This is a genomic window from Pedobacter sp. GSP4 (assembly GCF_051857575.1).
Lineage (GTDB): Bacteria > Bacteroidota > Bacteroidia > Sphingobacteriales > Sphingobacteriaceae > Pedobacter.
In genome coordinates this window covers 173,015-288,357 of sequence record NZ_JBPZIR010000003.1, presented here as the reverse complement: position 1 = coordinate 288,357, position 115,343 = coordinate 173,015, and the positions used below count along the sequence as shown (strand labels likewise).

The window sequence follows — 115,343 nt, the reverse complement described above, 5'->3', positions numbered from 1 at the left end:
ACCGGTAAACTGGCAGTTCATAATATCGTTAATGCAACTGTGCATGGCAAGGCTAATGGGTAGGTTTTCTGATGAAATCTCTACCGAGCGCTTGGTCATGATGTTTTCTGCAAAACTTTTTAACAGGGTACCACTTTCGCCCGTTAAATCAATAAACCGCTCCCGTTGAAAATTTACCTCAAAAAACTTTAAGGGTTCATTGGTCGGGAATTCGGCTGTTCCATCAAATTCAGGACTGTAAATAATGTTGTGCTGGTTGGCCTTAATATCCAGGCGCTTATTGGTGAGGTGGTTCTCCATAATACCGCCACCTGTAAGCGAAAAGTGAAGTTCTACCAGTTCAGGTTCGTCAAAAGCTTTTATGCGCAGGCGGTTTTGCTTCACCAGCATATCGCCATAAATAATGTAAATTCCAGAAAAAGATAGCTGTACAATCTCCGCATCGCCAAAGGGGAAGCTGTATTTTTCTCTCGTTTCGGTTACAAGAGGCCGGTTGAATTCATTCTCGTCGAACTTGGTGCCAACAATGTAATGTTTATTGTCGCCATCGTAAATGGTTAAGGCCATAAAATCCTTTTGGTATAAATTTTAATCCCTTTGATATAAAAAGACCTTTTTGTTAGACAACTACTTTTGTTCAAAGTTACTAAACAAATTAATACAATGCCCAAGTTACCATCATGGCTGGTCAACACTATGGAAAAGGTGATCAGCAATAAAATATACGCCGTAGAAGTTACAGCAACCAAAATGTTAAGCAGCAACCTGAAGTGTATCACTTTTAAAGGCGATTTTTTCGACGCGAAATTTATACCTGGCAACGAAGTGCTTTTTCGGGTTAATGCCAACGAATACAGGCATTATACTTTATCTGGTTACGATAGGGAACAGCAAACCTGCGAGGTTATTTTTTACTTAAACAGGCAGGGGCCGGGATATAATTTTGCTGTGAATATTCAAAAAGGCGATCATTTAAAGCTCATTGCCGACCGGGCAAGGGTGAAATACAAAGAAGAATCCAATCAGCATTTCTTTTTTGGCGATGAAACCAGCATGGGCCTGTACGAATCGCTGGGAAAAAAAGCGGTTGATGAAGACGTAGAGTATTTTGGTATTTTAGAGCTTCAGGAAGAAAATTTCGATTCGGTTGATCACATTAAACTCTTGATTGATGTAGTGCCCAGTGATTTAAGCGCGCCAGCAAAAAATGCCATCAACTGGATGGAAAATATGCATCCCCTGTGCTGGGAAATGTGGCAGAATGCTACCTTCTATTTAACGGGCAGGGCCCAATCGGTACAGCAGTTTAAGAAATACCTGAAAAAGCGGGGAGTTGGTTTTAGCCAGATCATTACCATGCCCTATTGGGAAATGGGTAAAATTGGCGGCGGAGCCTAAAAAAAGATTGTGCTAAAAAAAGGACCATAGTTTATACTGTGGTCTTTTTGTTTAATTGATGCACCGCTACCTCGGAAAGGTAAAGGCAAAACCAAGTGCCAGAGTTTGACTGGCCTGGATTTTATTGGTACCGGTATCATCATCAAATAACAATACGCCTGTTAAGCTGGTATTCATAAAACGGTTAATTTTTGCAGTTAAAGCAACATCCAGCCTGTGGTCAATTTTACTTGCCTTAAAATCCTTATAGGGGATAAACATGGCATATCTGGCCTTCAAATTGGTATTGGTGAAAATATCTTTATCAAAAGCACTTACAATCTGGAAAGCCAGTTCATTTTTAAATTTTTTACCTTTTTCTACAGCATACACTTCTTTTTTACTGTCGTATACCGCTGTATCGAGCACAAATGTTTGTCTGGCCGTACCCGTACCGATACGTGTAGAGAAATATTTAACAGGTTTATATTCAAAACCGATTGATTCTGTTAAATAACCGGGAGCCATAAATCTCGAAATCAAAATTTTTTGTTCGTCTCCATTACCATCTCTATAATAGCGGAATCCTCTGTCAAACTGAGATTCAAAACTCACCGATCCGAAGAAATACCAGCTTTTAGACAATTGGAAAGAAGCCTTGTTATCCCAAAAAATACGGTCGTTGGTTTTTTTCTGTAACTGATCCTTGTTTTTTATTTTACCGTATTGCAAAACGAGCTCACTTACGTAGCTGTAACTGTTTTTATTGTACTCGGCTTTCCAGTTAAGCAAACCGCCCACTGCAATAGAGTTGGTACCACCACCCTTCCAGTTATCGCTAAATTGCGCCTGGTTAATGTTAATGCCAATATTGGTCCGGGTTTTCCAGTAATTTACCTTTGCATTAACCACAAGAGGCTTAATTTTTACTGGCTCAAAGTTTAGGGGCCCCTGTCTGCTAGGCAGTGGACTACGTTTTAATTTTATGTTCAGGTCTTTAGTATTGATCGGAATGGTGTCAATTTCCTGTGCATATAATTGTGTAGAGCAGAGACTTAGAATAAGGATTATGGCAGCTAAACAGTTCTTCATTACCTACAAAGAAAAAGAAAAATTTTAGAGATAAAAAGCATTTAACAAAATGATTGTCGGATTGACAATTGCTTTTATGGGTAAAAATGAAGTTTCAGATCTTTTTTAACCAAGCATACCAACTGCGGTTTTTAAGGTATTTTAGGTCCTCTTCATTATCGTAAGCTTCTTTTTCGAAAAGGATATTGCGGTATGCGGTATGGTGGTTACGGTACCTGGCCAGATTGATTAAATAATTGAGTACATAAAGAAGATAAAAGGGAACAACCAATAATTCGAGCTGCTGGCGCAGGTGTATTTTTTCGTGGTTAATGAGTTCTTGGTCGTTTTTAAGCCCTGCCGATTTAAGGAGTACAAAAGGGAATATGGCCATTCCGGCAGCGGGCAGGTTTTTAACGATCAGGATTGGGGCCTTCACAGCTTTTCGATGGTTATTTTAGGCAGTGCTGGCAATTGCAGTGCTTTAGGGTTAAGCCTGTAGCTTTTATAGGCGTTTCTGATAAATAAATTAAAGGCATAATCTGTGGCATCGAGCACAAATTGATAGGTTGGCCGGTACTGCTGCATAAAATCGGTAAGTTCGGCATCTTTTATCCCTAAAACCTGGCGCACCAGGTTGGCATTAAACCGGTAATCTATCAAATCTTCGCGGTAATCTTTTTCGAGGATTTTCTGTAAATGGCGTGCGTTTCTGCCCTGCCTACTCAATAAATTATAAATCGCATCAATACCCAGGCCTACCCCGCCATTGCCTAAATTCAATAAATCTTTACTGCTTCCTTTCATGGTTTGGTAACGGTACTCCTGCACATTTTTTTCGTACAGCTGCTGCGGGCTTAGCCGTTTTTGCTGGATAACCACATCGCGCAAGCGTATACCTAACGATTTTAACTGAAAATAAGCTGCAGTTTGGCCTTTAAAAACCATGGTATCCACACCATAGCCCGATAAGGCTGCAACCAAGGTATCGCCCGGAAGGGCAAAAGTGCTAAACTCTCCTTTGGTGTTATTGTATAGGCCATCGCCCGTACGGATATTGTAGATATAAACCTTTGCCAGCCGCTGCTTGGTTTCTTTATCAATAACGATTCCCTGCACAGGTTTTGTTTGTGCATAAAGCAGGGTAGAGAAGCCAAAAGCCAGGATGAGGGTGAAAAAAAACTTCATTAGATTACAAAACTACAAATATCTGGCAGGCAAAGTTTGCACTTAACATTATTTAACCTTAAGCACCTGGCCCAATTTAATGCCGTCAGTACTCATTTCGTTTAACATTTTTAGTTGATCTACGGTTAAGTTAAAACGTTTCGCAATATTATACAAGGTATCGCCTTTAATTACGGTATAGGTTCCGTCAGCTAAAATAGGTTTAGCGCCGGCCGGTGGTGTTTCAACCGGTGTAAATTTGGCTTTTTCTTTAGGTATATTTTGGTTTATCTCGGTAAATACCCGGTCTTCGCGTGCAATTTTCTGTTTCTCGCTCTCGGGCTGGTCGTATTGGTAAAGCTGGTATTTTTCTATCGTATTGATCAATAGATCGGGATATTTGGGATTGGTTGCGTAACCAGCGGTTTTTAATCCCTGTGCCCAGCTTTTGTAGTCGTTTTTATCCAGCTGAAAAAGAAAGCTGTAGCGCTTGCGCTTCAAGAATTCTGAATGATCCCTAAACGATTCGCGCGCATCTTTGTACACCCGAAAGCAATCGTTCTTCTGGTCGTCATCGCGGAAGTAGTTTTTTCCTTTCCAATCAGAAGTACATTTAATGCCGAAGTGGTTATTGGCATATTTAGCTAAATCGCTATTTCCACTGCCTGATTCCAAAATACCCTGTGCAAGGGTAATACTGGCCGGAATACCGTTTGCATTCATCTCTTCTACCGCTACCCCTTTAAACTCATCGATATAACTTAATGTGTTATAACTTTTATAGCTGTTGTTGTTGGCCTTATTTGCTTCTTTTTCTATCTGTTTGTTGTTTTTAGAGAATTTTCGCGAGGCACATGAGCTCAGAAAAAACAGGATTACCGCTAATAATATGAAAGGATTGTATGAACGCATTTGTATGGTGATGTTTAATTGTTTAAATCGGTTAATTGGTTAACTGCGAAACTGCTAGCTGAAAAATACAAACAGGCTCAAAACTTCAACTTCTGTCCGGGTTTTAAGTTTACTTTTTTCATGCCGTTTTTCTGCATCAGGGCTTTAACGGTGGTACCTTTCTTTTTGGCAATTACGCTTAGGTTATCGCCGGTTTTAACGGTATAGCTTTTGGTACTCTGCCTGCTTCTTTTGCTGTGCCTAACAGGGGCTGCGTAAACCGGCTCCTCGTAGCCTTCCGGTCTGTCATCGTACTGATAAAGCTCATATTTTTTAATCAGGCCAATTACCTGGCTGGCCCAGCTCCTGCTGCTTGCATAGCCACAGCGGCGTATGCCATAGGCCCAGCCCTTATAATCGTATTGATCGTATTTGGCGAAAAGATTGTTAAAAGGCTCACGGGTTTCCATAATTTCGACAAAATGGCTGTAAGATTCGTCTGCATTTAAATAATCGCGGTAAGAAGAACGGATTTCGGCGTTGTTATTTGGGCCTTTAACACCAAAATGGTTATTGAGGTGCTGTGCAATTTTACTGTTACCGGCTGCCGATTCGTGGATGGCAACTGCAAGGATTATACTTGCCGGAATTTTATGCTCGTGCATTAAACCCTGTGCATATTCTACATGTTCTGCTATATAATCTTCTGTATCTTGTGCTTTCGCGATAAATCCGGTTAAGATTAGCAGGTAAAAAGTAAAGAGTTTCTTTATCATGGTTAACTGAACAAATTATTTAATTGTTTAAAGTACGATTAACCGATTTCAACAATTAACCGGTTAACCCTTTATTGCTAAGATTTCTTTCTAATCACAAACAGGCCATCGCGCACAGGTAATATCAATTTCTCAACCCGCTCATCTGCAGCTATTTTATCATTAAAACTACTGATATTTCTGGTGTCTTTATCTTGTTTCTCCTGAAGTACTTTTCCACTCCACAGTACGTTATCCACAATAATAATTCCTCCGGGCTGAACGCGGTCGAAAATCAGATCGTAATAGGTACCGTTGTTTTTTTTATCCGCATCGATAAAAACAAGGTCGAAAACTTCGTTTAAACCGGATAAGGTTGTATTCGCATCGCCGAGGATATATTGAATCTGATTGTTATATGTCGATTGTGCAAAATGATGCCGAACCATATCTTCCAGCTCAACATTAATATCCAAAGTATACAATATCCCGTCATTGGTTAAGCCTTCGGCCAGGCAAAGGGTAGCATAACCGGTAAAAGTGCCGATTTCCAAAATCCGCTTTGGCGAAACCATTTTGCTGAGCATGCTTAAAACCCGGCCCTGATAATGGCCGGAGAGCATGCGCGGCATTAAAACTTTAAGGTTGGTTTCGCGGTCTATCTGTTTAAGCAGTTCGCTTTCGGGCTCGCAATAGGTAATTAATAAATCTTGTAAATCGTCGTTTATCAGGCTCATTTGTTGGTTATAAACGGTTACTTTCCATAAAATATTGTAAAATGATGGTTGCTGCAATGGTATCAACCCTGTCTTTATCCCTTCTGTCCATTTTTTTTAGCCCGCTTTGCATAATGGTCTGATGTGCAATTTTTGAAGTAAAACGCTCATCAACCCAATGCCTCGGAATATCGGGAAATGATTTTTTAAGCAGGGTGGCAAAGCCTTTAACGTGTTGTGCCGAATCAGAAGGAGATCCGTCCATTTGTTTAGGATTGCCGATAACAAAGGCCTCCACCTGTTCGGTAAGCATATATTTTTTAATGTACGCAATCACATCTTTTGGATGTACGGTATCCAAGCCGGTGGCAATAATCTGCAAAGGATCGGTTACTGCAATGCCGATGCGTTTGGTGCCATAATCAAAAGCTAAAATTCGCGCCATATCGATCGTTCAACGTAGTGCGTTTGGCGCTGAGCGCTTCATCGCGATTTAAAAATAAAAGTCCAAAGGTAATGTTTTTTGCGAAATGGGTTTTTGAGGCGATAGTTAAGTGTTTAACCAGTTAATGTTTTAACTGTAACTATTTGAAGAAACTGAAAACTGCGAATTGAAAACTGTAAACCGAACTAGCCTGCCCTGTTAATTTCATCTGCAGCACCTCCAGCCGATCTTTTGGAGTTGTAGGGTAGCATTTTCTATCCCCTACATTTTGGGTTAAGCACAATAATTTTAACTGTCTTATCCTGGGCCAGACCAAAAAACGGGTAAATGCTCAGGCCCAGCAGCAAAAGGTATTTTGAGAAAGCCAATCAGTTTAATCGCTAGTTGGGTAACTATATTCATCTATCCCGATAAATAGGATAATCTGCTCTGAGATAAGAATTTAATCCAAAATTAAATTTGAAGCCGGGTTTTTTACAGCAGGTAACCGAATGTCTTTACAATCTAAAAAAGAATGCCCAGCAAAGAAGTTGATCGCTACTAATGTGTGAATCTCATATCTATTTCTTATTTTGCACCAAATGCAGTTTAAAGAAATCATAGGACAGGAAAGAATTAAGCAACAATTGGTGCAAACGGTTAAGGAAAACCGCATTAGCCATGCCCAGCTTTTTTTATCGCCGGCCGGCTCCGGGGCTGTTCCTTTGGCAATTGCCTATGCGCAATACATTAATTGCCTTGATAAGGGAGAAAATGATAGTTGTGGGGAATGCTCCAGCTGCAGAAAGTATGAGCGTTTAATCCATCCCGATCTGCATTTTTCGTATCCATTTTTTGCTTCGGCCAGTGTAAAAACGGCTGTAGATGTACTGGAAGAATGGCGCAATATGCTAACCGCCGATCCTTATTTTGATATGGATATATGGCGTTCTAAATTAGATGCTGCCAATAAACAGGCCAATATCAACATTGCCGAGTGCCACGATATTATTAAAAAACTAAGTTATAAAGCCTTCGAGGCCGGCACCAAGGTGCTGATTATGTGGTTGCCAGAGTATTTGGATAAAGCCGGCAATGCTTTGTTAAAATTAATTGAAGAACCGCCTGCAAACACGCTGTTTATTTTAATTGCGCAAAGTCAGGACCAGATTTTAACCACTATTTTATCGAGGACACAGATTGTTAAGATTCCTAAATTAACTGCCGATGAGGTTACGGGATACCTGCTCAATACCAGTGGATTAACCGAGCATCAGGCAATAGATTATTCTTTTTTGGCCGATGGAAATTTAATTGAGGCCAAAGCATTGGCTGCCGATACTCAGAGTGATAGCTCGGGTACATTTACGGCCTGGTTAAGAATGGGTTTTGGAAACAAAGTGCCCGATTTAATCGATTTTACAGATGTAGCAGCAAAGTGGGGAAGGGAAAACCAAAAGAATTTTTTAAAGTACGGTGTAAATTATTTACGCGAGTGCTGTTTAATATTAAGCGGAGCAGAAGAATTGGTAAAATTACCGCCCCTAACCTTCGAAACCGCTAAAAAGCTAAGTATGCACGTGCTAACCCTGCCCATGGCAGAAGCCATAATTGGCGAACTGGAAAAGGCACATTACCACATAGAAAGAAACGCTAACCCTAAAATTCTGTTTTTAGATGTATCTTTACAACTGGTAAAAATTATCAAGTTTAAAACGCTCCCTGCGGGGACTCAATATATATACAATTAATATGGGATGTGGAAGTTGTTCAACAGGTGGTGGTTGCACCCCTAATGGATGCAAGAGTAATGGCTCATGCGGCACCGGTGGTTGCCAAACAATGGAAGTACACGATTGGCTATCTAATTTGGATATGCCTTCTAATTATAAACCTTTTCAGGTTACCGAAATCAAATTTAAAGGCTCACGTAAAGAATTCTTTTTAAACAGCGATAATATTTATCTGGAGATAGGCGAACTGGTTGCCGTAGAAGGACCAACTGGCGGCTTTGATGTAGGCCATGTTTCGCTTACCGGCGAACTGGTGCGTATCCAGATGAAACGCCGTAAAACCACTTTAGATCAGGTGGTGAAAAAGATTTACCGCAAAGCTACCGAAGCTGATGTAGAAAAATGGAATGCAGCCAAAGGGATGGAATGGGAAACCATGCACAAAGCCCGTAAACTGGCCCTCGATCTTCGTTTGCAGATGAAAATCAGCGACGTGGATTATCAGGCAGATAAAACCAAGGCCACTTTTTTTTATACTGCTGATGGACGTGTAGATTTCCGTGAGCTGATTAAAAAGATGGCCGAGAGTTTCCGCATCAGGATTGAAATGCGCCAGATCGGAATGCGCCAAGAAGCCGGTCGTTTAGGTGGTATCGGATCGTGCGGAAGGGAATTGTGCTGCTCTACCTGGTTAACCAATTTTAAAACAGTTTCTACCGCTGCGGCAAGGTATCAAAACCTATCGCTTAACACGTTAAAGCTTGCCGGCCAATGCGGAAAGCTAAAATGCTGCTTAAATTATGAGCTGGATACTTATCTGGATGCTTTAAAAGACATTCCGGATCGAATTGAAAACTTAGATACAGAGGCTGGCTATGCCCGCCACCAAAAAACCGATATTTTCAAAAAAATTATGTGGTTTAGTTACCAGGGCGACGAAAACTGGATTCCGGTTAAAGCGGCCCGCGTAAAAGAAATCATGGCCATGAACAAAGCCGGTAAAAAGGCGCCCAACTTAAAAGAAGAGGCTGTTCAGATTGCTGCACCAGTTGTGGTAGAAAAATCGTTCGATTATGAAAATGTGGTTGGTCAGGATAGTTTAACCCGTTTGGATGAGCGTTCGCGCGGTAAAAACAACCAGAACAAAAACCAAAAAAATAACCGCAACAACCAGAACAGAAGAGATCGGGTTACTGGCGGCGAGAAAAATACAGGTCCGAATAACAATAATAGGCCTCAGCAGGCTCAGCAAGGCAATCAAAAGCCACAACAAGGCGGAAAACCACAGCAACAGGGCCCTAAGCCTCAAAATGCAGGTCAGAAACCCCAACAACAGGCTGTGCCAAAACCACAGCATGTTAATGGTCCGAAGCCTCAAAATAATAAACCAAAACCACAGCAGCCACAAGCTCAAAAGCCGGTGGTAAAGGCCGAAGCTGGTGCAGTTGTTGAAGGAGCAAAGCCAGAACAGAGCAAAAATAAAAACAGAAATAACCGTAGGAAAAACAATAACCGCCGAAACAATAACAATGGCTCAGAAAATAAACCTACTGCCGAATAAAAGACGTAAACTGGCGTTCGGCTTTTTACTGGTTGCTGCGTTATTTGCTGGTTGTACCGCCAGTGTAATAGATAGCAATGTAGAAATTGCCGATCGTAGGTGGACATATCGGAACCATATTTCTACACCATTTGAAATTAAAGATAGCAGTAAGGCCTATAATATTTACTTTAAACTTAGGCATACTGCCGATTATAAGTATGCCAATATTTTTATCCTCGCACATTTTAAGGATGGGAAAAAAGTAATTACAAAAAGGTATCAATATAAACTGGCCAAAAACGATGGCGAGTGGCTGGGCAGCGGTTCTGGCAATGTATTTAGCTATACCCTACCCCTGCTTACCAATTACCATTTTGCTCATGCAGGGAAATTTGATGTCGAAATAGAACAGAACATGCGCGATAACCCTTTGTTGGAAGTTAGCGATGTTGGAATTTTGGTCGAATAATAAAACCGCTGTGGCTGAGCAGTTACAGATACTGCAACAAACTTTCAAGTTTCATACCCCTCGATCCTTTTAAGAGTACCAAATTGTTTTTAACCGGGTTTTGCTGTAAGTAATCGGCTGCTTCTGCCGGTGTTTCAAAAAATGTAGCCTTTAGCGTGTCCTTTAGCGCGAAGAAATACTTCCCAATAAAAATAATTTCATCCAAACCGCTTTCGGCAGCCTGTTTAACAATCAGTTCGTGCTGTGCAGCCGATTCGGGGCCCAATTCGAACATATCGCCCAAAATGGCTGTTTTTTTAGCTGCTGATAATACTGCAATGTTGTTTAGCGCGGCCGTCATGCTGCTCGGGTTGGCATTATAAAAATCGCAGATTACCGTATTATTTTCCGTTTTGGTTAACTGCGAGCGGTTGTTTTTTGGCTGGTAACTGGATAGGCCGTTATTGATTTCTTCTGGTGCCATGTCAAAAAAATCGCCAATGCAGATGGCCGCCAATATATTTTCGAAATTGTAACTGCCAGTTAAATTTGTCTTAACAGCCGATGAAAGCTCGTGGTTGGTCCAGGCTACCTCAATAAATGGATCGCTGCTCAACAGCTCGCCTTTAATGGTGTTGCCGTTTTCAGTTCCATAATAAATAAGCTTGTTTAAGCCTGCCGTAGCACTCATTTCGAGCAGGTAGGCATTGTTCCGATTGATAAAAGTATAGCCCAGGGTTTCTTTAAGGTAAGTATAAAGCTCTGCTTTTCCTTTTTTAACCCCTTCAAATCCACCAAAACCATCTAAGTGTGCCATGCCTACATTGGTAATAATGCCATGCGTTGGCTGGGCAATGGTGCACAGCATCGCGATTTCTTTTTGGTGGTTTGCCCCCATTTCTATCACCGCAATCTGTACATCGCTACTAATCGATAAAATAGACAAGGGAACACCGATATGGTTGTTTAAGTTGCCAAAAGTGGCAAAGGTTTTATACCGCTCGGCCAAAACAGCATTGATAAGTTCTTTGCTGGTTGTTTTTCCGTTACTTCCGGTTAAGCCGATAACAGGTATATTTAACTGCCTGCGGTGGTGGCGGGCAAGATCCTGTAAGGTGCTTAACACATCATCTACCAATAAGCATTTTTCGTGCTGTGCATATGCTGCTTCATCTATAACGGCGTAGGCAGCTCCTTTTTCAATAGCCTGAAGGGCGAATTCATTGGCATTAAAAAGATCGCCTTTCAGCGCAAAAAAGATACAACCGGGCGTAATGTTTCTGGTATCGGTAGAAACAACTGGATTAGCAATATAGTAATGGTATAGTTCTTCGGTGGTAATCATGCTTATCGTAAAAAATGTGATGTAAAATTAAGCTTTCGCAACAACAAAAAACAAAATTAGTACATTAGGTAAAAATATTTCCCTATGAAAAGACTGTTAACGTTCTGTTTAATCTCCCTCAGCTCTATTCTATTTGTACAGGCGCAGCTTAAATCGCCCGATGATTTTCTCGGATACGAGCTGGGAACTCACTTTACACCCCATCACAAGGTAGCCGAATACTTTAGGCAAACTGCTGCTGCGGCCAATAAACAGGTAAAACTGGTTGAATATGGTAAAACGAACGAAGGCAGGCCTTTGCTGGTTGCTATTGTTTCATCTGCAGAAAATATAAACAGACTCGAGCAGATCAAAAATAACAATTTGGCCCTTGCTGCCGGTACAACCAACAGTGTAGATTTAAATCAGCAGCCCGGCATCCTCTGGTTAAGCTATAATGTGCACGGTAACGAGGCAAATTCTACCGAAACCGCAATGAAAATGCTTTATACATTGGTTTCGGGCATAAATAAGCCAGCTGTCGAATGGTTAAAAAATACGGTTGTGGTTATCGATCCGTGTTTAAATCCTGATGGAAGGGACCGGTACGTGAACTATTTCAACAGTGTGGTGGGAAAAACACCAAATTCAGATCCTTCATCGCGCGAGCACATAGAGCCATGGCCGGGGGGAAGACCGAACCATTACTATTTTGACCTGAACCGCGATTGGGCCTGGCAAACACAACTGGAAAGTAAACAAAGGCTGGCCTTATACAACCAGTGGATGCCACAGGTTCATGTAGATTTTCACGAACAGAGTTATAATGAGCCTTATTATTTTGCACCTGCAGCCGAACCTGTTCATCAGGATATTACCCCTTGGCAAAAAAGTTTTCAGGTAGTGGTAGGGAAAAACAATGCCAAATATTTCGATGCAGAAGGTTGGCAATACTTTACCAAAGAGCGCTTCGATCTGCTTTATCCTTCGTACGGCGATACTTATCCATTGTATAACGGATCAATTGGTATGACTTACGAGCAGGGCGGAATCAGGGCGGGTTTATCCGTAGTAACCAATGACGGGGATACTTTAACCTTAAAGGACCGTATTGCACATCATTTTACCACCGGCATGTCAACCCTTGAGGTTACCTCTTTAAACCACAATAAGCTTTTAGAAGAATATAGAAAATATTTTCAGCAGGAGCTGGCCAGTGCGCCGGGCATTTATAAAAGCTATATCATTAAAGCAACCAACCTTTCGCGCTTAAAAAAACTGGCCGAGCTGTTAAGCAAAAACAAGATCGAATTTGCATTTGGAGGAGATAAAGCTGGCAGGGGCTATGATTATGATACCCAAAGGGAAGAGAATTTTACCATTGGCCGTAACGATTTAATTGTAAACATACAACAACCAAGGGCTGTATTGGCCAATGTGCTGCTAGAGCCGCATACCTTTGTAACCGATTCGAACACTTATGACATTACTGCCTGGGCATTGCCATATGTATATGGCTTAAAAGGCTATGCCAGCAAAGAGAGTATTAAAGGTAGATTTTCGGCTATTGAAGAACAAAAAGCTATTAATAATGAAGTAGATAAGCCATTGGCCTGGTTGTTTACCTGGGGTACGAGTGAGGATGTACAGGTTTTGATTGCACTGCAAAAAGAAGGCATAAAAGTTAGGCAGGCCGATCAGCCATTTGCTGTAAATGGAAAAGACTATCCTGCCGGAACCCTGATTGTATTGAGGGCAGAAAATGAAAAATCAATAAAAGGCGTAAAAGATAAAATTGCTTTTGTTGCCAAAATGCTCGATAAGCCAATTCTGGCCGTAAGCAGTGGCTTTGTAGAAAAAGGTAAAGATTTTGGTTCTAATGTTTACCCTTTACTAAAGCAGCCTAAAATTGCCATCGTATCAGGTATGGAGGTTTCATCTCTAGCTTTTGGTGAGGCCTGGTTTTACCTTGAACACGATTTAAACCTTTCGCCGAGTATTATCAACGCCAAGGATATTAACAATCTGGATATTAATAAAGTAAACACACTTATCCTACCCGATGGTAGTTATAGCCCGTTTATTGGCGATGGTTTAACCGCTTGGCTAAATAAGGGAGGTAAGCTGATTTTAATGGAAGATGCCATTGAAAGTGTTTTAGAGAAAAAAGGCTTCGATATAAAGAAAAAAGAGGCTGTAGTTAAGAAAGACGAAAAGCCAGAAGCAAACAAACTGCTGTTTAAGGATAAAGATAGAGATGATTTTGAAACCACCATACCCGGTGCAATCTATAAAATTAACCTCGATGCCACCCACCCTTTTTCTTATGGGCTGGGCAAAAGCTATTACAGCTTAAAAACCGACCGTAAAATTTACGAGCCTTTTGTAAAGGGCTGGAATGTTGGGCTAATTAATGAAAAAAGTTTGATGGCCGGTGTGGTTGGAAAAAAAGCCAGAGAAGAGCTTAAAACAGGGCTTTTAATTGGTGTACAGGATTTTGGCCGTGGCCAGGTTGTTTATCTCGCTAACGATCCGCTTTTCAGAAATTTTTGGGAAGGCGGAAAGACACTTTTTGGCAATATTGTGTTTTGTAGCTACTAAAATAAATCCAAGCCTTTAACCACGTTCTTGGTTAAAAGCAGCGTTTTCTTAAAGTTTTTGTTTATTGAAAAATGGCTTTTTAAGCCGTATAGGAAGGGTTTTGTTAAAAAATGTTAAAATAAATTTGGCTGCAAAACGAAGTAGTTCTATTTTAGTGCCATTCTATCATTACATTAACTAACCTATTCTACTATGAAAAAACTTCTACCAAGTTTGATCATCTGTATGTTTTATGCGACATTTGCATGGACTCAGGATCGAACAATCACTGGAACAGTTACGTCTTCAGAAGACAAACTACCAATCCCTGGAGTAAGCGTGAAAATTCAGGGCACAGCGGGGGGAACCTCTACAGATGCTAACGGAAAATATTCCATTAAAGTGTCATCCGAAGCAAAAACAATTGAATTTTCATCAATTGGATTTACCACACAATCAAAACCGATCGGCGGTGCCAATGTAATCGACGTAGTTTTGTCGGCCGATGCCAAAACCCTGGGCGAAGTTGTAGTAACGGCACTGGGTATCCAAAGAAAGCGGAATGAGGTAGCGTACGCGGCCCAATCGCTTGATGGAGCTGCGGTGAGCGAAAACAGATCACCAAACATTGGGAGCAGCTTATCGGGTAAGGTTTCTGGTTTGGAGATCCGGCAGAACAACACCATGGGCGGTTCTACAAATGTTGTGGTGCGTGGTGTTAAGTCGATAACGGGAAACAACCAGGCACTTTTCGTTATTGATGGAGTTCCTGTAGCCAACACCAGTATGAACACAACCGGGCAAACGAGCGGAGTTGGCGGATATGATTATGGTAATCCAGCATCCGATATCAATCCCGACGATGTTGAGAACATAACTGTGCTAAAAGGAGCTGCCGCATCGGCCCTTTATGGTTCTAGGGGTAGTAATGGGGTAATCTTAATCACCACCAAAAAAGGTAAATCAGGCTTAAACATTACCTTTAACGCCGGAATCAATTATTCGATAATTGATAAATCAACCTTTCCTAAATACCAAAAAGAATATGGAGGTGGTTATGGTCCATATTATGGCCCGAATGAAGATTCGTATTTCAACTCTGCCGATATTAATGGTGATGGCGTACCTGATCTGGTAGCACCATTAACTGAGGATGCTTCATACGGGGGGAAATTTAATCCAAGCTTATTGGTTTATCAATGGGATGCTTTCGATCCTTCATCTCCAAATTACCGCAAGGCAACACCTTGGGTAGCAGCAGCAAATGATCCGACCACATTTTTTGAAAAACCGGTTTCCAATAACCAGAGCATTATTTTAACCAACAGCTACGAAAAAGGAAGTTATAAACTTGGCTTTAACAGAGATGATCAGAACGGGATACTGCCAAATTCCCAAATTCAAAAGAATGTTTTCAACTTTGGCGCAACCTATAACATCACCAGTAAATTAACGGCCGGTGCTGAGGTTAATTATTTTAATGTTGAAGGTAAAGGAAGGTATGGAACAGGATACAACGGAAACGGGGTTTACAATCCGGCAACTAACTTTAGGCAGTGGTGGCAAACCAATGTTGATGTAAAAGAGCTAGAGCAGGCTTACCTCCGCACAGGTAAAAATGTTACCTGGAACTGGTCTGATCTTACCGGAACAAAGCCAATTTATTGGGATAACCCTTATTTTTCGCGATATGAAAATTATGAAACAGATGCGCGTAACCGCTATTTGGGCAATGTTAACTTAAACTACAAAGTAACCAATTGGTTAAATTTATTAGGCCGTTACTCCATGGATACCTATAACCAGGTGCAGGAAGAAAGGCAGGCCATAGGTAGTTTAGATGTTCCTTTTTATTCTAAATATCTGGAAGATTACAAAGAAACCAACGTTGATTTCTTGGCCAATGTAGATAAAAACATATCAACTGATCTGAACTTCAAAGGTCTTTTGGGTTTAAATATCAGAAAGCAGAGAACCCAATCTACCTTTGCGATTACCAATGGCGGTTTAGGTATCCCGGGTATTTATTCTTTAAGCAATTCATCTAACCCGATCGAAGCCCCAGTAGAGCTCGATCAGAATAGAGAGGTACATGGGTTGTTTGCCGGAGCATCTTTTACCTATAAAAATATGCTAACATTGGATGGAACCATCAGAAGAGATGTTTCATCTACCCTCCCTAAAGGAAATAATGTTTATTACTACCCTTCTGTTTCTTTAGGTTATGTTTTTTCAGAAATGCTTAAAGATTATAAGTGGCTATCTTACGGAAAGTTAAGGGCCAACTATGCAGAGGTAGGATCTGATGCCCCTGTTTACAGTTTGTTGGATACTTATAGTTTAATAACCCCTATTGACGGACGTTCGCAAACCGCAGTGCCAACCACTAAGAATAACCCTAATTTAAAACCCGAAAAAACAAAAAGTAAAGAGGTTGGATTAGAGGCTTCGTTTTTAAACAATAGGTTAGGTTTCGATTTTACCTATTACAATACCAAAACCGTAAACCAGATTATACCGGTAAGTTTATCAACATCAACAGGTTACAATTCCCAGTACCTGAACTCGGGTAGTGTGGTAAACCAAGGTGTGGAGCTATCATTAAACGGATCGCCATTTAAAACAAGCGATTTTGAGTGGAAGATTAATGTAAACTGGACAAAGAACAGCAATAAAGTAACCGAACTGTTTAAAGATGCAACAGGAAACGAAGCCCAAAACTTATTAATTCAAAGCTTTCAGGGCGGGGTAAGTGTAAATGCAACGCTTGGGCAGCCCTACGGAACCATAAGAGGTAAAAACTTTGTTTATCTGAATGGCGAAAAGGTTGTTTCGGCCAATGGCAGGTATGCGCAGTCAGAAACCTCTAATGAAGTTATCGGGAATATGAACCCTAAATGGATTGGGGGGATTAACAACAGTTTCCGCTATAAAGATTTTAATCTCAGTTTCTTAATTGATATCAGGCATGGTGGAAGTGTATTCTCGCTCGATCAGTACTATGGTTTGGCTACAGGAGGTTATGTAGAAACAACAGGTTTAAATGATCTGGGAAACCCTTCACGTAATGAACTTAGCCAGGGCGGTGGTTTTATTAATCCAGGTGTTAAAGCCGATGGAACGCCGAATACTACCCGGGTTACCAATGCCGAGTTTGGTTCGTATGGCTACAGGCGCTTGCCAGCTGCAGCATTTGTATACGATGCCAGTTTTGTAAAATTAAGAGAAGTGGTTTTAGGTTATTCACTGCCTAAAACATTTGTAAGTAAACTAGGCCCGGTTAAAGGGGTCGATCTTTCTTTGATCGGAAGAAATTTATGGATTATCCACAAAAACCTACCAAATGCCGATCCGGAAGATGGATTGAGCTTTGGAAATGTGCAAGGATACCAAGTAGGTTCTTATCCGAGTGTTAGAAGTTTTGCCTTCAATTTAAAAGTTAGATTTTAATTACGAACAGTTATGAAAAAGATATTATTAGCCTTAATACCGGTGCTATTATTTGGTGCGTGTAAGAAAGATGTAACTTCGGTTAACACCGATCCCAAACGCCCGTTAAATGTATCATCAGCATCATTATTTACAAATGCTCAGCGTAGGTTTGTGAGTACGGTTACTTCATCCAATGTGAATTTAAATATATTCAGATTAATAGAGCAACAGTGGCAGGAAACCACATATATAGACGAAAGCCAGTACGATTTGCAAACCAGGACAATTCCGGATAACTTATGGAATGCCTTTTATAGAGATGTTCTAAAAAACTTTAGCGAATCGAGAGCGATTGCCGCAACAGAAGGAAAATCTGCAGTTGACCTTAAAAATCAATTGGCTATTACTGATATTATGGAGGTTTACACTTGGTATTATATCCTTACCACTTATGGTGATGTTCCATATTCAGAAGCGTTAAATATTAACAATGCGTTTCCGAAGTATGATGATGGCTTAACCGCTTTTAAAGATTTATTGAAAAGACTGGATGCAGATATAGCTGGTCTTGATCCCAGTTCTACATCATTGGGCTCGGCCGATGCGATTTATTCGGGAAATGCGCAGAATTGGAAGAAACTGGCCAATTCCCTGAAGCTGAAAATTGCATTAACCATTGCAGATGCGGATAATACCACCGCAAAAACAGCGGCCGAATCGGCAGTTGCATCGGGTGTATTTACGTATTCGGTGAGTAACCCCAATACCGATAATGCAAAATATCCTTTTACCACCATTACGCCAAATACAAATCCAATATGGGTTGATTTAGTACAGAGTGGGCGTTTGGATTTTGTGGCCAACAATAGCATTACGACCCGGATGAATACTCTTGCCGATCCAAGACGGCCATTTTTCTTTACACTTGATGGAGACGGCTTGTATTCGGGCGGTAACCCGGGAGAAAGCAGCCCCTATGCAAACTTCTCGGCACCTGCAGTAAAGATTACCAATGCCGATTTTCCAGGGGCACTGATTGACGTTGCCGAAGTACAGTTTTTGCTGGCAGAAGCTACCGAAAGAGGTTACAGTGTTGGTGGAACTGCTGCTACCTTTTATACCAATGCCATTACGGCATCAATATTAGATTGGGGAGGTTCGTTGGCAAGCGCTACTACCTACCTGGCGCAGCCAGCTGTGGCTTATGTAACGGCAGCGGGTACATGGAAGCAAAAAATAGGCACACAGAAATGGTTAGCACTTTATAATAGAGGATTAGATGCTTGGGTAGAAAATAGGAGATTGGATTTTCCTCAGTTACCAAAGGCTACAGATGCTAGAACTGATTTTCCCGTTCGGTTTACCTACCCTGTTAAAGAACAAAATGTTAATAATGTAAACAGAGCTGCTGCTGCTGCCAAAATAGGTGGAGATAATGTAACCACGAAGTTATTTTGGGATAAGTTCTAAATTGACCCAGGATTTTTTAAAAGCCCGTAAACAGCAATTGTTGTTTACGGGCTTTTGTTTTTTAAGGCCAATTCAATTTGATAATTTTTGCCAATTATTGCTTCTCTCTTACAGTATCTAGTACTTGATTATTTCAGTATTTAGACTTTAGCCTACGAACGAAATGTCAGATAATATAGACTATTAAAAGGTTAAAAAGTTGTAAAATCGTACACAAAAAGTTTACGGAAATTTTTAATTTGTCTATTCGAAAAGACGGACTTAGTAAAACTAATTACATAGTTTAAATATTTTTTAGCTGTTTTTAAGGCAGAAACACGTTTTATGACATTATTATGTGTTAAATGTTAAAATTTGTTAAAATAAATTTGGTGTTGATCATAACTAACTCTATTTTAGCGATTAAATAATCATTAACTAACCTATTTTCAAATTATGAAAAAACTTCTACAAAGTTTGTTCATTCTCGTGCTTTGCGCATTTTCTGCCTTTGCACAAGAAAGAACGGTAACTGGTACAGTTACTTCTGCGGATGACAAATTGCCAATCCCTGGTGTAAGTGTTAAGGTACAAGGTACTCAAAGTGGTGCCGTTACAGATGCCGGCGGTAAATATACCGTTCGTGTTCCTTCAGGATCAACAGTATTAACATTTTCTTTTATTGGTTATGCTCCTCAAAGCAGAACTATCGGAAATTCAACAACCGTTAATGTTGTTTTGAATGCAGATTCAAAATCATTAAGCGAGGTTGTTGTAACAGGTGCTGGTTTAACGGCCCGCAAAAAGGAGCTAGGAGCTGCGCAAACAACTTTAAATAATGCTTCATTAACACAGGCTAAACCAACCAATATCGTGTCTGGTTTAACCGGTAAGGTAGCTGGTTTAAATGTTCAGGGTGTTGGTAGTGGTGTTAACCCTAACTATCGCGTTGTTTTACGTGGTATGCGTTCGTTAACGGGTAATAACCAAGCGCTAATTGTAGTGGACAATGTAATTGTACCAAACTCAATCTTAAGTAACATTAATCCAGATGATGTTGAAAACATTACTGTACTTAATGGTAGTAGTGCAGCAGCATTGTATGGTTCTGCGGCTTCAAATGGTGCATTAATCATTACCACTAAAAAAGGTAAAAAAGATGGTTCTTTCGATATTAAAATTGGAAACACAACCACTTTAGAGCAGGTTGCATTTTTTCCTAAACTACAGAAAGAATTTGGTTCAGGATCTGATAACGATCTTCAAATCTATCTTCCTTACGAAAATCAGCAATACGGTCCTCATTTTGATGGTATAGTAAGACCAATTGGCCGTCCATTAGCTGATGGGTCTATCCAAAACGTTCCTTACTCTTACACAAACAGTAAAGATGATTTTTGGGATACTGGTGTAACTAACTTTACTGATTTCTCTGTTTCTTCAGGTAATGATAAAGGTAGTTTATATGCTTCTGCTCAGTATTTGAAAGCTTCTGGAACTACTCCTGGAGATAAATACAATAGAGCTAACGTTAAGATCGGAGGAACAAGAGCTGTTTCTGATCAGATTACTTTTAACTATTCTGCAAACTATATTCAAAACAGACAGAATTTAACAACACAAACAGGTGCAATCTATAATGGATTGTTAAACGCTCCTTCACAAGCATTAATTACTGATTATAGCGACTGGAGAAATAACCCTTATGCTAATCCAAATGGTTATTACAATGCATATTACAATAACCCTTACTTCTTAGCCGATAATTATAGACAACAAGTAAGAAACGATTATTTCTTGGGAAATGCCGAATTGAAATACAAGCCATTAGAATGGTTAGATTTTACAGGCCGTATTGGTTTAACTACTCAAAACCAATCTTCTAAAAATTATTCGGATATCTTTAAATATAGCGATTATACAAAATCTATTTCTGGTTCTAGTGAGTACAAACAACAAGATATCCTTGGTGGTGTAAGTGATAACTTGAACTACGAAACGAATATTGTTGGTGATTTCATTGGTCATGCACAGAAAAAAGTTGATGACTTTAAATTTGATTTCACTGTTTTAGGACAATTAATTCAGAGACAAACAAAAACCACAACTGCTGCAGTTAATGGTTTGGTTACTGCTGGTGTATTTAACTTAGGTAACAGTACAAGTAATCCGACAGCGAACGAAAATAATACTTTAACCCGTTCTTATGGTTTAACAGGTAAAATTGATATCGCTTTCAAAGATTATTTATTCTTGAGTTTATCAGGACGTAATGACTGGGTTTCTATTTTATCTCCAGAAAACCGTTCATTCTTCTACCCTAGTGCAACTTTATCTTTTGTAGCTTCTGATGCAATCGAAGCAATTAAAGATATTAAAGAAATCGACTTCATTAAATTAAGAGGTGGTTGGTCTAAAGTTGGTCAGGTTAACATTGGTGCATATAGTTTGGTACCTACGTTTGGTCAAGGTGCTGGTTATCCTTATAATGGTTTAGGAGGTCTTTCTGTTGGAAATACTTTAATCTCTAGAGATCTAAAACCAGAGATTACTTCAGGATTTGAGTATGGTATTGAGACTAGTTTCTTCAAAAGCCGTATTAACTTAACTGCAAGTTATTATAATACTAAAACCAAAGATCAGACAGTTCCAACTGGAGTTTCGAGCACTACTGGATATACAAATTATTTAGTTAATGCCGGACAAACTACAAGTAAAGGTATTGAAGCAGGTTTAACTGTGGTTCCTTTAAGAACTACTGATTGGGAAATTTCATTAGGAAGTACTTATGCTTACTACGATAACTCAGTTGATTTCATTAGTGCTGACTTAAGTCAATTAACATTAGGTGCTTATGGTGGTACTGTAGGTTCTTACGCAATTGCTGGCCAACAGTTTCCTGTAATCCAAGGTAGTACTCACGTACGTGATAGCCAAGGAAGAATCATTGTTGATAGAATTACCGGTTATCCTTCAGCAACTTCTGGTATCACTATATTAGGCCAAGCAAATGCAAAACACATTTTAGGTGTAAACGTTAATGTGGCATACAAAGGCTTTACGCTATATGGATCGGGCGAATACCGTGGTGGTAACGTAATTTATAACGCAGCAGGTGGTACTTTTGATTTCAGTGGTGCTGGTATTAATTCAGCAGCATACAACCGTGATCGTTTCGTTATCCCTAATTCATCTTATTTAGATCCTGCAACTAACACTTACGTACCGAACACCAATATTACTGTTCGTGATGGTGGACCAGGTTACTGGACTATCGCAGGACCAAGAACTGGTATTAACGAAAACTATGTAACATCTGGTGCGTTCTGGAAAATCAGAGAGTTAGCGTTATCTTACGATGTTCCTACAGCTTTCTTAGCGAAATCAAAAGTTATCAAAAGAGCAAGAATTAGTGTTCAAGGTAGAAACTTATTCATCTTCTTACCTAAAACTAACGTATATACAGATCCAGAGTATAGTGATGGTAACGGATCGAGCAGTGGTAATGCTATTGGTTTAACAAACCTTAACCAAACTCCACCATCAAGATATTATGGAGCTACTTTAACATTAACCCTATAATAATAAAGACATGAAAAGTATTTTTAAATATATATTCGGATTTTCGATGTTGGTATCTCTTTATTCTTGTAAAAAAGATTTAGATATCAACACCAATCCCAATTCAGTTACTGTTGCGACGGTAGATTTAGTTTTGCCCAATTCAATTGTAGCCACAGCTAATAGCTTAGAGAGATATAACTTTATGGGCGGCCAACAAGTTGGTTATTTCGCAAATGGTGGCGGTGTAAGTGGTTGGGCAGGTATTATTTCTTACAACTGGACAACTGGAGATTTTGCTGGTAACTGGGCTACTACTTATGATGTATTAACTGACGTTCAGTACGTAATCGCAAACAGTGAAGGTAATGCAAGTTTTAAAGAATTTAATGCTGCTGCTAAAGTGCTTAAAGCATATAACTATTCTTTATTGGTAGATACTTATAATGATATACCATATACTGAAGCATTACAAGGTGATACAAAATTGCAACCTAAATACGATAAAGCTACAGATATCTATAAAAGTTTAGTAGACCTTTTGGATCAATCGATTGCTACATTCAAGGCTGCTGGAACTGGAGCTGGTTCTAAATTATTTGTTACTGCTGATCCTCTTTTTGCAGGTAACTTAGGCAAGTGGGCTGCCTTTGCTCAAACTTTAAAACTGAAATTAGTGATTAAAGGACAGGGTAAGGTAACTTTTAGCAATACCACTTTTGATTCTGCAGTAGGCTTTATTACTGATGATGCAATTGTTCAGCCTGGCTACACTAAAGTGGAGAATAAGCAAAACCCTTTTTGGAATGCTTGGGCTTATAATGCTGCTGGAACTGCTGTAGGTGCAGCTAGTAATTATGCTGTTACCAGCTGGATGTTAACCTTTTACAACGGAACTAAAATATCTGATCCAGCAAGGGCAGGTGTAACTTACCAAACTGGTCTTTCTGTTCCGACCAACCAACTAGGCTATCAACAAGCTGATGCAGGTAGAGGTTTAGCGCCAAGTTCTTGGTTTAGAGGTTCGAGTGCTACCACCTACGAGAAAATAGGTATTTTAAAAGGTCCTGATGCAGGCCAACCAATTATGCTAGCTGCTGAAAGTTATTTTTTACAAGCTGAGGCTAATGTTAAAGGTTTACTTGCTGGATCAGCTGCTACTAACTTTGATTTGGGTGAAAACGCAGCCTTTAGATATCTTTATAAAGATAATACAGGTGCTGTAAATGCTGGAAAGGACGCTGTTGCTGATGCAACAACCTACAGAACTACAAATACTGCAAACCCTTTGGCTAACTTTGCTGTAGCAACAACTGATGCGCAAAAACTTGAAGCCATCATTACTCAGAAGTATATCGCTTTCAATATGCTTTTTGGGCATGAGGCTTGGAATGAGTACAGGAGAACAGGTTATCCAACCATTGTTGTTTCACCAACTCCAAATAGACTTACATCATTTGTATCTATTGTTTCTCAATCTACAGCTGCTGATAAATTGCCAACACGTGTTCAATATCCAGCAAATGAGTTTAAATACAATGCATCGAATGTTCCTGCAGTAAATGTATACTCAAGTAAAATCTTTTGGGCTAAATAATCCCAGTATTATTTAATATATAATTAAGTAAAGACATGAAAAAAGTTATAAATCTATTAATCCTTGGATTAATTGCAACAGGATTCAGTTCCTGCCTAAAGGACGATTCTATAATCGGTCCTGATGCACCTGGAGCAACTAAAAACATAGTAGAGTTCTTAAACCCTGATTTTATAGGGTCTGGAACATCTAGCACCTATGCATTATATGTAAAGTCATTTGATATCGCTGCTTCTGCAACTACAGTTGTTCAGGTAAGTTATTCTGGAGCTGATGTAGCGCCAGAAGATATCAGGGTTAAAGTAGGTTTAGACCCTGCTGCCTTGGCAAAATATAATACTGAAAATGCTGCACACTATACCGATATGCCAACTAGTCTTTATAGTTTTTCAACTACGGATTTAGTGATTCCTAAAGGGCAGAGAGTAGCAAATTTAACCATCACCGTTAAACCAGATCAATTTGATTTTTCAGCGTCATATGCGTTGCCTTTAAAAATTGTTTCTGCATCAACTGGTGTAATCAGCGGTAATTTTGGTACAATAATCTTAGCATTAGCGGCTAAAAACAAATATGATGGTATTTATACCCCTCAAGCCGGTAGTTTCGTTCAGCGTTACAGCAGTCCTACAACACCAACTGTTGGTGATGCATTAAATGGTAGTACGGCTTCTAACCCTGATTTAACCTTTACTACAATAAGTGCCAATACAGTTCAGATCGGTAATTTGAGATGGGCTGGTGGTACTTCTAATGTTGCTGGTATAGATAATCTTCAAGCTACTGTTGATCCAGCTACCAATTTGGTTACAATGAAAGCAATTGGAAATGCTACACTTGCAATCATTCCTGGATCAATTAATAAATATGATCCTGCAACCAAAACCTTCACATTGAATTTCGATTGGAATCAAACTGGATCTAAAAGGGTTTATTCATTAGTGGCTAAATATAAAGGCACTAGATAGTTTATTTGCTAAATAAACTCATAAAAGGGGCTGTTTCAAAAAAACAGCCCCTTTTTTTATTTATTACCGACAGTATTAATCTTCTTTCCTGAATATTAGGTGCTACTTTGATGTTTAATAAATATTAATACTCTTTTTCTAACCTTATTTTAATGTAATTGTATTTTTTTTGTAGAAATTTTCCTGGTTTACTATTGGGTTTCTATGTCTTTTTATCCATTTAACTTCTGTAGAGTTAAATGCTAATCAATTATTCTGCTTTTTTTCTTTTTAAGAAATTTTTGGTTGTTGTTTTTTTGGTCTGTAAAATTTGCATTACAGAATACTAAGTTTTATATTGGGATATTATTAACCAAAAACTAAACTATTTTTTTATGAAAAAACTTCTACAGAGTTTGTTCATATTGCTGTTCATTGCCACAGGTGCAATGGCGCAAAATCGAACAATCACCGGTACAGTTGTATCAAGTGATGATGGCCTGCCACTTTCCGGTGCTAGCGTAAAGGTGAAAGGAACCAACATAGGAGCCTCTACTGGGGCCGATGGAAAGTATTCCTTATCTATTCCTACATCAGCCACAACATTAGAGTTCAGCTCTATTGGCTACATTACTCAATCATTATCTATTAGGGGTGCTGTGGTAAATACCTCTTTAGCGCCTGACCCTAAAGTATTGGGTGAAGTGGTGATTACCGGTTACGGTGTGCAGAAAAAAAGAGAGGTAACCGGATCTATTTCTCAGATTAAAGGAGATGCTTTTAGAGATCAGCCTATCCAATCGTTTGATAAGGCTTTGCAGGGAAGAGCTGCTGGTGTTCAGGTAAACTCAACAAGTGGACAGCCAGGCGGTGGTATATCTGTGAATATTAGGGGTGTTGCTACCATTAACGGCCCTACGCAACCCTTATATATTGTTGATGGTGTTCAAATGAGCTCGGGAGGTGTATCAGGTCAAACTTCTGTTAACTCATTGGCTTCAATTAATCCAAACGATATCGAATCAATCGAAATATTAAAGGATGGAGCTTCTGCGGCTATTTACGGTTCGTTGGCGGCTAATGGAGTTGTATTAATTACCACGAAAAAAGGTAAGTCTGGTCAATCTGTAATCAGGGCATCTGCCCAATTTGGTAATGCAAAACAGTACAATCCTTACGAGTTGCTGGATGCAGCTACCTGGTACCAGTTGCGTGTAGAATCTTTTGTTAACAGATCAGTTAGACAAGGTTTATCTGCTGCTCAAGGAGCTGCAGATGCTGCTGCTTCTACATTTCCAGGTGGTGTTCCGGCTGTAATTGATAACTACAACTGGATTGATGCCGTTTCTCAAACTGGTAAAAACAGCCAGTACGATTTGTCAGTTTCTGGAGGAGATCAAAAAACGAAATTCTTTATTTCTGGCTCTTTTAATAATAATGATGGTACAATCTTATCATCTAACTTTAAAAGAGGAACATTTAGGGCTAACTTGGATCATGCTGTTTCAGATAAATTTTCTATCTCTGCATCATTAAGTTTAGCGGGCAATAAAGCCCTTGGTCCAAGTACCAATGCAGGTTTCTTTACCAATACACCATTTACCGGCGTATTGCTAACCGCGCCTGTTAACAAGGTATATAATCCCGATGGTACATTTAATACAACTTTTGTAGGAACAAACAATCAGAATTCAGTTCAAAACTTAAAACAGGAGATTAGAAAAGCAGGTACTTTTCAAACGGTAAGTAATTTGGCCTTAACCTATAAAATAATACCTGGCTTAACGGCTAAGGCATTTGCAGGTATCGATTTTTCTGACGTAAACGATTTAAATTACAGGCCAGCTACATTATCTACAGCGGCAGCAACAGTAGGTTCGGGCAGTGAGGTATTCAGAAGGAATATCAACTATACCACAACGGGAACCTTAAATTATAATAAAACGCTGGGCGACCACAATTTCAGTGCACTTGGTGGTTTTGAATTTAGAGAGGTTACAGGTACTATCTTAACCGCTACTGCTCAAGGTTTCGCCAGTCCATTGCTTAGCTTATTAAGTAATGCTTCTACACCTACAGGTACAACTTCAACATTTACAGGTTACAGATCGGCAGGTGTTCTGGGTAATTTGAAATATGATTACAAAGGGAAATACCTGTTCTCTACCAACTTGAGGTATGATGGATCTTCGAGATTTGGAGATAACAAGAAATTCGGTCTGTTTTATGGTGTATCTGGTGGATGGAGAATTATTGATGAAGAATTTATGAAAGGCTTAACTTTTGTAAGCGATTTAAAGCTTAGAGCAAGTTATGGCGAAACCGGTGTACAGCCACTTGATAACTTTGGCTCGTTAGCACTTTATGGAAACGGGGGTCAATATGGTAACCCTGGCTTGGCTGGAGGTTTAAGACCTACTCAATTGCCTAATCCAGATCTTACCTGGGAGGTATCAAAGCAGTTAAACTTTGGTTTAGACTTAGGTTTGTTGAAAAACAGAATTACCCTATCATTTGATATTTACCGCAAAACAAATTCTGATCTGATCTTGGCCAGAACATTACCCGGCGACTCTGGTTTCGGATCGATTAACGAAAATGCCGGAGAAGCTAGAACAGAAGGTATTGAGTTTGATTTAAATACGGTGAACTTAGAGGGTGATTTTAGATGGACAACTAATTTTAACATTGCCTTTAACAGAAATAAACTGTTAAAATTGAACAATGGTTTAACTAATATCCAGGATTTTGTATATACTGTAGGCATGCCATTATCGCAGATTTACACTTTTAAATATGCAGGTGTTAACCCGGCTGATGGAAGGGCAATGTTTTATGATATCAACAACAATATCACCTATAACCCAACCAATGCAGATAGATTTTTTATCGGTGACCAAAATCCTGATTTTTATGGAGGTTTAACGAATAACCTAAGCTACAAAGGCTTCTCGTTAGATTTCTTATTCCAATATGAATACGGTAAATCTGCATTTATACAGGCTGGCCAATATATTGAGCAAGGAGGTAGTATAGCCAATAACCAATTGGTATCGCAATTGGACAGATGGACTACACCTGGCCAGTTAACCGCTGTTCCAAGACCATATGAAGGACGTGTTGAACCAGGATCGGCAAATACATTGAATTTCTCGAGCAGATTTGTTGAAAAGGCATCTTATATCCGATTAAAACAAGCCAACTTAAGCTATAGGATACCAGAGAAAATTACTAGAAAAGTTAAGATACCAAACGTTACACTTAGTCTTCAAGGTTTAAATCTATTGACTTTTACAAATTACAGAGGAGATGATCCGGAAAACACAGGCCAAAACTTGAATTTCTATCCTAATCCAAGAACAATTTCTGGTGGTATAAGCGTTCAATTTTAAAAAAATAGAAATGAAAAATAAACTATATATATATGTTGTTGCGGTAATGTTAATTACGACAGCATCATGCAAGAAAATTGTAGAGATCAATCCGCAGAACCAAGTTACACCCGAAGTTGCGTTACAAGATGTGGATGGATACCAAACTTTGTTAATTTCTGTTTATGATAGATTACAGGCTTATGGATATTACGGTAGAGACATGGCTTTAATGGGCGATGCTTTAGCCGATAATATATTTACGGCAACAGCTGTTTCGGGAAGTAGGTATGATGGACAGAATCTAAATAACAGAAATGCGCATTATAATATTTGGGGAAATGCTTATGCAGCAATTAATGAACTGAATAATATTATTGCAGGTATTGATGGTTTAACAAGTGTACCAACAGCGAAAGTAACCTTACAAACCAGGGTAAAAGCAGAAGCTTATGCGCTAAGAGGATTAATTTATTTTGATATTGCCCGGATTTATGGCTATGAGCCAAACCGGATTCCAACCACAGGAACAAATGCTAACTTTAATAAGAGTGCGGTATTAAGGTTATTACCAACAAAGCAGGTAGGAGAAGCTGATTTAAAACCACGTTCCACGGTTTTAGAGGTATATACCAGTATTGAAAAAGATCTGCAGACTTCAATTACCACATTTGCTAGCTTAGGTGCTTCAGTTCCAACCAATCCTTACAGAATTACCGAAAGTTTTGCGCACGCACTTTTGGGCAAAGTATACCTCTATTGGGGAGGAAAAGATGCAGCCGCAGTTCAGGAGTTTGATAAAGCACTTGCAACAACCATTGCTTTTGCCAAACTATCTGGAGCTGGAAATGCTGCCAACGACTTTAAAAAGGTTCCGCATCCAGAATCATTATTTGAAATAAACTACGTGCAATCTGTTGAGGTAGTTGGTGTTACTGGAAGTAACGATGGTTTATTTACCTACACACAGCCAACTGGTACCAATGCCAGTAACCTAGCTACTTTTGCCGGTCAAACCGTATCAAATGAGCTTAACGCGTTGATTGAAACCGCTGATGATAGAAAAGCATTGCTTTTTAATGCGAGAACATCAACTAACGCAACGATTTTCCGCTGGGCCAACAAGTATCCAGGCTCTAACGGTGCTTATACCGATAACGTAAAAGTTATGCGTTATGCAGATGTTTTATTAATGAAAGCAGAGGCATTGGCTAATCAAGGGCTTTACCCTGAAGCTGCAGCACTTGTTGTTCAGCTGCGCAGCAACCGTAATGCTACAGTTGTTGGCGTTCCTATAACCTCAGCAATTGTTGATTATATCCAGGATGAAAGAAGAAGAGAATTGTTCTTTGAAGGCCACAGGTGGTTTGATCTTAAGCGTTTAGGCAAAACCATTACCAAGCCGGCTCAGGCCAGTTCTGCTTTACCAGTGCTTTATACTGATTATAGATTGCTTGCACCAATACCTACAGGCGAAATTTCTTTAAATCCGGCATTGCCACAAAATCCAAATTATTAAAAGAAAGTTATGTTAAAAAAATATATGATTTACCCTATTTGCGCATTTGTTCTAGGAACAATATTAGTAGGGTGCCTTCCTGAGAAAGCAGAAACGGCCTTAATTTATAAAGGACCAACAGTGGTGGAAGTAAAGAATTTTACACTTGGTCAGGCATCAACGGTACTTACCGCCAAAGGTGTTTCTACTGCTGCCGGTACACAAACCGACTCTACAAGAACTGTATTTTTAAATACCAGGGGCACAGATAGCGTTTTGGTTCAGCTTGTTGGCCCGCAAAGTGCATCGCCAATTGATGTTAACTTTGCCGTGAGAAGCACCAGTACAGCGGTTGAAGGCACGCATTACGCTTTCATTCCTGCCGGAATTAGAAAAGTAACTATTCAGCCTAATACATCATCAGCATACATTAGGCTAAGTGTGATCGCGAACAGCTTACCAACTGTTGGAGACCAGCGTACCGTATTTATTGATTTATTAAGCAATGGTACCGTTAATCCTAACCCTAATTTTAGCAAGTTTTTTGTAACCTTGAGAAGATAAGATTACAATAATCTATTAATGACAAAAAGATCCATTGATATTATCGATGGATCTTTTTAGTTTTATACATTAAATGCTGAAAAAAGCTTAACGATATTTCAGCTATTCCTTTTAATATGGAAATAGAAAGTAGTATTTAAAGGCCTGCTAGAGCATTATTTCTTATCCACACTGTATTTTCCAGGTCCGATAAAAATCAAACTAAAAAATACAATTCCCAGTTCTATGGCATGACTGGCGCCGGCTAAACCATCGCCTTTTGAAAAATGTACCAAAGCGGCAACAATCATCGTAAAAACCAGCAAAATGCAGGCCGGACGGTAAAATAAACCCACAATTAATAAGAAACCGCCAAAAGTTTCGGTAGCGGCGGCCATAAAACCCCAAAATATGGGTAAAAAGTTAATGCCAATTACTTTCATGCTTCCACCGAGGCCTGTCCAGCCATCTGGTCCGCCTGCAAGTTTGGGGAAACCGTGAATGATAAACATTACACCTATGCCAATGCGTAAAAGCAATAAACCTGTATTGCGGTATTTTCCTAAATTATCTAAAATCGCCATCTTATAAATATTTAAACTGAACGTTATTTGTTTCTACTTTTAATGTTACTTCTGCACCTAATGTCATGCAAAGATTGTTTTCGATATGCCCCGTTGGAAAATTAAAGCAAACTGGGTAATCGTATTCTTTAACAATATCCCATATTACCTCATCGGCAGTTTGACCGAAAGAAATTTTTTCTTCAGTTATTTCATTAAATGCGCCCACAATCAAGGCCTTTAAATTTTTTAGTTTTCCTGCCCTTTTTAACATCCGCAACATCCGGTCTATACTGTATTCATGTTCGCCAACATCCTCCAGAAAAAGAATTTTATTGGTAAAATCCATTTCAGAAACCGAGCCTTGCAGCATGGCCAATAGTGTTAAATTACCACCAATTAGAATGCCGCTGGCCTCACCTGTCCTATTTTTAAATGTGCTTTGGTAAGTATATTCCTGTTTTTCTCCAAATAAGGCTTTGCGTAAAGAGCTTAATGCCTCTTCGGTCGAATCATCAAAGGTATAAGGCATCTGCGCGTGCAGGCACTGTGTTTGGCTTTGGGCTATAATATGCGAAAGAAGCACGGTAATATCGCTAAAGCCAACAAACCACTTAGGGTTTTGGTTAAACGCTGTAAAATCAAGCTCATCAATTATGCGGATGGCCCCATAACCACCCCTGCCCGAAATAATGGCTTTTATATCCGGATCGTCTAAAAATTTTTGGATATCTTTTGTTCTCAGTTTGTCTGTTCCGGCAAACTGGTGGTGGCTGGCGTATACGCTATCGCCGATAATAACCTCTAGGCCCCATTGTTCCAAAAGCGCAATGGCGTGGTCAATTGGTTTGGGCAATTTCTTCGCCGGGCAAACCAGGGCAATCTTATCTCCTTTTTTTAAATACGGGGGCTGCTTAATCATCTTCAAAACACTTATCTTTGCCAAATTAATAAAAATTGTTTTGGATAATAGTAAAATAAAAAGATATACCGTAACTGCGGCGCTTCCATATACCAATGGACCGGTTCATATTGGGCACCTTGCTGGTGTTTATATCCCTGCTGATATTTATGCCCGTTACTTGAGGTCGAATAAACGCGACGTCAAGTTCATCTGCGGATCTGACGAAAACGGCGTTCCAATTACTTTAAAAGCCAAAAGAGAAGGGATTACCCCGCAAGAGGTAGTAGATAAATACCATAAAATTATTGGCGATTCTTTTAAAGAGTTTGGGGTATCATTCGATATTTATCACCGTACATCATCGCTTACGCACCACCAAACTGCAGCCGATTTCTTTGAAACTTTATATAAAAAAGGAGTTTTTACCGAAGAGGTTACCGAGCAATATTACGATGCAACCGCAAAGCAGTTTCTGGCCGACCGTTACATTACAGGTACCTGCCCAAAATGCGGTAACGAAAATGCTTACGGCGATCAGTGCGAAAATTGTGGTTCTACCCTCAATGCAACAGATCTGATCAATCCAAAGTCTACGCTTTCTGGTGATAAACCGATTTTAAAAGAAACCAAAAACTGGTTCCTGCCATTAGATCAGTATGAAGACCGGTTAAGATCATATATAGAAAGCCATAAAGAATGGCGCCCGAATGTTTACGGCCAATGCCAAAGCTGGCTAAATGCCGGTTTGCAGCCAAGGGCAATGACCCGCGATTTAGATTGGGGCGTACGCGTGCCCCTGCGTGATGCCGAGGGTAAAGTACTGTACGTTTGGTTCGATGCCCCTATCGGCTATATTTCGGCCACTAAAGAGCTTTGTAATTATGCTAAGCTTGATGTGTGGAACCCTAAGGCAGAAGAATACTACATTAGCAGTTACGAAAACGATAAATGCGGTTGGGAGGAGTACTGGAAAAGCGACGAAACCAAACTGGTTCACTTTATAGGGAAAGATAACATCGTTTTCCACTGCATTATTTTCCCTGCAATGCTAATGGCACATGGAGAATACACTTTGGCCGACAATGTTCCGGCCAACGAATTCTTGAACCTGGAAGGACAGAAAATATCGACTTCTAAAAACTGGGCTGTTTGGCTTAACGAATACTTAAGGGAGTTTGAAGGCAAGCAGGATGTACTGCGTTATGTATTAACGGCCACTGCGCCCGAAACAAAAGATAACGACTTTACCTGGAAAGATTTTCAGGCTAGAAACAACAACGAGCTGGTAGCCATATTGGGTAACTTTGTTAACCGTGTGGTGGTACTTACCCATAAGTATTTTGACGGCACGGTTCCTACCTGCATGGATATTACACCGGTAGATCAGGCGGTGATAGATGAACTGGCAGAATATCCGGCAAAAATATCAGCTTCTATCGAAAATTACCGCTTTAGGGAGGCTTTGGCAGAAGTAATGAATGTTGCCCGCTTAGGGAATAAATACCTGGCTGAAACGGAGCCTTGGAAGTTGATTAAGACCGATGAAGACCGGGTAAGGACTATATTGCACATTGCACTTCAAATTGCAGCAAATATCCAGATCCTGATCGAACCCTTTTTACCATTCACCGCCGAGAAGCTGATGAAAATGCTGATAAATGGCGGCCATGATTGGGAAGATGCAGGAGGTGTTAATTTATTAAAACGCGGTCACCAAATTGGTGAGGCTGCGCTGCTGTTCGAAAAAATAGAGGATGCCGAAATCGATTTCCAGATTGAGAAACTGAACCAGAGCAAAGCCAGCAACGCTGCGAGCACGGTTGTAGCTACCCCAGCTAAAGATAATATCCAGTTTGATGATTTTTCTGCTATCGATATCCGTGTAGCCACCATTGTTGCTGCCGAAAAGGTAGAAAAAACCAAGAAACTGTTAAAGTTAACGGTTAATACCGGTATCGATGAACGTACTGTGGTTTCGGGAATCGCCGAATATTACATGCCTGAAGATATTGTAGGTAAACAGGTAAGTATAATTGTTAACCTGGCACCGCGGGAGATCAAAGGCATTTTATCGCAAGGTATGATACTCATGGCGGAGGATGCAACTGGTAAGCTTACTTTTGTAGCCCCGGTTGATCAGTTCAAAGAAGGCAGTACAATCCGGTAATTATGTTAAAAATATCCAAAAGTGCTATAAGGTAATCCCTATGGCACTTTTGTGTTTCTAGTTTGTTCAATTAATTGTGAATTGGCGATAAAACCTCTATTCAATTCACTAACTTAATTTCGGTAGTACACATTCGTTTTTACAGCTAAAAACTTTTGTTATATTTGCCCCACAATTGGTAGCAGTACCAAAAATAAATTGGCCCCGTAGTTCAACGGATAGAATAGAAGTTTCCTAAACTTTAGATAGCAGTTCGATTCTGCTCGGGGCTACTTACTTAGCATCAATCATGAAAATGGTTGATGCTTTTTTGTTTATTAGAAGCTTTAATCTTTGCAGAAAGACAAACTCAACTGCTTAATTCAAGTGTTTTTTATTCTGACTGAATATCATTTCGGCTCACAATGAATCATGAAACTTCATAATTACTTCCCCTATAACTTCCCCTTTTTTAGAGGTCTTCCGATCTGTTTATTGCTAAGCTTTTATTTTGAAAATATTCTCATCGCTGTGGTTGGAATCCGACCCTTTACAATTAATTGGCTCAGAATGAGTCATTATTTTTCTTTGGAGAAAATCGACCCGCTATATTTACCTAAAATACTCCCTAAAGTTCCGCTAAATAAAAGCTTATCGAGCGTCTGTATTTGAGAATCATTCAGCCATTGCCAGCAAGTTGGAGTTAGAAAATGGTAAATCCTAATCAAAAGCAAAAGGAGTCCTGCTGTTCCTAAAACCCAAATCGACAATATTGTTAAATTCTTTGTGTGCTTTGATTTAGCGGTTTCTGAAGTAATGTCGAATAACTCCTTTTCTTCCTTTGCATTGGAAACTTTATCTGAGCTAGGAATATTTGCTGGCGCAACTATCTTGTCAAGAAGTTCGGATTGAGGCACGTCTAGAGATATTTAGTTATAGATTGAACTTTTCCTTATAATGAGCTTTAATCATTTCATTTGGAATAATGGCTCCATATGTTAAGCTTCCTCCATTTTCATTCCATGTCTTAGACCAAGGTGTATTTGGTTGGTGGGTAAGATCAGATAATTGTCCTCCCGAATAATTTTTATAAACCTCCCAAATTTTATCTAAAAATGCCGTTATTTCTAAATCTTTGGACAAGGCATAATATTCGCTTTTTGAGTTTTCATTAGGAAAATCAATATTTGAAATCCTTTCGGTCTTGTATTTTTTAAACCATTGGTAAACGGATGAAACAACTGGGCCATACTTCCAAGCTTGCGTTGGTTCTGATATTAACTCTGAGTTAAATAAGCCCAGATACCAACCATGAGCGATATAAACTAATTTAATTAGCTTCATTGGGCTCATATCTATGCCATCTTCAAAAGATTTTTTAAGAAAATAATTTGCTATGTTAATTGCAGAGTTCATATGGGTTTGTTTATAACTATTAGTTTATCGGTAATTAATCATTTCTAATGACGATCGAATAGAAAATGATCTGGCCTCCAAAGTAAAACCTACCAGAATTCATATCCCAAATTCGACAACCTGAAGCTCATTGCCGATTTACTAACAACAAATAAGTCTGCCAACTTGTCAACTATTTCTTCAGTGTCAGTAATTTTCTTGATTTCTTTATCAATAAGACTTTTTGGCATTAATAAAGCAGCGGCAAAAGCATTCGCTTCTCTTTCTTTCAACACTTCCCCCGTAGTTGAAGCGGAATTCCTATAGAGTGCTTTAGGTTTTCTATCAACAAACACCCCAGAACTTTTATGTAAAATAAAATGACCAAGTTCATGAGCGATTGTAAATCGCTGTCTTACAGAGCTTTCGAATCTGTTATATATTATATAGCTTTCATCCCCTTCAACAACGAATATTCCAGATATGTCGTCATCAAGTTCAGAGTCCTCAACCCTTATATTAAGTTTTTTAGCACATAATTCGGGATCGATAGGCAGTTTATTAAATCTGAGTTTATTTAATAAATCTTCTGCTTTTTCCTCAATATATCTCATGCTATTATAATTTATATTTATTTAATATGTCTTTGACTGTGTTTATAGAACTATCAGAAAGCCTATTTGTTTTCAGCTTATCAATAGTTGTATTCTCAGGTGTTGTAATTAGCGAACTGACATCGTTATACGTAGGTAGGAAAAAATGTATCTCCTTTCCTAAATTATAGCAAATTTGATACAAAATATCTAAAGTTGGCTGCTGCCTTCCAGCCTCAATGTTGGAAATTGATGTCCGAGTCAAACCAATTTTTTCACCTAAATCATTTTGATTAAGTCCGATTTTTAGACGTTCATCCTTGATTTTAGAGCCAATATGCTTTACTAATGCAGTTTTAAAGTCCATTATTGAATCCTAATACGGTACTGCAAAGGTAAGTAGTTTAACGACAAAAACAATATGTTTGTTAAATAAACATTGCAAAGTATAATAAACCAGTTTGCAATTGTGGCATAGTATTTGAAATAGTTATGTCATGAATCATAAACTATTTATAATCCATAGCCTCAAGGAGGTGATGGAGAAAGCGAAAAATCTAAGTTTAATATATAAGCAATTAAACTTCTTTTAAATGAAAACTACTATTATAACTCATTTTGCATTGGACAAGCTAGGTTTGTCACAAGCTGATGTCGATTTTCTTGACGTAAAACTAGAGGAAGACAATTTGATTTTTGTCGACTACAATAAGGTCTTAAAATTAAAAACGCCTCTCACTTCCCAAATGAAAGCATCGTTAGACTCTTTTTTAGATACATTCTTTCACAGCGCATTATTTAAGAGGAGCAATGAATCTAAAATGCTTCTTAAAGGCCTGCACGAATGTAATGCAACTAGGCTTGGATACTCTACAAAAAAACCGCATGGAAACTCTGTCGGTTCTGTGTTACAGGATTTGATAAAAGAAAATACAGAATCTGTGGTAAACTCATTGAAAACTGGTCAATTTTCATACAACACACTTTACTTTGGAATTCCCCAAATTGGACCTGATAGGATTTCAGACATTGTTGTAAGCATTATTAAGCCTCAATTAATTATGTATACTCAGGAACAATGCGCGAAATATGGAATACCTACTACTTTAGTAAAAGTATCAAGCATTTTCGACTCCTCTAAAGCAAGTTGGGTGAAAGGCAAATATGAATTGCCGGTTTTTAATGGTAAGCCTATAATATTTATACCTAAGTCAATCTCTTCAACAGATAGTAATCTGATTAGCACATATAATAGGTTCTTGAGATATGGATTTAGAAATTTCGTAAAACATAATACCGAATATGCTTTTCTTGTTGATGCAGAGGATAAAGGTAAAGGCGTTAGAAAAAAAGATTACGAAGCATACTTGAAAGAAAATGGTATATCACCCAAACAAGAAGCTATAAAGTGGATTGCAAGTGATGATATGTCAATATTAAATTTTGAAACAGAGCTGATGAGTATTCTAGAAGAAATCTCAACTCAAGAAATAATAAGGGCAATTAATCCGTAGGGCCATATATATGAACATTAATCTGAGCGACATTGTCAAATATAGACTTGTCGCTCTTTTTTCTTATGTGAGGATTAAAACAATATTTTCTCACCTCCATTGAACACAAAGGCGGCAACTATACGTAGTTTGGCAAAAGGGTTTGTCCCGACGATAAAAACACCCTTATATTATAAAATTTAGTCATTTTTCAGCCACAGTTGAACATTTATCTATACATATTTTTATCAAAGTCATGAAAAATATTTCTTTTTGAAAATTTCAATATGCTATTTTAATTTTTTTAGCTTTGAAGAAGTCACTGTATTAAGATAAATGAACGCTCCAACTCAAATTTCCTTAAGAGATACTGTACAAGCTCAAATTGGGGCTTTTCTGTATAATGAGAAGTTTCCTAATGAACCATTTACAAATGATGGTATTTTCGAGATAATTAATATGATTTCTGATTATCATGAAGAGGGGAAAGCGCTTTTTCCAGAAGTGATAATAATTAATAAAAAATCTCTTTTGGAGACTGTACCAGATTTAAAAATTGAAATTGGTTCTATAGAAGCCAGCCCAAATGCATTTAAAAAAATAATAAAACACTGTGCTCCATTATGTACAAGTGAATGGGTAATATATATAAGCACTGATGGTGGAAATCTGACCTATGGATTGACTTGTGCAGAAATTACTGAAACAACAGCTTCATTATATAACCAAACTATGGTCGAGAGAGGTTCAGAGGGATTTGATGCATATAGTGTGGCTTATTTAAGAAATATTGGTACTAAAACTGTTGAACTTATTGGAATTAGGGCTAGAGTTCTAATTTCGTTATCGTTAAATGATCCTGCAGAGGTCTCACTTAACGAGGTTAACAGCCTAGCTCAAGCTATATGCACCAATGTTGATGAAAGTATAAGAACGGTTTCTATAAATTACTTCAATAAGATTCTATCTGAGGGATTGAAAGATGGGCATGGAAACCTGATTGGCGTAGTTGATGATAACGTAGATGCTATCAATAATTTAAAAAATGAATTACCGGAAGGAATCTATTTGCCATCACCAATAGACATCATTGACTTATTGCGTGCTTTTGAATCTGAGAAGTCAGGAGAGAATTCAGTTGCGCTCAGACATCATGCCTCAGTGATAAAATCTATGTTTAACAGTGATGGACTTACTGTTTTCACAAATTCTGGCAAATTAATTGGATATCATATAATAGTTCGAAAGGATTATTTGACACCAGAACAGAAAGGGGAGATAAATGGGGGTGCTAGAACCCACACTTATTTCAACATTAAAGAATCACAACTATTTCAATTCGGGCTGATGAAATCTCAAGATGGCCCAGTAAAAAACTTTATCAATGAGTAATTTACCAGCAATATGGTCAGGTTCCGATGAACTTATCATTTCAACAAACTTAAACTCAATCAGTCAAATTGTTCCATTGGCTAGTGGCTTAACAGTAAAACAGCAAAGCCAAATAATATCTGCATTTAATGATTTGCAGGCCTATGACATGGCTGTTGAATTTGCATGGCGAAAAACAACGTCAAGGCTCAAGGAGACGTTAGCTTCTTTGGGTATGCAGTTTATCGGTGAAATGTTAGGTAGGGATGATATATCAGATAGCACTCCGTATGAAACTGTTTTGACTGACTATCAAGCTATTCAATTATCCGAGCAACTTGGCCTTATTTCCTCATCTGCAAGTTTAAATCTCAGACAAAGCTTAGAATTAATATCTCATTATGCTTCAAACAAAGCATCAGAAGAGATAGATGCTATCTCGGCAATGAACATCATCAAAAACAGTATAAAATATGTCCTTGGCCATCAAGACATGGTAATTGCGATGGAGTTCACTAATTTTAGAGACAGGCTATTAACTGAAAATATAAAACCAAATGACCCTGTTATAGATATGCTAATGAACTCTCCATTATTCTATGCTAGGACGGTAAGTTTTATCTTATTAAATGCTATTAGGAAAGATGAAGGGGCGAAGATTGAGCATGCCTTAGCGAACTACAATGTCATCCTTCCAAAAATATGGGATAAATTCAATGAGAATGATAAATGGAGCGTTGGTTTTGCCTATCGTGATGTTGTTTCAGATAATAACATGACCGCTTCAAATGGATTAAAACAAGCTTTGATGAAAGTAGGAGGTTTTGATTTTGTTCCAGAAAGCCTTCGCTCAGCAACCTTTATTAAAGCCTCAAGAAATGTTGTAGAGGTTCACTATGCGTTTAATAATTTTTATAATGAACCTGCTGCTGTTAGAGCTTTGGCAGATTTAGGAACGACAATACCTAAACCCGCCTTTTTAGCATGTATGCAGGCGTACTTATTAGTTTGCATTGGTAATTTTTACGGAACATCTGCACATGCTGTTGAAATAGCAGAGCAACAACTTAGTCAGGTGCCTGAAGATAGGTGGAAATTTTATTTTGAAAAAGGCCTAAACATTGATAAGGAAGTTCTTGCCAACTTAAGAACCAACTCTCAGGTTAGGAGGTTTTCAAGACTACTTAGACAATTAGGAATGGATAAATTTGATAAATTACCAAAGGATAATCAGAAATTATACAACAGTATAGTTGCCGAAAAAGATTCTGCATTATGGCTAAGTGAGGGAATGTATAAATCATTAAAAAACTAGGGATAAATAATGATAAATCCATAAAGCCATTAAGAACTTGCTTGAAGGTCACTAATGAGTGGAAATAAAAACAATTTATCTCGCCTGAGCGCGACGATAAGTTCAGACTTGGAACTTACGTGGATTAAATTGAAATTGATTGCCTCGGCACCGAAAACACCACTCAAACGGGATAATTAATTCTGAGTTAATCCTAATTTCTATTTTTAGTGATAAAAAGTAATTTAATGGAAGTTATATTGTGCTATATTCTTCTTTTTCCTTTCTGATATGATCTTTAATATGAAAATTAGGCAGCTGAAACAACAATTAATAATTCTGCGACTTTTAGCATCGCTCTAAATCAACTTGGCGCTTGCTGCTATTCAATTAAATAGCTTCAAACTTTATTGCTCGATTGGTTTTTGGTGATTGAAGTTACTCAACCAAACTTATCACCAATTGATTCTGCTTAAGCTTATGCCCAACATTAAGTTCTATTTCAAATAGCCCCTTGGCCATTATTTGCCCTCATAAATACATTAACTTACAATATTTCTATATGCCTGTTAATAATAGTCCTTCACTTTACTGTAAATCTATTTAGTACTAAAATTTGTCGCTAAAACAAAGCTTATAAATTTGAATGCTTAATTATTCAGCTCCTAGAATATTAGTTGCTCTTCGGAGCTTCAAAAGGCTAAAAATCAATTATTTTGGCTAGCTATCCACTCCCTAACTTTTTCGGGGGCGAAACGCACGTGCCTTCCAATTTTAGTTTTTGGTAATCCACTCGCTACTTTTCTGTGTAAGTTAGCTTTGCTAATGCCTAACCACTGTATCACTTCTGGAGTAGTCAACCATTCTTTGTTTATGTTTGGTATTAAGGTATCTCCAACATTTAGTTTGCTATCACCTTCTATGTATCGTAAATAACGCAATTCTGCTTCAAGCCACATACTCGGATTTAATGCACATTGTTCATTCTTTATTTCTTGAAAAAAAAGGTCATATTCAATCTTAAAAGCTTGGTAGTGGAGTTTATCAGGCTTTCTATTATACTGTAGAACAATTTTTTTACAAAATTCTAGGTAATAAATTTTTTCATTCTTTTTTAAAATATTAGCACTTAATTCTTCGAAGAAATCGATTAAGTCTTTGTTGATATAAATTGAGATGATATGATTCTTTAGTTGTTGTAATTTTTGCTGAGGGTTATTATTTCCCCATCTTTTTAAAAAATATTTCATACTGTCCGAATTGGTTTTACATGCTTAAGTTTTTTTATATGTAGCTGTGATTGTCCATGGAATAAAATCAAGTGGCTCATCCTGTTTGTTTGGCTTGATACATGTTATTTAGATTATTCATTGAGGTAAATAAATCTTCCTGTAAACCTTTGGCATATATCATTGTGTCAGATATGCTGGCATGAGCTAAAAGCTGTTGTAAGTGCACAAGATTGGTCCCAGCTTGTATATGTGTTGATGCGAAAGAATGCCTCGCTGAGTGAAACGATATATATTTATCAATTCCACACAAAGTCATCAATGACTTTAGTTTCTTGTTGACACTAGCATTAGCAATAAATGGGAAGATTTTTGTGTCTTTTGATTTAATACAAAGGTTCTGATAACGAAATAGTATTTCTTTTGCTTTGGTAAGTAACGGAATGACAATAGGCTTTGAAGTTTTATTCATGGTAATTTCAATCCTATCGGGATTATATTTTACGTTTTGATATTTCAAATCTGTGACGTCTGAAAATCTAAGTCCTGTTTGGCAGCTAAACTCAAACATGTCTTTTGTCAGTTGTAAATTGTTATTTTTTTCAGGGAGATTGTAATTCATTATTTTTTCTATTTCTTCAATCGTTAAAAACATCCTATTTCCTTTAGGCTGTTTAAACTTGAATGTTTTGTAGGGATTTTCTTTCATGTAACCTTTTGCAATAGCTTGGTTAATCATACATCTTAGAACCTTATGTTTGGTGAATCGACCACCAACGCTGTTTTTCCTTACTGTGATTAAATGATGCTCAAACTTTTCTAGAAAACTATAATTCAAATCCCCAAAGCTTAGTTTTGGAGCGATAGTTTTCAAAATGCGGTAAGCTGTGAGATAAGTTTTCAAAGTGTTATACCTCTTATCGCCCTGCCACAAAGCAATTTGTGAATCCCAAAACTGATAAAAATCATATTTGTCTGTTGTGTCAAAGAATTTTTGGGCAAGTTGTAGTGTAATTTCCTTTCCCATTGCTTCTTCGGTAAGCATGTAGGTATTGAAGTCTGAAATTCTTTTGTTTAAAAAGCCCGATAAAGCCACTCCTTTAGTAGAGTTTGATTTGGCGGTATTTTCCTTAGAGTTCCACTCTGTTGGCATTACATTTTTCCCAGTTGGGATTTTAACTGTTGTGCCACCAACGCGTAAGAAAAGATAAATTGGGCAAGAACCATCTGAGCGCATTTTATCTTTCCTCATTACTGGGTATAATCGGTATGTATTTTTCATGTTTTGATTTTTTGGGTCGAAATATCCAAGGAGTTTTACAAAAAGTAAAATTTTATTATATAAATATTTTTAGAAAGGAGCATTATCAGGATCAAGGAGTGTAGTGTCCACCAGGAGCTGTTCTTCAAGAAATTCTACTGGTTTAAGCTCATCGATGCTACGGATTATATTTTTTATTCCAAATGTATCCTTATGGTAAGAACTATAATAAACTTCGCCACTTACTTTTATTAAACCATTATATCCTTTAAACTTTGCCCCCATTTTTATAATGTGTTTCTGAAGTATACTGGCATATATCAGCATACCTGATTGTGGGTCTTTCAAAACTAGATTATAAAATGGAGGGTTACCTCTTTTATACATTTGATGTAGTTCTGCAGTTATAGAAACTAATTTTCGTCTATTAAAAGCTTGTTGTAATTCTTTCGGGTTTTGAGAAATATCAATAGTTTTTTCTTTGTAACTTTCTATTATTCCTTTTCTGAGTACCCTTTCGTTTCTATCTCTTTGTTTAATTCTGCGACACTGCTCTTCCTCAACTTCTGTGATTATTTGACTGCCATCGAGCCCACATATTATACATATGGTATTTTGTATGCTCTTCAAGGCTAATTCTGGCTCGGGAAGCTCTGTGTCCATTGAAATTAAGTCATTTTTAGATGCTTTATTAATTACTGAATACAATACAGCTTTGAGTTGTACTGCGGTTCTTATTTTTTTAAACTCCTTTGCTTCTGATGCCCTACTTATTAAATACGAACACATTTTTTCAGTGTTAAGGAAAGAGAAACAATCACAAATATGCTTTGCTACTTCTTTACAATCATTAATACTTATGCTATTATCTTGTTTTATAAATAAATAATTTAAATTATTTATCTTATTTTTATTTATAATAAGAGAGTTAGCGTTTTCGCTAAGAGCAATAACCCTAATACCGTTCAATCTTGACCGAACCACCAAATTCGCATTAGACAGTCTTTTGATGCCTCTGTTGATAGTGGTAATATGTTTTTTTAATGCTGTAGCTAATTCAAAGTCCGTATATTCTAGTATTGGCTCCTCAACTGATTTATGAGCTAACCACAAAAACATTATCTTATCCTCATCGTTGATACCAAGCCTAGCAAGGTTTTCGATAGTAAAATCTATTATCATAAGCACTCGATATCAAATGGCACACCATTTTTAACCATCAAAATAGATTTGTACGAGATCACCCCATTAAAAAAGACATTTAAATGACATGCATCTAGATGCATTTTTTGCTTTCAGTGACATTTTGTCATTTTTAATGCTGTATAAAATTTTATACAACTTTTCAGTTTAAATTCCGAGATTAGCCAGACAAAAAGGTATGCTTATAGAATAAAAAAGAAATATATATAGTAATTAAAATATAGCGTTAGCTACATCTCGTTTTCAGAACTGCAACTCTTAAAAACTCACAAGATGGTAGAACTAATGCTCACGGTAAAGCGTGGGCTTTGTTTTGTCTTGTGAGTAGGCTGTTGCAGGCCTTGAAAACGGACGGGCTTAGTTCCACGCTTGTTTGTTAAAATAACCTACCATTTGGAGCTGATGGTGACAAATCTCAAAATCTATGTTAACTCCAAACACAAAAAAGCAAAGCAACAATCTTTTTAAACTTTTAGCGATAGTAATAGGACTGGTATCTACTATTTTTTTCTTTAAAATTATATTTCCAAATGGAGCAGCAGTTAACGATGCTGAATACAAGAATAATGCTCCAATCGACACAGGAAGTACATACTTGCAATCAGAAAGCCTTTACAGAGAATTCACTTCAAATAAAGTTGCTTTTGATATGAAACATAAAGATAAAGTGATTGAATTTGAGGGTCAGATCATGAAGATCACAAATGATTGGGGATGTGCAAATATAAAAATAAGGGTTTCTGATAATCCCTTTGAAGATATCAGTTGCGGTAATTGTCCATCAAACACAGATAAATGGTCTGATGAGGTTGCTCAGGTTACAGTTGGTCAAGTAGTGCGTATTAAGGGCTATTATTCAGATTTTTCATCATCAGAGAGCTCAATGAGCTTTTATAAGTGTCATATTATTCAATAACAGATATGGCTTCATGTTATATATGTGGCAATTCTTACGCTAACTTTCGCCGAGAAGTGCACACAGGGAAATCAAAGAGAGTAAATTATGGCAAGACAATAACGTTCGGCACTAGCTCGCATTATGGAACTCGTTCAGTCTGTAAAGATTGTGCAAAAAGTATTGATTGGAATAAAAACTTTAGGGTTGTGTTTTGGCAGTTGTTAGCTATTGGTTTATTACTTTATGTCTATTTGAAATCATGAATACCTTATATGATATATTAGGGATAAGCGAAAACGCTAGCACGGAAGAAATTAAAAAAGCTTATCGCAAACTTTCAATTAAATTTCATCCCGACAAAAACGAAGTTGATCCTTATTTTTTGCAGATGTTTCGGCAAATAAACGAAGCTTATAACGTGCTTTTAAACCCCGAAGAAAGAAGAAAATACGATTTTCAGCTAAGAGATCAATCGAACTTAAAATCTCACGCAGAAAGGCTTAAAAAGCTTGAAGAAGAATTGGCGTACAAAAATAGCCTTTTACGTAAAAATAATGGCAACAACACATCTAACCATAGTACACAACAAAGCACATTGCACTACACTGAACAGAGTAATGATAATTTCCCCATTAAAATTAAACATATTAAATATTTCCTATGGATTATTATTGTTGGTTTAATTATAGGAATCGGCTCAAAGGCTAATGATAAACCTGAAAAATTAACGAAACGGTTTTCTTATGCTAAATCACTGAAACGAATAAAGAAAAAAAGGCTTAAAAAATTATCAAGTCAAATTAAAAAGGAAGATACATTATCTAAATCAAATGTAATTCCAGAGGTTGACTCAAATTTAAATATGAGCATTAAAGCTACAGAAGATACTCTGAAGAACTAACTGGTTAAGCGCTCAATTGGTATCATAAAATCTTACAAAATCTCACATCAACTTCCCCTACTACAACCCCTACAAGAATGAAAAGTCAAAATTCCTACGAGAAAATTGATTAAAAGCTGATAAAATTATCTTCTGCTCGGGGCTACTCAGATATAAGCTTATCGAAAGATAAGCTTTTTTAGTTTTAAGGCATTCTCATCTTCAAGCGTTCATTGAACGATATTTAAAAATTAATTGACGTTAAAGTTCAGCAATACCTGTCTGGGTGAAGCTAGTCAATCAGATAATACGTTCCCTAAGCTTTAAACATGAGTTCGGATCTCGTAGGGAGCACCTCTTTTGCAGGTATTGCATAATTTTTCTTATTTTTGCAGCAGAATCAAAATCATCCACTCCATGTAAGATTAATTTCTTTTAAGCAAATAAGTAACAAGCAGGGCACCCTGTCCTGTATTTATTTACCATTTAAAAAGAAATTATGATGATGCTACAAGGGATAAATTACGTACATCCCAATAGAGATTTATTGTTTACCGATTTAAATCTTACCATAAATACAAACGATAAAATTGCACTGATTGGCAATAACGGAGCTGGTAAATCTACCCTGTTAAAAATTCTGGCAGGTGTGCTACAGCCAAGTACCGGAGTGGTCAAAACATCAGCTACACCATACTACGTTCCACAGCTTTTCGGACAGTTTAACGGATATACCATTGCCCAGGCATTGGGCATCGAAGATAAATTGAAAGCTTTAGCTGAAATTTTGCAGGGAGAAGTTGGCGACCAAAATCTGGAAATACTTAATGATGACTGGACGATTGAAGACCGTTGCAGAGAAGCATTGCAGCATTGGCGGCTTGATGGATTGGATTTAAACCAACAAATGGAAACCTTAAGTGGTGGACAAAAAACCAGTGTTTTCTTAGCGGGAATTACTATGCATAAACCCAATGTGGTTTTGTTGGATGAACCTACCAATCATTTAGATGCAGCGGGCCGGAAGATGCTCTACGATTATATTAAAAGCACGAAAAACACTTTAGTGGTAGTTAGTCACGATCGCACCTTACTGAACCTGATTGATAAAGTTTGCGAACTGAGCCCAAGGGGAATAACGGTTTATGGGGGCAACTACGACTTTTATACCGCACAAAAAAGGATTGAGAATGCTGCCTTTGATCAGGATCTGAAACACAAGGAAAAATCGCTCCGCAAAGCCAAAGAAGTTGAGCGCGAATCGTTAGCGCGGCAACAGAAGCTCGATGCCCGGGGCAAGAAGAAACAGGAAAAAGCTGGCTTGCCCACTATCGTAATGAATACCTTTAAAAACAACGCCGAAAAAAGTACTTCGCGGGTGAAAGGCGTTCACGCTGAGAAAATAGAGCATCTTGCAACAGCTTTGAGCCAACTGCGTGCTGCTGTACCTGATATGGATAAAATGAAGATCGGCTTTGAGCAAACGGCACTGCATAAAGGAAAGGCCATAGTTACAGCAAAAGAAATTAACTTTGGTTATGGCAACAAACTGCTTTGGAAGGAGCCACTAAGCTTTCAGCTGTTTAGTGGAGAGAGGCTTGCGCTTAAAGGAGCCAACGGATCGGGTAAAACGACACTGATTAAGCTTATTTTAGGTAAGCTGCAACCACAGTTGGGGACAATTAGCAAGGCCTCCATAAAATCCATATACATTGATCAGGATTATACCTTAATTGATGATGGATTAACGGTTTACGAACAGGCACAGCATTATAATACCGGCGTTTTGCAGGAGCATGATGTAAAAATCCGCCTAAACCGTTTTTTATTTACCCAAGCTTATTGGAACAAGCCCTGTAGCGCATTGAGTGGCGGAGAAAAAATGCGCTTAATGCTCTGTTCGCTTACCATTGCCAGCCAAGCACCCGATATGATTATTCTTGATGAGCCCACAAACAACCTTGATATCCAAAACGTAGAAATTTTAACTACGGCGATAAATGAATATGAAGGAACGCTATTGGTGATTTCGCACGACAATTATTTTTTGGAACAGATAAACGTAACGGCCACAATAGAACTATCCTAATTCTTTTTTATTGAACTGAAATATATTGCCACTATCTTCGCTCACAATTAAATCATAAACGGCGTAATAATGCAAACCCTGTTACAACTGCAAAATGGCGAACTGAAAGGAACAGTAGAATTAAAACTATCTGAAAACCTTACCGATTTTCCACTTGAAATATTTGAACTGGCCGATACACTCGAGGTATTGGATCTTTCTTTCAATAAATTATCAGCTTTGCCGGCAGATTTTGGGCGTTTAAGCAAATTGAGGATTTTCTTTTGTTCTGAAAACCATTTTAAAACAATGCCTGCTGTACTGTCCGATTGTCCGCTTTTGGATATTGTAGGTTTCAAATCCAATCAGATAGATACCATACCGGCCATGGCGCTTAACCGCAACCTCCGCTGGTTGATTTTAACCAATAACAATATTGGCGAGCTGCCCGAAGAAATCGGATTATGTAAACGCCTGGAGAAACTGATGCTATCGGGAAACCGTTTGGCTACATTGCCAGGGAAACTTAGCCAATGTGAAAATTTAGCCTTATTGCGCATTGCGGCAAATAAACTGCATGAGTTGCCCAGCTGGATTGCTACAATGCCAAAACTGGCGTGGATTGCCTTTTCGGGGAATAACTTTAGCAAAACCCCGGCGGTAGAAAAACTTTCGGCAATTAATTGGCACGATTTAGAGATTAGCCATGTACTGGGCGAAGGTGCCTCGGGCATTATATCTAAAGCAAACCGAACCATTAGCGATGAGATACAAGAAGTGGCCGTTAAGATTTTTAAGGGTGATGTAACCAGTGACGGTTTACCGGAAGATGAAATGATGGCTTATATCGCCGCAGGTTTCCATCCCGGCTTGGTTAACCTGATTGGGCAGATTGCACTGCATCCTGAAGATAAAAAGGGCTTGGTAATGGAACTTATTCCACATCATTTTTATAACCTGGGTTTGCCACCCAGCCTGGCCAGCTGTACCAGGGATGTTTTTCCAAAAGATAGGCGGTTAACAGTGCAGCAAGTGCTGGGTATTGCCAAAACTATTGCCTCTTTGGCCGCACAATTGCATGAGGCCGGTATTATGCACGGCGACTTGTACGCGCACAACACCCTTATTGATGATGAAGGCAGTACGTTGTTTGGCGATTTTGGGGCCGCAAGCTTTTACAACCAGTTAGATAGCCAATTGGGTGCTGCCCTGCAGCGGATCGAGGTACGTGCTTATGGTTACCTTTTGGATGATTTGCTAACACTACATGCTCAACCCATTGCCGGAACAGCTTTGGAAACCATATCGGCACTTAGGACAGCCTGTTTGTTGCCAGATAATCAGAAACGCCCAGGTTTTAAGGATCTGGTTGCTGCATTGGCTAAAATTTAAATGAGAAGCTGTATCATAACTTTGGCATCCCGTTAGGACAACAAATTTATGATACAGTATAAAAGCGGTTAGTAGCTACCAAAATTAACCATCCACTGGATGCCGAATTTATCTTTAAAGCTGCCAAAATAATCGCCCCAGAACATATCTTCCATTGGCATTTCAATGGTCCCGCCTGCCGAAAGGCTGTTAAATAGGCGGTCGGCATCCTCACGGCTTTCGGCAGCAAGGTGGATATACATATTATTGCCCTCTTTAAGTACATGGCCTGCAGATGGAACACAATCAGACGCCATTAAAATGGTATGTTCATTAATTGGTAAGGCCACGTGCATTACCCTGTTTCTTTCTTCTTCGGTTAATTTTTCTGACTCGGGAGCATCGCCCATTTTGGAAAAGAAACTGAATTCACCTCCAAATACAGATTTGTAAAAATTAAAAGCTTCTTCGGCCTTGCCATCGAAGTTTAAATAAGGGTGCATGGTTGCCATAATTTTTCTCGTTTTGTTTAAACTAAGTTAGCACTACCTAAACTCGTATAAAGGGTGTGGTTGAGACAAATTAGCGGGCAGGTTTGACATCACAATATGGTTAATGAGTGCCTTACAGATTTTAATGGTGAGTGAAAATTAAAAAGGTTTTATTCATTTTACGAGATGTTTTGGTATAATTTGCTGTTTTTCAGATGAATAAAACTGAACGGGATTTTTTCGCGAATGTTTCTAATCTTTGTATGAGGGTATTAAACAAAATCATTTGAATTAATTCTCAATCGTCCCGATCATTTTAAATTTTTGGAAGAAACACGTTTCCAAGGACGTGTTTCTTTCTTAAATAAAAAAGCCTTTCGAAGTGAAAGGCTTAATGTTTCAATCTAAATCGTCCCGTTGATTTAATTTTAACTGTATAAAGATAGTTATCAACATGTTAAGATCAAATTAAAAGGTAAAAATACCCCTTTGTTGTATTAATTTTCACTACACTGGTAAATTAGGTTTACTGACTAAGTTTAATGTTAATATCTTATTGCGGTAACCCTAGTGGCATATTTTATGCACTTCTACCGTCGATACTCCATTTATAGGTTGGTATAGTGGACAGCAATAAACCCGATGCACTTACTACAAAAACAGAATAATTAAAGGGTGCCCTGTAGTTGGCAAACAGGAGCATGGCAAGTGCAAAAGCCAGCGTAAGAAAGAAAGTGCCTATGGCCGCCAGTTTTATTTTATAACCTATAATTAACAATATGGCAAATACAAATTCGGCAAGGGTAGCAAAAATGCCCATAATGTTTGCTGCCGGCCTATTTAAAAACGGCATAAGGGAATGGGTATAATCTATAAATATTGGCCAACTGCCCCAGCCTACGGTTGGCGAACCCGGGGCACCCAACCAGCCCAGGCGGTCCATAACCGGCAGGATAAAGCCAATGCCTAAGGCCAGCCGGAGAAAGAGTTGCGCAAAATGCGGTGTATTTTTCATTGCATTCGAAATTTATTATAAACGCAATGTAGTGCCTCGATATCAAAATTTTCTTAATCTAGATTAAGAAATGAATGAAGATCAGGATGACTTGCTCAGCAACAAAATCCGTTTTAGCGGAACGATAAGGAATGTTTTAGCTTAATCATTGCTCATCAGGACGTTTAAAAACACTCCACTTCCCAAAACCTTTTCCAGTTTTTGCCAGCTTCGAGTTTAATAATACCTTCCTTATGCGCTAACACCTGATCGTGGTTTACGCCATCTGCCACACCACACCAGGGTTCTAAACATATAAAGGGGGCATCAGGCGCAGCCCATATGCCAAAGAAAGGGAAGTCTTCGAAGTGGAAATGTAAGCCAAAATCATTCTTGGTATTTAATAAACTGATACAATTGCTCTGTAGTGTTTTAAAAACCAGGGCATCGTTATAAAACAGATCGTGCCTAAGGTTCAGTTTGTGCCCGCTGATTTCGATGTTTTCTGTTTCATCAGCTACCAACCCATCATCCAGTTTCCAATAGGTTAACTTTTCATCGGCATTAAAAGCCAGATAATAATCTCCGTAAACCGTATTTGGAGTATTCGGAACTGCGAATGCTGGGTGTGCCCCTATCGAAAACAGCAATTCGTCATTTCCTGTATTTATTACTTCGTACGTTAGGCTCAGTTTCCGGTCTATTAACCTGTACCTGAGTTTAAGTTCGAAATGAAAGGGATAAACTTTTAAGGAATCAGTATTTTGTGTCAAAGTAAAAACAGCCTCTGTTTGGGTTGTTTTTTCAATATCGAAAACATGATCGCGTGCAAAGCCATGCCTCGGCAGTTCATAGTTTTTGCCCTTATAATTAAAACTATTGTTTTTTAGCGAACCAACTATAGGGAAAAGAACCGGGCTGTGTTTTCCCCAATACTTGGGTTCGGCACTCCATAAATATTCAATCTGGGTTTCTTTGTTGTATAAACCTTGAAGTTCAGCCCCTTTGGCCACCAGGCTCACTTTTATATAATCGTTCTCGAGAGTTATCATTTCAAGTTAAAAGTAACAATTATGCTGTGCTTTGGAAATATCTTTTTATTAATTTCTGCTTGCCATGCTTTTCAATATCAATGCATAGCCCAATCTGAGTTATGCGTGCTCTTCCCAGATGCAGGCAATATTGATTATGGTTTGTACCGCTTTTTCCATATCCTGAACACTTACCCATTCCTGCTTGCTGTGAAAGGCATGTTCGCCGGCAAAAATATTCGGGCAGGGTAATCCCATGTACGATAGGCGTGATCCATCTGTGCCGCCACGGATACTTTGTTGTTTGGCCACTACTCCGGCCCTTTCTATTGCTTCAATACCATATTGAACAATGTTGGGGTGCTTATCCAATACTTGTTTCATGTTGCGGTATTGTGCCTTTATTTCGAGCTTGTACGTAGATTTGGGGTATTTTTTCATCACGTTTTTTACGGTTTCTTCCAAAAACTGTCCGTGCTGCACTAAGAGTTCATCTGTAAAATCCCTGATAATAAATTGGGCTTCTGCTTCTTCAACCTGGCCGCTTATGCTAACCGGATGGATAAAGCCTTCTTTTTGATGCGTAGCTTCTGGGGTAAGCGTATCTTTTGGTAGTGTATCTAAAATTTCGGCCAGAATTTTTATCGCACTTTCCATTTTTCCCTTTGCAAAACCAGGATGCGTACTTACGCCATAAATACTAAGGCTGGCACCATCGGCCGAAAAAGTTTCATCTTCAATTGAGCCTAGGGTTTCGCCATCAATGGTATAACCGAAATCGGCTCCCAACTTTTCTAAATCAACTTTATCTACACCCCGTCCTATTTCTTCATCCGGCGTAAAAAGCACCTTAATAGTTCCGTGTTTTACCGCTGGGTTTTTCATCAGGAAAGCTGCTGCTTCCATAATTTCGGCCAGTCCGGCCTTGTTATCTGCACCAAGTAAAGTTGTACCGCTTGCGGTGATGATATCATTCCCAATTTGGGATTTTAAGTCTTTGTGATCAGACAGTTTTATCACTATTTTGTGGTCGTCGGTCAGAATGAGGTCCTGCCCTTGATATTTGTCATGAATAATCGGCTTAACATTTTCTCCGCTGCAATCGGGCGAAGTATCCATATGTGAACAGAAAAAGATAACAGGTAATTTTTTGTCAGTTGTAGAAGGAATAGTGCCATAAACATAGCCATTATCATCCATTTCAGCATCATTAACGCCAATTTCCAGTAATTCTTTAACCAATTCTTTACCTAGGTTTTTTTGTTTTTCGGTAGATGGGCAGGTTGGCGAAGTGGGGTCAGACTGGGTATCTATCTTGGCATATTTTATAAATCGCTGTTCTAAAGATCTGTTAATGTTGGTGTAGTTGCTCATAATTCAAAGGTAAAAGTTATAGATATTCAATAAACATATTATTTTTGTAAAAAAACAATATGATTTTTAACCCGTTGAAAGTTATTTACGTCACCGTTCTGCTTGTTTTTATAGGGAGCTTTTCTTTTGCCCAATCCAATTATTTCAAATTTTCTTACGGTTTAGGTGCAGGTATTAACCGGTCTTTCACCGATGTTTATGAAGGTAACTTTGGTTATACCACCTATGGCGTGTTAGATTTTCATATCACCCCCTTTGTAACGCTTGGCTTAGAGGCACAGTATGGCATGGTTCAGGGCGGCGATATCGAAACCGATCTGCACAACCGCCAGTTTATCAATAAATATACTTCCGTATCGGCCAATCTAAAATTAATGCTTGGTGAAGTGGTTAATTACGATAAAAGTGAGTTTTTATATAATATCAGGGGCTTGTACCTGGGTTTAGGCCTTGGTGTAATCAATAATAACATAACGGATGTGGTGCGGTATAAACCAAGCTGGGCAGCATATGATCCCGGTTACGGGCCTTTTCCAGGCGAGGATAAAAGCCTAAACTTATTGGTGCCTATCAATTTCGGTTTCAATTATTATATCGAAGATGGTTATGGTTACACCCGGTACGTAATCAATATCAATGCGCAGAGTAACTTTACCTTTGGCGAGGGTTTGGACGGTTATAATGATCCAAGCAGTAAGTTTAAAAATTACTCTCCCGATGTTTATAACTCGTACACCATTGGTTTTAGGTATTTCTTCGGTAAAATTAAATCTTATCGCAAAACGCTTTAACAGGTCACAATTCATTTTTATAAGCGTATATTAAAACGTATTTAATCTATAATTGATACCGATGAAAAATTGCTTTGTGTTTTGTTTTTTATTGCTTACGATAAAGGCAGCAGCACAAAAAACACCCTTCGAGTTAAGCGGTAAAACCGAAACTACAACCTACACAGCGGCAATAGCCTATTACGAACAGCTGGCCAAAACCTATCCTAAAGCTAAACTGCTGCATTACGGAAGTACCGATTTTGGTAAACCGCTGCACGTACTGGTTTTATCGGATGATCAGGTTTTTGATCCTGCTGCGGTACGGAAAAACAACAAGAGGGTACTGTTGATCAATAACGGGATCCACCCTGGCGAGCCCGAGGGCATAGATGCTTCTATGCTGCTTGCCCGCGATTTGTTGAAGGCAGATCAACTCCCCAAAAATGTAGTGATCTGTATCATTCCGCTTTATAATATTGATGGCAGTTTTAACCGATCAGGAACATCAAGGGCCAACCAGAACGGCCCGGTTGCCTATGGTTTTAGGGGCAATAGCAAAAACCTCGACCTGAACAGGGATTTTATCAAAACAGATTCAAAGAACTCGGCGGCATTCCAATTGATTTTTAATACATGGAAACCCGAAATCTTCGTGGATACGCATACCAGCAATGGCGCAGATTATCAATACGTAATGACCCTCATTCCTACCCAAAAGGATAAGTTAAACAGTATTTTATCGGGTTATTTAACCAAAACCTTGGTGCCAGATTTATACGCTGGAATGGAAAAACAAGGCTATCCGATGATTCCTTATGTAAATTCGATAGGCGAAACTCCCGAAACTGGCATTACCGGATTTATCGAATCGCCACGTTACTCTACAGGTTATGCGGCATTGCATAATGTAATTGGTTTTATGCCCGAAACGCACATGCTTAAATCCTACGATTTAAGGGTAGATGCTACCTATAAACTGCTGCAAAACTATGTTAAAATAGTAGCACGTGATGCAAAGCTAATTGGAGAGAATAAACAAAAAGCAGATGCCTTTGTGGCCGCTCAAACCGAATTCCCGCTGGATTGGAAATTGAATAAAACAGAAGTAAACGATTTAACTTTTAAAGGTTTTGAAGCCGGCCAAAAGCCGAGTGCAGTAAGCGGTGCGGATAGGTTATATTATGATCGTACTAAACCTTACACCAAAACAATTAAAGAATGGAACAAGTTTGAACCGGCAGTTTCTGTGCAGAAACCTATTGCCTACATTATTCCTAAAGCATGGGATAAAGTAATCAATCTGCTCAAATTGAATGGGGTTTACGTGAAGGAATTGAAAACCGACAGTAAAATTGCGGTTGACAGTTACTATATAGGTGATTTTAAGACAGGAACAAGGCCCTACGAAGGGCATTATCTGCATTCGGGTGCAAAACTAAATGTGGTGAAACAGAATTTACAGTACTATGCGGGCGATTTTGTTGTTTTTGTAAACCAAACGGCCAACAGGTATATTGTAGAAACCCTTGAACCGCAAGCAACTGATTCTTATTTTAACTGGAATTTTTTCGACTCTATTCTGGATATGAAAGAACATTATTCGGCCTATGTTTTTGAAGATACAGCTGCCGAGCTGCTTAAAAACAATCCAGAGCTGAAAAATAAACTGGAAGCCAAAAAGGCTTCGGATGCAGAATTTGCAAAGAATGGGGCCGCACAGCTTGATTTTGTGTATAAAAATTCTGATTATTACGAAAAAACACACAATAGATATCCGGTAGCTCGTTTGGTTACAGATGTTAAATTAGATTTTAAATAGCCAAATGGAATACTTCAATATTGCACCAGTTGCTTCGCTCATTTTTGTTTTTACAATTATTACAAGTCTTTATGCCTTCTACGACCATTCGATATATGGGAAGTTTATGCTGCATCCCTTTAGTGTGGCTCGGGGACATAAGGTTTTTACTTTAATAACCAGTGGTTTGGTACATGCAGATTGGATGCACCTGTTTTTTAACATGTTTACCTTTTACGCCTTTGCTTTTACCTTGGAGAGGTTAATGGGCAGTTGGCAATTTGGACTGCTCTATTTTCTTGGTCTGGTTCTGAGTGATCTGCAAACGGTTTTTAAACATAAAGAACATTTTAATTACAATAGCCTTGGTGCATCAGGCGCAATTAGTGCGGTACTTTTTAGCTATATTTTATTTAATCCAATGTCTAAAATTTACATCATGTTTATCCCAATCGGAATTCCTGCTGTAGTTTTTGGGGTTTTATACTTGATTTATTGTGCTTATGCCTCACGTAACTCAAGAGATCACATTAACCACGATGCTCACTTTTTTGGTGCCTTAACCGGATTGATTTTTACCATTATTTTTGTTCCGGGCATATTACAGAACTTTTTTGGACTGTTAACGGGCGCGAGGTAAGGATGGAAGAGATAGGAATGGGAGAGGTAAGATGGAATTGCTGAAAAGTTTTAACCACCAAGATCATTGAGTTTTACACAGAGTGCTCTGAGCTTTCTCTTTGTGCCCTTTGTGGTAAAAAATACCCATTTTGTCATCCTGAATGCAATGAAGGATCTCTATTGACAAATTTTGGCGTGGTATTTTATTGAATGAGATTCTTCACTTCGTTCAGAATGACAGTTTGCTTAGCTAGCTCTGTGTTTTTCTTTGAGCCCTTTGCGGTAAAAAATGAAAGTTACCTACCCTGCATTCGGTAAACAAGGCTCTTCAAAAAAGCTCATCGGCTGCTCGGGGTTTTTAATAATCTCGAATACCACATATCCCCAAGGTTTCCAAAAGTTTTCTAACACCTGGGCATACACTTTATGCTGCCAAACATCAAACAAAGGCTTGCTCATGTTGCCCCGTAATGGCATAGCTTCGATATATGTAGTGCCTTCAACCGGCATAAACGTATATTCGGGCAAGCGGTTAAAAAGATAGGCAGAATAATAAAAGCGTGCTGTAAGTTCTTCAAACTGCTCGGCTGTTAAAGCTTTTCCGTTAACGTGGTTAACAATATCCTGGTGGTAACGTTTGTTGGTGCCATTATCCTGCAGGCAAGCAATAATGCCAAAATCTTTCATTTTCAGAGAAAATGTGAGCGTATTAATTTCATCGCGGAAGCTGAAAGGGGTTTCGCCGTTCTCCAGTTTTACCACTGTGATAGACCATGGTGTAAAATCTTCGAACACCAAACTGGTATATAAATTCTGCATCATGAAATTCAGGTTGGCAAATTTCATCATTAAAGATTGCGACATGTTTAAGCCATCGGCGGTCATCTCTTTACGCAGAGCCGCATGCATTTCAATGTACACAAAGCCATATAAAAATTTCCCGATCCAGTTAAATAGATCCAGTTCGGGCAGCGCAGAAACGGCCTCGTAACCTTTTGCAAAAGCTGCTTCTATCTTATTCTCTAGCGGAGTTAGAAACTGCTCATTTACTTCGCTGTTTACCGGAATTACCAAAGTATTGTACGAGCGGATGCTCTCATCCAAAAACTGTATCTGCTCTTCGCCACTTAAACCAGCCTGGACCAATAGCCATTTCGGAATTAAGGGCACCTGAATTACAGGCGAGTTAAAAGTTTTACCACTTAAAAAGCAGACTTTATATAAAAAATCGAAGTTTTGGAAAGGATTGTATAAACCGGTATTCATTGTTGCAATATTAGCCATTATATTTTTAGGGCTATGTACCGATATTTTATTTTAACGTTCCGATTACCATAAGCTATAGAAGTTAACCTTATTTCAGTTTTTTTGCGAGGTCTAACTTTAATTCTTTAATCCCCTTTACCACCAAACCGGCTATCTGCTTGGCGCCTTCTGGGCTTAGGTGCGTATTGTCTTTTTTGCCCGTAGGATAGTTTACGTTTCCGGAGTCGACATGGTTAAATAATTTAATAGAGGGTTCTTCGCCCAAACGGGTAAGCAAGCTCTCTGTTTTAACCAGCATATCGATAAGTGGAACGTTTAAAGAATCGGCCACCTGGCGTGTAATGCGTGGGTAATCGCCGTGAGAATCGATTAAAACCCCGTTTTTAAAGCTCCTCCTCGAAATTGGGGTAAGCAATACCGGAAAAGCTTTTTTACTTCTGGTTTCTTTTACATAGTTAACCAGGTTGAGTTTAAAGTCGGCCAATGAAACACCGACAGTAGGTTTATCAATCTTTTCGTCGTTATGCCCAAATTCGATAAAAACATAATCGCCTGGGTTTAGTTGGGCCAATATGGGGTCCCAGCGTTTTTCGGCCCTGAACGATTTTGTACTTCGGCCGTTCAGTGCCCGGTTATCAACGGTAACATCTGTTTTGAAAAAATCCTGCAAGGCCATGCCCCAGCCTGTTTCTGGATAGGTTTTTGGATCTTTATTGGCTGCGGTAGAATCGCCTATGATGTATAAGGTGGTTTTCTTTGGCGCTTGGATAAACGATAACGATACTGCTATGGCCGCAAGGGTAAGTGCTTTATAAAACTGAATTTTCATCTCAAATGTTAACTAATTAGCCAGAGGGTTCCAGTGGTCGGCCCCTCCCAATATATTTTTTAGGGTATAATTTTTTGCTTCCTTAGCATTAAGCTGCTTTGTCCACGCCAGGCGTGTTTTTGGCGAAGCCCCTGTACCGGTATTTTTATACTCTGCGTAAAAAACTGTTTTCTCTTTATCCGGAAACATTAAATCGCCTTTCCAGGGGTTCCAGCCAACCGGTAGGATGTGTTTACCCAAATCGCAATACAGAAACACGGTTTTGGCGAAAGGCCGCCATGGCCGGCCAAGATAAGCTTTAGTAACGGTTGAATCGGCAATGAGTTTACAATGAATAAAAATGAATCCGAATGGCTTTTGCGCAGCAGTTGAGGCTGCGGTAATGTAAGAATCGGTTAGGCTTTTAATGGTACAGTCCTGAAAAACCACGGTAGCCTTGCCAAAAATAAAATCGGTTGTGCCTTCAATGTAGCAATTTTGGTAGTATTGGCGGCTATTTTCGATGGCGGCGTATAAAGTGTCCTGATTGCCTAAGAACCTGCAGTTTTTGGCCACAAAGCGATCGCCTTCTACATGTAGTGCCACCGCTTGACCAACCCGCCCTGCAGCATTGATGATGGTTAAATTTTCGAGGGTAATATCATTGCCCTGTACCAGCACTGAATAAGAGGTATAGGTGCTGAATTTTGCATTGCCAAAGGCATCTTTACCTGCGGGATAGTCTTTCCCAGAATAGTCATCGTTGGTGATGATGGTATTTTCGGCACTTTCGCCAATAATAGCAATTTTGATTTTCCAGGAGGGAATAATCAGCTTTTCTTTGTAGATGCCATTTTTGACATAAATTTTAACTTCCTGTTCGCCTAAATCGCGCACTGAGTTTACTGCTTCCTGTATGGTTTTGTACTGGCCGCTGCCATCGGCCGCAACCGTAATGGTGGCTGGGTATTTAGGATCTTGAGCATGGGCTTTTGGCTGTGCGCTCAGGTAAAGTAGCAGGATAAGGCTTAATCGGACTAAGGTTGGTTTCATTAATTGATCGGTGTAATAACTATCGTATAAATTTCAATAAAAAAGGGCAGATAATTTATCTGCCCATTAAAATGAGTTAATTAGTTTCTCCACCTTGGGTCGCCAATTCCGTTTGTTTTCAAATCTTGCTGGCTGATGGTAAAGTTACCGGTTGCAACAGCTGTAAAACCTGGATTAAGGGTTGTACTGGTTCCGGTATCATATTTGGCACCAGCGGTTACACTACCCGAAATAAAGGTTGGTGCAGCAAAATAGTTATTGGCCGTAAAATTGGCTGCCACAATATTGGTTGAAGCCTGATTGGTTAAAATACCGCCTGAGTTGGCCACAATATTTTTTGTAAAATAAATCTCGTGTTTGGCCAGGCGAACATAAAACAGCCTGTTGGCTGCGCCATTGGTAATCCCGTTCAGCGTGTTGGTAGCAACCGTGATAACCGATGTTATGGTAGGGAAATTGGTCGAACCTGTTGGGTCCATTCTAAAAAAGTCCCTTGCCACAGCAGATGCATACACCGTATTGTTTGTGAAGTTTAATGTTTTGGTTAAACCGGATCTAAAATCGATAAAGTCTCCTCCATTACATTCTATACTGCTGATTACATTTCCTTTAAATGTTACCGATTCAATAAGTGTTTTTAAGTTTACATAGAAAAGCCCTTTGGTATAGTTTTTCACTACTGAGTTTTCGAGTAGGAAACTGCCATAAGCATTGTCCGATGCCTCATCATAAATAAAGGTTTGGTTTCCGTTTAACGATCCCGTGCCATCCAATACCACATCTTTAATGGTTAAACCTGCATTGCCTTTAATTCTAAGGATCATACCGTTAATAACCGGCCTTTCAGTTGGTTTGGTTCCCCTTATGGTAATTGATTTTGAGGCAATAACATCTGCATTAACGGTATATGTTCCGGGAGCAAGGCCGAAAACAGTTCCGGCAGCAGCATTTGTAATCAGTGTTGCCAGATTATCAGAAGGACTTACCAATGTTGCTCCTGTAAAATTATATAGCGTGGTAAAAGTTGCGGTTCCCCTAACTTTTGCGCCGGCAAGCAATTTGGCCGTGTATTCAGTTTCTCCGGTTAAGCCGGTTATGGTTGCTTCTCCTGCGGCGATTTCTGCTGCGGTAACAGCATGAGTTATATTTCCTGGGGTTAAGGTAATTGAGGTCGCCGTTTCGCCAGGTGTCCAGTTTAATACCACAGCAGTAGCTGTTATTTTGGTTTGGTTTACCGTTTGAAAAATCTGTTCTGTATCTGTTTTTGCAGATGTGCTAACCCATTTAGAATCGGCTATTCCCTGTGCAACACCCTTTACCCTAATGGCATATTGCGTATCGCCTATTAATCCGGTTACGGTATAAGGCAACTGTGCAGCAGTAATGCTGGTAATCGATTTTACGGGCGTACCGGTAAAATCGGCATTATCATACACCTCTATGGTATAAGAGGTAGCGTTGGGCACGGCATTCCAGGTTAATTTAACGCCGGTTTTATTTACTATGGTTGCGGTTAAACCCGGGCTCGAAAAAACCCGATCTACCTCTAGTTTGGTAATTTCTTCTAGATTATCTTTTTTACACGCCGATAAACAAACTGTTGCCATCAGCAAAAAGGTATATGCGTATTTATTAATCTTTTTCATAACCTCGGGTTTATAAGTTTAAGGGCTTATTGTTTAACATTCCGTTAGATGAATCTAAGAACACCTGCCATATCGGCCAGTATTGCTGCAGATTTGGATCTTTGGTATAAAGGGCGTTCCAGTACGAAACAGCTTCTCCAGCTGTAACCATTGTCCAGGCTTTGTTCGACGTATAGCCTAAAGCAAGGCCCTGCGCATCGGTATCGCCGAATTTTAAACCATAAATTTCTACGGTTTCGCCATTGGCCGCTGTTCTGTAATAAATTTTAGCAGGTAAGGCTGCGTATTTACCCTGCCTGTTTTCCAGTTGCTGTAATTTGGTTTTGGCTTCGGCCAGTTTTGTGCCCAGTAAATTCCAACGGATCAGATCACTTTTTCTAAGCATTTCTCCGGTAAATTCTAATGCCCTTTCATTTACAATAGCATCGAAAAATGCGGTTTTGGATGCTGTAGCCGTTGCCATAAAAGCTGTAACCTTTGCAGGTGCTGTAGGGAAAGCCCTATCGCGGATCATTTTTAAATATGGGGCAGCCGCTGCCGGACCATCGATATCGTTAACAGCTTCAGCTGCCATTAAAACCACATCGGCATAACGCATATACATCCAGTTTAGTCCATCATCGTTGGTAGAGGTTACCCTTCTTTTCATCCACTCGTAACGGTATTTGCCAAAATATAAACGGCCAAGTGCCGATGGTACCTGCGCGGCACCTTTTGTTCCATCGCCACCATCCCATTCGTAAGGTACAACTGTTACATCTCTGCGTACATCTTCATTTTCGTATTCGTACAGCATAATCGGGTTTGGCCCATCTGTTCCGCCTTTGTTCTGACCGGTGTACTGGTCGGTTTTGACGTGCCTTACGCCTAAATCAAAAATTACACGGCCACGGCCATCACTAAATGGAATTTCCCACATCGATTCTAAGCCTGCTGTACCGGCTTCTTCATTCAGTTTTCTGAAAACTTCTTCAAATCCAAGCAATCTTAATTTACCGCTTGCAATAATTTCCAGGCATTCTTTTTTTGCAATGGCATACATTTTATCGTGCGATAATTCAGGATCGGAACTTAATTTTACGGTTCCATCCAAACGCTGTGCGTAACCGCCTGCTGCCAGTGCCAAACGGGCCCTCAAACCTTTTGCAAAAGCTTTGCTAACACGTTCTACTTTAGCGGTTGTGGTGTTATCGCCAGGCCAAGGCAGGTAACCAGCAGCTTCATTTAAATCGGCCAACAGTTGTTTATAAATTACATCTCTGTCGCTTCTTGGCAAATAAGATGTTGCTGTGGTAATGGGCTCAAAACGTGCCGGCACATCGCCCCAGCCTTTTATTAAATCGTTATATAAAACGGCCCTCAAGGTTAAAATTTCGCCAAGGATCTGCGCCATGGCGGGGTTACTTTGAATATTTCCATAAGTTCTGATTCCCCTTATGGCCAGGTTGGCCCTTTCAATGCCTTCGTAAAATTTGGCCCAGGCATTATCTGTGGTGTTCATTTGGCCATTGTTCACGTTACAGTTGTAGTTAGACAGTTTTGCTTTGTCATCATCAACCGATTTTAAGGTGTTGTATACCTCGGTATCGTTGTTAAGTCCGTAGTATACTAAAAAACGGCCCCGGTACGAATTGGTTTCGCCAAATGATTGTAATACACCTGCTACCGAACCCTCAGCTAAACTAGGGGTAGAAAAAATAACAGATTCATCTAACGAAGATTTTGACGGTGCATCTAACGTTTTTTTACAGCTACTTACAAGTGTTATCCCTGTAATGATGAATAGCGCATATATAATTCTTTTCATTTTCTTAAAATTAAATGGTCTTCTAAAAATTAACGTTTAGTCCGAATACGTAAGATTTACTTCTTGGGTAAGCAGAGTAATCAACACCAGGTGTTAGCGGTGTGTTCCGTCTAGTCGAAACCTCTGGATCGAAACCAGTGTAATTGGTCCATAGCCATAAGTTATAAGCAGAAGCATAAAACCTTAATTTTTTCATTTTCAGTTTACGTGATATTTTTTCGGGCAGGGTATAACCGAGCGTTAGTGTAGAAAGCCTTAAAAATGAGCCATCTTCTACCGCCCAATCGCTTAACACAAATGTTTTGGTATACGGCGACCATAATGTTGTGTTGGCATTCATGGCTGTTAATTCGGCCGGATCGTTACTGATTGTTCCATCTGCTCTTAAATTGGTCCAGCGCTGTCCGCTTTCCATCACTGAAATCAGATTTCTCGAAGCGTATTTGCTTGTAGAGGTATACTCGATCTTATTCGCATTGTAAACATCATTGCCATAGCTCCAGTTAAAATAAGCTCCAAGGTCAAAATCGTAAATTCTCGAATTAAGTGAGAAACCGCCTGTGTTTAATGGGTTGGTATTGCCGATAATCGAACGGTCGGATAAATCAATTTTTCCATCGCCAGAAATATCTTCTATTTTCATTGTACCCGGGCGTACCGTACCTACAAACGAAGTTGCATCAACTATACCCGGCTTTAAAGTCCATTTGCCGGTTGTAGCGTTGTAGCCGGTAAAATCTGAAACCTCATATCTGCCAGCGCTTTTATATCCGTAAATGCGGCCAATGGATGCGCCTTCTTCTACCAGGTAATCTACACCGATCTCAGTTGATGCCCATCCAGAAGTACCGTTAATGTTTTTAACCGAACCTAAAGAGAGAACCTTATTGCGGTTAAAGCTGATGTTTGCATTTACCGATAGATCGAAATTCTTTTCTTTTATTGCGTTCCAGTTTACAGAAAACTCCAAACCTTTGTTCTGCGTTTGGCCCAGGTTCCGGTACTGCGCATCGTAGCCTGTTCCCCCAACCGGGAATAAGATCAAGAGATTTTTGGTTTTATTTAAATAGGCATCGATGGTACCGGTAACTTTCGAATTAAATAAGGCGAAATCCAGACCGATGTTGCGGGTTATATTGGTTTCCCATTTTAGATCGGGGTTTGCCATGATTTTAGATGCCGCCCAATAATTGTTAAAACCATTTATCCAGGTGGTGGTAGAGTTTTGGAACGATTGCGTAATCTGCCCAGGAGGGATATTATTGTTACCAGCAGCGCCGTAACTTCCCCTTAATTTTAAATCTGTTAACCAAGATTTTGTGCCATCCATAAAATCTTCCTGCGAGATTCTCCAACCGGCAGAAACTGAAGGGAAATAGCCCCAGTGGTTTACATCAGAAAATTTGGAAGAACCATCTGCCCTAAATGTAGCGCTCAACAGGTATTTGCCTTTATAGTCGTAATTGGCCCGGCCAAAAAACGAAAATAACTTATCATCCGGAGAAAAATTGTTATCAATTATAGAAGCCCTGCCCTGTGTGGTTAATACCCTTGTTTGATCAAAGGCAAATGTTTTTGGAAACCCACGAACTTCGGTAGTTAATATATTTTGTTCTGTTTTGATAAATTCCTGACCCGCCAATACATTAAGATTATGGTTTTTGCCCAGAATTTTACTGAAATTATAGGTTAAGGTATTTGTGTTCCTAAAGCTATTTCTAGTGGTATTCATCGAAATCAAAGCAGGTAGATTTGGATAATCGGCCAGGTTCTTAACATAATAAGTAGTAATACCATAAAAACGGTCCTGATCATTCCTGAGCCCATCATAACCCACTTCAGAGCGTAATTTTAAATTATCGATGATTTCGTAAGTGGCTGCCCCGTTAATGTTATAAGCTTTACGGTGTACATACTGATCGTTATCTGATATGGCCACCAGTGGGTTATAGAGGTTAAATTCATCGTTGGTATCAGTTGATGCGGTTAAGCCCGGTACCGGAAAAGATGGATACAGGATCGCATATTTTAAACGCGAATCGGCCGATGATTTTTCGTTCTGTTCGTTTGCGCCGCCGCCATTGGTTTTGGTATCGGCATAGCGTAAACCAAAATCGAGTGTTAAGCCATCGTATAACTTATGGTTTAATTTAAAGTTAATGTTCTGCCTTTTAAAATCAGACATCTGCATAATCGCTTTATCCGTTACAAAACTGTGGCTCAGGCTGTATTTGGTTTTGTCGCTTCCGCCGGTAATGCTCAGATTCTGGTTAAAAGTTGTTCCAGTGCGGCCAAAAACCAGGTCTTGCCAGTTGTTTTCGGCAACATTATCGTACAGGTCTATGTCCTGATAATTTCCAAAATATTGGGTGTAATCTGTTATAGAGCCATCTAAAAGTGCACGTTCATATTGCCAGTGTACATAATCAGCTGCTGATAATACACCCAGTTTCTTGGCAATTTTTCTGGTGCCCCCAAAAACATTATAGCTGATGTTCGTTTTCCCATCCTTACTGTTTTTAGTAGTTACCAATATTACACCGTTTGCACCTCTAGAACCATAAATTGCGGTTGAAGATGCGTCTTTCAGTACATCTATCGATTCGATATCCTGTGGGGCAATATCGGCAATAGAAGTAACAGGAAACCCATCAACAATATAAAGTGGCGAGTTATCGCCGGTAATCGAGCCACCTCCCCTTACGCGCACATTAATCTGTGCATCCGGTGAGCCTTCCGAAGATGAAATGTTGATCCCCGCTACACGTCCCTGTATCGCTTCTAATGCCGAAGAAACCGGTGCTGCGGCAATTACGTCTGCACCTACAGATGACACAGCGCCGGTTAAGTCTTTTTTGCGCACCGTTCCATAACCTACGTTTACGGTAACCTCTTGGAGGGTATTATTATCTTCTTCCAGGATAACATCTACTTTAGATTGGCTGCCTGCAGGGATGCTACGGGTTTTATAGCCGATATAGGTAAATACCAAAATAGGATCTTTGGCCGGTGCTGTTATTTTGTAAACCCCATTGGCATCGGTACTGGCACCTACTTTGGTGTCCTTTACGGTTACACTTACGCCAACCAGTGGCTGTCCGGTGGTTTTATCCTTTACGGTTCCGCTAAGCTGTCTGCTCTGAGCCAGTGTTGCGGATAATCCAAAAAGAGAGAAGAATGCAAAAAGAAGTAAAACTCTGCTCATAATTATTAATTTATTTGAAACTGATTTGGTTATTTAGAAGGCTGCAATTGTTTGCAGTAGAATATAATTCTAATTTCGGGATGTTATGCTTTGTTTATATTTGGTTACGTTGCTGTAACAATTTTACAAACTAAAAACCGTTTGAAACCGATTTTAACTAAAAAAGTGTGCAAACGTTCCCAAAAACGTTGTATTGACGTTTATTAATATTGGCTAAAAATGCCCAAAAGAGATATTTTTCGTAACTTGTACGCAAGTACACACCATGAGATTTGAAACATCTACCATAAAAGATATTGCTAAAGCATTGGGGCTGTCAACATCAACAGTATCCAGGGCTTTAAGAGACCGTTACGAAATTAGTGAAGAAACGAAAAAACTGGTTCTGGCCTATGCCGAAAAGGTAAATTACCGCGCCAATCCTATTGCCCGGAGCTTAAAAGAACGCCGCAGTTATTCTATCGGTATTATTGTGAGCGAAATTGCCAACAACTTTTTTTCACAGGTAATAAATGGGATCGAATCTATTGCTTATGATAAAGATTACCATGTGATCATCTCGCAGAGCCACGAATCTTACGAGCAGGAGAAACTCAACGTAGAGCACTTAGCCTCCAGATCTATTGATGGTTTGTTGATCGCCCTTTCATCAGAAACACAGGATATTGATTACTTAAGAAGCCTATATGCAAAAGGCCTTCCGATTGTTTTTTTTGACCGGGTGCCCGAGGATTTTGAAACGCATAAAGTAATTGCAAATAATTTTAAAGGTTCTTTTGATGCCACTGAGCATCTTATCCTATCGGGAAAAAGAACCATTGCCCATTTAACAAACTCCGAAAATCTTTCCATTACCAAAGAACGTTTAGAGGGATATAAAGCAGCCCTGGCCAAATATCACATCGAGTTTAAACCCGAACTGGTTAAGTACTGCCAGCACGGTGGAATGCACAGTGCAGAGCTGGAGCAGGCTGTTAAGGCGCTTTTACCCCTAAAACCCGATGGCATTTTTATTTCGAGCGATAGGTTAACAACAGGCTGTATTATGGCTTTAAAGAAAACCAACCCCGAAGTGGCAAATCAAATTGCCATTGCAGGTTTTACCAACTCAAACCTGGTCGAATTGTTTTCGCCTTCCCTAACTTCTGTTAAGCAGCCCGCATTCGAAATGGGACAGGTAGCTACCGAGCTGCTGATCTCGATGATTGAAGCCAAACGGCCCATTACCGAATTTGAAACCAAGGTTTTGGATACCGAGCTGGTAAAGATGGCTAAGCGGTAAGTGCTGGGCCTAGCGCTCAACTCCAAACTAATTATTACCTTTGCAGGATGGTAGAAATCGTATTAAAAAAGGGTAAAGAAAAAGCGGCATTACAAAGGCATCCATGGGTATTTTCTGGCGCATTAGAAAAAATTAAGGGAAAACCAGAAGATGGTGATGTAGTAAAAGTTTTTGCCTTTGATAACGAATTTCTGGCCTATGGTTATTACAACAGCAATTCGCGTGTGGCTGTTCGACTTTTAGAATGGGATGAAACACAAACCATTAACTATAGCTGGTATCAAAACCGCTTGAAACAAGCCATAGCCTCACGTCAGTTTATTTTAAACGAAAATACCAACACCTGCCGTTTGGTTTTTAGTGAGGCCGATTTCCTGCCAGGGCTGATTGTTGATCAATATGCTGATTTTCTATCGCTGCAGATTTTAAGTTCGGGAATTGAAAAGGTAAAAGCAGATATTGTAGAAATCCTGAAAGCTGAACTGCAGCCCAAAGGAATATTTGATAAAAGCGATGCCACCGCACGTACCCACGAAGGTTTGCCAGCTGAAAATGGACTGCTTTGGGGAGAAAACCCACCTGAGTTTTTAGCAGTTAGAGAAAACGGAATCACCTATCATATAAACATAGCCGAAGGACAAAAATCGGGCTTCTACTGTGACCAGCGCGATAACAGAAGTATTTTGGCCAGTTACACCAAAGGCAAGAAGGTTTTGGATTGTTTCAGCTACAGTGGTGGTTTTAGCTTAAATAGCTTGGCAAATGGTGCAGCCAGTGTTACCAGCGTAGATAGTTCGGGGCTTGCTGTTGAAACTTTAAAGCAGAATGTAGTTTTAAATAAGTTCGAGGAGCATAAGGTAAATGCCATTCAATCGGATGTGAATAAGCAGTTAAGGGCTTTTAAAGATGCTGGTGAGCTGTTTGATGTAATTGTTTTAGATCCACCTAAATATGCGCCATCCCGTTCGGCTTTGGATAGAGCTGCCAGAGCTTACAAAGACTTAAACCGTTTGGGAATGCTGTTGTTAGAAAAAGGAGGCTTACTGGCTACTTTCTCTTGCTCGGGTGCGGTTGATATTGAAACCTTTAAACAAATTATTGCGTGGGCAGCACTCGATGCCGGTAAAGAGGTTCAGATTATTAAACAGTTTTGCCAGCCTGAAGATCATCCGGTTCGGATTTCTTTTCCAGAAGGTGAGTATTTGAAAGGTTTGCTGCTACGGGTTTTGTAAGGGTTCATTTGTCATTTGTTCACTGGTTGCCCATGGAATCCCTCCATGGTCTGTGTTCCTACAGATCAATAACCATTATTTATCATCACAAGCTTAGGCGAAGAATCATTAGTGCGAAGAATTTAAGCTAACCACAGATGCACAGATTAGCACGGATTTTTTCTGTGTATTCCGTGCCTCCGTGGCAAAATATACCTTTATTGTCGTTAAATACGACATGATCCTTGCGCAGGCGTTAGAAACGCGCACTAGCGTTTCAATAGTTGTGCTTAGCCACAGGATTCCGCTCCTTGGTCTGTGTCCTCACAGACCAACACCCCTTATTTATCATCACAAGCTTAGGAGAAGAATCATTAGTGCGAAGAATTCAAGCTAAGCCACAGCTGCGCAGATTAGCACGGATTTTTTCTGTGTATTCCGTGCCTCCGCGGCAAAATATACCTTTATTGTCGTTAAATACGACATGATCCTTGCGCAGGCTTTAGAAACGCGCGCGAGCTAAATTTACCTCCTTGGTCTGTGTCCTCACAGACCAACACCCCTTATTTATCATCACAAGCTTAGGAGAAGAATCATTAGTGCGAAGAATTCAAGCTAAGCCACAGCTGCGCAGATTAGCACGGATTTTTTCTGTGTATTCTGTGCCTCCGCGGCAAAATATATCTTTATCGCCTAAAATATGACATGCTAATTGCGCACGCTTTAGAAACGCACACGAGCTAAGAACTTCTTTTACCTCCTGGCCTTTTGGATCAAAATCCCTTACAGCTCTCCCGATTTTTCCGGCAAATGTTCATACTCACCTTTCCAAGCATAAAAGCCAAAAATCATCAGGCCCAGACTAATCGGAAAGAAAATAAACAGGATAATTCCCCATTGCAAAATCGTGTTGGTGCGTTCAATGTCGGTATGCGTTAAACCCACCTTATCTATGGCCTGTATAAACAAAAAAGCCATGGCCAATGGTCCTAAAACCATCCAAACCAAACCCAAAAATTTCTTTAAAATATTCATCTTATTAAGGACTAATCGTTAATGTTTTCGTCGCGTTTGTTAGATAGATAAATTGCCCCAATAACTAAACTGAGTGCTGCGATACCGATGGGGTACCAAAGGCCAGATAATGGCGTGGAGCCCGAAAAACTGGCAATAAGCGTTGCAATAAAAGGAACCAATCCGCCAAAAACGCCGTTGCCGATGTGGTAAGGTAACGACATGGAAGTGTACCTGATCTTTGTTGGAAAAAGTTCTACCAAAAATGCCGCTATTGGTCCATAAACCATGGTAACCAGTAAAATCTGGAAGAAGATTAAGCCTACAAATTTCCAGAAAACAGGTGTAGCCAGTACTTTATCTTTTATGATTTCTTTTGCCGGAAAAATACCTCTGGTTACCGAAACCGTATCGGTTTGTACCCTGTTAAAAGATGCACCATTTTTAAGTGTTATCTTGGTGGTAAGGGTCCGTAAACTATCAGTTGTATTGCTAATCAATACCGAACTTACCGGCATGGGGGTTGATGAAGCAATATCAGCCTGTTCAATTTTTGTATAATCCGTATCGTCTAAAAAGGTTTGATAAATAGGGCGGTAAAATATAATTCCCAATAACATACCGCTCAGCATAATCCATTTTCTGCCCACCTTATCACTCCAGGCACCAAATACAACGAAGAAAGGCGTTGCAAATGCAATTCCCCATAGCAAAATATACCTCGAATCGTTAAAATCCAGTTTACAGGTATTCTCTAAAAAAGACTGGGCGTAAAACTGACCCGTATACCAGATTACACCCTGCCCCATTGTAGCGCCAAAAAGGGCTAATAGCACCATTTTAAAATTGGCTTTATTGCTGAAGCTTTCTTTTAACGGATTTTTAGAAACATTTCCCTCTGCTTTCAGTTTCGAAAACATGGGCGATTCGTGCATCTTCATCCTGATATAAATAGATACCACAACAAGCACAATAGATAACAGAAAAGGAATACGCCAGCCCCAGTTGCCAAAAGTTTCGGCGCCCAAAATATTCTTGGTAATTACGATAATTCCCAATGAAAGGAAAAGCCCTAAGGTAGCTGTAGTTTGGATCCAGCTGGTAAAAAAGCCGCGTTTATTTTTCGGGGCGTGTTCGGCCACATAGGTTGCAGCACCACCATATTCGCCGCCCAAAGCCAAACCCTGAATTAACCTTAATATCAAAACCAATATTGGTGCTGCATAGCCGATACTTTTGTAGGAAGGAATTAAGCCGATAAAAAAAGTAGAACCACCCATTAATACCAATGTTAAAAGGAAGGTGTATTTTCTGCCGATTAAATCGCCGAGCCTGCCGAAAACCAGTGCGCCAAAGGGACGTACAATAAAACCTGCAGCGAAAATGGCCAATGTATTAATCAGGGCCGAGGCACCTGCATCTTCAGGAAATAGCTGGTGACCTATAATAACGGCAAGGCTGCCAAAAATGTAAAAGTCGTACCATTCAATCAGTGTGCCCAGTGATGATGCACCAATAACTTTAAAAATATTGTTCTTGGGTAAAGTTTCGCTCATAAGAATCGGGAATATTTGGTTTCCCAATATAAACATTTGAAGCACAATCGGCAACCTGCACTGTCTGCCATTTAATTTGTTACAGAATAAAACATTTTGGCTTTTGTTTTGTATTTTCAGTCTCAATCCAAAATATATGCTTTTAATTCAGAATATCCGCTTAAGTAGAATTTTAAGAAATACCTGGCATGTTGATCTGATCATGATCGCATCTTGTACAGCGGCTTACTTTGTCCGCGAATACCTGATTGCCCATCATTTTAATATTCCATCCATCATCCCAACGGTTTTGGGTACGGCTATTGCCTTTTTTATTGGGTTTAACAATAACCAGGCTTACGATAGGTGGTGGGAAGCCAGAAAAATATGGGGTGCTTTGGTTAACGATTCGCGCTCTTTTGCCCGTGCGCTGATTAATTATGTAGAAGAGGATGAAGAAAGCGTAAAGCGTATGGTTTGCAGGCACATTGCCTTTTTATATGCTTTGAAGGCCAATTTAAGAGGCACAGTAGATGAGATTTACACCAAATACCTGCCCGAAGCCGATTTAAAAGAAATTGAAAAGCATAATAACAAGCATAATGCACTGCTCAATATTCAATCAAGAGAGCTGCAAAAGCTTTCCAAATCGGGTGCAATAGATGGTTTCAGGTTTATAGAGATTAACGAAATGTTAACCCGCTTTTCAGATTCAATGGGCATGAGCGAAAGGATTAAAAATACCATTTTCCCAACTACCTATAGTTATTTAACCAAAGTATTTATCTGGTTGTTTGTGGTTACGTTTACCTTGGTTATCAGTCAGGATGCTGGGCCCGCATCAATATTTTTAGGCTGGTTAATCGGTTTTGTATTTGTATCTACACAGATTAATGGCATGAGTTTGGTAAACCCTTTCGAAAATAACTCGGCTGGTGTACCTTTAAACCAGATTACACGGACCATTGAGATCAACCTGTTGCAGATGCTCAATGAACAAGAAATTCCGGAGCCGGTTAAGCCAATAAACGACGAGTATGTACTTTAAGGTTTGCTAGTTTTCTTCCCTAAAAAAATAAAAAGAAGAGATAAGGCCCAAAAAATTACCATAATAATGGCTGTATTTAAGATGGCTTTCGGATAGCCCAACTTAACCACATTAATAAATGGATAAGGATATTGGTTGATCAGGTAGCCTCTTACAACAATAAATACTACATATAGAAAAGGATAAATTAACCAATAGAGGGCCTGAGGATAGGCCAGCTTGGTTTTATCGACAAAAACGATCCAGTACACCAAAAACAGTAAAGGGTTTATAACATGGAGCAATTCGTTGCTTAAACTATGCCAGCCTTCTAACGGCACTAAGCCACGTAAAGCTGTATTATAAATAATGGCCACCACTACAATATAAACGGTAATGGCAGTTTGCGTAGCCGGTTTGGAAAAGAACCTGCCCAATGCCGTATTTTTAAGCAGCAACGAGGCGGTTAGGCATATGGCAACAGCTAGATTGGTTAAAACGGTAAAGAACGATAGCAGTATTTTAAATGTTGGCCATACTGCCCCATCAAGCTCCTTTAAACTTAACCTAAACTGCAACAATAGCCCAAACCATACAATTAAAGTGATAATGATTAGATATACCTGTTTGCCAGTGGTAGATTTCATACCCTATTGATTTAAAAAATGAGCACAAAAAATGCTTATCCCAAAACCAAGATAAGCATTTTAATATTTTCTAACTAAATTTTACTTTTTAGGTGTGTTTTTCAGCACCACGGGCTTCCTGCCATTCTTTTTCATTCTGAGGTTTAGCATTTCTACCAGTACCGAAAAGGCCATAGCAAAATAAATATAGCCTTTTGGGATGTGCTGATCCAGTCCCTCGGCCAACAGTGAAACTCCAATCAACAGTAGAAAGGATAGGGCAAGCATTTTTACTGTTGGATGCTTATTTACAAAGTTGCTGATTGCACTTGCTGAAACCATCATTATAATTACGGCAATCAACACAGCTGCAATCATAATCTCGATATGATCGGCCATGCCAACAGCTGTAATTACCGAATCTAACGAGAATACAATATCTAAGATCAATATCTGAACAATTGTTGACCAAAATGAATGTACTTTTTCCTTTCCATCTTCATCTTCTTCGCCCTCTAATTTGTTGTGTATTTCATGCGTGCTTTTGTAAATCAAAAATAAACCGCCTATAATCAGGATTAAATCCCTGCCCGAAATAGCCAACTTTTCGAACCAATTGCCGCTGCTAATGCCAACCCAGCTCCCCATATTAAATAGTGGAGAAGTTAACGTCATAATCCAGCTTAATGATAACAGCAGCAGCACCCTGGTAATTAAGGCGAGTGCTAAACCCAGCTGCCTTGCTTTTTTTTGTTGGTTGACCGGCAGTTTGCCCGAAAGAATTGAAATAAAAACAATGTTATCGATGCCTAAAACAATTTCAAGAACGGTAAGCGTTAAAAGTGAAATCCAGGCTTCGGGAGTACTTAAAAAATCCATATGTTAATTTATCTGATAAAGACAAGCTTGTAAAAAGCTTATTGGTTTATGGAACAGATATTAACGGAATTAGTTTGCTGCGGCTGAGGGTAATCGGCTTTAATTTCGAAAAAAGCTATTGGCCATCTTTTAGCGCTGCTTGTAACTGTTGTTCAAAAATGATTGATTTTGCCTTGAAGGCAGGGTCGGAGAAAGAAATGTTGGCGGTAGCATAAATAATCTTACCATCTTTCCCTACTAAAATATTTGAAGGGAAACCGTGGTTAATGTTCAGTTTTCTAATATTATCCACACTCATGGATATAATTTGGTATTGATAGGCATGGTGCTGTTGAAAGCGTTTGGCCTGCTGCGGTTTATCATGCGTAATACCGATAAAACGGATATTGTTTTTGCCATAGCGGGCTACAAGTTTGTTCAATTCAGGCATTTCTGCAATGCAGGGTGGACATTTTTCGAACCAAAAATTGATTACCACTACCTGGTTTTTTAACTCAGCTTTGGTAAAAGGTTTTTTGTTTACGGTTAATCCTTTAAAATCGGGTAATGCTTTGCCTGCTAAATCCGCAAAGAAAGTTTCTTGAGTAGCCCATTTTACAGGTGCATCTTGAGCTTTAGTAAATAAGCAGCAGGCTGTTAACAAGAAAAACAGATAGATTTTCATGGACGGTAAATATAAAAAAAGTCCCACCATTTACCGGCGGGACTAATAGTTTATTTAGCTTGGAAAATTTTATTTAAAGGTAATGGCTCCGTATTCTGATTTTAGGCTAACGGTAGCGCCGCCTCCCGAACCAATTTTACCGGTATATTTTTTAGTTTCATCATCATCGCTTACCTTATTGGCCGAAACATTGGAGCCATATTTAAAGCCAGCATAAGAGGTAGAAATATTAAAATTCGCATTGTATCTATCGCTAAAGCCAAGTCCAACACTTACATATTCGCCTGTAAAGGTAAAGTTTCGGCATGCCGGTGTAACTTCGGCAACGCTTAGTTTATTGTAATCCATATCAATCAGGGCATCGCCGTTTAAAGTGCCTAAACTTACATTGGTATACTCCGTTTTTAAGCTAAGTTTGCCAACATTGGCCAGGTTAAGGCTGCCGTAGCCCTGTTTAATTACCGTATTTCCCTTCACGCTGTTGATATCTACTTTGGCGTATTCGGTATTGAGCAATAAATTACCGCCAATGCTGCCAACAGTTAAGCCACCGCCATATTCTACTTTAATATCGGCCGATTTTCTGATCGTATTCACATTTACTGCCACATATTCTGCTGCAAGTTCCAACGTGCCTACCGAACCAATGGTTACAGGCCCATTATAACTGTGTTTTACAACGGCTGCATTTAAATCCTGAATGGTGCATTTACCATATTGTACATTAATATAATTATTGGCATTGCTGAGGTTGCCGGCAGTAAGGCTTCCGTATTGAACTTTTAAAGATGTTGGACCCGAGAAATCATCGAGGTTTACATTGCCATATTGCTGCATTACCGTAAGGGGGTTAACAGCAGGCATGTAAATTACATAAGAGATTTTAAGCTCTCTGCGTTTGGTAACCCCGTTTCTTACTACCCTGCCCATAAAGTTATTGCTTCCACGATCTGCAAAGTTGGTTTTGATCGATACCATATCGCCTGTTTTGGTGGCGTCTATCGTTACGCCATCAATCAGTTTCTGCACATCGCTTTCCGAGTTGCTGTAGGCTTTAATATCAATATCAACCTTAACCTCTTTTTTGTCCCAGGTTTTGATCACAACCGATCCATATTGGTTGTTCAGGTTAACTTTGTCATTGTTATCTACACTAAAGCTTTTGCTAAATGATTTAGAACGTTCGGCATCGCTACCAGTCTGGGTATGCTTTGCATAGTTAACCACAGCCAGTGTATTGGCCTTATCAATGTTTTCTACAACAGTTTTTTCTGTCGGACTGTTTACCGTTACCTCTTGGGCATTCGTTTTTACGGCGATGAAAGCCATCAAGGCTAAAAATATTTTTATTGTTTTCATGTTGTTAATTGTTAAACACTCCATTGGCTTAAACCTGCCGGCTGGTTAAAAGCAATTTCATGTGGTGAGCGTTTTCTCCCAAATTCTTTTCCCGAAAGCGCGTAATTTTAATGTTTTTATATTTTAACCTCAGACATCCTTAGCGCATCTAAGCTTAGTCTTTGGTCTTTCTACTTTAGGCTTCCAACCCTGACTTTCGGAGTTTTTAAATCTGATTAACTTTTTTATAATCGTCAACCTGGTTTATAATTAATAGTTGTTGTTTTAAGAGCTGTAACTGTATTTCGCGATTTTTAACCATGGCTTTAACCACAAAGGTCTGATCTGGCGAACTTGGCAGTTCTGCTTTTAGTTTTTCATAATCCTCGTCAAGCTTTTTCAGATCGGCTGTAAATTTTTTATACAGTTCGGGGTTTGCCGAAGCGAAAATGGCCAAGCTATCTCTTTTTTCGGTAATTAAGCCTGCAAAATGAACCTCTTTTTTTGCATACGATGCACTAACGTCGGCTATTTCTACGCCGTTGTTTTGCAGTTTTCCGGCGTAAAACCAGCCCAAAGCGAAAACTACTACAATAGCTGCTGCTGCGCTCATCCATAAATAGAGTTTTACCGGTTTTTTTTTCTTTTTTGTATCTAATTCCTTCTCAATTTTGGCCCAAAGTGCTGCCGATGGTTCCATTACATCGAAGGCTTTACGGTTTTCTTTTACAAAGGTTTCTAACTTATTATTCATCTCTCATCCCTTTCTGTTCTAAAATGCTTTTTAACTTCTTTTTGGCGCGCATATACTGTGTGCGGCTGGTATTCTCACTTATTTTTAAAATGTGTGCAATTTCCTCATGGTCGTAACCCTCTAAAAGGTATAAACTCAATACAACCCGGTAGCCATCTGGTAACTGGGCAATAGCTGTTCTAATTTCATCGGCCTGCAACTGCAGTTCATAATCATCAAAACTAACTTCATCAGGCATTTCCGATAACTCATCGGTACTTACAAATTCCATTTTACGCTTACGTAAATAATTAATGGATTTGTTGATCACAATCTGCTTTAACCAAAGCCCAAAAGTGGTTTCCTGCCTAAAATCAATAATTCTGGTAAAGGCATCTAAAAAGGCTTCCTGTAAAACATCTTCGGCCTCCTCTTCGTAATTTAGAATGCGCAGCGCCACATTATACATCGCCTTGGCATACAGCTTGTACAATTCAAACTGTGCTGCACGGCTTCCCTGCATGCATTCTTTTACTAGCTCTAGGTTTTTATCGATGTATACGGCTTCCAAAATTTTGAATATTCTGATTATAAGACATGGGAGATTTTAAAACGTTGCATCAAGGTATAAAAAAATTAAAAATATGTTAAGCGTGTTTTAAAATTAGATCAATTCGCTGTTATGCAGAGGGATGTTGTTAACTTACTGTGATGTGAAAATAAACTTTTGGACTGGAAAATGAGCATTCTGTTAGCCACCGTCTTTTGTTAAATAAACCAGGAGCGGGCATCCCGACTTCACGTCGGGATAAAGCGAATGGCAGGGCTGCATTGGCCATATAGAACTGCCTTTGTTTTTCAGAAAATGAAAGGTTCTGTTCGTTTGGCTGGTTCAGTCCCGCTTTTTGGTACGAGTTCCGATGAAGGATCGGAAGCTCTTCCCTCCAATCGGGTTTATTTAACAGTGGCTTGTGCAGAAATCCCAAATCTTTCATCCCAAATAATAAAAACCAGTTATTAATTTATGCGATATTAAAGGTTCTGTTCTTTTATCATTTGTGGAAAATTCTCGGCCCGATCATCATTAATTTGAAAACCTGCAACAAACCCTTAACTTCATGCCATGGAAACCGATTTAATCATTTCAGCAATAAACCAGCTACACCAAAAAGCAAACCAGGCTTTAGAAAATAAAGATACAGAAGTTCATGTTTACCTTTTGGACGATAGTTTTACCTATTCCCCTGCCGAAGGTGTGGCGGTAAATAAACGCGATTATATTATCGATATGAAGAAATATCTTAAGGGCCTTAAAAGTTTTCAAACCAGTTATTACCGGATCAAATCCAATGTCGAAGATGGGATTTTTACTGAGAAAATTGCCCGGAAATCGGTTGTCATTAAACCAAATTTATTATTGTTTGCCAAAAAGGAAACCATCCAAACGGAAGAAGTTTTTAATTGGAAAAATATTAAAGGTGAATGGAAAATAATTTCCGTGGAGATTACCTTGGAAGAGAAATATTAATTATGCGGAATGGAGAAATACTTCGGAGGGGATGTTAAAATAATTCTTAAGTTTTTGAGCCATTTTTAGTGTAATATCTCTTTTCCCGGATAGTATCGCCGATACATGTCCTTTACTACCGATTACTGGCTCCAAATCTTTGGCCTTTACACCCATTTCTTCCATTTTATATTTAATTACACCGATCGCATCCAGTTCAGGTAATTGATAATTTTTTTCATCAAAATCTTTTACCAGAACGAGTAGTAATTCTAACTCATCGCCTTCAGGTGTGTTGGGCGTAGCATGAAAAATTTCCATCAATCTAATTGATGCTCTATGGTAATCAGTTTCGGTTTTTAATATTTTCCAATTCATGTTATAAATCGTTATCTGTTAAAATTTTAGTGTCAAAGGCAATCGTTTCAACATCGATTTTATCATATTCTTTATGTGTTCCGAACCAGATAACATAGCAGGCCTTTTGTACGAAGTTTACCGAAACCACTAATCTGAAATCATTGCCTTTAATATTAAATATAACGCGGTTGTTAGCTACAATGCTGACGTTTCTATATACTGCTTTAAGCTGATTAAAATTATCAAACTTTAATCTGCCAAATTCGTGAAACCAAACTAATAATGGTATTTCTGCTAAAGGATATGTTTTAACATAATACAAAATAGTTTTCTTCACTAAAATTTTCATTACTCAAATGTAAATAAAAGTTTTCAAAATGCAAACTTTTTGTCTGTCAAAAACCTTTGACTATAGCATTAACTTTAAAACAAAATCGGTATTTTTGCCGCTCAATTTAGATTAAACATATGTTAAGAACAGTAACTTGTGGTGCATTAAACCTTAATAATTTAGGCGAAAGTGTGGCCCTATGTGGTTGGGTACAGAAATCAAGAGATTTAGGTGGTATGACTTTTATCGACATCCGCGATCGTTATGGCATTACCCAGCTGGTTTTTAATATGGATGATAACCGCGAGCTTTGCGAAAAAGCCCGCACCTTAGGCCGCGAATTTGTAATTAAAGCCATTGGTACTGTGGTAGAACGCAGTAACAAAAATCCAAAAATGCCTACCGGCGATGTGGAGATTAAAATTACCGGCTTAGAAATTTTAAACGCGGCCAAGTTACCTCCATTCTTAATTGATGATGAAACCGATGGTGGCGATGAGCTGCGCATGAAATACCGTTATCTGGATTTACGCCGTAACCCTGTTCGCAATAACCTGGTTTTACGCCATAAAATGGCACAGTCGGTCCGCCGCTATTTAGATGCTTTAGATTTTATCGAAGTAGAAACACCTGTATTGATTAAATCGACACCCGAAGGGGCAAGAGATTTTGTGGTGCCAAGCCGCATGAACGAGGGCGAGTTTTACGCACTGCCCCAATCGCCACAAACCTTTAAGCAGTTGTTGATGGTATCTGGTTTCGACCGATATTTTCAGATTGTAAAATGTTTCAGGGATGAAGATTTAAGGGCCGACCGTCAACCTGAATTCACGCAGATCGACTGCGAAATGTCGTTCATTGAACAAGAAGATATTTTAAACACTTTCGAAGGCCTAATACGTACTTTATTTAAAGAAGTGCGCAATTACGATTTGCCTGAAGTACCACGTATGCAATACGCCGATGCTATGCGTTTATATGGTTCAGATAAACCTGATACCCGATTTGCCATGCAGTTTGTAGAGCTTAACGATTTGGTAAAGGGCAAAGGATTCCCTGTGTTTGATAATGCCGAATTGGTAGTGGGTATCAACGCAAAAGGTGCCGCAAGTTATACGCGCAAGCAGTTAGATGAGCTGACAGATTTTATCAAACGCCCGCAGATTGGTGCTACCGGTTTGATTTATGCCCGCCATAACGACGATGGAACCATCAAATCGTCGGTTGATAAGTTCTTTAATGAGGAAGATCTTAAACAATGGAGCGAGGCTTTTGAAACTGAAAAAGGCGATTTATTGTTAATTTTAGCGGGTTCGACCGATAAAGTACGCAAGCAATTAAACGAGCTTCGTTTAGAAATGGGTAACCGTTTGGGCCTACGCGATAAAAATACATTCTCGGCCCTTTGGGTATTGGATTTTCCGTTGTTGGAGTGGGATGAGGAAACTGAACGTTACCACGCCATGCACCACCCGTTTACTTCGCCAAAACCAGAAGATATTGCCTTATTGGATTCTAAACCAGGCGAGGTTAGGGCAAACGCTTACGATATGGTAATTAATGGTACCGAAGTTGGTGGCGGTTCTATCCGTATCCACGACAGGGATTTGCAGGCTTTAATGTTTAAACACTTAGGTTTTAGTGCCGAAGAAGCACAAAAACAATTCGGTTTTTTGATGGATGCTTTCGAATTTGGAGCACCTCCGCATGGTGGTATTGCTTTCGGTTTCGACCGCTTAACTTCAATTTTTGCTGGTTTAGATTCAATCCGCGATGTAATTGCTTTCCCTAAAAACAACTCTGGCCGTGATGTGATGATTGACAGCCCTAGTACAATTGATGAGAAACAGTTGAAAGAATTAAAAATAAAAACGGATTTGTAGGTTTATAGCTCACTAGACATTAGTTTACCCTTCAGGAGTATGTAAAAAAGCCTCAGGATTTAAAATTCTGAGGCTTTTACTTTAAGATCATACCTGCAATTTGCTTACTAATGAACAAATGCCAAATGAACCATTGAACTAATACGTTTCACTATCTGGCGGAATGCCATAATCGATAAACTTCTTGTCTTTTTTCTCTTTCTTTTTACTAAACCAGCCTTTAACTGAATTAAAAATGGCAGATAGATGTTCAGCATCAAGCGATTTCCCAACTTTTCCTGAAACCAGACCTACAGCAGCTTTGGTTAAAAACCCCGCTCCCCTAAAAATGGTTTTATTCATAAACATCGGTAAGAGTAATGACATTGCTGTTCCACTGATGTTTAACTTTTCGTCTGCTTTGAACAAATTACTTGGAGTAGCATATCTTTTAATGAGTGCACCAAGCGTAAATTGATGGAAATAGGTTTTGGAATCCGCTTTAAGCATGGTCTGCTTCAGTGTGTACTCAACCTTAAGTGCTAATTTTCTAGCCTGCAGGTCTTCTAGGTTACGGATGTCTTTATAGCTTCTCATCTTCCTCCTTATCTGCAAGTTTATCAAAATACTTTCTAATGGCTACGTTGATAATTGCTTTTTCAATGTATTTATCTTTGGTAAAATAAACGATTATAGCCAATAGAATATAGAAGACCGAAACACACCCAAAGCCACCGGCATAGCTTCCTAAAACATCAGAAAGGTAAAGTGCCAATGTTACAGAGCCAAATAAAAATGCCAGTATAAAGCACACAATAACCGCAGTGCTGGTTACCAAATCGGCAAAAACTTTCGATATTTTTTCTACAAGGTAAAGTCTTGTGTATTCAACCCTGGCCTCTAAAAAGCCTTTGGCATCATCAACAAGATCTTCAATACTTTTATCTTTATTTTCCTGCATAATTCAGATGTGGTTTAACCGGGCAATTACCCGGCTATGCAATATTTATTTCTTATGCGTGCTCTACGTCGTCGCTATATTCTTCTTCAACGCTTCTTAATTTTGTTTTAATAGAGCTTACCACTTTATCTTTTAAGCTGGCAAGGTTATTAATTTCGTCAGCAGCTTTATCTTTGATAGAGTCGCCCAGATCTTTTAACGATTGGCTTAATTTATCACGTGTTTCTTCACCTTTATCTGGTGCAAATAAAATTCCTAAGGCTGCACCCGCAGCTAGTCCTGCTAAAAGCGCAACTACAACTTTTGAGTTATCATTCATGATTAATGTATTTTAAGGGTTTAACAATTAAGTACACTATAAAACTACTACATTATTTATTGTTAAGCTATATTTATAACTCCGTATGCTCATTATTTGTTTTAATTCTTTCCAATCTTTCTGAAGCAAGCGTACTCGTTTCGTAAATTTTAACAAGCAAGATAAAATAAGATAGCAGTAATGGGCCAAAAACCAGACCCAATATTCCGAACAAAGGGATACCAATAATTACGCCAATTACCGTAATTATGGGGTGAATGTTGCCAACTTTTTTTGCAATGATAAATCTGAGTACGTTATCGATGTTGATAATGACCACGAAACCGAAAATAAGCATGGCCCAGCCTGCAAAGTTATTGCCGTTTGCGATCTGCAGAATTGCCGCCGGTACAAAAACCACTGGGGGGCCCAAAACCGGAACGAAAGAGATAAAGGTAGTAATTACGCCCCAAAACACGGGATCCTTATAACCAAGTACATAAAAAGAAAGGCTAACCAGCGAGCCCTGAACCAAACAGATTAAGCCCTGGCCCAAAACATTGGCGTAGGTGGTATTCCGCATTTCATCGCCAAAGCGAAGTGCATTCTGCTCTCTCAAAGGAGCGTATTTTATTAATGAAAACTCGAACTTTTTGCGTTCAATAAGCATAAAGTACAGTAAAAAGTACATGACCAGCAAACTCAAAATAATATTTACTGCACTCGATATAAGTGAAGGGAACAGCTGCGTGGCCCAATTGCCCAAACGGTTCATTCCTTCCTGAATTAAATCCTGATTGATTTTGATCGGAATAAGGTGCTGCAGTTTTACCAGTAGGTTTTTAAAAAAGATCTCATTGTTTTTCAGCTCCGAAATTTTGCTGATTACCATGCTGCTTAAAGCGTAAAATGGCAATACAATTAAAACGATGCTGATGGCGATGAGTAAAATGGCAACCAACCTTTTGTTCCAGCCTTTGTTTTCTGCTAAATGGATGTAAGCGGGCCTCATTATAGTGTAAAGTACCAAGGTGCTTAAAATGGCACTGAAAATGCTCTGTAGCGAATAAGCAATGAGTACACCAAGCGCAATAATTATGACAAGGTTAATATTATTACGTTGTTTATAAGAAAATACTGACATAATTTAAATGCTTGGACACTCTTTAAATGAGGAAACTGCCTGTTTTGTTTTGCCTATTTTCAATTTATTTACCCTGATCCAGCTTAAAGGATTTGATTTTATTATAGAGCGTTTTCCTATCGATATTTAAGATCTGTGCGGCCTTGGTTTTATTGTAGCCAGCCTCTTTTAAAACAGTTAAAATTGTAATATACTCCGCTTCTCTAGTGGTAATCTTTAAATCAGCTTTTTTAAGAATCGGCTTAGGCTTGAGAGGGATATCTTTCGGTTTTATTTTAACCTGAGCCATGCTTATTTCTAAAGGTAAAGTATCAACCTTAACTTCTTTCCCATCGGTAAGCAGGGCTACCCGTCTGATTACATTTTTGAGCTCACGGATATTTCCGGGCCAATTGTAGCGCAAAAAACAATCTTTAACTTCTTTCGAAAACCCTTTTATGTTTTTACAGAGCTCTTTATTGGTGGCCAGTAAAAATTTCTGCGCAAAAATCAGTACATCTTTGTGGCGGTTTTTTAGCGAAGGTATATGGATGGCAAATTCGTTGAAGCGATGGTACAAATCTTCTCTAAAAGTTCCTCTTTGTATGTTTTTATGCAGGTTTTCGTGCGTAGCTACAATCAGGCGGATGTCGATATCAATTTCCTTAGTGCTCCCGATCCTTTTTAATTTACGCTCCTGTACTGCCCGAAGTAAAATGGCCTGTATATCATAAGGTAAATTTCCAATCTCATCAAGGAACAATGTGCCTCCATTGGCCTGTTCAAAGTGGCCGATTTTGGTATACAGCGCACCGGTAAAAGCTCCTTTTTCGTGACCAAAAAATTCGCTGGCCGCCAGTTCTTTTGATAGCGAGCCACAATCCATGGTAACAAATGGCTCGTTTTTACGCGGGCTGTTTAAGTGAATGGCCCTTGCCACATATTCTTTGCCTGTGCCGCTTTCGCCTGTTAAAATAACGCTGTAGGCTGTGGGTGCCACCAGTTGGATCTGTTTGGAGAGCGTTTTGGCTTCCATGCTAATGCCATCTATATATTCGGGCTGGCCAGAAAGATTGCTGGCTGCCGGAGATATGTTTTCTTTATGCGTAGATATATTTTGGCTGATAACTGCATTTGTTGCTTTTAAGGCATTGTTAATGGTTATCAGTATCTCATCCGGATAAAGTGGTTTGGTAATGTAATCATAAGCGCCAAGTTTAATCAACTCAACAGCAAGCCGGATATCAGAATAACCGGTAATAATGATTACAGTGGTAGCTGGGTGCCTTTCTTTTATTTTTATTAAAATTTCTTTCCCGTCTACATCTTCAAGCCGGTAATCGCACAAAACCAGATCGAAAGTTTTTGTGCTTAACATTTCGAGGCCTAAAGCGCCCGATGCCGCATTTGAAACTTCGAATCCGTTTTTGGTTAGAAATTTAGAAAGTAATAACCCGATATTTATCTCATCGTCAACTATAAGTATCTTCTTTTTCATTAATGGTGCCATTATTCTAAAAGAATCCCAGATAATAACCATTACCTGAGGGAGATTCGGATTAACTTTTTAGATACTACATAATTACCTAAAAAAAATTGTATAGAAAAATATTTGCAACATTTTTGTTATGATGTGAGCGAATTAATACTACATACAGACTATTTACCTTGAAAAACAGCTTTCCTTTTTTCAACAAATGCGACAACGCCTTCCTTAAAATCGCTTGTTTCGAAGCATTTTCCGAAAGATTCAATCTCTGTTTCGTAACCATTATTGTGGTTTACCGAGGCAATTACCGATTTTAGTGCTGCTGAAACGGCCAGTGGTGCGCGCTGCTTAACCGCATTTAAAATCTCTTCGGCCTTGGCAATAAGTTCGGCCTGTGGTACAACATGGTTAACCAGTCCAAAATGTAAAGCATCAGCAGCGGTAACCATATTTGCTGTGGTAATCATTTCTATCGCTTTGCCTTTTCCAACCAGTTGGGTTAAGCGCTGCGTGCCTCCATAACCTGGAATAAGTCCTAGTGTAACCTCAGGCAGTCCCAGTTTGGCATTTTCTGAGGCAACACGCATGTGGCAGGCCATGGCCAGTTCCAGTCCGCCGCCCAGTGCAAAACCATTAATAGCCGCAATAAAAGGTTTGGTGGCATTTTCTATGGCATTAAAAACAGTGTCCTGTCCGCGTTTGGCCAGTTCTTCGCCCTGTTTGCCATTGTAATCAGAAAACTCTTTAATATCGGCACCGGCAACAAAAGCTTTTTCGCCCGCACCTGTAATAATCACTCCCCTCACTTCGCTTGTTTTATCTGCAAACCCGATTACATCGGCCAGTTCGGTCAGGGTATCTTTGTTTAAGGCGTTTAATGCTTTTTCGCGGTTGATGGTAATGTATAAAATGTTTTCTTTTACTTCTGATAATAAATGCTGATATGCCATAATCTAAAAATTTCTGTTTTCTGTAACCCAGTTCTGAATATATGCTACAATGCTAGCCATGGTAGTGCCCGGGGGAAATAGTTCTCCCACACCCATATCAGCAAGCTTTAGCCGGTCGGTTTCGGGGATAATGCCCCCACCTGTTAACAACACATCATCAAGCTGTTTTTCTTTCATCAGGTGGATAATTTTTGGAAAAACCGTCATGTGTGCGCCTGATAAGATGGAAATACCAATGGCATCAACATCTTCCTGCAGGGCGGTATTAACCACCATTTCGGGCGTTTGGCGGAGACCTGTATAAATCACTTCCATACCTGCATCCCGTAAAGAAGTGGCAATCACTTTGGCGCCTCTATCGTGCCCATCAAGCCCAACTTTAGCCACCAAAACACGTATTGGCCGGTTTAATACTTTGCTCATAATGAATATTAAGTTATTGTAAATGTATTGAATTTATTAAGCAATAGCGAAATAAGGCAAGCGTAGATTTAGTTAATGTTTTACAGCAGCGCATTGTGCAGAAATAATCTTGCTTTTGTATTTTCAGCTGTTGGTAATGGGGCTATAGGCCACTAACTAACAACTGTGGGCTAATAAACCTTTAATCATTGTATAAATCCGCTCAATCTTTTTACATTTGCATTCCTAATTTACAGGTTTTTATGAGTGAAGAGAAGTCATTGAACTTTATTGAAGAAATTGTTGAGAACGACTTAAATAGTGGTAAGTATGAAACCTTGGTTACGCGTTTTCCGCCAGAACCAAACGGTTATTTACACATCGGCCACGCGAAAGCAATATGCTTAAATTTCGGACTAACACAAAAATACGGCGGTTATACCAACCTGCGTTTTGACGATACCAATCCGGTAACGGAGAAAACAGAATATGTGAATAGCCAGCAGGAAGATATTAGATGGTTGGGTTTTAACTGGAAAAACGAATTATATGCCTCTGATTATTTTGATGAGCTATACGGTTTTGCCGTTAAGTTGATTGAAAAAGGCCTGGCTTATGTTGATGAAAGTTCTGCCGATGAAATTGCTGCCCTAAAAGGTACACCAACTGAACCCGGACAGGATAGCCCGTTCCGCAACCGCAGCGTTGAAGATAATTTAGCCATTTTTACCAAAATGAAAAATGGCGAATTTCCCGATGGTGCTTATATTTTGCGGGCCAAAATTGATATGGCCAGCCCAAATATGTTAATGCGCGATCCGATTATTTACCGCATTAAACATGCAGAACACCACCGCACAGGCAACAAATGGTGTATTTACCCGATGTACGATTTTGCCCACGGACAAAGCGATAGCATTGAAAACATTACCCATTCTATTTGTACTTTGGAGTATGTTTCGCACCGCGAATTATACGATTGGTTTATCGAGAAATTAGAGATTTTCCCGTCAAAACAATATGAGTTTGCGCGCTTAAACCTTACTTCTACGGTAATGAGTAAGCGTAAACTGTTGCAACTGGTTAACGAAAATCTGGTTAACGGTTGGGACGATCCGCGTATGCCTACCATTTCGGGCCTGCGCAGAAGAGGCTTTACACCAAAAAGCATCCGCGAGTTTTGCGAACGCATTGGTATTGCCAAACGCGAAAACCTGATTGAATTAAGTTTGTTGGAATTCTGTATCCGGGAAGACCTGAATAAAAGCGCCAACCGTGTAATGGCCGTATTAGATCCGATTAAACTAGTAATCACCAATTACGAAAAAGGTTCGGAAGAGCTGATTGGCGAAAACAATCCAGAGGCTGAAGATGGTGGCGGCACACGTGTAATCCCTTTTAGCAACGAACTTTGGATAGAGCGTGAAGATTTTATGGAAGTACCCGCTAAAAAATGGTTCCGTTTGGCGCCGGGTGCAATGGTACGCTTAAAGTTTGCCTATATTATAAAATGCGAGGATTTTGTGAAAGATGAAAACGGCAATGTAACCGAAATCCATTGTACTTATATTCCGGAATCGAAAAGTGGGAGCGATACCAGTGGGATTAATGTAAAAGGCACCATTCACTGGGTGAGTGCTCAACATGCTAAAACTGCTGAAATCCGGTTGTACGACCGCTTATTTACATCAGAAACACCTGATGCTGAAGAAGGCGATTTTAAAGATTATTTAAACCCCGAAAGCTTAACGGTTTTACCAAATGCGTACATAGAACCTGCTTTGGCCGATGCTGATTTAGAAAGCCGTTATCAGTTTATCCGGAAAGGTTATTTCTGTTTGGATAAAGATTCTACAGCCGATAAATTGGTTTTCAATAGAACAGTAACCCTGAAAGATACCTTTAAAAAACCGAATTAAGATTCGTTTTTTACTGCAGAAAGGCACAGATGAACACGGATTAACGTGATTGATCTGTGCCTTTCTTTTTAGTATAGGCGGAAGCTGTGTTTCGCCTAGATTTGAGCCTCGGCCTGAATGGATTTATTCACTTTTTTAAAGTAAAGGAAATCGTAAACCGTTAGGTATCCAAATAGCAGTATAAGCAAGCTTACAAATAGTGCTACAGTAATATCTTTTCGGTCTAAGATTTCCTGTATTAAAAAATAAACAAAAACGATAGTTGCCACCATAGTGGGGAAATAGGTTTTGTATTTTAATTTTTCCTGCCTGAATTCGATTACACCATTTAAAAACAGGGTGGTAGAAAAGTACAAAACTATTGCTAACCCACATACGTGCCCAACAAGTACTTCTGTTGGATCATTAAATCGGATAACGATATCGGTATAAAAGACATTGATAGAAGAATAGATTAACAGAAGGGACAGGATTATCCTGATTGTTCCCCTAATTTTGTTTGGTATGTGCATGCTGGCGTTTAGCAGATCAGTTTAGACCTTCGAATCTAATGTTAAAGCTTGAATTACAAATAATCCATTATAAATTTTAATCTCATCTTCGTGTTCCCAACTTTCTCCATCACCCATTTTACATCTTCCATTATTTAATATTTGGTGTAAACATTATAAAGTACCAGAATATCAACCGGGGTTAATGTTGGTGTTATATCGGTTTGGATAAAATGGATTTTAAAGGCGGTAATAGCAGCAGGAAGATTGCTGGTATCATACCCTATATATTTTAGTGCCATTTCGGTATTAAAATCTGCCGGTGGGTTTTTTAATACATCGTCATACCAATAGCCAAAACCTTTGTCGGCCAGTTTTTTCCAGGGGAAATTTTTTGGATCGTTTTTACGTTTGGGCGCAATATCGGCATGACCGATAAAGTTGGCAGTTGGAATACCATAAGTTTTTTTTAAGGTAGCCAATAGCTTAATCAAACTATTGATCTGAGCATCGGGCCACGGATCGGTTAAACCATTATTATCCAGTTCTATGCCAATTGATGAAGAGTTTAGGTCGGTATCTTTGCCCCACTTACTCACACCGGCATGGTTGGCGCGTAGGTAATCATTTACCATGTGTACCACCTTCCCATCGCGGCTTACCACATAATGCGCACTGGTGCCCGCCCGGGTAGAGAAAAAAGTTTTAACCGTTTGTGCCAAGCTATCTTGTGCAGTATGGTGTATCACCACAAAATTAGGTTTGCGTATCCCAAAATTTACAGAACCAATCCACTCTTGGTTTGTTGCTCCTAAAGAATCGTAAAGCTGTCCTGTTGGCGGTACGGCACCAATAATTTTAGAGAAATCTTTCGCTTTATCTTTGTATATTTTTTCTGTTGCAGCATATTTACTACTGCCGCAGGCAGCTAAAACCAGTACAGAGCAAGCGAGAATAAGACGTGTTTTTGATAAATTAGAAAAGGGCATGGGATATAATTATTATAAAATGAAGTTACAAAGTTATGCCAAACTTCATCCATTGCATCAAACTTTATACAAAGCTTTCAAAAATTGCTAATTTTGAACCGATATACTTTAATATGAAGAATTTATACCAATCAAAAATATTTTTGTCGGCACTGGCCATTTCAGTAGCTGCATTATCATCATGCGGAAGTGATACTAAACCTACCGGCGAAAAAAATGGCGCAGTACAGAAAGATAGTTTAACCAGTTATGTTGCGCAACGCCTGCCCATCTACGAAAAGGTAAAGCTTACCACAAACATTAACCAGTTGAGTGTTAACGACCGTAAAATTTTGCCTCTGTTGATTCAGGCTGCAGAAATTATGGACGAGCTGTATTGGAAGCAGGCTTATCCACAGAGAGATAGTTTGCTGGCAACCATCAAAGATGAAAAAACACGTGAATTTGTAAACATCAATTATGGTCCTTGGGATAGGTTGAACAACGATAAACCATTTGTTCAAGGGGTTGGTGCCAAGCCTGAGGGCGCATCTTTTTATCCTTATGGAATAACCAAAGAAGCGATAGAAAAATCAGATCTGGCCGATAAATTCGGCGCTTACTCGGTTGTTAAAAAAGACAGTAGCGGAAAATTATCTACCGTTCCATACCACGTTTTGTTTGCTTCTGAACTGCAGAAAGTAAGTTCTTTGTTAAAACAGGCCGCCTTGATTGCTGAAGATGCCGGATTAAAAAAATATTTGAACTTAAGGGCTGATGCTTTGGTTACCGATAACTTTACCGCAAGCGATTATGCCTGGCTCGATATGAAAACCAATGGTTTGGATATTATTATCGGCCCCATTGAAAACTATGAAGATAAACTTTTTAATGCCCGCACCAGTTACGAAGCTTACGTGCTGATTAAAGATAAAGAGTGGAGCAAACGCTTGGCCAAGTATGTAAAAATGCTGCCCGAGCTACAGAAAAACCTACCGGTGGCCGCAAAATATAAAACCGAAACCCCAGGAACCGACTCTGAACTGAATGCATATGATGTGGTTTATTATGCAGGCGATTGTAACGCCGGATCTAAAACCATTGCGGTAAACCTTCCGAACGATGAAAAAATCCAGCAGGAAAAAGGCACACGCCGTTCGCAGTTAAAAAATGCCATGCAGGCTAAGTTTGATAAAATCCTGGTTCCGATTTCGAAAGAACTGATCGCGGCCGAGCAGCAGCAGTACATAAAGTTTGATGCATTTTTTGCCAATGTTATGTTTCATGAGGTAGCCCACGGTTTAGGGATCAAGAAAACCATTACCGGAAAAGGATTTGTACGTGCAGCACTAAAAGAGCAGTACAGCTGGTTAGAAGAAGGCAAAGCCGATATTTTGGGTCTGTACATGGTAACCGGCTTGCTTAAAAAAGGCGAACTGAAAGGCGATATCAAAGATTATTACACCACATTTATGGCCGGCATTTTACGCTCGGTACGCTTTGGTGTTTCGGAAGCCCATGGAAAAGCCAACATGCAGTGCTTTAACTATTTTCAGGAGAAAGGTGCTTTTGAGCGCACAGCTAAAGGAACTTATCAGGTTAATTTCGAAAAATTTGCAACTGCCATGAACGATTTGAGCGCCTTCATTATCACTTTGCAGGGTAATGGTGATAAAGTGGCTGTAGAAAAAGCACAGAAAGAAAAAGCCATTATCCACACAGAGCTGCAGACAGATTTGGATAGGTTAACCAAGAAAAATATTCCGGTAGATGTCGTTTTCGAACAAGGTGTTGATGTTCTTGGGGTAAAATAATATTTCCTCATCAAAGGATTTAAAGCCATAGAACAGCAGGTGCAAACTTGTTGATCTGTGGCTTTTTTTTGGTTTGGTTCATTTGTTCACTCGTCATTTGTTCATTGGTAACCGCAAATTGATTATTTGTTTAAACTGCTTAATCGGTTAATTGACCTTGGGACTCTCAACTCCAAACTAACGACTTCCAACTTTTTCAGGTTTACTGTAACCTTTTTAAAAAATGGTCGTCTTACCTATAACTAAACAATGGAAACCTTTCGTTTCCGAACTAAACTTTAAATAAGCAAGCAATTGATTTAAAATGCATGTATGTGCGTTATGGGATTTTTTTTCCCAATTTTTTAAGCTATAAGACCTAAAACCAATGAAAAATTTATACAAGATATCGTTTTTGTTCATTCTCTTCGTAACTGTTACCCGTGCATTTGCCCAAACCAATCCCAAACTTAACGTAAGTGGGGTAATTTTAGATGAAAATAAAAAACCTGCAGACTATGTAACGGTTGTACTTTTTAAAGCCTCCGATTCGAGCGTGGTTAAAACGGCCTTTACCGATCCGAATGGCTTATTCGGATTTAATGTTGTGGGTAAGGGCAGCTATTTTTATAAAGCCAGCAACATGGGCTATAAAACATTTAAAAGCAAAACCATTGTTTTGACTGACGAAAACCAAAAGGCAGATTTTGGTACCGCACAGCTTGCAGCCAGCACCCAAAATTTAAAAGAGGTAAATGTGGCCATTACCAAGCCATTAATTGAAAGAAAAATGGACAAGATTGTGATGAATGTTTCTAACAGTTCGATTATGACCGGTTCTACCGCTTTGGAGGTTCTGCAAAAAGCGCCTGGGGTTTCTGTAGATCAGAACGATAAAATTTCGATGATGGGAAAACAGGGTGTACTGATCCAATTGGATGGAAAGCAGACCTACATGAGCAATGCCGATGTGGCCAACCTGCTCCGCAACATGCAAAGTTCGGAGATAGAGAGCATAGAGCTGATTACCAATCCATCTTCCAAATATGATGCTTCTGGTAACTCGGGCATCATCAACATTAAAACCAAAAAGAACAAAAGCGGTGGAACCAACGGTAGCTTAACGGGAACTGCCGGCTATGGCAGAAACTTTAGGGGCAATGCCGGTTTAAACCTTAACCATAGAACGCAGAAATTAAATCTTTTTGGCAATTATAATTATGGAAGAAACGAACGCGATAATATGATTGCGATTGATCGGGTTTCGAACGGAACACCTGATACCTACTTCATGCAGGTTGGAACCAGCCACAGAAAACAGCAGAACAATAATTTTAAAGCAGGTTTAGATTACTTTATTGATAAAAAAAATACCATTGGTGTATTGGTGAATGGTTACTTTAACCACGGAAATGAAACTGCGGTAAACAATACTTTAATCGGTCCATCTTTTAACCAGGTAGATTCGAGCCTGATAACCAATTCATTACAGGCCAACAAATACAACAATATTTCTTATAACTTAAATTACAAATCTGTTCTGGATACGGCTGGTTCAGAAATTTCTGCAGATGTAGATTATTCCAAGTACAAAGGGAACGATGGCTCCAATTATGAAAACGATTACCGTTTCCCGAATGGCAGCAGTATCCGCCCAATCAGGTATACCCGGAACAATACCCCGTCCATAATTGATATCAAAGCTTTTAAAATCGATTATAATGTTTCGTTGAGCAAAACGGTTAAGCTCGAAGCTGGGCTAAAAAGCAGCTGGGTTAAAACCGACAACGATTTACAGGCAGAAATGCTAGCGGGTAATGCCTGGCAGAACGATGTGAAACGGAGCAATCAGTTTATATATGATGAAAATGTAAATGCCGCTTATACCAATATTAACAAACAGTTTAAAAATACCAGCGTACAGATTGGCTTAAGGGTAGAGCAAACCAATTCGAAAGGAAATCTGATTACTAAAAACACTGTGGTAGAACGTGATTACTGGGATTTCTTTCCAACATTGTTTGTTCAGCAAACACTCTCAAAAAATAATCAGTTGGGTTTTTCTTACAGCAGAAGGATAGATAGACCAAGTTACGATGCTTTAAACCCATTTATTTATTATCTCGACGAATTTACCTACAGTAAAGGAAATCCCTTTTTAAACCCGCAGTATACCCACAATTTTGAGCTCAGTTACACGCTGCTGCAAAAATACATGCTCTCAATAGGTTACAGCAGGATTAACGATGTAATTGCAGAGGTAATTTTGCCTGATGCTGCAAATCAATCCCTATACCAAACCAATGCCAATATTGCCACCAACATTAGCTACAATGCCAATTTAAATGTGCCTGTTCAGATTACGAAATGGTGGCAAACCAATAACAACCTAAATGTTTTTTACCTTAGTTTCGAAGCTCCAGATTTAGCCGGAAGCGCCTTGAAAACAGGGAAAACATCATTCCAGTTTAAAAGTCAGCACACCTTTACCATTGTAAGCGGTTTCACGGCAGAGCTGAACGGAAGTTATGAATCGCCGCTTGATTATGGTACGCTGAGCATAAAATCGCGTTATTCAGTTGATGCTGGTTTAAGCAAAACCTTACTGAATAAAAAAGCGAGTTTAAAACTGGCTTTGTCTGATGTGTTCAATACCAATAGAAACAACCTGTCAAGTGCCTATCCGGGACTGAAATACGAGGTTCGCCAGAAAAATGAAACGCAGATCGGCAGAATCAGTTTCACTTACCGTTTTGGTAAGAACGAAATTAAACCTGCACGCCGCCGCTCAACCGGTACCGAGGCTGAACAGGGAAGGATGAAGAATTAAGACAACTTTGGCAAAACCGGCTCATTTAATTATTTGCTTTTAACAAACACCAAAACCGCATCTTTGATAGTAGCATGCGCTTGTAAACATAAACGCCGCTCATTTCGTGAGCGGCGTTAAACCGTTTAGGTAAATATATAGCTTGTTTATTACCAGTCTGAAGTAGCGCCACCACCTGAAAACCCGCCGCTTGACGAAGATGATGATGAACCTCCACCATTTGAAGAATTGTCACGGGATGAACCCCAATCGCCAAAACTGCTTCCACTGCTCGGACGTTCTTCCTCTTGTACATGTTGAGGAGGTACATGATTATTGTTGTTGTTATATCTATTTCTGTTGAGCAAGCTGTTAAAGAAATAACCACTTGCCGCGCCCGCAAAAAAGGAACCAAGTCCTCTTCTGCGACTACCGTAGTAGCCACCATCATAACCGTTATTATAGCCGTTATTGTAACTTCCATAACCACCACCCACTGGCGGAGGGCCACTTTGCCTTGGTCTGAAAAGCCGGATAATGAGCATCACTACCACGACCAAAAATGTAATCATAAAAAAGCCAAGCAATGATAAACTGTGGTCAGTTTCTTGATGGCTTACGGCTTTGGCTTCTGGTTGATCAACAGCCGCGAGCGATTGCACTGCTGGGGGTTCACCATAGCCTGCACTATCCAATTTAAAAGCAATATCCGATACCAATGCAAACAGGCCCTTTCCGTAATCATTTGCTCTAAAATGCGCTTTTGTTTTAGTCAGCACATCCTGACTGGTTTCTGTGGTAAAAATGGGCTCAAGGTTGCGGGCCACTTCGAGCCGTTGCTTACGCTGCTTTATGGCGGCAACATAAACTAAGCCATCTTCTTTATTGCCAACTTTCCACCTGCGGGCAATAAGCAACGAATACTCCTCAATATCGTATTCCTTTGGTATTTTATTTACAATAACCAGTGCAAGCTGTACACCCGATTTTTTTTCGATCTGATTAATTGTATCGTTTAATTTTCTGATTTCTGCTTTAGAAAGCACCTTCGCAAAATCATTTACATAAGTATCTTTTAGCGGTTTGGGTATTTGCGAAAATGTGGTAAACGTTACAAAGAATAATAGGAGCGATAATATATATTTCATGGTTTAAATTATAGAGCCAATTTAATAATTATTTTTTCTTAAAACTAAAGTTACTGGAGTTGAGCATAAACGCGGTTTAATTTCATGAAAACGCCCTTCATTTTAATGAAAGGCGCATAAAATAGTGGTGTACAGCCAGCGGCTATCCCGAAATTTGTTTAGAATTTATATTCCATTACGTAATCATCCATAAAAAAACCTTCGCCAATATCGAGCTTTACAGATTCTTTTACGGTGAAACCGGCTTTAAGGTAAAAATCCTTTGCATTGTTGTGCTTGTTCACATTTAATTGCAGCGCAGTGCCACCAGTATCCTTTACCTGATTAAAAACTTCGTTAATTAAAATTTTGCCCACACCCTTGCCGTGGGCAGAAGGTAAAACATACAGTTTGTGCAATTTATAAATCCGCTCTTCGTGCCCAACTATAGAATATCCGGCAAACCCAAATTGGTTTTCGCCTTCTTCTGCAATCAGGAAAATGTGGCCTTCCATAAATTGTTTCAGCAGTTCGCCTTTGTTATACATTTTATCTAACATATAATCAATCTGTGCCTGCCCGATAATATCGAGATAGGTTGATGGCCAGGTTGCTGCGGCAATATCCCTGATAATTTCTATATCCTGTTCTTTCGCTTTTCTAAGGGTAATCATATTGGTTCACTGATAAAAATTGGTTGGCCGGAAAAGGTAAATTCTACAAAGCCATCTTTAACTACGGTAAAAATTTCATCTTCGTTCTGCATCAGGTTGGTAACCTCCATGTAGCGGTTGCCATGGATGAGAAATTCACTTCCGGCAGGTTTCCAAACCGAAAAACCCGATTTAATTGGGTAATGTTTTGCCCTTTCGGTAAACACCACAAGGTTAATCTTATCTTCAAATCCGGCAAATTTTTCCAGATCGAATTTTTTTGCAATCACATTTACTGCTGGGTATCTTTCTTCAAAAAGGTAGTTTACAGCCACCATCAGGGCATCAACAGGCCCTTGAATCACTTTTGTATCTTCTTGGGTTTCCTGCCCACTCCCATTTACCAGTACATCTACTTTTAAGCCCAGAGAAAATATCTTGTCGTAATTTTCGCCGTTAACCAAAAGGGTTGGGCTCCATTCTAACAATTGGCCCAAAAGCTCCTCGTTAAAATTTCCAAGCTCATCTATGTATAAAGCTGGCTCTTGCTTTTCTTTTACAATATGGTGTGAAGACATATTGCGAATATAGAAATTTCGTGTTAAGTAGCATACATGAAGATTAATTCCGCATAAAATGTTAGCGGTTATAAGGGTATTCGCTTACCCAATGGAAGCCCCGGTTAATCAGTCTAAAATCTTTCAGGTCTTTCTTTTTAAAGCTAACGGATATAGAATCCTGATTTGTCAAACCCGAAATTTCAAGCCTATCTTTGCCAATAACCCGATAGTTTAATACATATTTTAGCGAATCTTTATCGGCAGATTTTAATACCAGTTCTTTTTTTTTCTGGTCGAAGGCTGTTGTAAAATTAACTGTACTGTCGTTCATCTTTTTTACCCTTGCATAACCGGGATAACTGATAACCATCTGTTTCCAACGGATACTATCGGTGGTTAACGGTGCGAGGGTTTTTCCCTTGAGCCTCATGTTTTCTACATTATAAATGCCATATAAAAAGGGTTTGGGCGCAGCACTGCCATAAGTTTTGGTCTGTTCGAGAAAAGAATACAACAGGTAAGCAACAGAAGCCGTGATGTATACATATTTTAAGCTATAGGCCGAAATAAAAAGCCACCGCTTTTTAAAGGTTGGGCGGTACATTTTATCAAGCTGCTGACTTTCGTATTTGATAAAGAAACGGTATAATTTGAGTAAATGAGGAGCTAAAATAAATACACTCATTACCACTAGTGCCGTAGAGAGCAGTTTTACCGGAACATCGAAAAAGTAATTCATCGACATTACGTGTGCAGTTGCGGCGAGTGCCAAAAAGGCCCCAACAATTACTGTTCTGCGGAATAAGAGTAAAATGGCAGAAACCTCTACAATCCCCATAAAAATATTGTAACCTTTAGAAAAGCCAAGAAAAGTCCATGCCAGGCCCATTGGCGATGCATCGCCAAAAGGTTGAAGCAGCCGGGTTAAAGAAGGATCGGGAAACTGGAGCTTGATTACCTTTATTAAGCCGTAAAGGATCAAGGTAAAGGCGAGGTAAAACCTTACCAATACCACCAGCCAATAATGGGCTGCATTGTAGCTTTTGCGTTTGCGGTCTAAAACCGACCATACCACACACCCGGCTACCGAAACCAAAAATATAAAAAGCAAGAGTACCCAATCGTAAGAGGTATCGCCACTGCCATTGGTATAGATAGAAAAATCGTAGTTGTAATGAATAATGTTTTTGGCAAACCACGGAATAAAATGATGTAGAACCAAACTGGGCAGCTGCAGCAGGCCCGACAAGAAAGTGAAAGCCCCATTATTATTTAAGATGATAAAAAGAGGCAATAGTATAAAAAAGAACCTAAAGGATATTTTTTTATAAGTACTCCAGGGGGTGTTGGTTTGAAGAGCGTTTTCTGACATAGTAACTAAGGGTTTATCCAAAACTAAAAATTATCCGATAGGCTTCAAACTATAAAGTGTTAATTAACAGCGCTTTCTTTAACGATTGTGTAAAAATCCTGATAGGCTTCTTCAAAATCGTCGGCAAAGTTAATGGCACCCGAAACAGCTACGCCGTAAATACCGGTCTGCATTAAAGCTTCTACATCGTATATTTTTATACCCCCTACAGCCAGCACCGGAATATTTACCGCCTGTTTTTTTAAAGCGCCTATGATATTTTGATAGCCCGTTATGCCCAAGCGGTCATAATTATTGGGTTTGGTTTCAGTTAGGGCAAAAGGACCAAGCCCTATATAATCTGCCCCTTCTTTGGCCATACGGATTAAATTTTCGATGGTATTGGCAGAGCCGCCCAATGTAATATCAGGGCCAACCAGTTCGCGCAGTTTGGTAAAATCGGCATCCATGTCTTCGATATGAAAACCCTGAATATCAGCCTTGCCATTTAAATGGATATGATCGGTAACGATTAGTGTAGTGCCCCAATCGTCGCAGGTTTCGGCAATCGTATTTATATCTGCCAGAAGTGCTTCATCGGTTTTGCTCAAGCAGCGGTACTGTATCCACTTCGCTCCTGCCTCGCAGGCCAACTGTACCTGCTCCACATGCGAAAGGTGTGGGATATCGTGTGTAATGTACTGGAACTTTTCAATGTATTTCATTAGGATTGTTAAGATTAAAGTATTTTAAGATCAGAGTGGCAAGATAAACAAAATCGCCATTGCAAGCATACCTTGCAATGGCGATCCTAATGCTTTCAAGCTGTAACCTTTAGTCTATTCCCATGGCCTGTGTCACCACAGACCATATTAAATTATTAAAACTTCACGTTTAAGCTTAGCAAAAAATTATTTCCTGCCTGTGGGTAAAAAAAGTTTCCGGTAATCTATCTCCATGGTCTGTGTCCTCACAGATCATAATAAATTATTAAAACTTCACATTTAAGCTTAGCAGAAAATTAGTTCCTGCCTGCGGGTAAAAAAAGTTTTCGGTAATCCGGCTTCCACCTAAAAGGTAGCCGTAGGTATAACCATTGCTTTCGTATTTTTTATCGAAAACGTTATTAACCAATAGGCCCAGGTTAATGTTCTTAACTCCTGCAAATTTGAAATCGTAACCTAAGCGCGCATTGCTTACCCAATAACCATTAATGGTCCGGTCGTTATTCTGCGTGTTATCCAAGTATTGTTTGCTTACATATTTGCTCTGTAAGGCTACAGCAAAACCACTAACTGGTTTGTATACCACCTCGCCAAAAAGAACTGTATTTGGAGAGTAAGAAATATCAGTTAGGTTATAGTTATTTACTACCTGTCCGCCATTATCATAATCATCATAATACTCGGTAAAGTTTTTGATTTTGTTTCTGCTTAAAGCAGCGTTGGCGTTTAATACAAACTTTGGGCTGATGTTGTAAGAACCGTCCAGTTCAATCCCTAGGCGGTAACTTTTATCAACATTTTGGCGGTAATTGCCACCAACATCGTTTATTTTTCCAGTAACCACCAACTGGTTTTTATAGAACATACCATAGGCATTTGCACCGATGTTTAATTTGCTGTTTTTAAAACGGTAGCCCGCTTCAACATCATTTAAGCGTTCAGGTTCAGGCGAAATTCCCGCAACCGAAGCATCTGTATAGTCATCGCGGTTTGGCTCCTTATTGGCAATACTGAACGAGGCATATACATTGCTTTCGGTGTTGATGAAATAAGTAGCACCAACCTTAGGATTAAAGAAATTTAAGGTTTTGTTTATCGCCAGTGTATTCAGTTTATTTTCAGTTCCGGCAATGTCGTAATACACACGGCGGTACTGTAAATCAGCAAACAGGCTTAACGCTTCTACAGGGCTATAGTTAACCTTGCCGTAGGTGTTGAAATCGGTTTTGAAACCATCGTTGTCATAGTAATGCCTATCTATATTGCCATTTGATGCATACTGTGCCCAAATAACCTGTCCAAAATGCGCTCCTTTATATTCGTTGTAGGCGCCACCTAAAGTAAAGTTTAAATTTTTCTGTGGCACGTAGTTAAAGGCATAAGTAACACCATAAAAATCGTTATCCAACCAGCGGCGACGGATTAAATCTGTACTTGTAACAGGAGTTCCGCCAGGGATAACAACCGGATTTAACCCGTAGTTTTTCAGTTTATCCTGCACCCGGTATTCTTCGTAATAACCTTCTCCTTGGGTATAGTGCAGCGCACCATTAAAAGAAAACTGATCTGAAAACTGCCGCGCATAAAGCAACTGATAATGGTTTTGAACATAATTATCAGTTTGGTTATTGTATAGGAAACTGTTATACCTTCTGCCGGCGTTTAATAGGTTGGCCGCATCCTCGGCGCTTAATCCATTTCTATCGATATAAGCATTCATGCCAGCCACATCATTTTCTAAACGCGATTGCGGAATACCGTTCCATGATTGATAGGTTTTCTCATTTCCTGAAAAAACATTGATGCGCAACAGATCTTTATTGCCATGGTAGGCACCAGATAGAAAATACGATTTAAGCAGCGATGAACCACGGTCTACATAGCCATCAGAGCTGATCCGTGATAAACGCCCGTCGAAACTGAAACGGTTATTAATTAAGCCTGTTCCAACTTTTACGGTATTTTTCCAGGTATTGAAGCTACCGTAAGTACTATTTACCTCTGCATAAGGTTCGGTTTCGCTGGCTGTTGTTTGGATGTTCAAACTTGCGCCAAATGCTCCGGCTCCATTTGTTGAAGTACCTACACCGCGTTGAATCTGGATATTATCTACCGATGAGGCAAAATCGGGCATGTTTACATAAAATGTACCCTGGCTTTCGCTATCATTAATCGGAATACCGTTTACAGTTACATTAATCCTGCTGTTATCACTACCACGTATGCGGATACCCGTATAGCCTACTCCAGCGCCAGCATCCGAATTTGCCACAACGCCCGGTGTGTTTTGAAGGATAAACGGTAAATCCTGGCCAAAGTTGTTTTGCTGTATTTCTTCTTTGCCTACATTTTTATAGGTAGTTGCCGATTTTTCTGTAGCCCGGGTGGCACGTACAATTACCTCATCGGCCAAGAAGTTCTGTGCGGTTAGCTTGAAATTTAAAGTGGTATTTTCGGTAAGGTTCAGGGTTTGCTCTTCCGATTTATAGCCAACGTAGCTTACCAGGAAAATGTATTTACCGCTTGATAGATTGCTGATGCTAAAGTTTCCACTTGCATCGCTTACCACAGCGGTTCTTTGGTTCCTTATTTTAACGGTTGCGCCAGGAAGCGCGTTTTGATTTTGATCTGTAACCTTACCCGAAACAGAAATTTGTGCCGATGCTAAGAAAGGCAACATTGCAACAAGCGCTGCAAAAAGTAAATTTTTCAATTTTTTTGTTTTTAGTTAAACCCATCGGAAAAGGGGCATTGCCGATTTCAGTTAAACTTCCATAACTCCAATCCCTACGCCGGCATTACCCGGATCAGGTGCATTCGAGGTTGATGGCTGGAAGGCTTTAAGGCTGATGGTTTTACCCTCTACCTTTTACCTTCTACCTTTTACCTCAAAATGGGTATGATCTCAGCCTGTTTTTGTGTTTATTTAAACAAGGCACCCCTAATGATGGGGCAAATGTAGAAAATATTTAGCAATTCGAGTTTTTTTTAATGCGATACGGGTTAATTGGGTGAAAAATTGACAATATCATTTAAAAATGAAAGGTGCTGTGCATATATGTACAAATATTAAAAGATAATCACCAAACGTTCCTACGGAACGATAAACGCCAATTTATACAATTGGCTACCGATGAATCGTCCCGATGGGACGATCTGTAAATATGATGTTTTTGCCGTCCCATCGGGCCGGCTCATGGGTAGAAAAATGTTTGCATTTTTCGTTCCGTAGGAACGTTTTGTGCTAGGCGCCATGATAGCAGGCCCTTGTTCAATAAACAGGAGCGGGCATCCCGACTTCACGTCCGGATAAAGCGTATGGCGGGGCAACAGGCGGCCAAGGAATACAGTCCGCACTTTTCCAATAAGCAATAATATCCTTTTATATTCCCAGAAAATCGTCAACGGCTTTAATCGCATTCGCAATCCTTTCTTCACCCAGGCCACTAATAACCTTATAATTTGCATTTAGCGCCTGCAGCTCCTTATGCCAAACCTGCATAAAGTATTCGCGTTTATCGGGAAAATCGCGCAGTGGATCATCCTGCCATGGCAAATCGATGTTCATTAACAGATATAAATCATATGGCCTTTTGGGCAGGGCATCCATAACAACCTGTGGTGTTTCGCCAAGCACTTCGTCGCTCCAAATCTTTACCGTTACAAATGTGGTATCGCAGATGATGAAATCGCTTTCGGTGGTAACCAAAATGGCATCTTCTAAAGCTACCTGACCATAGTACATGTTTATCTCATCCTGCAAGGTATAATCGGTTACCAGGTTTTCGCAGTAATAACGGGCATATTCGGGTACCCAAGAAACCTTATAATGTTTTCCCAATAATTGCGATAGGGTAGATTTTCCTGTGCTTTCGGGACCAACGATGGCAATTTTTTTAATGTTTGTATTCACGGTGCGGTTTTTTCTGCGTGTATTCAAATGTAAAAGAAAAAGCCTTAAAAGAAAAAATCCGGTTGAGGAGGGCTCCTCTAACCGGATAATAAACCAAACAAACTATTTATGAAGAAATCCTCATGGCGGGTAACTAATCCGCGGAGGAAGCTTTAGATCATTGTCTAAAGTATATACAAAACGCATATATGTTCTGCTTATTACAACATTATTGCCAATATTCCGATCATCACAACTTCGTGACTTAATTCTGACCTATAAAGGCAGTTTGACGAAATTCTTTTAACACTAATTAACATTTGGATTACAGTTGTATAGTGCTTGGCTACTTGCGTGTATAATTTATAGTACATTACGGGTTTTGGCTGTTCATTATTTAAAACTATTTGTATAAAAAAGTGTTATTTATTTCAGACAGGTATTAATAAAAGATATAATCATGAAAAAGTTATGTGTTGTACTATCCCTTCTAATTGTATTTGCACTGGGTTCAATAGCTTATACAAATATTAGACTGGGTGGAATAATTGGCAAAATTAGCCCTCTTGATGCTGCTTCATCGGTTTCGCTGGTAGCTGGAACAGATACTTTAAAGGCCCAGATTAACCAGGGTACCTTTACTTTTTCTAACTTAAAAGAAGGCGTTTATACGGTATGGATAAAAGCCAATGCACCATATAAAGATGCAGTGATAGAAAAGGTTGCGGTGAAAGATAGTGCCACTACTGATTTAGGCGAAATTAAATTACAACAGTAGTGTTTTTCGCAAAAGAAAAGTTTAAAAAGAGAGTCTAAATGGCTCTCTTTTTTATTTTAAAAAAATCAGCTTAAAATCGCGCTAAAGATGTATCTTTGCATCCCGACAGAACAGTTGGGATTTTTCTTCTTACAAGCACAAAATCTCGTTGCTTTCAGGGTTCTTTGAAAAGAACCGACACTTTAGAATTTTAATTATTGTTTAAGCTTTATCATGCCTAAAGACACTTCCATACGCTCAGTACTGATTATCGGATCTGGACCAATTATTATTGGCCAAGCATGCGAATTTGACTACTCGGGTTCGCAAGCGGCCTTATCTTTAAAAGAAGAAGGGATTAACGTTTCCATTATCAACTCCAATCCGGCTACCATCATGACGGATAAGGTTATCGGCGACCATGTTTATCTGCGTCCCTTAACTGTTGATTCAATAGAGGTTATTTTACAAGAGCATATCGCCTCTGCAGATTTACCTAGAATTGATGCCGTACTTCCAACAATGGGAGGTCAAACTGCATTAAACCTTTGTAAAGAAGCTGAAGAACGTGGTGTTTGGGAAAAATATGGCGTAAAAGTAGTTGGTGTAGATGTTGATGCCATCGAAAAAACCGAGAACCGCGAATCTTTCCGCCAGTTAATGGTTGATATCGGTGTAGGTGTTGCACAATCGAAAATTGCCAATTCATTTTTAGAAGGTAAAGAGGCTGCCCAAGAAATCGGTTATCCATTGGTAATCCGTCCATCATATACCTTAGGTGGTTCTGGTGGTGGTTTCGTACACAAGAAAGAAGAATTTGATGCTGCTTTAAAGCGTGGTTTAGAGGCTTCTCCTACGCACGAAGTATTGGTAGAGAAAGCAGTTTTAGGCTGGAAAGAATACGAGTTGGAGTTATTGAGAGATAGCAACGATAACGTAATCATCATCTGTTCGATCGAAAACTTCGATCCAATGGGTATCCATACAGGAGATTCGATTACTGTTGCCCCTGCAATGACCTTATCAGACCGTTGCTACCAGGATATGCGTAACCAGGCGATTAAGATGATGCGCGCAATCGGTAATTTTGCCGGCGGCTGTAACGTTCAGTTCTCGGTTAACCCTGCAGATGATGAAATTATCGCAATCGAAATCAACCCACGTGTATCACGTTCATCAGCTTTGGCAAGTAAAGCAACTGGTTATCCAATTGCAAAAATTGCGGCTAAACTGGCTATCGGTTATAACCTGGATGAAATTGAAAACCAGATTACCAAAACTACGTCTGCATACTTCGAACCTACTTTAGATTACGTTATTGTTAAGGTTCCACGTTGGAACTTCGATAAGTTTAAAGGCGCTAACAAGGAGCTTGGTTTACAGATGAAATCTGTTGGTGAAGTAATGGCTATAGGCCGTACTTTTATCGAAGCTTTACAAAAAGCTTGTCAGAGTTTGGAGATCAACCGTGCAGGTTTAGGTGCAGATGGCAGACAGGTTCGCAATATTGAAGAGATTATGGACGGTTTGGAGCATGCTTCATGGAACCGTTTGTTCTTGATCAAAGATGCGATGGCCATGGGTGTACCGTTAGAATCGATCCGCAAGGTAACCAAAATCGATAAATGGTTCTTGAACCAGATTCAGGAGCTTGTAGCTTTAGAAACAGAATTAAAAAGATACTCTTTAAATAATATCCCTCAGGATTTCTTTGTAACCCTTAAGCAAAAAGGATTCTCTGATGTTCAGATTGCCTGGTTATTGGGCAACGTTACCGAGGATGAAGTTTACGATCGCCGTAAAGCATTGGGTATAAACAGGGTTTATAAAATGGTTGATACCTGCGCTGCAGAGTTCCCGGCCAAAACACCATACTACTACTCTACTTTTGAAGAAGAGAACGAATCTAAACCTTCTGACCGTCAAAAGGTAATTGTTTTAGGCTCAGGCCCGAACCGTATCGGTCAGGGTATTGAGTTCGATTACTCTTGTGTACACGGATTATTGGCTGCAAAAGAATCGGGTTTCGAAGCCATTATGGTTAACTGTAACCCTGAAACGGTTTCTACCGACTTTAACATGGCCGATAAATTATATTTCGAGCCGGTTTTCTGGGAGCATGTGCGCGAGATTATCGAATTAGAAAAACCAGTTGGTGTAATTGTTCAGTTGGGTGGACAAACAGCTTTAAAAATGGCTGAAAAACTAACGGAAAAAGGCATCAAAATTATCGGAACATCTTTCGAGAATATGGATATCGCCGAAGACCGTGGCCGTTTCTCTGACCTGTTGAAAGAATTAAATATTCCTTATCCTAAATATGGTGTTGCAGAAAATGCTGAAGAAGCAATTGTTGTAGCCAATGAGGTAGGTTATCCGGTGCTGGTTCGTCCGAGCTATGTACTGGGTGGACAAGGTATGAGCATTGTAATCAATGATGAAGATCTTGAAAAAGCGGTAGTAAAATTATTGGGCGATTTACCGGGCAACCGCGTATTGATCGATCACTTTTTAGATAGAGCTGAAGAAGCAGAATCTGATTCGATTTCTGATGGAGAGGATGTTCACATTGTGGGTATGATGGAGCACATCGAGCCTGCAGGTATCCACTCAGGAGACTCTTTCGCGGTATTGCCAACATTCAGCTTATCAGAAACGGTAACTAAAGCGATGGAAGAATACTCGATCAAAATTGCGAAAGCGCTTGATGTTCGTGGTTTATTAAACATCCAGTTTGCCATCAAAGATGAAAAGGTTTATGTAATTGAGGCCAATCCAAGGGCATCGCGTACGGTTCCTTTCATTGCAAAAGCTTACGATGTGCCTTATATCAACATCGCAGCAAAAATTATGCTGGGTGTAGCGAAACTGAAAGATTTTACCATCGTTCGCAAGCTTGAAGGTTACGCCATTAAAGAGCCGGTTTTCTCTTACGAGAAATTCCCTGAGGTGGCTAAAGAACTAGGTCCTGAAATGAAATCGACTGGTGAAGCCATCCGTTTCATTAAAGATCTGGAAGATCCTTACTTCCGCAAGCTTTACAAAGACAAATCAATGTACTTGAGTAAATAATAAAAGAACAAAAAAGGCTCCCAATGTAAAATCGGGAGCCTTTTTTGTTTGCAATGGTGTTCAAACCTACCGGATTTTATCAAAATCGTCATGCTGAATTTATTTCAGCATCTCCCCACTAATATTGAGACCCTGAAATAAATCCGATAGCTATCGGATCAGGGTGACGGTCTATAGAAATAGTGCTATTGTAATGGTTTATTATTTCTTCAGCTTCGGTATCCTTGTCGGTGTATCAGTACCGTTTACAATGGTAACAGCACTTTTTGCAATTGCCTTAATGGTAGAAAGGATATTCTCTACATCTAAAGAGCTGTATTCATCTTTAACACTGTGGTACAGTTTATCGATATCAATTTTATCGGTACTAATGGTATGGGCCGGTACGCCTAAAGCGGCTAAAGTTGCGTTATCACTTCTGTAAAATAAATTTTGATCTGGATATGGATCAGGATGGAAAGTAAATTCCGTGCCTGCTAAGTTCTTCTGCAAAATCTTGCCGAAATCAGAGCGCTCATAACCCGTTATGAATGCAGTGTTTTTACCAAATTTCGAATCTTTACCGATCATTTCGATATTAAACATGGCTACAACATCATCAGGGTTTAATTTCTCAGAGAAATATTTTGCGCCAAAGCCACCAATTTCTTCTGCGGTAAAAGCCACAAAAATCAAAGTACGCTCGTTGTTTTTCTGTGCCTTATAATATTTAGCCAGGGCAATCATGGCTGTTGTGCCACTGGCGTCATCATCCGCTCCATTGGCAATGCTGTCGCCATCTACCGGCTTTAAAAAGCCTAAGTGATCATAGTGACCAGAGAAAACCACAATTTCTTTGGCTTTAGATTTACCTGGAATTACACCTGCAGCATTGAACAAAGGCATTTTGGTTACCTTGCTTTTAAAAGTGGCAGCAATATCTGTTGCGGCATCTTTACCTAAAACAAAAACCTGTACAGCGCTTGTTGTTGCCTGAATATCTTTCTCATCAACAGTTGTAGGTTTGCTAAAGTAACTTCTGTAGCGGTTAAACAGCTCTGCAAATTTGCTATCAACCAATATAACCTGGTTTTTGCCTGCACCCATCATGGCCCTTAACTGCGCTACAAATGGTTTTTCAGGATCTAATTTTACCACCGTAGTGTTCGATTTATCCAGCGTAACGCTTTCTGAGGTAACACCCGAAACAATTAGGTTTTCTGGGGCAATTTCCTGTCCATCTAATTTAACATTGGTGCTGAGGTTGCTTACCTGGTATTTGTTAAAGGTTTGGCGGAAGGTTTTTTCGCCTTCCAATGGTTTCAATCCTATCTTTTTAAATTCAGATTCGATAAAAGTAGCTGCTTTGTCGATACCCGGAGTAAAAGTTGCACGGCCCTGCATATCATCGGCACTTAATGTTTTAATCAAGTGGTCGGTGTATTCGCGGGTAATAATTTTATCAATGTTTTGCGCTTTTAGCTGCAAACCTGCCATCCCGACTAAGGCAAAAAGGGCGATTTTCTTCATTTTTTATGTTTAATTAGTTGTTTTCGATTTAACCTGTGAACCTAACCAATTGGTTCTGAAATTTTGCATGGCAGGTGTTAAAGTTCCCCCTGTTTTCTCAATGCTCACAATTTCCAGGGCCGGATTTTCGGTCAATGTTAATTTAGTGGTTTTTTCTATTCCCCGGTGCTGGTAAGTAATATCGAGGGTGTCGCCGGGTTTATGATCGCCGGTAATTTTAACTACCTCCATGACGTTTTTCACTTTTATGCCGTCTATTGTTAATAAAACATCGCCAATATCTAAGCCTGCCTTATATGCGGGTGTTCCCACCAGGGTTTGCGATAAAATAATTTTGTCGTCTATTGCGCCAATATTTCCAAAACCTGAATAGGCTTGTCCTGGGTTTGCTTTACGCAGTACCAATCCGGCATTGAGCAGTAATTGCGCATAATCATTTTTTTCGGTGCCGTAAATGTACTTTTTAAAGAAACTCGTCGCGAATGCTGGGCTTTTGGTTAAGCTTGCCAAGGTTTTTTCCAAATCTGGAATGGTGTAGGCAATTTCCGGCTTGCCGTAAGCTTTCCATAGTGCGCGCATGTAATCGTCGAGCGTAAGCTTAAATTCGGCCCTTAGGCGGAGGTCTAAAGCCAGCGCGGTAGCAGCTCCATAGGTATAATAAGAAGTAAAAATATTGGCTTTGTTGGTTTGGTCGATCGCTACACCAGCATCAGCAAATACGGCGTATCTGCTGGCTTCGATGGGCGAAAAGTTGAGCGCCCCGGGCGAAAGCAGCACTGCATTTGCCAAGCCATTAAAAGTTTGGATCGCATTATCTTCTGTTTTTAAACCGGCACGGGTTAACAGCAGGTTGCCGTAATACTGAGTAAAACCTTCGGCCAGCCAAAGTTCGTTGCTCATATTGGCATGTTCGAAATTAAAGGGCTCTAAGGTTTTGGGGCGTAAGCGTTCCACATTCCAGCTGTGGAAATATTCGTGGGAAAACGTGCCCAGTAAATTGGATTCATAGCCTGCAATTTTTTGGGTGCGTTGTACAATGGAGGTCGAATTCCGGTGCTCCATCCCATCTCCCGCATTATCCGGGTAAACATCTTCTAAAAAGTAATAATGACCATAATCATAGGTTGGAAACTCACCCCATACCGCTAAATGCTCATCAACCATTTTTTTAAGCATGCCTGCATAATTATCTATCGTTTGCTGATCATCATTTGAATGCGAAATGAGGTGAATGGTTTGCACTTTGCCGTCGGTATTTTTAACCTGCCAGCTCGCGGTTTTATAGTCTGCAATTTCGATCGGACTATCCATAAAATACTGAAGGTTTGGCGCAAAATATGTTCCGTTGGCCAAGGGTTTAAGTTGTGTGGCAACTTTCCAGTCCTGTTTTTCGGCGTAATTGAATTTTACCAGCCTTGGCCTATTGTCCATACCTACCGGAAAAGCGAAAGTGGCCGGAATATTCATGTGCGCATGGGTTTCATCAAAACCGGCATAAGTTCCATCAATCCAATTGCCAAAAATGGTATAGGTTATTTTTACACTTGTACCGTGATTGGGGATTATATATTCATCGCCCGCTGGCTGCTTAACGGCAAGCTGTTTTCCTGAAGCATCAAAAGCCTTTAAATGGTAAATATTTTTGCCGAACTCGTGCGTAGCGTACCGGCCAGGAGACGATCGGCTCATCCGCACTTTTAATGCTCCAGTAGGAACATTGGGAATAAGCATACTGATTTCGGCCTCATGGTGAATGGCATTTGCGAAAGAAACAGCATAACTGATCTCGTTTTGGGCAAAAGCCGAAAGCGATAGGATACTGACAATTGCTGTACCTAAGTATTTCTTCATAAAAAATAGGAATTATGGGGCAATTTAATAAAAATGGAAGATTTTAAGCCAGCCTTTTCAGCTAATGGTTGATAGTTTATGGTAAATAGCCTGGTTGAAACACACATGCCCAACAAGCCTGTTTTTTGCATCATGGCTATTATCTATAAGCCATCAACTATAAATCGCTAGCAAGCCGCCTTCGATCTTACATTTTCGATCACCCCTCGCTATCCCAATCGTACTTTTCCAGGTCGCGGTATGCTTTTCCTTTTATAATTTCTTTCCGTTTGGATGATTCTGAATCTACACGGGTTTCGTGGATATTATCGGCCACCTCAAAATGAAAATCCTTGTCTTTTTTGGAGTGGTAAATGGAAACTTCGTCCCCATCGGCAATGGCATAATCGTATGGGCCGCGTGCACTCATTAATTTTACAAATACGGGCAGGCATTCAAAAAAGATAAACAATAAGCCTATAAAGGTAACGGCAATGGCTGTATTGTTATCGCGCGAGCCATCTACATTAAATTTTAGCTGGCCCAATGCCCAATTTCTATCGGCAAAACCTGCAATATCCGATAGGCTATCCAGTTGTTTTTTGGTATAAAGTTTCTCGGTAAACAGGCCATCAAATTCTTTGCGTTTATCTACAAAAGCTTCTGATTTGTTGATTGAAGCTTTGAGCGAATCGAGCTCGGCCGTACGCTGGGCAATTTCCGTCTCTTTGCGTTTGGCATATGGACCATAGCCCATAACGCCCGAAGTTTCGGTTGTTTTGTTGCCGAATATTTCGAAATTAAGCTTTTGACGGTCTGCTTTTATGCCTTTTTCTAACGAATCTCTGGTGGCTTTTTGTTGGTTTAACCTGCCAAATTCTACCTGGTATTTTTTTTCGAAGGCCTTGTTCAGCGTATCAATTTTTGAGCGCTGGCCATTTAAGTAGCTCACCTTTAGCCTTTCTTTAATTTCTTTATCAAAAATTTTAAGTTCTATAGGTCTCGATATCACCATACCGATCATAATGGCCAGCAAAATACGCGGTGTAGCCTGTAGCAGTTGTTTATTGGTGCTTGCGCTCTTATTAATGCTCGATACAATGTAGCGATCCATGTTAAAGATAGCCGCACCCCATAAAAAGCCGAAAATGATGGCGAAAATTACTGCCAGATCATCTCCTTTAAAAACAAAGTACATGGCATAACCGCCAGAAAGTGCGGCAAATAGGCCTGTAAAAAAGATGGTGGCACCAATGCCTGTATATTTATTTTGTTCTGAAGGATACTTTTCCAGTGTCGGGATGTGAGCGCCAGAGCAAAACCAAAAGAAACGGTTTAGTTTGTCCATTTGTAACTATTTATAGTTAAACGCCTAAGGGCTAAAGTTGTTACAGTATTACCTAAAAAATTATGGCATTTTTTTGATGGCGGGGGTAAGGTTGATTTTCCTATATTTGCATATATACACGTAATAAAATGAAAGAAATATCGGTACAAGAACTAAAAGAGAAAATCGATAACAATGAAGATTTTCAATTAATTGATGTTCGTGAAACATTCGAATATGAGGTTTCTAACCTTAATGGCGAGAATATTCCTTTAGGCGGGATTTTAATCGAGGCGGATAAGGTTGCTAAGGATAAACCTGTAGTAATTCAGTGCCGCAGTGGAAAAAGAAGCGCAGCAGCAGTAATGCAGTTAGAGCAACAATATGGATATGATAACCTTTACAATTTAAAAGGCGGTATTTTAGCTTGGCAAGAAGCTTTTGATCCGAATATGCCGGTTTACTAATGACAGAATGAGTGGGTTTTGAATGAGTGAATGTGATAACATGCTTATTCAAAATCCATGAGTCAATTTTTCACACAGATATCACCATTCAATCATTCTATAATTTTATCATTCAATCATTTCCCTGTGGGTAAAAAATTTGCTTTAAATATCTTTTACAACCTGGCCATTATCCTTTCTATTTTCGGATTGGTTTGGTGCTACAACAATGCCAAATATCTTCCTGCTGGCTTTTTAGTGGGTACAACGGCCTGCTTATTCTATTTTAAGTACCAGCTTACCAAAGACATCAGAAAAAGCTTTAAGGAAAAAGACCCTAAATAGTTGAATGATTGAGGGATTGAGTGGGTGAATGAATGATTGATTGAATGAGGGAATGAATGATTGGTTGAATGAGGGAATGAGAGCGGGTGCTTGATTGAATGTGCATTTTGGCTACTTTATTTCACTCTGGTTCGAAACTCATTCTTTCCACATGCCTTCGTTAACACCTTCCAGTCCTAAGCCTGGTAAATCTTTTAAAATATACCTGCCGTTTTCGACTGCGGGATTGGTAAAAGGATTGTTTTTGGTTAACCAAGGGCCATCTAAATCTGCCCAATTGCATAATGGGGCCAATGCTGCTGCGGCCAAGGTGGCACAGCTGGTTTCGCTCATGCAGCCAATTAAAACTTTCATACCAAAAGAACGGGCCTTTAAAATCATTTGATGGCCTTCGTACATGCCACAGCTTTTCATCAGCTTTACATTAATGCCATGGTATGCGCCTCTCAGTTTATCCATATCGGCCAGGCGCTGAACGGCCTCATCGGCCAATAGAGGAATGGGACTGCGCTCGGTTAACCAGGCATTGCCATCGAGGTTGTTTTTATCCATGGGCTGTTCTATTAAAACCACCCCTTCATTGTGCAGCCAATAAATCAGGTCAATGGCTTTAATTTTATCAGCCCAACCCTGATTGGCATCTACATAGAGCGGAACGCTGGTCATGCTTCTGATGGTTTCGATAATTTCGCGGTCATTATCCCTTCCGAGTTTCACTTTTATTACTTTAAAAGCTTCGGCATCTTTTAGTTTTTCGCGTATTACTTCAGGTGTATCGATACCCACGGTGTACGATGTTACCGGCATTTTAGCGGGGTCGGCACCATAAATTTCGTAGCAGGGTTTATTTAAAATCTTTCCCTGTATATCATTCAATGCAATATCAATTGCGGCTTTTATAGCGGGCTGTCCGGGCGTAATACTGTCTAGATAGCTAATGATCTCTCCAAAATTAAAAGGATGCTTAAAAGGGCTTAAATCTACCTGTTTTAAAAAAGCATTGGCACTTTCGTAGCTTTCGCCCATATAGGGTACCATCGAAGCTTCTCCATAACCAATAACACCATCATATTCTATCTTTAAGAGCATTAATGGGGTGCTGGTACGGGTAAATTTGGAGATAGAAAAGGGATGTTTTAATTCTAACTCAAATTGCTTGCAACTAATTTTCATTCTCAATCGTCTTCTAAATAAATAGGGCAATTATTGCCTTACAAAAGTATCTTTGTTTTATTAACGCAAAATCAATCCTGCCATGAAAAACATTTCAAGATTACGGTATTTTATTTATTTATCCTTAATAATTATTGGAGGATGTACCACAGGAAAGAATGCCCTGCAAAAGGGAGATTATGATGCTTCGGTTGCTAAGGCAGTAAGCAGGCTGCAAAACTCACCCAAAAATACCGAAGCTATGGAAGTGCTGAAAACGGCATATGATTTAGCTTTACAGGATCATTTAAGGAAAATTGAAGAAGCCAAAATGGCGAACGATTTATTTAGATGGGAAGCCATAATGTACGACTACCAAAAAATAAACCAGTTGGCAGATGATATAAACACCTGCCCGGCCTGTTTGGCCATTGTTCCAAATCCAGCTAAGTATATTAAGGAGCTTGCCGAAAGTAAAGTTAATGCCGCAGCTGCAAGATACAATTCGGGACTGGGCTATTTAAGAGAGAATAACCGCCAGGCAGCAAAAAAAGCCTATTACGAATTTGAGAAAGCACAGAACCTTCAGACCAATTATAAAGATACCAAGGCTAAAATGGACGATGCGTATTGGGCAGCAGTTACCCGCGTGGTGGTACAGCCCATTATCATAAACAGCAGCCTTTACAAATTAAGTGGCGATTATTTTCAACAGCAGATAGATCAGTTTATCAGCAGTTATGCCCGGAATAAATTTGTAATTTTTTATGGGGAAGAGCAGGCCACCAACCAAAAAATTGTTCCCGATCAGATACTCAGCTTAAATTTTGATGATTTTGTTGTTGGACAGACTTATGTAAAAGAGCGTGTAGAAAAGTTAAAACGCGATAGTGTGGTAATTGGAGAAACCCGCGACAGGAAACCAGTTTATGGTACGGTAAAAGCTACTTTGAGCATTTTTGAGAAGAACATATCATCTTCTGGCTTATTGGATATGAGCATTGTAGATTGGAAAAGCAAAAAGGTAGTTAGGCAGCAAAAATTCCCTGGTACTTACGTATGGAGAGATAGCTGGGCAAGTTATAAAGGAGATGATCGGGCGCTTAGCAAACAGCAATTGGCCATGACCAAACGCAGGGAAATGCTTCCGCCTCCTCCAAGTACGCTGTTTTTAGAGTTTACCAAACCTATTTACAGCCAATTGGTAGATGATATCGGTTATTATTACAATAATTATTAAAGGCCTTTCTGCTCCGCGGCCCTTGAAATACCCAATGGAAGATCGTCATTTCGACTAGAGCCAGCCGGTCTTTCACCAGTGGCGAAACGGAGAAATTTATAGAGAAAGATTTAGCTTCGCTGAGCACTTCGTGGTTCTCGACTTCGTTGCACCCGATAGCTATCGGGTCCGCTCGAAATGACGGCCATAGCTATGTTGGAATCTTTAAAGGATGGGATATAGCAATTAAACCAGATATAAAAAGAGTCAGCTGGTAACAGCTGACTCCACTTTGAAGAAATTCTTCACTGCGTTGAGAACGACAGAAACTAGAAAATATACTTTGTACTTAAGAAGTTAGAATCGTCGCCTTTAACAATTTCGTTCAATAGCTTTTTGTTATCATCCGTAAATTTGGTTGCTACCAAAGAGCGGATCGAGAAAGAACGTAATGCATCTACTACTGAAAGAGTACCTTCGGCACTGTCTTTACGACCGGTGAAAGGAAAAACATCTGGTCCGCGTTGGCACTGGCAATTAATATTTACCCGGCTAACCTGATTAACCAAAGGATCGATAAGTGATGAAATTACTGCTGCATTATTGCTGAAAATACTTACCTGCTGGCCGTGTGGCGAACCGATCAGGTATTCAATAGGTTCTTCCAGGTCATCAAACGGTACTACCGGAACAATTGGGCCAAACTGTTCTTCGCGGTAAAGCTTCATATTGCTGTTAACAGGGTATACAATAGCTGGGTACACAAAGGTTTCTAAGGTTTGGCCACCATTTTTGTTCACCACTTTTGCACCGTGTGCTGCAGCATCATCAATGCATTCTTTTAAGTATTCTGGTTTGTTTAATTCGGGCAGTGGGGTAAGGTTTACGCCTTTCTCCCAAGGCATGCCGAACTTTAATTTTTCTACTTCTGCAGATAAACGTTTTAAAAATTCCTGTGCCAAACTGCGGTGTACGTAAACAATCTTAATTGCGGTACAGCGCTGTCCGTTAAATGAAAGCGAGCCGAGAACAGTTTCGGAAACCGCTAAATCCAGGTCTGCATCTTTGGTAATAATGGCCGCATTTTTGGCATCTAAGCCTAAAATAGCCCTTAAGCGGTTTACTTTTGGGTGCAGTTTCTTTAATTCGTTGGCTACCTTGCTCGAACCGATTAAGGTAAGCACATTAATTTTGCCCGATTTCATCAAGCCCGGAACGATGGTATTACCACGGCCATAGATCGTATTTACTACACCTTTAGGGAAGCTTGAACGGAAAGCCTCTAACAATGGATAGTGCAATAAGGTACCGTGCTTAGGTGGTTTGAATAAAAGCGTGTTGCCCATAATCAAAGCAGGGATAAGCGTGGTAAAGGTTTCGTTTAAGGGATAATTAAACGGACCCATACAAAGTACTACCCCAAGTGGAGAACGGCGAACCTGGGCTACAATACCCTGCTCTATTTCGAAACGTGATGATTGCCTGTCGATATCTTTCAGGGCATCAATAGTGGCATAGATATATTCAACAGTACGGTCAAATTCTTTTACCGAATCGGCATAGGATTTACCAATTTCCCACATAATCAGTTTGGCAACAATTTCTTTTTGCTCAATCATTTTGTGGGTAAAGTTTTCTACACAGGCAATGCGGTCGGCTACGCTCATGGTTGGCCACTGGCCACGGCCATTATCGTATGCTGCAACTGCGGCATCTAAAGCTTCGGTCGATTCCTTTTCGGTACAAACCGGAAAACTTCCAATCCGTTTTCGTTTTAAACCTTCTGGAGTTTTAATACATACAGGAGAAAAAACTTCGTTAAAAGGTCCGTTCCAGGGTTTCA

Annotated in this window: 97 protein-coding genes and 1 tRNA gene (2 of these 98 running past the window's edge); 38 read left to right on the top strand and 60 right to left on the bottom strand. The window is 39.4% G+C overall.

From position 1 onward, the window contains the following. Positions 1-567, bottom strand: partial view of a helix-turn-helix transcriptional regulator gene (locus tag ACS5PU_RS08410; RefSeq protein WP_439458842.1) — the 5' portion only. Its footprint begins 423 nt before the window's first position; only the first 567 of its 990 coding nucleotides appear in the window; the start codon lies at positions 565-567; its stop codon lies off the left edge, out of view. A 96-nt stretch (positions 568-663) separates the two neighbouring features. On the opposite strand from ACS5PU_RS08410, the gene ACS5PU_RS08405 reads away from it, so the two are divergent. Then, positions 664-1,398, top strand: coding sequence for a siderophore-interacting protein (locus ACS5PU_RS08405; protein ID WP_439458841.1), 735 nt, complete (start codon positions 664-666; stop codon positions 1,396-1,398). 66 nt (positions 1,399-1,464) lie between these two features. Here the strand turns inward: ACS5PU_RS08405 and ACS5PU_RS08400 are convergent, their stop codons facing one another. From ACS5PU_RS08400 to ruvX, 7 genes are all read right to left on the bottom strand, one after another. After that, positions 1,465-2,469, bottom strand: coding sequence for a DUF3078 domain-containing protein (locus ACS5PU_RS08400; protein ID WP_439458840.1), 1,005 nt, complete (start codon positions 2,467-2,469; stop codon positions 1,465-1,467). 94 nt (positions 2,470-2,563) lie between these two features. Beyond that, a complete protein-coding gene (locus tag ACS5PU_RS08395; protein WP_439458839.1) occupies positions 2,564-2,887 on the bottom strand; it encodes a hypothetical protein in 324 nt (107 codons plus the stop codon). Then, positions 2,884-3,636 carry a hypothetical protein gene (locus ACS5PU_RS08390; RefSeq protein ID WP_439458838.1) on the bottom strand — a complete coding sequence of 251 codons (753 nt, stop codon included), beginning with the start codon at positions 3,634-3,636 and terminating at the stop codon, positions 2,884-2,886. The genes ACS5PU_RS08395 and ACS5PU_RS08390 overlap by 4 nt, the downstream gene beginning before the upstream one ends. Positions 3,637-3,684: 48 nt before the next feature. After that, positions 3,685-4,527: a glucosaminidase domain-containing protein gene (locus ACS5PU_RS08385; RefSeq protein ID WP_439458837.1), complete on the bottom strand. Its 843-nt coding sequence runs from the start codon at positions 4,525-4,527 to the stop codon at positions 3,685-3,687. Between the two features lie 77 nt (positions 4,528-4,604). Continuing rightward, on the bottom strand, positions 4,605-5,282 hold the full coding sequence (locus ACS5PU_RS08380; protein WP_439458836.1) for a glucosaminidase domain-containing protein: 678 nt from the start codon (positions 5,280-5,282) through the stop codon (positions 4,605-4,607). A gap of 77 nt (positions 5,283-5,359) precedes the next feature. Further along, entirely contained in the window at positions 5,360-5,998 is a 639-nt protein-coding gene (locus tag ACS5PU_RS08375) for an O-methyltransferase (RefSeq protein WP_439458835.1), read from the bottom strand. A gap of 7 nt (positions 5,999-6,005) precedes the next feature. Beyond that, positions 6,006-6,422, bottom strand: a complete 417-nt coding sequence (gene ruvX / locus ACS5PU_RS08370; protein ID WP_439458834.1) for a Holliday junction resolvase RuvX — start codon at positions 6,420-6,422, stop codon at positions 6,006-6,008. A 581-nt stretch (positions 6,423-7,003) separates the two neighbouring features. Here ruvX and ACS5PU_RS08365 point away from each other — a divergent pair. Genes ACS5PU_RS08365 through ACS5PU_RS08355 form a run of 3 tightly spaced genes read left to right on the top strand, consistent with a single transcriptional unit; the run spans position 7,004 to position 10,146 of the window. Further along, positions 7,004-8,152, top strand: coding sequence for an ATP-binding protein (locus ACS5PU_RS08365; protein ID WP_439458833.1), 1,149 nt, complete (start codon positions 7,004-7,006; stop codon positions 8,150-8,152). A 1-nt stretch (position 8,153) separates the two neighbouring features. After that, a complete protein-coding gene (locus ACS5PU_RS08360; RefSeq protein WP_439458832.1) occupies positions 8,154-9,695 on the top strand; it encodes a PSP1 domain-containing protein in 1,542 nt (513 codons plus the stop codon). Then, positions 9,664-10,146 (top strand): gliding motility lipoprotein GldH, encoded by a 483-nt coding sequence (locus ACS5PU_RS08355; protein WP_439458831.1) that lies wholly within the window; start codon positions 9,664-9,666, stop codon positions 10,144-10,146. The genes ACS5PU_RS08360 and ACS5PU_RS08355 overlap by 32 nt, the downstream gene beginning before the upstream one ends. A 22-nt stretch (positions 10,147-10,168) precedes the next feature. On the opposite strand, the gene ACS5PU_RS08350 is transcribed toward ACS5PU_RS08355, so the two are convergent. Further along, positions 10,169-11,470 (bottom strand): UDP-N-acetylmuramoyl-tripeptide--D-alanyl-D-alanine ligase, encoded by a 1,302-nt coding sequence (locus ACS5PU_RS08350; protein ID WP_439458830.1) that lies wholly within the window; start codon positions 11,468-11,470, stop codon positions 10,169-10,171. Positions 11,471-11,554: 84 nt separating this feature from the next. On the opposite strand from ACS5PU_RS08350, the gene ACS5PU_RS08345 reads away from it, so the two are divergent. From ACS5PU_RS08345 to ACS5PU_RS08305, 9 genes are all read left to right on the top strand, one after another. Continuing rightward, complete coding sequence (locus tag ACS5PU_RS08345) at positions 11,555-14,050, top strand: M14 family metallopeptidase (protein ID WP_439458829.1); 2,496 nt, start codon at positions 11,555-11,557, stop codon at positions 14,048-14,050. Positions 14,051-14,242: 192 nt separating this feature from the next. Then, a complete protein-coding gene (locus tag ACS5PU_RS08340) occupies positions 14,243-17,479 on the top strand; it encodes a SusC/RagA family TonB-linked outer membrane protein (protein ID WP_439458828.1) in 3,237 nt (1,078 codons plus the stop codon). 12 nt (positions 17,480-17,491) lie between these two features. Beyond that, complete coding sequence (locus ACS5PU_RS08335; protein WP_439458827.1) at positions 17,492-18,931, top strand: SusD/RagB family nutrient-binding outer membrane lipoprotein; 1,440 nt, start codon at positions 17,492-17,494, stop codon at positions 18,929-18,931. 435 nt (positions 18,932-19,366) lie between these two features. Next, positions 19,367-22,492 carry a SusC/RagA family TonB-linked outer membrane protein gene (locus ACS5PU_RS08330; RefSeq protein WP_439458826.1) on the top strand — a complete coding sequence of 1,042 codons (3,126 nt, stop codon included), beginning with the start codon at positions 19,367-19,369 and terminating at the stop codon, positions 22,490-22,492. A 10-nt stretch (positions 22,493-22,502) separates the two neighbouring features. Next, the gene (locus tag ACS5PU_RS08325; protein ID WP_439458825.1) at positions 22,503-24,068 is read left to right on the top strand and encodes a SusD/RagB family nutrient-binding outer membrane lipoprotein; all 1,566 of its coding nucleotides are present in this window, start codon (positions 22,503-22,505) and stop codon (positions 24,066-24,068) included. A gap of 35 nt (positions 24,069-24,103) precedes the next feature. Continuing rightward, positions 24,104-25,036 carry a BT_3987 domain-containing protein gene (locus ACS5PU_RS08320; RefSeq protein WP_439458824.1) on the top strand — a complete coding sequence of 311 codons (933 nt, stop codon included), beginning with the start codon at positions 24,104-24,106 and terminating at the stop codon, positions 25,034-25,036. 374 nt (positions 25,037-25,410) lie between these two features. Next, positions 25,411-28,407, top strand: a complete 2,997-nt coding sequence (locus ACS5PU_RS08315; protein WP_439458823.1) for a SusC/RagA family TonB-linked outer membrane protein — start codon at positions 25,411-25,413, stop codon at positions 28,405-28,407. Between the two features lie 10 nt (positions 28,408-28,417). Beyond that, positions 28,418-29,905, top strand: a complete 1,488-nt coding sequence (locus tag ACS5PU_RS08310) for a RagB/SusD family nutrient uptake outer membrane protein (RefSeq protein WP_439458822.1) — start codon at positions 28,418-28,420, stop codon at positions 29,903-29,905. A 9-nt stretch (positions 29,906-29,914) separates the two neighbouring features. After that, complete coding sequence (locus tag ACS5PU_RS08305; protein WP_439458821.1) at positions 29,915-30,448, top strand: hypothetical protein; 534 nt, start codon at positions 29,915-29,917, stop codon at positions 30,446-30,448. 155 nt (positions 30,449-30,603) lie between these two features. Here ACS5PU_RS08305 and ACS5PU_RS08300 read toward each other — a convergent pair whose 3' ends face one another. Beyond that, positions 30,604-31,011, bottom strand: coding sequence for a DoxX family protein (locus ACS5PU_RS08300; RefSeq protein WP_439458820.1), 408 nt, complete (start codon positions 31,009-31,011; stop codon positions 30,604-30,606). A 1-nt stretch (position 31,012) separates the two neighbouring features. Next, complete coding sequence (locus tag ACS5PU_RS08295; RefSeq protein WP_439458819.1) at positions 31,013-31,912, bottom strand: S66 peptidase family protein; 900 nt, start codon at positions 31,910-31,912, stop codon at positions 31,013-31,015. A 40-nt stretch (positions 31,913-31,952) separates the two neighbouring features. On the opposite strand from ACS5PU_RS08295, the gene metG reads away from it, so the two are divergent. Both metG and ACS5PU_RS08285 read left to right on the top strand, forming a co-directional pair. Next, complete coding sequence (metG, locus tag ACS5PU_RS08290) at positions 31,953-34,061, top strand: methionine--tRNA ligase (protein ID WP_439458818.1); 2,109 nt, start codon at positions 31,953-31,955, stop codon at positions 34,059-34,061. Between the two features lie 200 nt (positions 34,062-34,261). After that, positions 34,262-34,333, top strand: a tRNA-Arg gene (locus ACS5PU_RS08285). A 285-nt stretch (positions 34,334-34,618) separates the two neighbouring features. On the opposite strand, the gene ACS5PU_RS08280 is transcribed toward ACS5PU_RS08285, so the two are convergent. The 4 genes from ACS5PU_RS08280 to ACS5PU_RS08265 form a co-directional block, all read right to left on the bottom strand. Continuing rightward, positions 34,619-34,957 carry a hypothetical protein gene (locus ACS5PU_RS08280; protein WP_439458817.1) on the bottom strand — a complete coding sequence of 113 codons (339 nt, stop codon included), beginning with the start codon at positions 34,955-34,957 and terminating at the stop codon, positions 34,619-34,621. A gap of 16 nt (positions 34,958-34,973) precedes the next feature. After that, the gene (locus ACS5PU_RS08275; protein ID WP_439458816.1) at positions 34,974-35,456 is read right to left on the bottom strand and encodes a Panacea domain-containing protein; all 483 of its coding nucleotides are present in this window, start codon (positions 35,454-35,456) and stop codon (positions 34,974-34,976) included. An 89-nt stretch (positions 35,457-35,545) separates the two neighbouring features. Further along, positions 35,546-36,049, bottom strand: a complete 504-nt coding sequence (locus tag ACS5PU_RS08270) for an ImmA/IrrE family metallo-endopeptidase (RefSeq protein WP_439458815.1) — start codon at positions 36,047-36,049, stop codon at positions 35,546-35,548. A gap of 4 nt (positions 36,050-36,053) precedes the next feature. Further along, a complete protein-coding gene (locus tag ACS5PU_RS08265) occupies positions 36,054-36,395 on the bottom strand; it encodes a helix-turn-helix transcriptional regulator (RefSeq protein ID WP_439458814.1) in 342 nt (113 codons plus the stop codon). A gap of 226 nt (positions 36,396-36,621) precedes the next feature. On the opposite strand from ACS5PU_RS08265, the gene ACS5PU_RS08260 reads away from it, so the two are divergent. The 3 genes from ACS5PU_RS08260 to ACS5PU_RS08250 all read left to right on the top strand — a co-directional run bounded on the left by ACS5PU_RS08260 (position 36,622) and on the right by ACS5PU_RS08250 (position 40,207). Further along, on the top strand, positions 36,622-37,542 hold the full coding sequence (locus ACS5PU_RS08260; protein WP_439458813.1) for a hypothetical protein: 921 nt from the start codon (positions 36,622-36,624) through the stop codon (positions 37,540-37,542). A gap of 315 nt (positions 37,543-37,857) precedes the next feature. Then, positions 37,858-38,913: a hypothetical protein gene (locus ACS5PU_RS08255; RefSeq protein WP_439458812.1), complete on the top strand. Its 1,056-nt coding sequence runs from the start codon at positions 37,858-37,860 to the stop codon at positions 38,911-38,913. Further along, entirely contained in the window at positions 38,906-40,207 is a 1,302-nt protein-coding gene (locus tag ACS5PU_RS08250) for a hypothetical protein (protein WP_439458811.1), read from the top strand. Before ACS5PU_RS08255 ends, ACS5PU_RS08250 begins: the two co-directional genes overlap by 8 nt. A gap of 686 nt (positions 40,208-40,893) precedes the next feature. Here ACS5PU_RS08250 and ACS5PU_RS08245 read toward each other — a convergent pair. The 3 genes from ACS5PU_RS08245 to ACS5PU_RS08235 form a co-directional block, all read right to left on the bottom strand. Continuing rightward, the gene (locus ACS5PU_RS08245) at positions 40,894-41,436 is read right to left on the bottom strand and encodes a helix-turn-helix transcriptional regulator (protein ID WP_439458810.1); all 543 of its coding nucleotides are present in this window, start codon (positions 41,434-41,436) and stop codon (positions 40,894-40,896) included. Between the two features lie 76 nt (positions 41,437-41,512). After that, positions 41,513-42,697 (bottom strand): tyrosine-type recombinase/integrase, encoded by a 1,185-nt coding sequence (locus tag ACS5PU_RS08240; RefSeq protein ID WP_439458809.1) that lies wholly within the window; start codon positions 42,695-42,697, stop codon positions 41,513-41,515. Positions 42,698-42,766: 69 nt separating this feature from the next. Beyond that, positions 42,767-43,858, bottom strand: a complete 1,092-nt coding sequence (locus ACS5PU_RS08235; protein WP_439458808.1) for a hypothetical protein — start codon at positions 43,856-43,858, stop codon at positions 42,767-42,769. 445 nt (positions 43,859-44,303) lie between these two features. Between ACS5PU_RS08235 and ACS5PU_RS08230 the strand changes: the two genes are divergently transcribed. The 4 genes from ACS5PU_RS08230 to ACS5PU_RS08215 all read left to right on the top strand — a co-directional run bounded on the left by ACS5PU_RS08230 (position 44,304) and on the right by ACS5PU_RS08215 (position 49,117). Continuing rightward, on the top strand, positions 44,304-44,795 hold the full coding sequence (locus ACS5PU_RS08230) for an OB-fold protein (protein WP_439458807.1): 492 nt from the start codon (positions 44,304-44,306) through the stop codon (positions 44,793-44,795). A 241-nt stretch (positions 44,796-45,036) separates the two neighbouring features. Beyond that, the gene (locus ACS5PU_RS08225; protein ID WP_439458806.1) at positions 45,037-45,678 is read left to right on the top strand and encodes a J domain-containing protein; all 642 of its coding nucleotides are present in this window, start codon (positions 45,037-45,039) and stop codon (positions 45,676-45,678) included. A 478-nt stretch (positions 45,679-46,156) separates the two neighbouring features. Further along, positions 46,157-47,746, top strand: a complete 1,590-nt coding sequence (gene abc-f, locus ACS5PU_RS08220) for a ribosomal protection-like ABC-F family protein (protein WP_439458805.1) — start codon at positions 46,157-46,159, stop codon at positions 47,744-47,746. 69 nt (positions 47,747-47,815) lie between these two features. After that, positions 47,816-49,117 (top strand): leucine-rich repeat-containing protein kinase family protein, encoded by a 1,302-nt coding sequence (locus tag ACS5PU_RS08215; RefSeq protein WP_439458804.1) that lies wholly within the window; start codon positions 47,816-47,818, stop codon positions 49,115-49,117. Between the two features lie 68 nt (positions 49,118-49,185). Here ACS5PU_RS08215 and ACS5PU_RS08210 read toward each other — a convergent pair whose 3' ends face one another. The 4 genes from ACS5PU_RS08210 to pepT form a co-directional block, all read right to left on the bottom strand. Further along, complete coding sequence (locus tag ACS5PU_RS08210; protein WP_439458803.1) at positions 49,186-49,608, bottom strand: VOC family protein; 423 nt, start codon at positions 49,606-49,608, stop codon at positions 49,186-49,188. Between the two features lie 559 nt (positions 49,609-50,167). Further along, the gene (locus ACS5PU_RS08205) at positions 50,168-50,602 is read right to left on the bottom strand and encodes a DoxX family membrane protein (RefSeq protein ID WP_439458802.1); all 435 of its coding nucleotides are present in this window, start codon (positions 50,600-50,602) and stop codon (positions 50,168-50,170) included. 164 nt (positions 50,603-50,766) lie between these two features. Continuing rightward, positions 50,767-51,633, bottom strand: coding sequence for an aldose 1-epimerase family protein (locus ACS5PU_RS08200; RefSeq protein WP_439458801.1), 867 nt, complete (start codon positions 51,631-51,633; stop codon positions 50,767-50,769). A gap of 99 nt (positions 51,634-51,732) precedes the next feature. After that, on the bottom strand, positions 51,733-52,986 hold the full coding sequence (pepT, locus tag ACS5PU_RS08195; protein WP_439458800.1) for a peptidase T: 1,254 nt from the start codon (positions 52,984-52,986) through the stop codon (positions 51,733-51,735). A gap of 59 nt (positions 52,987-53,045) precedes the next feature. Between pepT and ACS5PU_RS08190 the strand changes: the two genes are divergently transcribed. The 3 genes from ACS5PU_RS08190 (at position 53,046) to ACS5PU_RS08180 (ending at position 56,197) form a co-directional block, all read left to right on the top strand. Further along, positions 53,046-53,777: a hypothetical protein gene (locus ACS5PU_RS08190; protein ID WP_439458799.1), complete on the top strand. Its 732-nt coding sequence runs from the start codon at positions 53,046-53,048 to the stop codon at positions 53,775-53,777. Between the two features lie 61 nt (positions 53,778-53,838). Continuing rightward, complete coding sequence (locus tag ACS5PU_RS08185; RefSeq protein ID WP_439458798.1) at positions 53,839-55,578, top strand: M14 family metallopeptidase; 1,740 nt, start codon at positions 53,839-53,841, stop codon at positions 55,576-55,578. Positions 55,579-55,582: 4 nt separating this feature from the next. Then, positions 55,583-56,197, top strand: coding sequence for a rhomboid family intramembrane serine protease (locus tag ACS5PU_RS08180; protein ID WP_439458797.1), 615 nt, complete (start codon positions 55,583-55,585; stop codon positions 56,195-56,197). Between the two features lie 281 nt (positions 56,198-56,478). Here the strand turns inward: ACS5PU_RS08180 and ACS5PU_RS08175 are convergent, their stop codons facing one another. The 6 genes from ACS5PU_RS08175 to ACS5PU_RS08150 form a co-directional block, all read right to left on the bottom strand. After that, positions 56,479-57,462: a hypothetical protein gene (locus ACS5PU_RS08175; protein ID WP_439458796.1), complete on the bottom strand. Its 984-nt coding sequence runs from the start codon at positions 57,460-57,462 to the stop codon at positions 56,479-56,481. 70 nt (positions 57,463-57,532) lie between these two features. Then, positions 57,533-58,273, bottom strand: a complete 741-nt coding sequence (locus ACS5PU_RS08170; RefSeq protein WP_439458795.1) for a rhamnogalacturonan acetylesterase — start codon at positions 58,271-58,273, stop codon at positions 57,533-57,535. 12 nt (positions 58,274-58,285) lie between these two features. Next, positions 58,286-59,305 (bottom strand): pectinesterase family protein, encoded by a 1,020-nt coding sequence (locus ACS5PU_RS08165; protein ID WP_439458794.1) that lies wholly within the window; start codon positions 59,303-59,305, stop codon positions 58,286-58,288. A gap of 80 nt (positions 59,306-59,385) precedes the next feature. Beyond that, a complete protein-coding gene (locus tag ACS5PU_RS08160) occupies positions 59,386-60,951 on the bottom strand; it encodes a DUF4957 domain-containing protein (protein ID WP_439458793.1) in 1,566 nt (521 codons plus the stop codon). 10 nt (positions 60,952-60,961) lie between these two features. After that, entirely contained in the window at positions 60,962-62,758 is a 1,797-nt protein-coding gene (locus ACS5PU_RS08155; RefSeq protein WP_439458792.1) for a RagB/SusD family nutrient uptake outer membrane protein, read from the bottom strand. A 22-nt stretch (positions 62,759-62,780) separates the two neighbouring features. Further along, entirely contained in the window at positions 62,781-65,963 is a 3,183-nt protein-coding gene (locus ACS5PU_RS08150; RefSeq protein WP_439458791.1) for a SusC/RagA family TonB-linked outer membrane protein, read from the bottom strand. A gap of 265 nt (positions 65,964-66,228) precedes the next feature. On the opposite strand from ACS5PU_RS08150, the gene ACS5PU_RS08145 reads away from it, so the two are divergent. Both ACS5PU_RS08145 and ACS5PU_RS08140 read left to right on the top strand, forming a co-directional pair. Continuing rightward, positions 66,229-67,245, top strand: coding sequence for a LacI family DNA-binding transcriptional regulator (locus ACS5PU_RS08145; RefSeq protein ID WP_439458790.1), 1,017 nt, complete (start codon positions 66,229-66,231; stop codon positions 67,243-67,245). A 47-nt stretch (positions 67,246-67,292) separates the two neighbouring features. Further along, positions 67,293-68,477, top strand: coding sequence for a class I SAM-dependent rRNA methyltransferase (locus ACS5PU_RS08140; protein ID WP_439458789.1), 1,185 nt, complete (start codon positions 67,293-67,295; stop codon positions 68,475-68,477). A gap of 762 nt (positions 68,478-69,239) precedes the next feature. On the opposite strand, the gene ACS5PU_RS08135 is transcribed toward ACS5PU_RS08140, so the two are convergent. Continuing rightward, positions 69,240-69,491, bottom strand: a complete 252-nt coding sequence (locus ACS5PU_RS08135) for a DUF6814 family protein (protein ID WP_439458788.1) — start codon at positions 69,489-69,491, stop codon at positions 69,240-69,242. 11 nt (positions 69,492-69,502) lie between these two features. Next, positions 69,503-71,026, bottom strand: a complete 1,524-nt coding sequence (locus tag ACS5PU_RS08130; RefSeq protein WP_439458787.1) for an MFS transporter — start codon at positions 71,024-71,026, stop codon at positions 69,503-69,505. Between the two features lie 136 nt (positions 71,027-71,162). Between ACS5PU_RS08130 and ACS5PU_RS08125 the strand changes: the two genes are divergently transcribed. After that, positions 71,163-72,053 carry a bestrophin family protein gene (locus ACS5PU_RS08125; RefSeq protein WP_439458786.1) on the top strand — a complete coding sequence of 297 codons (891 nt, stop codon included), beginning with the start codon at positions 71,163-71,165 and terminating at the stop codon, positions 72,051-72,053. On the opposite strand, the gene ACS5PU_RS08120 is transcribed toward ACS5PU_RS08125, so the two are convergent. From ACS5PU_RS08120 to ACS5PU_RS08090, 7 genes are all read right to left on the bottom strand, one after another. Beyond that, positions 72,050-72,679 (bottom strand): Pr6Pr family membrane protein, encoded by a 630-nt coding sequence (locus tag ACS5PU_RS08120; protein ID WP_439458785.1) that lies wholly within the window; start codon positions 72,677-72,679, stop codon positions 72,050-72,052. The genes ACS5PU_RS08125 and ACS5PU_RS08120 overlap by 4 nt on opposite strands. An 81-nt stretch (positions 72,680-72,760) precedes the next feature. After that, entirely contained in the window at positions 72,761-73,537 is a 777-nt protein-coding gene (locus ACS5PU_RS08115) for a TerC family protein (protein ID WP_439458784.1), read from the bottom strand. Positions 73,538-73,652: 115 nt separating this feature from the next. Then, positions 73,653-74,201 carry a TlpA family protein disulfide reductase gene (locus ACS5PU_RS08110; protein WP_439458783.1) on the bottom strand — a complete coding sequence of 183 codons (549 nt, stop codon included), beginning with the start codon at positions 74,199-74,201 and terminating at the stop codon, positions 73,653-73,655. A 69-nt stretch (positions 74,202-74,270) separates the two neighbouring features. Continuing rightward, complete coding sequence (locus tag ACS5PU_RS08105; RefSeq protein ID WP_439458782.1) at positions 74,271-75,560, bottom strand: hypothetical protein; 1,290 nt, start codon at positions 75,558-75,560, stop codon at positions 74,271-74,273. 205 nt (positions 75,561-75,765) lie between these two features. After that, positions 75,766-76,293, bottom strand: coding sequence for a hypothetical protein (locus ACS5PU_RS08100; protein WP_439458781.1), 528 nt, complete (start codon positions 76,291-76,293; stop codon positions 75,766-75,768). Continuing rightward, on the bottom strand, positions 76,286-76,795 hold the full coding sequence (locus ACS5PU_RS08095) for an RNA polymerase sigma factor (protein ID WP_439459303.1): 510 nt from the start codon (positions 76,793-76,795) through the stop codon (positions 76,286-76,288). Before ACS5PU_RS08095 ends, ACS5PU_RS08100 begins: the two co-directional genes overlap by 8 nt. A gap of 175 nt (positions 76,796-76,970) precedes the next feature. After that, complete coding sequence (locus ACS5PU_RS08090; RefSeq protein WP_439458780.1) at positions 76,971-77,267, bottom strand: hypothetical protein; 297 nt, start codon at positions 77,265-77,267, stop codon at positions 76,971-76,973. A 128-nt stretch (positions 77,268-77,395) separates the two neighbouring features. On the opposite strand from ACS5PU_RS08090, the gene ACS5PU_RS08085 reads away from it, so the two are divergent. Continuing rightward, positions 77,396-77,800: a hypothetical protein gene (locus tag ACS5PU_RS08085; RefSeq protein ID WP_439458779.1), complete on the top strand. Its 405-nt coding sequence runs from the start codon at positions 77,396-77,398 to the stop codon at positions 77,798-77,800. Here the strand turns inward: ACS5PU_RS08085 and ACS5PU_RS08080 are convergent, their stop codons facing one another. Beyond that, positions 77,801-78,157, bottom strand: a complete 357-nt coding sequence (locus tag ACS5PU_RS08080; protein WP_439458778.1) for a helix-turn-helix domain-containing protein — start codon at positions 78,155-78,157, stop codon at positions 77,801-77,803. A 1-nt stretch (position 78,158) separates the two neighbouring features. Next, entirely contained in the window at positions 78,159-78,488 is a 330-nt protein-coding gene (locus ACS5PU_RS08075) for a type II toxin-antitoxin system HigB family toxin (RefSeq protein WP_439458777.1), read from the bottom strand. Between the two features lie 119 nt (positions 78,489-78,607). Here ACS5PU_RS08075 and aspS point away from each other — a divergent pair, with 119 nt between their 5' ends. After that, positions 78,608-80,353, top strand: a complete 1,746-nt coding sequence (gene aspS, locus ACS5PU_RS08070) for an aspartate--tRNA ligase (RefSeq protein ID WP_439458776.1) — start codon at positions 78,608-78,610, stop codon at positions 80,351-80,353. A 138-nt stretch (positions 80,354-80,491) separates the two neighbouring features. On the opposite strand, the gene ACS5PU_RS08065 is transcribed toward aspS, so the two are convergent. From ACS5PU_RS08065 to ACS5PU_RS08035, 7 genes are all read right to left on the bottom strand, one after another. Beyond that, positions 80,492-80,929 carry a hypothetical protein gene (locus ACS5PU_RS08065; RefSeq protein ID WP_439458775.1) on the bottom strand — a complete coding sequence of 146 codons (438 nt, stop codon included), beginning with the start codon at positions 80,927-80,929 and terminating at the stop codon, positions 80,492-80,494. Then, on the bottom strand, positions 80,916-81,293 hold the full coding sequence (locus tag ACS5PU_RS08060) for a phage holin family protein (protein WP_439458774.1): 378 nt from the start codon (positions 81,291-81,293) through the stop codon (positions 80,916-80,918). The genes ACS5PU_RS08065 and ACS5PU_RS08060 overlap by 14 nt, the downstream gene beginning before the upstream one ends. Before the next feature lie 52 nt (positions 81,294-81,345). Further along, positions 81,346-81,612 carry a YtxH domain-containing protein gene (locus tag ACS5PU_RS08055; protein WP_039474732.1) on the bottom strand — a complete coding sequence of 89 codons (267 nt, stop codon included), beginning with the start codon at positions 81,610-81,612 and terminating at the stop codon, positions 81,346-81,348. A 73-nt stretch (positions 81,613-81,685) separates the two neighbouring features. Next, on the bottom strand, positions 81,686-82,735 hold the full coding sequence (locus tag ACS5PU_RS08050; RefSeq protein WP_439458773.1) for an AI-2E family transporter: 1,050 nt from the start codon (positions 82,733-82,735) through the stop codon (positions 81,686-81,688). Positions 82,736-82,799: 64 nt separating this feature from the next. Then, entirely contained in the window at positions 82,800-84,212 is a 1,413-nt protein-coding gene (locus ACS5PU_RS08045; protein WP_439458772.1) for a sigma-54-dependent transcriptional regulator, read from the bottom strand. A 161-nt stretch (positions 84,213-84,373) separates the two neighbouring features. Then, positions 84,374-85,153, bottom strand: a complete 780-nt coding sequence (locus ACS5PU_RS08040) for an enoyl-CoA hydratase-related protein (RefSeq protein WP_439458771.1) — start codon at positions 85,151-85,153, stop codon at positions 84,374-84,376. A 3-nt stretch (positions 85,154-85,156) separates the two neighbouring features. Next, a complete protein-coding gene (locus ACS5PU_RS08035; RefSeq protein ID WP_439458770.1) occupies positions 85,157-85,576 on the bottom strand; it encodes a cobalamin B12-binding domain-containing protein in 420 nt (139 codons plus the stop codon). 242 nt (positions 85,577-85,818) lie between these two features. Between ACS5PU_RS08035 and ACS5PU_RS08030 the strand changes: the two genes are divergently transcribed. After that, positions 85,819-87,474, top strand: a complete 1,656-nt coding sequence (locus ACS5PU_RS08030) for a glutamine--tRNA ligase/YqeY domain fusion protein (protein WP_439458769.1) — start codon at positions 85,819-85,821, stop codon at positions 87,472-87,474. 95 nt (positions 87,475-87,569) lie between these two features. Here ACS5PU_RS08030 and ACS5PU_RS08025 read toward each other — a convergent pair whose 3' ends face one another. Then, positions 87,570-87,986 carry a hypothetical protein gene (locus tag ACS5PU_RS08025; protein ID WP_439458768.1) on the bottom strand — a complete coding sequence of 139 codons (417 nt, stop codon included), beginning with the start codon at positions 87,984-87,986 and terminating at the stop codon, positions 87,570-87,572. 134 nt (positions 87,987-88,120) lie between these two features. Continuing rightward, the gene (locus tag ACS5PU_RS08020) at positions 88,121-88,954 is read right to left on the bottom strand and encodes an N-acetylmuramoyl-L-alanine amidase (protein WP_439458767.1); all 834 of its coding nucleotides are present in this window, start codon (positions 88,952-88,954) and stop codon (positions 88,121-88,123) included. A 113-nt stretch (positions 88,955-89,067) separates the two neighbouring features. Between ACS5PU_RS08020 and ACS5PU_RS08015 the strand changes: the two genes are divergently transcribed. Continuing rightward, positions 89,068-90,747, top strand: a complete 1,680-nt coding sequence (locus ACS5PU_RS08015) for a dipeptidyl-peptidase 3 family protein (RefSeq protein WP_439458766.1) — start codon at positions 89,068-89,070, stop codon at positions 90,745-90,747. A 367-nt stretch (positions 90,748-91,114) separates the two neighbouring features. Continuing rightward, a complete protein-coding gene (locus tag ACS5PU_RS08010) occupies positions 91,115-93,556 on the top strand; it encodes an outer membrane beta-barrel protein (protein ID WP_439458765.1) in 2,442 nt (813 codons plus the stop codon). A 149-nt stretch (positions 93,557-93,705) separates the two neighbouring features. Here ACS5PU_RS08010 and ACS5PU_RS08005 read toward each other — a convergent pair whose 3' ends face one another. From ACS5PU_RS08005 to ACS5PU_RS07975, 7 genes are all read right to left on the bottom strand, one after another. Beyond that, positions 93,706-94,683 (bottom strand): TPM domain-containing protein, encoded by a 978-nt coding sequence (locus ACS5PU_RS08005; RefSeq protein WP_439458764.1) that lies wholly within the window; start codon positions 94,681-94,683, stop codon positions 93,706-93,708. Between the two features lie 158 nt (positions 94,684-94,841). Then, the gene (locus ACS5PU_RS08000; protein ID WP_439458763.1) at positions 94,842-95,336 is read right to left on the bottom strand and encodes a GNAT family N-acetyltransferase; all 495 of its coding nucleotides are present in this window, start codon (positions 95,334-95,336) and stop codon (positions 94,842-94,844) included. Next, complete coding sequence (locus ACS5PU_RS07995; protein ID WP_439458762.1) at positions 95,333-95,893, bottom strand: thiamine pyrophosphokinase; 561 nt, start codon at positions 95,891-95,893, stop codon at positions 95,333-95,335. The genes ACS5PU_RS08000 and ACS5PU_RS07995 overlap by 4 nt, the downstream gene beginning before the upstream one ends. Positions 95,894-95,954: 61 nt before the next feature. Next, positions 95,955-97,247: a hypothetical protein gene (locus tag ACS5PU_RS07990; protein WP_439458761.1), complete on the bottom strand. Its 1,293-nt coding sequence runs from the start codon at positions 97,245-97,247 to the stop codon at positions 95,955-95,957. A 59-nt stretch (positions 97,248-97,306) separates the two neighbouring features. Continuing rightward, positions 97,307-97,951: a thiamine phosphate synthase gene (locus ACS5PU_RS07985; protein ID WP_439458760.1), complete on the bottom strand. Its 645-nt coding sequence runs from the start codon at positions 97,949-97,951 to the stop codon at positions 97,307-97,309. A gap of 265 nt (positions 97,952-98,216) precedes the next feature. Beyond that, positions 98,217-100,664 (bottom strand): TonB-dependent receptor, encoded by a 2,448-nt coding sequence (locus tag ACS5PU_RS07980; protein ID WP_439458759.1) that lies wholly within the window; start codon positions 100,662-100,664, stop codon positions 98,217-98,219. A gap of 669 nt (positions 100,665-101,333) precedes the next feature. Continuing rightward, a complete protein-coding gene (locus ACS5PU_RS07975; RefSeq protein WP_439458758.1) occupies positions 101,334-101,864 on the bottom strand; it encodes an AAA family ATPase in 531 nt (176 codons plus the stop codon). A gap of 439 nt (positions 101,865-102,303) precedes the next feature. Here ACS5PU_RS07975 and ACS5PU_RS07970 point away from each other — a divergent pair, with 439 nt between their 5' ends. Both ACS5PU_RS07970 and carB read left to right on the top strand, forming a co-directional pair. Next, on the top strand, positions 102,304-102,621 hold the full coding sequence (locus ACS5PU_RS07970; protein WP_439458757.1) for a carboxypeptidase regulatory-like domain-containing protein: 318 nt from the start codon (positions 102,304-102,306) through the stop codon (positions 102,619-102,621). A gap of 213 nt (positions 102,622-102,834) precedes the next feature. Then, positions 102,835-105,672: a carbamoyl-phosphate synthase large subunit gene (carB, locus tag ACS5PU_RS07965; protein WP_439458756.1), complete on the top strand. Its 2,838-nt coding sequence runs from the start codon at positions 102,835-102,837 to the stop codon at positions 105,670-105,672. 201 nt (positions 105,673-105,873) lie between these two features. On the opposite strand, the gene ACS5PU_RS07960 is transcribed toward carB, so the two are convergent. From ACS5PU_RS07960 to ACS5PU_RS07950, 3 genes are all read right to left on the bottom strand, one after another. After that, the gene (locus ACS5PU_RS07960) at positions 105,874-107,181 is read right to left on the bottom strand and encodes a M20/M25/M40 family metallo-hydrolase (protein WP_439458755.1); all 1,308 of its coding nucleotides are present in this window, start codon (positions 107,179-107,181) and stop codon (positions 105,874-105,876) included. Between the two features lie 9 nt (positions 107,182-107,190). Continuing rightward, positions 107,191-109,032, bottom strand: a complete 1,842-nt coding sequence (locus ACS5PU_RS07955; protein WP_439458754.1) for a M61 family metallopeptidase — start codon at positions 109,030-109,032, stop codon at positions 107,191-107,193. A 199-nt stretch (positions 109,033-109,231) separates the two neighbouring features. After that, positions 109,232-110,359 carry a DUF4407 domain-containing protein gene (locus tag ACS5PU_RS07950; protein ID WP_439458753.1) on the bottom strand — a complete coding sequence of 376 codons (1,128 nt, stop codon included), beginning with the start codon at positions 110,357-110,359 and terminating at the stop codon, positions 109,232-109,234. Between the two features lie 128 nt (positions 110,360-110,487). Between ACS5PU_RS07950 and ACS5PU_RS07945 the strand changes: the two genes are divergently transcribed. Together ACS5PU_RS07945 and ACS5PU_RS07940 are read left to right on the top strand one after the other, a co-directional pair. After that, on the top strand, positions 110,488-110,805 hold the full coding sequence (locus ACS5PU_RS07945) for a rhodanese-like domain-containing protein (RefSeq protein WP_439458752.1): 318 nt from the start codon (positions 110,488-110,490) through the stop codon (positions 110,803-110,805). 57 nt (positions 110,806-110,862) lie between these two features. After that, positions 110,863-111,129, top strand: a complete 267-nt coding sequence (locus tag ACS5PU_RS07940; protein ID WP_439458751.1) for a DUF6358 family protein — start codon at positions 110,863-110,865, stop codon at positions 111,127-111,129. Between the two features lie 138 nt (positions 111,130-111,267). Here the strand turns inward: ACS5PU_RS07940 and ACS5PU_RS07935 are convergent, their stop codons facing one another. Continuing rightward, on the bottom strand, positions 111,268-112,302 hold the full coding sequence (locus tag ACS5PU_RS07935) for a dipeptide epimerase (protein ID WP_439458750.1): 1,035 nt from the start codon (positions 112,300-112,302) through the stop codon (positions 111,268-111,270). Positions 112,303-112,384: 82 nt separating this feature from the next. On the opposite strand from ACS5PU_RS07935, the gene ACS5PU_RS07930 reads away from it, so the two are divergent. Then, positions 112,385-113,521, top strand: coding sequence for a hypothetical protein (locus ACS5PU_RS07930; protein WP_439458749.1), 1,137 nt, complete (start codon positions 112,385-112,387; stop codon positions 113,519-113,521). Between the two features lie 308 nt (positions 113,522-113,829). On the opposite strand, the gene ACS5PU_RS07925 is transcribed toward ACS5PU_RS07930, so the two are convergent. Further along, positions 113,830-115,343, bottom strand: partial view of an NADP-dependent glyceraldehyde-3-phosphate dehydrogenase gene (locus ACS5PU_RS07925; RefSeq protein ID WP_439458748.1) — the 3' portion only. The gene runs 112 nt beyond the window's last position; 1,514 of the gene's 1,626 nt are visible here — the last part of the coding sequence; its start codon lies off the right edge, out of view; it ends in the stop codon at positions 113,830-113,832.

Bases quoted from the DNA above. Each gene is read 5' to 3' on its own strand.
- ACS5PU_RS08225 (WP_439458806.1), top strand. From the start codon at position 45,037: ATGAATACCTTATATGATATATTAGGGATAAGCGAAAACGCTAGCACG.
- ACS5PU_RS08000 (WP_439458763.1), bottom strand. From the start codon at position 95,336: ATGATTACCCTTAGAAAAGCGAAAGAACAGGATATAGAAATTATCAGG.
- ACS5PU_RS08035 (WP_439458770.1), bottom strand. From the start codon at position 85,576: ATGAGCAAAGTATTAAACCGGCCAATACGTGTTTTGGTGGCTAAAGTT.
- ACS5PU_RS08200 (WP_439458801.1), bottom strand. From the start codon at position 51,633: ATGATAACTCTCGAGAACGATTATATAAAAGTGAGCCTGGTGGCCAAA.
- ACS5PU_RS08065 (WP_439458775.1), bottom strand. From the start codon at position 80,929: ATGAGAAGCTATAAAGACATCCGTAACCTAGAAGACCTGCAGGCTAGA.
- ACS5PU_RS08085 (WP_439458779.1), top strand. From the start codon at position 77,396: ATGGAAACCGATTTAATCATTTCAGCAATAAACCAGCTACACCAAAAA.
- ACS5PU_RS08145 (WP_439458790.1), top strand. From the start codon at position 66,229: ATGAGATTTGAAACATCTACCATAAAAGATATTGCTAAAGCATTGGGG.
- ACS5PU_RS08205 (WP_439458802.1), bottom strand. From the start codon at position 50,602: ATGAAAAATACACCGCATTTTGCGCAACTCTTTCTCCGGCTGGCCTTA.
- abc-f (WP_439458805.1), top strand. From the start codon at position 46,157: ATGATGATGCTACAAGGGATAAATTACGTACATCCCAATAGAGATTTA.
- ACS5PU_RS08325 (WP_439458825.1), top strand. From the start codon at position 22,503: ATGAAAAGTATTTTTAAATATATATTCGGATTTTCGATGTTGGTATCT.
- ACS5PU_RS08300 (WP_439458820.1), bottom strand. From the start codon at position 31,011: ATGGCGATTTTAGATAATTTAGGAAAATACCGCAATACAGGTTTATTG.
- ACS5PU_RS08365 (WP_439458833.1), top strand. From the start codon at position 7,004: ATGCAGTTTAAAGAAATCATAGGACAGGAAAGAATTAAGCAACAATTG.
- ACS5PU_RS08355 (WP_439458831.1), top strand. From the start codon at position 9,664: ATGGCTCAGAAAATAAACCTACTGCCGAATAAAAGACGTAAACTGGCG.
- ACS5PU_RS08175 (WP_439458796.1), bottom strand. From the start codon at position 57,462: ATGGCTAATATTGCAACAATGAATACCGGTTTATACAATCCTTTCCAA.
- ACS5PU_RS07935 (WP_439458750.1), bottom strand. From the start codon at position 112,302: ATGAAAATTAGTTGCAAGCAATTTGAGTTAGAATTAAAACATCCCTTT.
- ACS5PU_RS08050 (WP_439458773.1), bottom strand. From the start codon at position 82,735: ATGTCAGTATTTTCTTATAAACAACGTAATAATATTAACCTTGTCATA.
- ACS5PU_RS08240 (WP_439458809.1), bottom strand. From the start codon at position 42,697: ATGAAAAATACATACCGATTATACCCAGTAATGAGGAAAGATAAAATG.
- ACS5PU_RS08160 (WP_439458793.1), bottom strand. From the start codon at position 60,951: ATGAAAAAGATTAATAAATACGCATATACCTTTTTGCTGATGGCAACA.
- ACS5PU_RS08265 (WP_439458814.1), bottom strand. From the start codon at position 36,395: ATGGACTTTAAAACTGCATTAGTAAAGCATATTGGCTCTAAAATCAAG.
- ACS5PU_RS08215 (WP_439458804.1), top strand. From the start codon at position 47,816: ATGCAAACCCTGTTACAACTGCAAAATGGCGAACTGAAAGGAACAGTA.
- ACS5PU_RS08060 (WP_439458774.1), bottom strand. From the start codon at position 81,293: ATGCAGGAAAATAAAGATAAAAGTATTGAAGATCTTGTTGATGATGCC.
- ACS5PU_RS08250 (WP_439458811.1), top strand. From the start codon at position 38,906: ATGAGTAATTTACCAGCAATATGGTCAGGTTCCGATGAACTTATCATT.
- ACS5PU_RS08005 (WP_439458764.1), bottom strand. From the start codon at position 94,683: ATGAAATATATATTATCGCTCCTATTATTCTTTGTAACGTTTACCACA.
- ACS5PU_RS07940 (WP_439458751.1), top strand. From the start codon at position 110,863: ATGAGTCAATTTTTCACACAGATATCACCATTCAATCATTCTATAATT.
- ACS5PU_RS08375 (WP_439458835.1), bottom strand. From the start codon at position 5,998: ATGAGCCTGATAAACGACGATTTACAAGATTTATTAATTACCTATTGC.
- ACS5PU_RS08360 (WP_439458832.1), top strand. From the start codon at position 8,154: ATGGGATGTGGAAGTTGTTCAACAGGTGGTGGTTGCACCCCTAATGGA.
- ACS5PU_RS08165 (WP_439458794.1), bottom strand. From the start codon at position 59,305: ATGAAACCAACCTTAGTCCGATTAAGCCTTATCCTGCTACTTTACCTG.
- ruvX (WP_439458834.1), bottom strand. From the start codon at position 6,422: ATGGCGCGAATTTTAGCTTTTGATTATGGCACCAAACGCATCGGCATT.
- ACS5PU_RS07995 (WP_439458762.1), bottom strand. From the start codon at position 95,893: ATGTCTTCACACCATATTGTAAAAGAAAAGCAAGAGCCAGCTTTATAC.
- ACS5PU_RS08110 (WP_439458783.1), bottom strand. From the start codon at position 74,201: ATGAAAATCTATCTGTTTTTCTTGTTAACAGCCTGCTGCTTATTTACT.
- ACS5PU_RS08045 (WP_439458772.1), bottom strand. From the start codon at position 84,212: ATGAAAAAGAAGATACTTATAGTTGACGATGAGATAAATATCGGGTTA.
- ACS5PU_RS08305 (WP_439458821.1), top strand. From the start codon at position 29,915: ATGTTAAAAAAATATATGATTTACCCTATTTGCGCATTTGTTCTAGGA.
- ACS5PU_RS08140 (WP_439458789.1), top strand. From the start codon at position 67,293: ATGGTAGAAATCGTATTAAAAAAGGGTAAAGAAAAAGCGGCATTACAA.
- ACS5PU_RS08275 (WP_439458816.1), bottom strand. From the start codon at position 35,456: ATGAACTCTGCAATTAACATAGCAAATTATTTTCTTAAAAAATCTTTT.
- ACS5PU_RS08055 (WP_039474732.1), bottom strand. From the start codon at position 81,612: ATGAATGATAACTCAAAAGTTGTAGTTGCGCTTTTAGCAGGACTAGCT.
- ACS5PU_RS08030 (WP_439458769.1), top strand. From the start codon at position 85,819: ATGAGTGAAGAGAAGTCATTGAACTTTATTGAAGAAATTGTTGAGAAC.
- ACS5PU_RS07985 (WP_439458760.1), bottom strand. From the start codon at position 97,951: ATGAAATACATTGAAAAGTTCCAGTACATTACACACGATATCCCACAC.
- ACS5PU_RS08255 (WP_439458812.1), top strand. From the start codon at position 37,858: ATGAACGCTCCAACTCAAATTTCCTTAAGAGATACTGTACAAGCTCAA.
- ACS5PU_RS08105 (WP_439458782.1), bottom strand. From the start codon at position 75,560: ATGAAAACAATAAAAATATTTTTAGCCTTGATGGCTTTCATCGCCGTA.
- ACS5PU_RS08345 (WP_439458829.1), top strand. From the start codon at position 11,555: ATGAAAAGACTGTTAACGTTCTGTTTAATCTCCCTCAGCTCTATTCTA.
- ACS5PU_RS08090 (WP_439458780.1), bottom strand. From the start codon at position 77,267: ATGAAAGATTTGGGATTTCTGCACAAGCCACTGTTAAATAAACCCGAT.
- ACS5PU_RS08100 (WP_439458781.1), bottom strand. From the start codon at position 76,293: ATGAATAATAAGTTAGAAACCTTTGTAAAAGAAAACCGTAAAGCCTTC.
- ACS5PU_RS08015 (WP_439458766.1), top strand. From the start codon at position 89,068: ATGAAGAATTTATACCAATCAAAAATATTTTTGTCGGCACTGGCCATT.
- ACS5PU_RS08095 (WP_439459303.1), bottom strand. From the start codon at position 76,795: ATGCAGGGAAGCCGTGCAGCACAGTTTGAATTGTACAAGCTGTATGCC.
- ACS5PU_RS08155 (WP_439458792.1), bottom strand. From the start codon at position 62,758: ATGAAAAGAATTATATATGCGCTATTCATCATTACAGGGATAACACTT.
- ACS5PU_RS08130 (WP_439458787.1), bottom strand. From the start codon at position 71,026: ATGAGCGAAACTTTACCCAAGAACAATATTTTTAAAGTTATTGGTGCA.
- ACS5PU_RS08025 (WP_439458768.1), bottom strand. From the start codon at position 87,986: ATGCACATACCAAACAAAATTAGGGGAACAATCAGGATAATCCTGTCC.
- aspS (WP_439458776.1), top strand. From the start codon at position 78,608: ATGTTAAGAACAGTAACTTGTGGTGCATTAAACCTTAATAATTTAGGC.
- ACS5PU_RS08350 (WP_439458830.1), bottom strand. From the start codon at position 11,470: ATGATTACCACCGAAGAACTATACCATTACTATATTGCTAATCCAGTT.
- ACS5PU_RS08210 (WP_439458803.1), bottom strand. From the start codon at position 49,608: ATGGCAACCATGCACCCTTATTTAAACTTCGATGGCAAGGCCGAAGAA.
- ACS5PU_RS08310 (WP_439458822.1), top strand. From the start codon at position 28,418: ATGAAAAATAAACTATATATATATGTTGTTGCGGTAATGTTAATTACG.
- ACS5PU_RS07950 (WP_439458753.1), bottom strand. From the start codon at position 110,359: ATGGACAAACTAAACCGTTTCTTTTGGTTTTGCTCTGGCGCTCACATC.
- ACS5PU_RS08260 (WP_439458813.1), top strand. From the start codon at position 36,622: ATGAAAACTACTATTATAACTCATTTTGCATTGGACAAGCTAGGTTTG.
- ACS5PU_RS08380 (WP_439458836.1), bottom strand. From the start codon at position 5,282: ATGATAAAGAAACTCTTTACTTTTTACCTGCTAATCTTAACCGGATTT.
- ACS5PU_RS08120 (WP_439458785.1), bottom strand. From the start codon at position 72,679: ATGAAATCTACCACTGGCAAACAGGTATATCTAATCATTATCACTTTA.
- ACS5PU_RS08270 (WP_439458815.1), bottom strand. From the start codon at position 36,049: ATGAGATATATTGAGGAAAAAGCAGAAGATTTATTAAATAAACTCAGA.
- ACS5PU_RS08180 (WP_439458797.1), top strand. From the start codon at position 55,583: ATGGAATACTTCAATATTGCACCAGTTGCTTCGCTCATTTTTGTTTTT.
- ACS5PU_RS08125 (WP_439458786.1), top strand. From the start codon at position 71,163: ATGCTTTTAATTCAGAATATCCGCTTAAGTAGAATTTTAAGAAATACC.
- carB (WP_439458756.1), top strand. From the start codon at position 102,835: ATGCCTAAAGACACTTCCATACGCTCAGTACTGATTATCGGATCTGGA.
- ACS5PU_RS08040 (WP_439458771.1), bottom strand. From the start codon at position 85,153: ATGGCATATCAGCATTTATTATCAGAAGTAAAAGAAAACATTTTATAC.
- ACS5PU_RS08115 (WP_439458784.1), bottom strand. From the start codon at position 73,537: ATGGATTTTTTAAGTACTCCCGAAGCCTGGATTTCACTTTTAACGCTT.
- ACS5PU_RS07955 (WP_439458754.1), bottom strand. From the start codon at position 109,032: ATGAAGAAATACTTAGGTACAGCAATTGTCAGTATCCTATCGCTTTCG.
- ACS5PU_RS07945 (WP_439458752.1), top strand. From the start codon at position 110,488: ATGAAAGAAATATCGGTACAAGAACTAAAAGAGAAAATCGATAACAAT.
- ACS5PU_RS08170 (WP_439458795.1), bottom strand. From the start codon at position 58,273: ATGAAAATTCAGTTTTATAAAGCACTTACCCTTGCGGCCATAGCAGTA.
- ACS5PU_RS08080 (WP_439458778.1), bottom strand. From the start codon at position 78,157: ATGAATTGGAAAATATTAAAAACCGAAACTGATTACCATAGAGCATCA.
- ACS5PU_RS08075 (WP_439458777.1), bottom strand. From the start codon at position 78,488: ATGAAAATTTTAGTGAAGAAAACTATTTTGTATTATGTTAAAACATAT.
- ACS5PU_RS08295 (WP_439458819.1), bottom strand. From the start codon at position 31,912: ATGATTAAGCAGCCCCCGTATTTAAAAAAAGGAGATAAGATTGCCCTG.
- ACS5PU_RS08400 (WP_439458840.1), bottom strand. From the start codon at position 2,469: ATGAAGAACTGTTTAGCTGCCATAATCCTTATTCTAAGTCTCTGCTCT.
- ACS5PU_RS08315 (WP_439458823.1), top strand. From the start codon at position 25,411: ATGAAAAAACTTCTACAGAGTTTGTTCATATTGCTGTTCATTGCCACA.
- ACS5PU_RS08340 (WP_439458828.1), top strand. From the start codon at position 14,243: ATGAAAAAACTTCTACCAAGTTTGATCATCTGTATGTTTTATGCGACA.
- ACS5PU_RS08135 (WP_439458788.1), bottom strand. From the start codon at position 69,491: ATGAATATTTTAAAGAAATTTTTGGGTTTGGTTTGGATGGTTTTAGGA.
- ACS5PU_RS08390 (WP_439458838.1), bottom strand. From the start codon at position 3,636: ATGAAGTTTTTTTTCACCCTCATCCTGGCTTTTGGCTTCTCTACCCTG.
- ACS5PU_RS08405 (WP_439458841.1), top strand. From the start codon at position 664: ATGCCCAAGTTACCATCATGGCTGGTCAACACTATGGAAAAGGTGATC.
- ACS5PU_RS07960 (WP_439458755.1), bottom strand. From the start codon at position 107,181: ATGAAGAAAATCGCCCTTTTTGCCTTAGTCGGGATGGCAGGTTTGCAG.
- ACS5PU_RS08020 (WP_439458767.1), bottom strand. From the start codon at position 88,954: ATGCCCTTTTCTAATTTATCAAAAACACGTCTTATTCTCGCTTGCTCT.
- ACS5PU_RS08235 (WP_439458808.1), bottom strand. From the start codon at position 43,858: ATGATAATAGATTTTACTATCGAAAACCTTGCTAGGCTTGGTATCAAC.
- ACS5PU_RS08190 (WP_439458799.1), top strand. From the start codon at position 53,046: ATGATTTTTAACCCGTTGAAAGTTATTTACGTCACCGTTCTGCTTGTT.
- pepT (WP_439458800.1), bottom strand. From the start codon at position 52,986: ATGAGCAACTACACCAACATTAACAGATCTTTAGAACAGCGATTTATA.
- ACS5PU_RS08335 (WP_439458827.1), top strand. From the start codon at position 17,492: ATGAAAAAGATATTATTAGCCTTAATACCGGTGCTATTATTTGGTGCG.
- ACS5PU_RS08320 (WP_439458824.1), top strand. From the start codon at position 24,104: ATGAAAAAAGTTATAAATCTATTAATCCTTGGATTAATTGCAACAGGA.
- ACS5PU_RS08330 (WP_439458826.1), top strand. From the start codon at position 19,367: ATGAAAAAACTTCTACAAAGTTTGTTCATTCTCGTGCTTTGCGCATTT.
- ACS5PU_RS08010 (WP_439458765.1), top strand. From the start codon at position 91,115: ATGAAAAATTTATACAAGATATCGTTTTTGTTCATTCTCTTCGTAACT.
- ACS5PU_RS08230 (WP_439458807.1), top strand. From the start codon at position 44,304: ATGTTAACTCCAAACACAAAAAAGCAAAGCAACAATCTTTTTAAACTT.
- ACS5PU_RS08245 (WP_439458810.1), bottom strand. From the start codon at position 41,436: ATGAAATATTTTTTAAAAAGATGGGGAAATAATAACCCTCAGCAAAAA.
- ACS5PU_RS07930 (WP_439458749.1), top strand. From the start codon at position 112,385: ATGAAAAACATTTCAAGATTACGGTATTTTATTTATTTATCCTTAATA.
- ACS5PU_RS07990 (WP_439458761.1), bottom strand. From the start codon at position 97,247: ATGTCAGAAAACGCTCTTCAAACCAACACCCCCTGGAGTACTTATAAA.
- ACS5PU_RS08185 (WP_439458798.1), top strand. From the start codon at position 53,839: ATGAAAAATTGCTTTGTGTTTTGTTTTTTATTGCTTACGATAAAGGCA.
- ACS5PU_RS08150 (WP_439458791.1), bottom strand. From the start codon at position 65,963: ATGAGCAGAGTTTTACTTCTTTTTGCATTCTTCTCTCTTTTTGGATTA.
- ACS5PU_RS07970 (WP_439458757.1), top strand. From the start codon at position 102,304: ATGAAAAAGTTATGTGTTGTACTATCCCTTCTAATTGTATTTGCACTG.
- ACS5PU_RS08385 (WP_439458837.1), bottom strand. From the start codon at position 4,527: ATGCGTTCATACAATCCTTTCATATTATTAGCGGTAATCCTGTTTTTT.